This window comes from Rahnella inusitata, assembly GCF_965118895.1.
Lineage (GTDB): Bacteria > Pseudomonadota > Gammaproteobacteria > Enterobacterales > Enterobacteriaceae > Rahnella > Rahnella inusitata_A.
This window is the reverse complement of the sequence record NZ_CBCPJJ010000008.1, coordinates 288,358-403,700: the sequence shown is the minus strand read 5'-3', so window position 1 is coordinate 403,700 and position 115,343 is coordinate 288,358. Positions and strand designations below refer to the sequence as shown.

General features: G+C 54.2%; 96 protein-coding genes and 3 pseudogenes (2 of these 99 only partly in view). 50 read left to right on the top strand and 49 right to left on the bottom strand.

Annotated elements, in window-relative coordinates:
* From ACMHLI_RS07680 to ACMHLI_RS07660, 5 genes are all read left to right on the top strand, one after another.
* Positions 1-222, top strand: the final stretch of a protein-coding gene (locus ACMHLI_RS07680) for an ABC transporter ATP-binding protein (protein WP_413528939.1). 882 nt of this gene lie to the left of the window's left edge; 222 of the gene's 1,104 nt are visible here — the last part of the coding sequence; its start codon lies beyond the left edge, outside the window; its stop codon occupies positions 220-222.
* A gap of 63 nt (positions 223-285) precedes the next feature.
* Positions 286-1,566 carry an ABC transporter substrate-binding protein gene (locus ACMHLI_RS07675; RefSeq protein ID WP_413528938.1) on the top strand — a complete coding sequence of 427 codons (1,281 nt, stop codon included), beginning with the start codon at positions 286-288 and terminating at the stop codon, positions 1,564-1,566.
* Between the two features lie 8 nt (positions 1,567-1,574).
* Positions 1,575-2,486: a carbohydrate ABC transporter permease gene (locus ACMHLI_RS07670; RefSeq protein WP_413528937.1), complete on the top strand. Its 912-nt coding sequence runs from the start codon at positions 1,575-1,577 to the stop codon at positions 2,484-2,486.
* A 20-nt stretch (positions 2,487-2,506) separates the two neighbouring features.
* Positions 2,507-3,298, top strand: coding sequence for a carbohydrate ABC transporter permease (locus ACMHLI_RS07665; protein ID WP_413529023.1), 792 nt, complete (start codon positions 2,507-2,509; stop codon positions 3,296-3,298).
* Positions 3,299-3,319: 21 nt separating this feature from the next.
* The gene (locus tag ACMHLI_RS07660; RefSeq protein ID WP_413528936.1) at positions 3,320-4,249 is read left to right on the top strand and encodes a metallophosphoesterase; all 930 of its coding nucleotides are present in this window, start codon (positions 3,320-3,322) and stop codon (positions 4,247-4,249) included.
* A 246-nt stretch (positions 4,250-4,495) separates the two neighbouring features.
* On the opposite strand, the gene ACMHLI_RS07655 is transcribed toward ACMHLI_RS07660, so the two are convergent.
* Both ACMHLI_RS07655 and ACMHLI_RS07650 read right to left on the bottom strand, forming a co-directional pair.
* Positions 4,496-5,029: a fimbrial protein gene (locus ACMHLI_RS07655; protein ID WP_413528935.1), complete on the bottom strand. Its 534-nt coding sequence runs from the start codon at positions 5,027-5,029 to the stop codon at positions 4,496-4,498.
* A gap of 396 nt (positions 5,030-5,425) precedes the next feature.
* Positions 5,426-6,418: a 2-hydroxyacid dehydrogenase gene (locus ACMHLI_RS07650; RefSeq protein ID WP_413528934.1), complete on the bottom strand. Its 993-nt coding sequence runs from the start codon at positions 6,416-6,418 to the stop codon at positions 5,426-5,428.
* Between the two features lie 241 nt (positions 6,419-6,659).
* Here ACMHLI_RS07650 and ACMHLI_RS07645 point away from each other — a divergent pair, with 241 nt between their 5' ends.
* Genes ACMHLI_RS07645 through ACMHLI_RS07635 form a run of 3 tightly spaced genes read left to right on the top strand, consistent with a single transcriptional unit; the run spans position 6,660 to position 9,927 of the window.
* The gene (locus ACMHLI_RS07645; protein WP_413528933.1) at positions 6,660-9,389 is read left to right on the top strand and encodes a YdbH family protein; all 2,730 of its coding nucleotides are present in this window, start codon (positions 6,660-6,662) and stop codon (positions 9,387-9,389) included.
* Positions 9,386-9,580 (top strand): YnbE family lipoprotein, encoded by a 195-nt coding sequence (locus ACMHLI_RS07640; RefSeq protein ID WP_413528932.1) that lies wholly within the window; start codon positions 9,386-9,388, stop codon positions 9,578-9,580. Before ACMHLI_RS07645 ends, ACMHLI_RS07640 begins: the two co-directional genes overlap by 4 nt.
* A gap of 8 nt (positions 9,581-9,588) precedes the next feature.
* A complete protein-coding gene (locus ACMHLI_RS07635) occupies positions 9,589-9,927 on the top strand; it encodes a YdbL family protein (protein WP_413528931.1) in 339 nt (112 codons plus the stop codon).
* A 131-nt stretch (positions 9,928-10,058) separates the two neighbouring features.
* Here the strand turns inward: ACMHLI_RS07635 and ACMHLI_RS07630 are convergent, their stop codons facing one another.
* Positions 10,059-10,676, bottom strand: a complete 618-nt coding sequence (locus ACMHLI_RS07630) for an FMN-dependent NADH-azoreductase (protein ID WP_413528930.1) — start codon at positions 10,674-10,676, stop codon at positions 10,059-10,061.
* Positions 10,677-10,979: 303 nt separating this feature from the next.
* Between ACMHLI_RS07630 and hrpA the strand changes: the two genes are divergently transcribed.
* Positions 10,980-14,867, top strand: coding sequence for an ATP-dependent RNA helicase HrpA (gene hrpA, locus ACMHLI_RS07625; RefSeq protein WP_413528929.1), 3,888 nt, complete (start codon positions 10,980-10,982; stop codon positions 14,865-14,867).
* Positions 14,868-14,930: 63 nt separating this feature from the next.
* Here the strand turns inward: hrpA and ACMHLI_RS07620 are convergent, their stop codons facing one another.
* A complete protein-coding gene (locus ACMHLI_RS07620) occupies positions 14,931-15,812 on the bottom strand; it encodes a trypsin-like serine peptidase (protein WP_413528928.1) in 882 nt (293 codons plus the stop codon).
* Between the two features lie 345 nt (positions 15,813-16,157).
* The gene (gene asr / locus ACMHLI_RS07615) at positions 16,158-16,523 is read right to left on the bottom strand and encodes an acid resistance repetitive basic protein Asr (RefSeq protein ID WP_413528927.1); all 366 of its coding nucleotides are present in this window, start codon (positions 16,521-16,523) and stop codon (positions 16,158-16,160) included.
* Between the two features lie 116 nt (positions 16,524-16,639).
* Here asr and ACMHLI_RS07610 point away from each other — a divergent pair, with 116 nt between their 5' ends.
* Positions 16,640-17,038, top strand: a complete 399-nt coding sequence (locus ACMHLI_RS07610; protein ID WP_413528926.1) for a hypothetical protein — start codon at positions 16,640-16,642, stop codon at positions 17,036-17,038.
* 206 nt (positions 17,039-17,244) lie between these two features.
* Here ACMHLI_RS07610 and ACMHLI_RS07605 read toward each other — a convergent pair whose 3' ends face one another.
* The 3 genes from ACMHLI_RS07605 to rstA are packed head-to-tail and all read right to left on the bottom strand — an operon-like array spanning position 17,245 to position 20,782.
* Positions 17,245-18,726 carry a carboxypeptidase M32 gene (locus ACMHLI_RS07605; RefSeq protein ID WP_413528925.1) on the bottom strand — a complete coding sequence of 494 codons (1,482 nt, stop codon included), beginning with the start codon at positions 18,724-18,726 and terminating at the stop codon, positions 17,245-17,247.
* A gap of 2 nt (positions 18,727-18,728) precedes the next feature.
* Complete coding sequence (rstB, locus tag ACMHLI_RS07600) at positions 18,729-20,054, bottom strand: two-component system sensor histidine kinase RstB (protein WP_413528924.1); 1,326 nt, start codon at positions 20,052-20,054, stop codon at positions 18,729-18,731.
* Positions 20,051-20,782 carry a two-component system response regulator RstA gene (gene rstA, locus ACMHLI_RS07595; protein ID WP_413528923.1) on the bottom strand — a complete coding sequence of 244 codons (732 nt, stop codon included), beginning with the start codon at positions 20,780-20,782 and terminating at the stop codon, positions 20,051-20,053. Before rstA ends, rstB begins: the two co-directional genes overlap by 4 nt.
* Before the next feature lie 328 nt (positions 20,783-21,110).
* Between rstA and ACMHLI_RS07590 the strand changes: the two genes are divergently transcribed.
* Positions 21,111-21,530 (top strand): hypothetical protein, encoded by a 420-nt coding sequence (locus ACMHLI_RS07590; RefSeq protein ID WP_413528922.1) that lies wholly within the window; start codon positions 21,111-21,113, stop codon positions 21,528-21,530.
* An 87-nt stretch (positions 21,531-21,617) separates the two neighbouring features.
* Here ACMHLI_RS07590 and ACMHLI_RS07585 read toward each other — a convergent pair whose 3' ends face one another.
* The 3 genes from ACMHLI_RS07585 to ACMHLI_RS07575 are packed head-to-tail and all read right to left on the bottom strand — an operon-like array spanning position 21,618 to position 25,378.
* A complete protein-coding gene (locus ACMHLI_RS07585; RefSeq protein WP_413528921.1) occupies positions 21,618-22,853 on the bottom strand; it encodes a c-type cytochrome in 1,236 nt (411 codons plus the stop codon).
* Positions 22,850-24,613 carry a GMC family oxidoreductase gene (locus tag ACMHLI_RS07580; RefSeq protein ID WP_413528920.1) on the bottom strand — a complete coding sequence of 588 codons (1,764 nt, stop codon included), beginning with the start codon at positions 24,611-24,613 and terminating at the stop codon, positions 22,850-22,852. The genes ACMHLI_RS07585 and ACMHLI_RS07580 overlap by 4 nt, the downstream gene beginning before the upstream one ends.
* 15 nt (positions 24,614-24,628) lie before the next feature.
* Positions 24,629-25,378, bottom strand: a complete 750-nt coding sequence (locus ACMHLI_RS07575; RefSeq protein ID WP_413528919.1) for a gluconate 2-dehydrogenase subunit 3 family protein — start codon at positions 25,376-25,378, stop codon at positions 24,629-24,631.
* A 389-nt stretch (positions 25,379-25,767) separates the two neighbouring features.
* Between ACMHLI_RS07575 and ACMHLI_RS07570 the strand changes: the two genes are divergently transcribed.
* The gene (locus ACMHLI_RS07570) at positions 25,768-27,285 is read left to right on the top strand and encodes a YchO/YchP family invasin (RefSeq protein ID WP_413528918.1); all 1,518 of its coding nucleotides are present in this window, start codon (positions 25,768-25,770) and stop codon (positions 27,283-27,285) included.
* A gap of 92 nt (positions 27,286-27,377) precedes the next feature.
* Here ACMHLI_RS07570 and uxuA read toward each other — a convergent pair whose 3' ends face one another.
* Positions 27,378-28,562 carry a mannonate dehydratase gene (gene uxuA / locus ACMHLI_RS07565; protein ID WP_413528917.1) on the bottom strand — a complete coding sequence of 395 codons (1,185 nt, stop codon included), beginning with the start codon at positions 28,560-28,562 and terminating at the stop codon, positions 27,378-27,380.
* A gap of 197 nt (positions 28,563-28,759) precedes the next feature.
* Between uxuA and ACMHLI_RS07560 the strand changes: the two genes are divergently transcribed.
* Complete coding sequence (locus ACMHLI_RS07560; protein ID WP_413528916.1) at positions 28,760-29,455, top strand: FadR/GntR family transcriptional regulator; 696 nt, start codon at positions 28,760-28,762, stop codon at positions 29,453-29,455.
* 196 nt (positions 29,456-29,651) lie between these two features.
* Here ACMHLI_RS07560 and ACMHLI_RS07555 read toward each other — a convergent pair whose 3' ends face one another.
* The 3 genes from ACMHLI_RS07555 to ACMHLI_RS07545 form a co-directional block, all read right to left on the bottom strand.
* Positions 29,652-29,963, bottom strand: coding sequence for a hypothetical protein (locus ACMHLI_RS07555; RefSeq protein ID WP_413528915.1), 312 nt, complete (start codon positions 29,961-29,963; stop codon positions 29,652-29,654).
* A gap of 143 nt (positions 29,964-30,106) precedes the next feature.
* On the bottom strand, positions 30,107-31,612 hold the full coding sequence (gene araA / locus ACMHLI_RS07550) for an L-arabinose isomerase (RefSeq protein ID WP_120078281.1): 1,506 nt from the start codon (positions 31,610-31,612) through the stop codon (positions 30,107-30,109).
* A 42-nt stretch (positions 31,613-31,654) separates the two neighbouring features.
* Positions 31,655-33,334, bottom strand: coding sequence for a ribulokinase (locus ACMHLI_RS07545; protein ID WP_413528914.1), 1,680 nt, complete (start codon positions 33,332-33,334; stop codon positions 31,655-31,657).
* A gap of 417 nt (positions 33,335-33,751) precedes the next feature.
* Between ACMHLI_RS07545 and ACMHLI_RS07540 the strand changes: the two genes are divergently transcribed.
* The 6 genes from ACMHLI_RS07540 to ACMHLI_RS07515 all read left to right on the top strand — a co-directional run bounded on the left by ACMHLI_RS07540 (position 33,752) and on the right by ACMHLI_RS07515 (position 41,219).
* Positions 33,752-34,738 carry an arabinose ABC transporter substrate-binding protein gene (locus ACMHLI_RS07540; RefSeq protein ID WP_120078283.1) on the top strand — a complete coding sequence of 329 codons (987 nt, stop codon included), beginning with the start codon at positions 33,752-33,754 and terminating at the stop codon, positions 34,736-34,738.
* A 116-nt stretch (positions 34,739-34,854) separates the two neighbouring features.
* Positions 34,855-36,438: an L-arabinose ABC transporter ATP-binding protein AraG gene (gene araG / locus ACMHLI_RS07535; protein ID WP_413528913.1), complete on the top strand. Its 1,584-nt coding sequence runs from the start codon at positions 34,855-34,857 to the stop codon at positions 36,436-36,438.
* Between the two features lie 17 nt (positions 36,439-36,455).
* Positions 36,456-37,460 carry an L-arabinose ABC transporter permease AraH gene (gene araH, locus ACMHLI_RS07530; RefSeq protein ID WP_120078287.1) on the top strand — a complete coding sequence of 335 codons (1,005 nt, stop codon included), beginning with the start codon at positions 36,456-36,458 and terminating at the stop codon, positions 37,458-37,460.
* 165 nt (positions 37,461-37,625) lie between these two features.
* Positions 37,626-38,549, top strand: a complete 924-nt coding sequence (gene araC / locus ACMHLI_RS07525; protein ID WP_120078288.1) for an arabinose operon transcriptional regulator AraC — start codon at positions 37,626-37,628, stop codon at positions 38,547-38,549.
* A 567-nt stretch (positions 38,550-39,116) separates the two neighbouring features.
* Positions 39,117-40,160 carry an oxidoreductase gene (locus ACMHLI_RS07520; RefSeq protein WP_413528912.1) on the top strand — a complete coding sequence of 348 codons (1,044 nt, stop codon included), beginning with the start codon at positions 39,117-39,119 and terminating at the stop codon, positions 40,158-40,160.
* A gap of 48 nt (positions 40,161-40,208) precedes the next feature.
* Positions 40,209-41,219 carry a bile acid:sodium symporter family protein gene (locus ACMHLI_RS07515; RefSeq protein WP_413528911.1) on the top strand — a complete coding sequence of 337 codons (1,011 nt, stop codon included), beginning with the start codon at positions 40,209-40,211 and terminating at the stop codon, positions 41,217-41,219.
* Between the two features lie 64 nt (positions 41,220-41,283).
* Here the strand turns inward: ACMHLI_RS07515 and add are convergent, their stop codons facing one another.
* The 3 genes from add to malX all read right to left on the bottom strand — a co-directional run bounded on the left by add (position 41,284) and on the right by malX (position 45,282).
* Positions 41,284-42,282 (bottom strand): adenosine deaminase, encoded by a 999-nt coding sequence (gene add, locus ACMHLI_RS07510; protein ID WP_413528910.1) that lies wholly within the window; start codon positions 42,280-42,282, stop codon positions 41,284-41,286.
* 141 nt (positions 42,283-42,423) lie between these two features.
* Positions 42,424-43,608 (bottom strand): MalY/PatB family protein, encoded by a 1,185-nt coding sequence (locus tag ACMHLI_RS07505; RefSeq protein ID WP_413528909.1) that lies wholly within the window; start codon positions 43,606-43,608, stop codon positions 42,424-42,426.
* 60 nt (positions 43,609-43,668) lie between these two features.
* A complete protein-coding gene (gene malX, locus ACMHLI_RS07500; RefSeq protein WP_413528908.1) occupies positions 43,669-45,282 on the bottom strand; it encodes a maltose/glucose-specific PTS transporter subunit IIBC in 1,614 nt (537 codons plus the stop codon).
* 255 nt (positions 45,283-45,537) lie between these two features.
* On the opposite strand from malX, the gene malI reads away from it, so the two are divergent.
* Positions 45,538-46,569: a Mal regulon transcriptional regulator MalI gene (malI, locus tag ACMHLI_RS07495; RefSeq protein WP_413528907.1), complete on the top strand. Its 1,032-nt coding sequence runs from the start codon at positions 45,538-45,540 to the stop codon at positions 46,567-46,569.
* Positions 46,570-47,258: 689 nt separating this feature from the next.
* Here malI and ACMHLI_RS07490 read toward each other — a convergent pair.
* Positions 47,259-47,552: a DUF1161 domain-containing protein gene (locus ACMHLI_RS07490; RefSeq protein WP_413528906.1), complete on the bottom strand. Its 294-nt coding sequence runs from the start codon at positions 47,550-47,552 to the stop codon at positions 47,259-47,261.
* A 46-nt stretch (positions 47,553-47,598) separates the two neighbouring features.
* Complete coding sequence (locus ACMHLI_RS07485) at positions 47,599-47,967, bottom strand: DUF1283 family protein (RefSeq protein ID WP_413528905.1); 369 nt, start codon at positions 47,965-47,967, stop codon at positions 47,599-47,601.
* 133 nt (positions 47,968-48,100) lie between these two features.
* Here ACMHLI_RS07485 and ACMHLI_RS07480 point away from each other — a divergent pair, with 133 nt between their 5' ends.
* A complete protein-coding gene (locus ACMHLI_RS07480) occupies positions 48,101-48,427 on the top strand; it encodes a YnfA family protein (RefSeq protein ID WP_413528904.1) in 327 nt (108 codons plus the stop codon).
* A gap of 25 nt (positions 48,428-48,452) precedes the next feature.
* Here the strand turns inward: ACMHLI_RS07480 and ACMHLI_RS07475 are convergent, their stop codons facing one another.
* Positions 48,453-49,358: a LysR family transcriptional regulator gene (locus tag ACMHLI_RS07475; RefSeq protein WP_413528903.1), complete on the bottom strand. Its 906-nt coding sequence runs from the start codon at positions 49,356-49,358 to the stop codon at positions 48,453-48,455.
* Positions 49,359-49,668: 310 nt separating this feature from the next.
* Here ACMHLI_RS07475 and ACMHLI_RS07470 point away from each other — a divergent pair, with 310 nt between their 5' ends.
* Positions 49,669-50,964: an NCS2 family permease gene (locus tag ACMHLI_RS07470; protein ID WP_413528902.1), complete on the top strand. Its 1,296-nt coding sequence runs from the start codon at positions 49,669-49,671 to the stop codon at positions 50,962-50,964.
* A gap of 129 nt (positions 50,965-51,093) precedes the next feature.
* Here ACMHLI_RS07470 and ydfG read toward each other — a convergent pair whose 3' ends face one another.
* The 8 genes from ydfG to ACMHLI_RS07430 form a co-directional block, all read right to left on the bottom strand.
* Complete coding sequence (gene ydfG, locus ACMHLI_RS07465; protein ID WP_413528901.1) at positions 51,094-51,843, bottom strand: bifunctional NADP-dependent 3-hydroxy acid dehydrogenase/3-hydroxypropionate dehydrogenase YdfG; 750 nt, start codon at positions 51,841-51,843, stop codon at positions 51,094-51,096.
* Between the two features lie 124 nt (positions 51,844-51,967).
* A complete protein-coding gene (locus ACMHLI_RS07460; protein ID WP_413528900.1) occupies positions 51,968-53,023 on the bottom strand; it encodes an aldo/keto reductase in 1,056 nt (351 codons plus the stop codon).
* 46 nt (positions 53,024-53,069) lie between these two features.
* Positions 53,070-54,515, bottom strand: coding sequence for an MFS transporter (locus ACMHLI_RS07455; protein ID WP_413528899.1), 1,446 nt, complete (start codon positions 54,513-54,515; stop codon positions 53,070-53,072).
* Between the two features lie 105 nt (positions 54,516-54,620).
* Positions 54,621-55,709, bottom strand: coding sequence for an ABC transporter ATP-binding protein (locus tag ACMHLI_RS07450; protein WP_413528898.1), 1,089 nt, complete (start codon positions 55,707-55,709; stop codon positions 54,621-54,623).
* Positions 55,710-56,678 (bottom strand): carbohydrate kinase family protein, encoded by a 969-nt coding sequence (locus ACMHLI_RS07445; RefSeq protein WP_413528897.1) that lies wholly within the window; start codon positions 56,676-56,678, stop codon positions 55,710-55,712.
* Between the two features lie 4 nt (positions 56,679-56,682).
* Positions 56,683-57,522 (bottom strand): carbohydrate ABC transporter permease, encoded by an 840-nt coding sequence (locus ACMHLI_RS07440; protein WP_413528896.1) that lies wholly within the window; start codon positions 57,520-57,522, stop codon positions 56,683-56,685.
* A complete protein-coding gene (locus tag ACMHLI_RS07435; RefSeq protein ID WP_413528895.1) occupies positions 57,519-58,421 on the bottom strand; it encodes a carbohydrate ABC transporter permease in 903 nt (300 codons plus the stop codon). The genes ACMHLI_RS07440 and ACMHLI_RS07435 overlap by 4 nt, the downstream gene beginning before the upstream one ends.
* Before the next feature lie 73 nt (positions 58,422-58,494).
* Positions 58,495-59,745: an extracellular solute-binding protein gene (locus tag ACMHLI_RS07430; RefSeq protein WP_413528894.1), complete on the bottom strand. Its 1,251-nt coding sequence runs from the start codon at positions 59,743-59,745 to the stop codon at positions 58,495-58,497.
* 306 nt (positions 59,746-60,051) lie between these two features.
* On the opposite strand from ACMHLI_RS07430, the gene ACMHLI_RS07425 reads away from it, so the two are divergent.
* From ACMHLI_RS07425 to xdhC, 6 genes are all read left to right on the top strand, one after another.
* Positions 60,052-61,224 (top strand): ROK family transcriptional regulator, encoded by a 1,173-nt coding sequence (locus ACMHLI_RS07425; RefSeq protein WP_413529022.1) that lies wholly within the window; start codon positions 60,052-60,054, stop codon positions 61,222-61,224.
* A gap of 117 nt (positions 61,225-61,341) precedes the next feature.
* The gene (guaD, locus tag ACMHLI_RS07420) at positions 61,342-62,676 is read left to right on the top strand and encodes a guanine deaminase (RefSeq protein ID WP_413528893.1); all 1,335 of its coding nucleotides are present in this window, start codon (positions 61,342-61,344) and stop codon (positions 62,674-62,676) included.
* Positions 62,673-63,311 carry a TetR family transcriptional regulator C-terminal domain-containing protein gene (locus ACMHLI_RS07415; protein WP_413528892.1) on the top strand — a complete coding sequence of 213 codons (639 nt, stop codon included), beginning with the start codon at positions 62,673-62,675 and terminating at the stop codon, positions 63,309-63,311. The genes guaD and ACMHLI_RS07415 overlap by 4 nt, the downstream gene beginning before the upstream one ends.
* Positions 63,308-64,711, top strand: a complete 1,404-nt coding sequence (gene xdhA, locus ACMHLI_RS07410) for a xanthine dehydrogenase small subunit (protein WP_413528891.1) — start codon at positions 63,308-63,310, stop codon at positions 64,709-64,711. The genes ACMHLI_RS07415 and xdhA overlap by 4 nt, the downstream gene beginning before the upstream one ends.
* Entirely contained in the window at positions 64,704-67,094 is a 2,391-nt protein-coding gene (xdhB, locus tag ACMHLI_RS07405) for a xanthine dehydrogenase molybdopterin binding subunit (protein ID WP_413528890.1), read from the top strand. The genes xdhA and xdhB overlap by 8 nt, the downstream gene beginning before the upstream one ends.
* An 11-nt stretch (positions 67,095-67,105) precedes the next feature.
* Positions 67,106-67,903, top strand: coding sequence for a xanthine dehydrogenase accessory protein XdhC (gene xdhC, locus ACMHLI_RS07400; RefSeq protein WP_413528889.1), 798 nt, complete (start codon positions 67,106-67,108; stop codon positions 67,901-67,903).
* Here xdhC and ACMHLI_RS07395 read toward each other — a convergent pair.
* Together ACMHLI_RS07395 and ACMHLI_RS07390 are read right to left on the bottom strand one after the other, a co-directional pair.
* The gene (locus ACMHLI_RS07395; protein ID WP_413529021.1) at positions 67,887-68,132 is read right to left on the bottom strand and encodes a helix-turn-helix domain-containing protein; all 246 of its coding nucleotides are present in this window, start codon (positions 68,130-68,132) and stop codon (positions 67,887-67,889) included. The two genes, xdhC and ACMHLI_RS07395, sit on opposite strands and share 17 nt — an antisense overlap.
* A gap of 53 nt (positions 68,133-68,185) precedes the next feature.
* The gene (locus ACMHLI_RS07390; protein WP_413528888.1) at positions 68,186-68,512 is read right to left on the bottom strand and encodes a type II toxin-antitoxin system RelE/ParE family toxin; all 327 of its coding nucleotides are present in this window, start codon (positions 68,510-68,512) and stop codon (positions 68,186-68,188) included.
* A gap of 325 nt (positions 68,513-68,837) precedes the next feature.
* On the opposite strand from ACMHLI_RS07390, the gene ACMHLI_RS07385 reads away from it, so the two are divergent.
* Entirely contained in the window at positions 68,838-69,488 is a 651-nt protein-coding gene (locus ACMHLI_RS07385; protein WP_413528887.1) for an SDR family oxidoreductase, read from the top strand.
* A 220-nt stretch (positions 69,489-69,708) separates the two neighbouring features.
* Positions 69,709-70,404 carry a GntR family transcriptional regulator gene (locus tag ACMHLI_RS07380; RefSeq protein WP_413528886.1) on the top strand — a complete coding sequence of 232 codons (696 nt, stop codon included), beginning with the start codon at positions 69,709-69,711 and terminating at the stop codon, positions 70,402-70,404.
* 46 nt (positions 70,405-70,450) lie between these two features.
* On the opposite strand, the gene fetB is transcribed toward ACMHLI_RS07380, so the two are convergent.
* The 5 genes and pseudogenes from fetB to bcsE all read right to left on the bottom strand — a co-directional run bounded on the left by fetB (position 70,451) and on the right by bcsE (position 75,442).
* Entirely contained in the window at positions 70,451-71,224 is a 774-nt protein-coding gene (gene fetB, locus ACMHLI_RS07375; protein ID WP_413528885.1) for an iron efflux ABC transporter permease subunit FetB, read from the bottom strand.
* Entirely contained in the window at positions 71,211-71,882 is a 672-nt protein-coding gene (fetA, locus tag ACMHLI_RS07370) for an iron efflux ABC transporter ATP-binding subunit FetA (protein WP_413528884.1), read from the bottom strand. Before fetA ends, fetB begins: the two co-directional genes overlap by 14 nt.
* A gap of 141 nt (positions 71,883-72,023) precedes the next feature.
* A complete protein-coding gene (bcsG, locus tag ACMHLI_RS07365) occupies positions 72,024-73,667 on the bottom strand; it encodes a cellulose biosynthesis protein BcsG (protein ID WP_413528883.1) in 1,644 nt (547 codons plus the stop codon).
* A complete protein-coding gene (gene bcsF / locus ACMHLI_RS07360) occupies positions 73,664-73,894 on the bottom strand; it encodes a cellulose biosynthesis protein BcsF (protein WP_413528882.1) in 231 nt (76 codons plus the stop codon). The genes bcsG and bcsF overlap by 4 nt, the downstream gene beginning before the upstream one ends.
* Position 73,895: 1 nt before the next feature.
* Positions 73,896-75,442 (bottom strand): annotated as a pseudogene (gene bcsE, locus ACMHLI_RS07355) (cellulose biosynthesis protein BcsE).
* A 256-nt stretch (positions 75,443-75,698) separates the two neighbouring features.
* On the opposite strand from bcsE, the gene bcsR reads away from it, so the two are divergent.
* The 5 genes and pseudogenes from bcsR (at position 75,699) to ACMHLI_RS07330 (ending at position 84,912) form a co-directional block, all read left to right on the top strand.
* Positions 75,699-75,908, top strand: a complete 210-nt coding sequence (gene bcsR / locus ACMHLI_RS07350; protein ID WP_413528881.1) for a cellulose biosynthesis protein BcsR — start codon at positions 75,699-75,701, stop codon at positions 75,906-75,908.
* Positions 75,909-75,910: 2 nt separating this feature from the next.
* Positions 75,911-76,636, top strand: a pseudogene (gene bcsQ / locus ACMHLI_RS07345) (cellulose biosynthesis protein BcsQ).
* The gene (bcsA, locus tag ACMHLI_RS07340) at positions 76,633-79,245 is read left to right on the top strand and encodes a UDP-forming cellulose synthase catalytic subunit (RefSeq protein WP_413528880.1); all 2,613 of its coding nucleotides are present in this window, start codon (positions 76,633-76,635) and stop codon (positions 79,243-79,245) included. Before bcsQ ends, bcsA begins: the two are co-directional and overlap by 4 nt.
* On the top strand, positions 79,245-81,581 hold the full coding sequence (bcsB, locus tag ACMHLI_RS07335) for a cellulose biosynthesis cyclic di-GMP-binding regulatory protein BcsB (RefSeq protein ID WP_413528879.1): 2,337 nt from the start codon (positions 79,245-79,247) through the stop codon (positions 81,579-81,581). Before bcsA ends, bcsB begins: the two co-directional genes overlap by 1 nt.
* 43 nt (positions 81,582-81,624) lie before the next feature.
* Positions 81,625-84,912, top strand: coding sequence for a cellulose synthase subunit BcsC-related outer membrane protein (locus tag ACMHLI_RS07330; protein WP_413529020.1), 3,288 nt, complete (start codon positions 81,625-81,627; stop codon positions 84,910-84,912).
* 94 nt (positions 84,913-85,006) lie between these two features.
* On the opposite strand, the gene ACMHLI_RS07325 is transcribed toward ACMHLI_RS07330, so the two are convergent.
* A complete protein-coding gene (locus ACMHLI_RS07325; RefSeq protein WP_413528878.1) occupies positions 85,007-86,545 on the bottom strand; it encodes a YdgA family protein in 1,539 nt (512 codons plus the stop codon).
* Positions 86,546-86,679: 134 nt separating this feature from the next.
* Positions 86,680-87,861 (bottom strand): mannose-6-phosphate isomerase, encoded by a 1,182-nt coding sequence (gene manA / locus ACMHLI_RS07320; protein WP_413528877.1) that lies wholly within the window; start codon positions 87,859-87,861, stop codon positions 86,680-86,682.
* A gap of 248 nt (positions 87,862-88,109) precedes the next feature.
* On the opposite strand from manA, the gene fumC reads away from it, so the two are divergent.
* Positions 88,110-89,507, top strand: coding sequence for a class II fumarate hydratase (fumC, locus tag ACMHLI_RS07315; RefSeq protein ID WP_413528876.1), 1,398 nt, complete (start codon positions 88,110-88,112; stop codon positions 89,505-89,507).
* 66 nt (positions 89,508-89,573) lie between these two features.
* On the opposite strand, the gene tus is transcribed toward fumC, so the two are convergent.
* A complete protein-coding gene (gene tus, locus ACMHLI_RS07310; RefSeq protein WP_413528875.1) occupies positions 89,574-90,509 on the bottom strand; it encodes a DNA replication terminus site-binding protein in 936 nt (311 codons plus the stop codon).
* A 214-nt stretch (positions 90,510-90,723) separates the two neighbouring features.
* On the opposite strand from tus, the gene ACMHLI_RS07305 reads away from it, so the two are divergent.
* Positions 90,724-91,293 carry a DNA-3-methyladenine glycosylase I gene (locus ACMHLI_RS07305; protein WP_413529019.1) on the top strand — a complete coding sequence of 190 codons (570 nt, stop codon included), beginning with the start codon at positions 90,724-90,726 and terminating at the stop codon, positions 91,291-91,293.
* A 19-nt stretch (positions 91,294-91,312) separates the two neighbouring features.
* Here ACMHLI_RS07305 and ACMHLI_RS07300 read toward each other — a convergent pair whose 3' ends face one another.
* Positions 91,313-92,269: a GlxA family transcriptional regulator gene (locus ACMHLI_RS07300; protein WP_413528874.1), complete on the bottom strand. Its 957-nt coding sequence runs from the start codon at positions 92,267-92,269 to the stop codon at positions 91,313-91,315.
* 115 nt (positions 92,270-92,384) lie between these two features.
* Between ACMHLI_RS07300 and ACMHLI_RS07295 the strand changes: the two genes are divergently transcribed.
* Positions 92,385-93,026, top strand: coding sequence for an HD domain-containing protein (locus ACMHLI_RS07295; protein WP_413528873.1), 642 nt, complete (start codon positions 92,385-92,387; stop codon positions 93,024-93,026).
* 46 nt (positions 93,027-93,072) lie between these two features.
* Here ACMHLI_RS07295 and yqfB read toward each other — a convergent pair whose 3' ends face one another.
* The 3 genes from yqfB to ACMHLI_RS07280 all read right to left on the bottom strand — a co-directional run bounded on the left by yqfB (position 93,073) and on the right by ACMHLI_RS07280 (position 94,725).
* Positions 93,073-93,378 carry a N(4)-acetylcytidine aminohydrolase gene (gene yqfB / locus ACMHLI_RS07290; protein WP_413528872.1) on the bottom strand — a complete coding sequence of 102 codons (306 nt, stop codon included), beginning with the start codon at positions 93,376-93,378 and terminating at the stop codon, positions 93,073-93,075.
* 249 nt (positions 93,379-93,627) lie between these two features.
* Positions 93,628-94,071, bottom strand: a complete 444-nt coding sequence (locus ACMHLI_RS07285; RefSeq protein WP_413528871.1) for a cupin domain-containing protein — start codon at positions 94,069-94,071, stop codon at positions 93,628-93,630.
* A 48-nt stretch (positions 94,072-94,119) separates the two neighbouring features.
* A complete protein-coding gene (locus ACMHLI_RS07280; RefSeq protein WP_413528870.1) occupies positions 94,120-94,725 on the bottom strand; it encodes a transglycosylase SLT domain-containing protein in 606 nt (201 codons plus the stop codon).
* A gap of 208 nt (positions 94,726-94,933) precedes the next feature.
* Between ACMHLI_RS07280 and ACMHLI_RS07275 the strand changes: the two genes are divergently transcribed.
* A complete protein-coding gene (locus ACMHLI_RS07275; RefSeq protein WP_413528869.1) occupies positions 94,934-95,911 on the top strand; it encodes a GlxA family transcriptional regulator in 978 nt (325 codons plus the stop codon).
* Positions 95,912-95,989: 78 nt separating this feature from the next.
* Positions 95,990-97,000, top strand: a complete 1,011-nt coding sequence (gap, locus tag ACMHLI_RS07270; protein ID WP_413528868.1) for a type I glyceraldehyde-3-phosphate dehydrogenase — start codon at positions 95,990-95,992, stop codon at positions 96,998-97,000.
* 111 nt (positions 97,001-97,111) lie between these two features.
* On the opposite strand, the gene ACMHLI_RS07265 is transcribed toward gap, so the two are convergent.
* Positions 97,112-97,525: a VOC family protein gene (locus tag ACMHLI_RS07265; RefSeq protein WP_413528867.1), complete on the bottom strand. Its 414-nt coding sequence runs from the start codon at positions 97,523-97,525 to the stop codon at positions 97,112-97,114.
* 360 nt (positions 97,526-97,885) lie between these two features.
* Here ACMHLI_RS07265 and ACMHLI_RS07260 point away from each other — a divergent pair, with 360 nt between their 5' ends.
* From ACMHLI_RS07260 to ACMHLI_RS07250, 3 genes are all read left to right on the top strand, one after another.
* Positions 97,886-98,344 carry a MarR family winged helix-turn-helix transcriptional regulator gene (locus ACMHLI_RS07260; protein ID WP_413528866.1) on the top strand — a complete coding sequence of 153 codons (459 nt, stop codon included), beginning with the start codon at positions 97,886-97,888 and terminating at the stop codon, positions 98,342-98,344.
* A gap of 188 nt (positions 98,345-98,532) precedes the next feature.
* The gene (locus ACMHLI_RS07255) at positions 98,533-100,263 is read left to right on the top strand and encodes an MFS transporter (RefSeq protein ID WP_413528865.1); all 1,731 of its coding nucleotides are present in this window, start codon (positions 98,533-98,535) and stop codon (positions 100,261-100,263) included.
* A 47-nt stretch (positions 100,264-100,310) separates the two neighbouring features.
* On the top strand, positions 100,311-101,360 hold the full coding sequence (locus ACMHLI_RS07250; RefSeq protein WP_413528864.1) for an HlyD family secretion protein: 1,050 nt from the start codon (positions 100,311-100,313) through the stop codon (positions 101,358-101,360).
* Here the strand turns inward: ACMHLI_RS07250 and ACMHLI_RS07245 are convergent, their stop codons facing one another.
* Together ACMHLI_RS07245 and ACMHLI_RS07240 are read right to left on the bottom strand one after the other, a co-directional pair.
* The gene (locus ACMHLI_RS07245; RefSeq protein ID WP_413528863.1) at positions 101,361-102,374 is read right to left on the bottom strand and encodes an isopenicillin N synthase family dioxygenase; all 1,014 of its coding nucleotides are present in this window, start codon (positions 102,372-102,374) and stop codon (positions 101,361-101,363) included.
* Between the two features lie 197 nt (positions 102,375-102,571).
* A pseudogene (locus ACMHLI_RS07240) lies at positions 102,572-103,467 on the bottom strand (NAD(P)-dependent oxidoreductase).
* Between the two features lie 217 nt (positions 103,468-103,684).
* On the opposite strand from ACMHLI_RS07240, the gene ACMHLI_RS07235 reads away from it, so the two are divergent.
* Positions 103,685-104,056, top strand: a complete 372-nt coding sequence (locus ACMHLI_RS07235; RefSeq protein WP_413528862.1) for a YebF family protein — start codon at positions 103,685-103,687, stop codon at positions 104,054-104,056.
* Positions 104,057-104,300: 244 nt separating this feature from the next.
* Complete coding sequence (locus ACMHLI_RS07230) at positions 104,301-106,433, top strand: TonB-dependent siderophore receptor (protein WP_413528861.1); 2,133 nt, start codon at positions 104,301-104,303, stop codon at positions 106,431-106,433.
* A 110-nt stretch (positions 106,434-106,543) separates the two neighbouring features.
* Here the strand turns inward: ACMHLI_RS07230 and ACMHLI_RS07225 are convergent, their stop codons facing one another.
* Complete coding sequence (locus ACMHLI_RS07225) at positions 106,544-107,659, bottom strand: ABC transporter substrate-binding protein (protein WP_413528860.1); 1,116 nt, start codon at positions 107,657-107,659, stop codon at positions 106,544-106,546.
* Positions 107,660-107,867: 208 nt separating this feature from the next.
* Between ACMHLI_RS07225 and ACMHLI_RS07220 the strand changes: the two genes are divergently transcribed.
* Positions 107,868-108,965: an LLM class flavin-dependent oxidoreductase gene (locus tag ACMHLI_RS07220; protein WP_413528859.1), complete on the top strand. Its 1,098-nt coding sequence runs from the start codon at positions 107,868-107,870 to the stop codon at positions 108,963-108,965.
* Between the two features lie 9 nt (positions 108,966-108,974).
* Positions 108,975-109,913, top strand: a complete 939-nt coding sequence (locus ACMHLI_RS07215; RefSeq protein WP_413528858.1) for an ABC transporter substrate-binding protein — start codon at positions 108,975-108,977, stop codon at positions 109,911-109,913.
* Positions 109,914-109,961: 48 nt separating this feature from the next.
* Here the strand turns inward: ACMHLI_RS07215 and ACMHLI_RS07210 are convergent, their stop codons facing one another.
* Complete coding sequence (locus tag ACMHLI_RS07210) at positions 109,962-110,840, bottom strand: LysR family transcriptional regulator (protein WP_413528857.1); 879 nt, start codon at positions 110,838-110,840, stop codon at positions 109,962-109,964.
* 112 nt (positions 110,841-110,952) lie between these two features.
* On the opposite strand from ACMHLI_RS07210, the gene bla reads away from it, so the two are divergent.
* Both bla and ACMHLI_RS07200 read left to right on the top strand, forming a co-directional pair.
* Positions 110,953-111,840, top strand: a complete 888-nt coding sequence (gene bla / locus ACMHLI_RS07205) for a class A beta-lactamase (RefSeq protein WP_413528856.1) — start codon at positions 110,953-110,955, stop codon at positions 111,838-111,840.
* 154 nt (positions 111,841-111,994) lie between these two features.
* Positions 111,995-112,222 (top strand): hypothetical protein, encoded by a 228-nt coding sequence (locus ACMHLI_RS07200; RefSeq protein ID WP_112167741.1) that lies wholly within the window; start codon positions 111,995-111,997, stop codon positions 112,220-112,222.
* A gap of 162 nt (positions 112,223-112,384) precedes the next feature.
* Here the strand turns inward: ACMHLI_RS07200 and ACMHLI_RS07195 are convergent, their stop codons facing one another.
* Positions 112,385-113,554 carry a serine hydrolase gene (locus tag ACMHLI_RS07195; protein ID WP_413528855.1) on the bottom strand — a complete coding sequence of 390 codons (1,170 nt, stop codon included), beginning with the start codon at positions 113,552-113,554 and terminating at the stop codon, positions 112,385-112,387.
* 472 nt (positions 113,555-114,026) lie between these two features.
* On the opposite strand from ACMHLI_RS07195, the gene ACMHLI_RS07190 reads away from it, so the two are divergent.
* Positions 114,027-115,343, top strand: the 5' portion of a protein-coding gene (locus ACMHLI_RS07190; RefSeq protein ID WP_413528854.1) for an FdhF/YdeP family oxidoreductase. The gene runs 990 nt beyond the window's last position; only the first 1,317 of its 2,307 coding nucleotides appear in the window; the start codon lies at positions 114,027-114,029; its stop codon lies beyond the right edge, outside the window.

Here is a 115,343-nt window from a genome sequence, read left to right as displayed (position 1 = left end):
CACGAATACATGGGCGCAGACACGCTGGTGGTCTGCGCGTTAGCCGGATACCCCGAGCCGCTCACCGTGAAAGTGGCGGGGATGAAACGTTTTGCCGAAGGCCAGATTGTCGGGCTGCAATGGGCCACCGGCGCGCAGTATTTTTTCTTCAGTGCGGGCGGCAAACGCTGTTATCGCGCTGAGCATGCCTGTTTACCTTCGAAAACCCGCGTCGCCGTCTGATTTTATATTTTGATTTTATTCACTTTTATGACTTCGCACACTATGAATGCCAAAGGGAAAACTATGCCACCTGCTCATCGCTTGTCACGCCTTGCTACTGCTTTACTGTTGATTACCGGCACCTCAGCCTTCGCGGCCGATCCGGTCAAATTACAAATGTATTACCCGATTGCCGTTGGCGGGAAAATCAGCCACACGGTGGATACGCTGGTGGAAGATTTCCAGAAAACGCATCCGGATATCAGTATTCAGCCGGTCTACACCGGTGATTACGCCACCACCGTGACCAAAGCGCTGACCGCCTTTCGCGGCGGTAACGCTCCGCAGATCGCTGTGATCGGCGACATTGAGGCTTATTCCCTGATCGATGCTGGCGCGATCCTACCGGTCAGCGACCTGGCGTATGATGCCGACGGCAAAAAGTGGATCGACAGTTTCTATCCGGCATTTATCCGCCACATTCAGGACAAAGTGTGGAGCATTCCGTTCCAGCGTTCGACCGTGGTGCTGTACTGGAACAAACAGGCGTTTGAGAAAGCCGGTCTGAACGGCGACACACCGCCCGCTAACTGGCAGCAGGTGGTCGATTTTGGTAAGAAGCTGGTGGTACGCGATGGCAGCGATGTTAAACAGTGGGGCATCGAGATCCCCTCCACGCCAAACGGCTACTGGAACTTTCAGGGGATAGCCGCCACCAACGGCAGCCATCTGGATAACGGCAAAGGCACGGCAGTGACCTTTGACACGCCGGCCAACGTCGAAGCTTTGCAGTGGCTGACCGATCTGGCACAGAAAGATGCTGTATCGCCAAAAGGCGCGATCGCTTGGGGCACCACGCCGCAGGATTTCATCGATGGTAAAACCGCCATGATGGTGACCACCACCGGCAACCTGACCACCGTACGCGACAACGCTAAATTCCCGTTCGGCGTAGCGATGCTGCCGGAGAAAACTCAGCGCGGCAGCCCGACCGGCGGCGGTAACCTGTACGTCTTCAAAAACACCACGCCGGAACAACAGAAAGCGGCGATGGAGTTTATCCGCTGGGTGTCTGCGCCTGAGCAGGCTGCGCGCTGGAGTATCGCGACCGGTTATGTCGCCACGTCGCCCGCCGCCTGGGAAACGCCGGTCATGCAGGATTACGTGAAAAAAGTGCCGCAGGCGCTGGTTGCCCGCGAGCAGCTGAAATATTCCCAGCCTGAGTTATCGACTTACAACAGCGTGCAGATTCAGGAACTGATGAACCACGCGATCGAAGCCGCCGTCACCCAGGCGAAAACCCCGGCCGACGCGCTGAGTTCTGCGCAGAAACAGGCCGACCGCTTGCTGAAACCGTATCAATAAGGAACGACATGAGCACGTTGCACTCTGTCGCACCGGCACCCCGCACACGCGGGTTGTCTTTGCAGCTGTACGGTTATCTGTTGCTGTTACCGGCGCTCTGCTTTCTGCTGCTGTTTACCCATTACCCGGCGCTGGCAACCATTTGGGAAAGCGTCTTCAGCGCCGCGCGCAACGGGCATCCGGCGCAGTTTGTCGGGCTGGATAACTACCGTGCGTTGCTCGACGACGACACGTTTTTGCTCTCGCTGCGCAATAACCTGTTGTACGCGGCGATCACCATTCCGCTGTCGGTGGTGCTGGCGCTGCTGATGGCGCTGGCGGTCAACCGCCGTCTGCGCGGCAACGCTATGACCCGCGCGGCGTTTTTCATTCCTTCTTTATTGCCGATGGTGGCGATCGCCAACCTGTGGCTGTTTTTCTACACACCGCAGTTGGGCTTACTGAATAAACTGCTGGCGCTGTTTTCGCTCCCCGCCGTTAACTGGCTGGGCCAGCCGGATACTGCGCTTTACAGCCTGATGGCGGTATCGGTATGGCGCGAAGCCGGATTTTTCATGATTTTTTATCTCGCCGCGCTACAGCAAATCGATCCGCGCCTCTCCGAAGCCGCCGAAATAGAAGGGGCATCGCGCCGCTTTTTCTTTCGCCGTGTGCAGTGGCCGCTGCTGATGCCGACCACGTTGTTTATTTTGATCAACGCCTCGATGAACGCGTTTCGTATTGTCGATCAGGTTATCGCCATGACCAATGGCGGGCCGAACAACAGCACCAGTTTGCTGCTGTTTTACATTTACCGCACCGCTTTCAGTTACTGGGATTTGCCGTATGCCTCGGCGATGACCGTTGTGCTGCTGGCGATTCTGGCATCGATCGCACTGATTAAATTCAATCTGATGGACAAAAGGGCGCACTATCAGTGAAGCAGACCAATTTTTCTAAAATGTGCCTGAACCTGATCACCTGGCTGGCAGCGTTGCTGTGGTTTTTACCCATTTTGGTCTCCATTTGGGTGGCAATTCATCCCGCCTCTGAGCAGGGTAGCTTTTCGCTGTTTGCGCCGCTGACGGTGCAGAACTTCATCAACGCCTGGCACGCCGCGCCGTTCGCCCGGTATTTTCTCAACACGACACTGCTGGTGCTGATGATCGTCGTCTGCCAGATAGTGCTGGCGACGCTGGCGGCTTACGCGCTGGTGCGTTTCAAGATGAAAGGCGGCGGCGTGATTTTCGCGCTGATTTTGTTGCAGCTGATGATTAGCCCGGACGTGCTGATCCTCAACAACTATAAAACCATCGGCGCACTTGGATTGCGCGACAGCCTGCTGGGCATTGCGCTGCCGTATTTTGCCTCAGCGTTTGCGATTTTCATGCTGCGCCAGACGTTCAAAAGTATTCCGCTCGTGTTGGAAGAAGCGGCCATCGTTGAAGGTGCCAGCCGCTTTTACATTTTGCGCAAAATCTATATTCCGCTGGCGAAACCGATTTACGTGGCGTTTGCGCTGGTGTCGATAAGCTTCCACTGGAACGATTTCCTCTGGCCGCTGGTGATCACAGATTCTGTCAAAGTGCGGCCGATTACGGTCGGGCTTCAGCTGTTTTCTGCGCCTGAACAGGGCGTGCAGTGGGCGTTGATCAGCGCTGCCACCCTGATGACCGTCTTGCCGCTGTTACTGCTATTTCTGGTGTTCCAGCGTCAGTTTGTTCAATCCTTTATGCGGGCAGGCATTCGTTAAACCGCCCGACAGGAGCACGTTATGACCGTTATTCCGTCCTCACCAACGCTGTCTGAAGAGCAGAAAGAGGCACTCGGTAAAGTGAGCACGTTTTACCCGCCGCCTGAAGTCTTTAATGAAATGATTTCCGGCCAGAGGCTGCGTTTTGGTCTGATTGCCGACCCACAGTATGCGGACGTTGACGCTGAGAAAGATCGCCACTACCGCAACAGCCTGAATAAACTGGCCACTGCCATCACTGAGCTCAATGATGTAAAACTCGATTTTGTAGTGACGCTCGGCGATCTGGTAGACCGCGACTGGTGCAGCTTCGATCCGGTCATCAGCCGTTACGGTGCGCTGCGCCATCCGCATGCGGTGCTGATCGGCAATCACGATGCACAGGTAATATCCCAACATCTTGGGGCGCAGACCCCGGCGCTCGGTTTGCCGAAAAGTTATTATCAGTTCAGCCTGCCGGGCTACCGTTTTCTGGTGATCGACGGTAACGACGTCAGCCTGTACTGCAATCACGCCAACGGCGACGACCGTCAGCTGGCGGAATTCATGCTCGATGAACTGACCGAATGTCAGCAATCACAGGCGCAGCCGTGGAATGGTGCAGTAGGGCGCAGGCAACTGGAGTGGATCGAGTACAACCTGAAAGAGGCGAAAGCGCAGGGCGAAACGGTGCTGGTCTTCGGGCACTATCCGCTGACGCCGGTCAACAGCCACAACCTGTGGAACTGCGAAACGCTGGTGGAACTGTTGTGCCGTTATCAGGTGCGCGCTTATTTTGCCGGGCACGATCATCGGGGAGGTTACGACCGTGTGGAAGATACCGACTTCATTACCCTGAAAGGTATGGTGGATGGCGAAAACAGCCTGCCGTTTGCGACGGTCGCGCTCGAAGGGGATGTGCTGTCGATTAATGGCTACGGGACGGAGATCAGCAGGGTACTGAGCCGGTGATACAGAGATGTTCTGAATGTAATCAAAATTAGCGTCGATTAAAACTCCCGGTGTTAGCGCAGGGAGTTTTTTTATATTTCCCCTTCACGTTTTCCTAATGGTAAACAATGACTGGCAAAAGTGGAGTGCTTTTAGATTCGGCTATTTAGTTCATTCATTGGTATAAACTAGCCACATGAATGATAGTTATATCGGTTCGCAGCCACAATATCTTTAATGATATTGTGGTCAGAAATGACATAATCTTTATTTATAAGTAAAAGTGACGGATATGGTCGAAGAAAATGTACCTGGTGTTACGGCTGCTGTTTTCGATCCATTAAGTATAAAAACATCATGTTTTACACTGGCAGTGTGAGTAGTGGCATTAACTGCTGTTGTTTGAGAAGAACCATTGGATAAAACCGTCCCCGTGCCTCCGACCTTGAGTTGTGCCCCCACATTTTTTGCTGTGCCCGTACCGGCGAATAATGAGGGGGTTTCAGTCATTGCAGTACCTGCATATGTTGACACCACCGATGTAGTTGTCGCAGGACAGTTGGTCAGTTCAATAGTAAATGAGGTGGAGCTAGACCAGGAACCAGGCGAGGCTAAAGTTGTAGCATTTATTGCAGGTATCACGACGTTTTTTACTGTTTCAGGCGTGCATGGGCTGGCAACAATATTCGCTGTAATGTTTATCGTGCTATCCGCCGCGAAGGCATGTTGTTGGCAGAAAAAAGTGAGTCCTAAGCTCATTAAAATAATTAACTTGCTCTTTCTTGCTAATTTAAATTCCATTTCACATTCCACTATAAATTTATTTGATTTTAGAGATGATATAAAAAAGTAGGTTCCCACTTGTATTTTCAAATTATACCAGTCTGTTTAATTTCAGTAAACCTCCCCATTAAATGAATGAGTCGCTTTCGGCTTTTTATCTCGTTGATTATCATCGGCTATTTTGAATTTAATTATACTAACTATTGAATTTAGAATTACTTAATTATTGGATGTTGGCTTGTGAGTTGAAAACGTTTGTGCAGAAGTTTATTGCAGACCCTGCATGATAGTATTTTGTGGCAATACTCAATCGCAGGAAATAACACATACCCGATGTTTATGTTGTGATTAAAGTAAAATCTCCTGGTCAAAAAATATGTCCAGGAGACTGCATTTACTTTCGAGAGGGCAGAATTACGCCGTCAGTATATTCGGGCAAGTCACGCCTTTCGACAGCTGATCAATATTCATCAGCGTGGTCTCGGAAATACTGGTCAGCGCGTCACTGGTCAGGAAGGCCTGGTGGCCGGTGAACAGAACGTTGTGGCAGGAAGACAAACGGCGGAAGACGTCATCGAGGATCACTTCATTGGAGTTATCTTCGAAGAACAGATCGCGTTCGTTCTCGTAAACGTCCATTCCCAGCGCGCCGATTTTTTGGTTTTTCAGCGCGTCAATGGCGGCGCTGGCATCCAGAAGTGCGCCACGGCTGGTGTTAACGATCATCACGCCGTCTTTCATTTTGGCAAAAGACTGCGCATTGAGCAGATGATGGTTTTCCGGAGTCAGCGGGCAGTGCAGGGAGATGACGTCAGATTCGGCATACAGCGTGTCCAGATCGACATATTCTGCACCGAGCTCAAGCGCCAGCGGGCTTGGGTACGGATCGTATGCCAGAATTCGCATACCAAACCCTTTCAGGATGCGCATCGTAGCCACGCCGATTTTACCGGTACCAATAATTCCGGCAGTGCGCTGGTACATGTTGAATCCGATCAGCCCTTCCAGTGAAAAATTGGCTTCACGGGTGCGCTGATAGGCGCGGTGAATGTGGCGGTTCAGGCACAACATCATGCCGACGGCGTGCTCCGCGACGGCTTCCGGAGAATATGCCGGTACGCGCACAACGGAAATCCCCAGGGATTTAGCCGCTTCCAGGTCAACGTTGTTGAAGCCCGCACAGCGCAGTGCCAGCGTCTTCACGCCCAGCGCTGCCAGCTCCTGTAACACTTCACGTGAACCCTCATCATTCACGAAAATGCATACTGCATCCGCGCCGATGGCGGTTTTCGCCGTTTGCGGCGTCAGCAGAAAATCGAAGAACTCCAGCTCATAGCCATAATGCTCATTCACCAGTTCCAGATATTTCCGGTCGTAATTTTTAGTACTGTAGACAGCCACTTTCATGGTGTTTCTCCGCAGTGAGTTTGAATCTCTGGCGATACTGTTTCCTGATGTTTTCTAAGGAATAAACCGTTTCAGAAACAATTCGCGCTATGCAACCAAACTAACAGAGCGCGAGGTGGCAGACAATTTATCCCGTGCTGTTTGGGTGTGGGATACTGGCTTTTCAACCATCAGTTGTTACGCTAATTGTGATATCTTGCGGGCAGTTAGACAATCAGCGAAGAATAGAACAAGGCACGTCATGCACAACGGACTTAAGAAAGGCGTACAGGTGATCCTGAGTATAGTGGTGATTCTGTTACTGCTGATGTGGCTGTTATGGAAAACGGTGCCGCGCTGGTTGCCGTCCGTCGCCGGCCACTGGCTGCCGAAAGGGACACAGCTTGCGCTAAAAGGTTCTCCTCACTGGTCCAACGGCGCGCTGCAATTGCCGGGGCTGCGTTATGTAGCCGGTGACTGCACGCTGGCTGACGCGAAAGATGCCCGCCTGAGCAACTCGTCAGGGCGCTGGGCAGTAGACCTCGATACACTGACCGTCGATACCGCCTGTCTGTCCAAACTGCCGTCCGGGGAGAAGCAATCCGCTGCGCTCTCGCTGGCCGATATACAGAAGATGATCCCCGCCGGTCGCGTCAATATCGCCCATTTCTCTGTCACACCGTGGCAGCGTTACGCCGGTAAATTGCAGCTTGATAACACCGAGGGCGTGCAGCATCTTTCCTTTACCGGCGAATCCCTGACGCTTGATGCCATTCTGGATGGCGACCGCACGCTGGCAATTCATACTTTCAGCCTCACGCCGCCGGGCAGTGAACAGCCGATCACCCTGAGTGGCAAATTGTTGCTTCCCGCGACGTTCGACCGCCTGCCCGAATCCGGCGAACTGCATGCCGAAATGCACACTGCTCAGGTACCCAATCCGCTGGATGTTCAGCTGAGCTGGCAGGCGACAGAAGGCGTGCTGACGCTGACCGAAAAGGGCAGCGAACATCCGCTGGCGATGTTGCCGTGGCAGCTTAATGGCCAATCGTTGCAGATTGCACAAGGCCAGTGGCGTTGGCCTTATGCTGCACAACCGCTGGCAGGCGGCGTTAATATCACGTTCAGCGACTGGACGAAGACTTTTGATCAAACCAATATTACCGCGCGCCTGAATGTGCTGACCCAGGGGCACAACGGCAAAGCCAACGTCGTGCTGACGATGGGGCCGGGGCGTATCGGGCTGCTCGACAGTAATCTGGATTTCCGGCTGACCGGTCAGGCAAATTTACAGGCGACGTCCCTGAGCGCGTCGCTGCCCGGCGTACTCAGCGGTTCGGTGCTGAACCCGACGCTGGCGCTGAAAAGCGGATCCCTGTTGCGTGCATGGGGCAAACCCATGACGAATCTCACCATCACGGACGCGCGCTGGCCGCTGGCGGGTGTGAAAGTGTCGGCGCAGGGCGTAAGCGGGCCGTTGCAGGCGATCCTCAAAGCCCGGCACAGCTACTGGGGAAAATTTGATTTACACCTGAACGGGAAATCGCAGGAATTCTGGCCGGACGCCGGACGCTGGGATTTCAACTACTGGGGCAATGGCCATCTGCCGCCGCTGAATGGCCGCTGGGATATGTCCGGCAAGGGCCAGTGGCATGATAACGTGATAAGCGTAAACAGTCTGTCTACCGGATTTGCCCGCTTACATTACGGCATCGTCGATGTGGAGGCGCCGCGCCTGACGCTTGAACAACCCTTTGTCTGGCAGAGGCCGATACCGGAACGTTTCAAAAAGCAGTATCCGGATCTGCCGACGGTATTTAAAGGCGACATCAAACTGGTTGCCAAAAAAATCGCCTTTGATAACGGCGGTTATCTGCCCCCTGCGACCCTGACGTTACAGCTCAGCGGCGATACGCCGTCACATTTCAATATGAACGGATCGCTGGATGCCAAACCGATCGGCCCGATCCGCCTTACCGGCCGTTGGGACGGCGAGCGTTTACGCGGTGAAGGCTGGTGGCCGAAACAACAGCTGACCGCCTTCCAGACGCTGCTCACGCCGGATTTCAACATCAAATTACGTGAAGGATCTTTCTACGCGCAGTCGGCATTCTCCGCCGCGCGCGGACAGGGCTTTATCGCCGGTGGCCACTGGGTGGTAAAAAACGGCGGCATGTGGCTGAAAGACGGCGATCTGAGCGGGCTGGATTTCAGCCTGCCATATCGGCTGAAAGACGCGGTCTGGCAACTGGGCGTTAAACAACCCGTTACGCTGCGCATTGGTGAGGTGAACAATCTCATTACCATGAACAATATTACGGCGGATTTGCAGGGCAATTATCCGTGGAGTGAGGCGCAGCCGCTGACGCTGAGCAATCTGGGCGTGGACGCGCTGCGCGGGCATCTCAGTCTTTCGGCGTTGCGGATGCCGCAACATGATGCGGCGGTGCTTAAGCTGGAAAAAATCAATCTCAGCGAATTGTTTACCGCGCTGAAACCGAAGCAACTGGCGATGTCCGGTCTGATTTACGGCGAACTCCCTCTTTATGTCGATAATCCTAAATGGATTATTCACAACGGCTGGATCAAAAACGACGGTGGTCTGACCCTGCGCCTCGACCAGCAGTTCGCCGATGCGATGGCGAGCGGTAATTTCGCCAATGGGCTGGTGATTGGTCTGCTGCGCTACCTGGAAATCAGCCGCTCTGAAGCGCAGGTGAGCCTGGATAATCTCGGCGAACTGACCATGGCGGCGAAAGTGGACGGTGTGAATTACACCGATAACAGCCACGGTGGTGAGAAAGAAAAACGCGAAATCGTGCTCAATTACACCCATCAGGAAAATATCTATCAGCTGTGGCGCAGTTTGCGCTTTGGCGACAATCTTCAGGAATGGTTGCAGCAACAGATCGCTTTGCCGGCCAATTCGCTATCGAAAAGCCCCGCTGCAACCGGGCAGAAAGAGGAAAAAACCTTGAGGAAGGAACAATGAAATTGCGACTTATCGGCCCGAGTCTGGCACTGAGCATCATGATGCTCAGTGGCTGCGTGCCGCGTATCGAACTGGCTGCGCCGAAAGAGCCGATCACTATCAACATGAACGTCAAAATCGAGCACGAGATCCACATCAAAGTGGATAAAGACGTCGAGAATCTGCTGAAAAGCCAGAACGACCTGTTCTAGGAGCGCACATGTCCAGAGCCTTTATAAAACGAATCAGCCTCACGCTGCTCACTACCGGCTTGCTGCTGTGCGGTCAGGCGTACGCGCTGACGCTCGGAGAAGCGAAGCAACAGGGGCTGGTCGGCGAAACGCTGTCCGGCTATCTGGCACCGGTGAAGCAGGATGCACAAAGTATCGAATTTGCCACGCGCATCAACGATGCACGCAAACAGCAGTATCAGCAAGTCGCCCAGGATAATCAGGTCACCACCGATGATGTCGCCAAACTCGCGGGACAAAAGCTGGTCGCCAGAGCCGGAAAAGGCGAATGGGTGCGCGGGATTAATGGGAAGTGGTTGCAGAAGTGATCGGTTAAGTCATCATAAAAAAGACATAAAAAAGCGCGCTTTTCAGCGCGCAAGAGGATTTTCACAACAACATCGAAGCGGGTTTCAGACACAGATTTTAAAGAGAGTAGACCGCGCTCTGATTGTGAAAATTATGCCGCAGCCAGCTCTTTAATTGCTGCGTCGATGGCTGCTTTTGCATCAGTCTGTGCTTTGGTCGCTACTTCAGGACCGTACGCGATACCTTCGGCGTAAACGAACTCTACGTCGCTCATGCCCAGGAAGCCCAGGAACAGAGACAGGTAAGGGGCAACCAGATCGCTTGGGGTATCTTTGTGGATACCACCACGGCTGGTCAGCACGATTACGCGTTTGCCTTTCACCAGACCTTCAGGGCCTTTCTCGGTGTATTTGAACGTCACGCCAGCACGGGCAACCAGGTCAAAGTAAGTTTTCAGCTGAGTCGGGATGTTGAAGTTGTACATTGGTGCCGCGATAACGATCACGTCATGCGCCTGCAGTTCGTCGATCAGGGTGTCAGACAGCGCCAGCGCTTCTTCCTGACGTGGTGACAGCGGAGCATCGGAAGGACGCAGTGCGCCAACCAGTTCACCATCGAGTACCGGGATCGGGTCAGCGGCCAGGTCACGAACAGTTACGGTAGAACCGCTGTTGGCAGCCTGATACTGGGCGACAAGGTAATCAGCCAGTTGGTTAGACTGAGAGAAGTTAGCCAGAATGCTTGATTTCAGGACGAGTACTTTGCTCATGAGAGAGTTCCTTAACTGTGTGATACATAGGGATGCGCTTGGTTATAACCAGTCCGCCCCCGGAATGGAACTTACTTTATTCACAAAGCTTATGCAGTGATAGCGCAATATTTAGAGACCCTTCATCGATTTTTTTGAACAAGTTATAAAAGGCTAAAAAATTCGAGTTTTCTTCATCCTCAACAGCTTGTGTTAACATATCAGCAAACAGGCAAGCGTTAACCCGCCTCAAATCATTTCAAATTCAGCCGTCCCCTCTTTATCGACAGCGGTTCGTCTGACTTGCAACAAGGAATATCGAACGTGAAATCACCGCTCGCGGCATTATCAGCGCAGTTAGACGGGCTGATGCTACGTGACCGGCAACGTCTGCAACGTCGTTTGCAGGGTGCCAAAAAGACCTTTAACGAAAACGCCAATCCTCAGGCGACTGATGCGCTCAGCGCCGAAATTCAGGCTGCAATCGACGAAAGCCGTAAAAAAGTCAGCTCACGTGAAGCGTCACGACCAAAGATCAGCTATCCGGAGAATCTGCCGGTCAGCCAAAAGAAAGAAGACATTTTTAACGCCATCCGTGACCATCAGGTGGTGATCGTCGCGGGTGAAACCGGCTCGGGTAAAACCACGCAGATCCCAAAAATTTGTATGGAGTTAGGGCGCGGTATCAAAGGCGTGATCGGCCATACGCAGCCGCGTCGTCTGGCAGCGCGTACCGTAGCCAACCGTATTGCCGATGAGCTCGATACCACGATGGGTAACACCGTCGGCTATAAAGTCCGCTTTAACGATCAGGTCAGCGAGAATACGCTGGTCAAGCTGATGACCGACGGTATTCTGTTGGCGGAAATTCAGCAGGACCGCATGCTGATGCAGTACGACACGCTGATCATCGATGAAGCGCATGAACGTAGTCTGAACATCGACTTTATCCTCGGTTATCTGCGCCAGCTGTTGCCGAAACGCCCGGATCTGAAAGTCATCATTACCTCGGCGACCATCGATCCGCAGCGCTTTTCGCGCCATTTCAACAATGCGCCGATCATTGAAGTGTCAGGCCGCACTTATCCGGTCGACGTGCGTTATCGCCCGATTGTTGATGACGCCGATGACACCGACCGTGACCAGCTGCAGGCGATTTTTGACGCGGTGGATGAGCTTGGCCGCGAAAGTATGGGCGATATCCTGATTTTCATGAGCGGTGAGCGTGAAATCCGCGATACCGCCGATGCGCTGAACCGTCTGGCCTTGCCGCACACCGAGATCCTGCCGCTGTATGCCCGATTGTCGAACAGCGAGCAGAATCGTGTGTTCCAGTCGCATTCCGGCCGCCGTATTGTGCTGGCGACCAACGTGGCAGAAACCTCACTGACGGTGCCAGGCATCAAGTACGTTATCGATCCCGGCACGGCACGCATCAGCCGGTACAGCTTCCGCACCAAAGTGCAGCGCCTGCCGATCGAGCCGGTATCGCAGGCTTCCGCCAACCAGCGTAAAGGCCGTTGCGGCCGTGTTTCTGAGGGGATCTGTATCCGTCTTTATTCGGAGATGGATTTCCTCTCGCGCCCTGAATTTACCGACCCGGAAATTCTGCGCACGAATCTGGCGTCTGTCATTTTACAGATGACTTCGCTGGGGCTTGGCGATATCGCCGCGTTCCCGTTCGTCGAAGCGCCGGATAAACGTAATATTCAGGACGGCGTGCGTCTGCTCGAAGAACTGAACGCTATCAATAACGCCGTCGATGGCCGCTATTCTCTGACGCCGCTTGGCCGTCAGCTGGCTCAGTTGCCGGTGGATCCACGTTTGGCACGCATGGTGCTGGAAGCGCAGAAAAACGGCTGTGTACGCGAAGTGATGATCATTACGTCGGCGTTGTCGATTCAGGATCCGCGCGAGCGTCCGATGGACAAACAGCAGGCGTCCGACGAGAAACATCGTCGGTTTGCCGATAAAGATTCCGACTTCCAGGCGTTCGTGAATTTGTGGGACTACCTGAAAGAACAGCAAAAAGAACTGAGCTCGGCGCAATTTCGCAAACTGTGCCGCAGCGATTTTCTTAACTATCTGCGCGTGCGCGAATGGCAGGATATCTACACCCAGCTGCGTCAGGTCGTGAAAGAACTTGGACTGCGGATCAACAGTGAACCGGCGGATTATCGCAGCATTCACTGCGCGCTGTTGACCGGGTTGCTGTCGCACATTGGCCAGAAAGACGCGGATAAACAGGAGTATACCGGTGCCCGTAATGCCCGCTTTGCGGTGTTCCCTGGCTCCGGTTTATTTAAGAAGCCACCAAAATGGGTGATGGTCGCCGAACTGGTGGAAACCAGCCGCCTGTGGGGGCGCATCGCCGCGCGTATCGAACCAGAATGGATCGAACCGCTGGCGCAGCATCTGGCGAAAAGCAGTTACAGTGAACCGCATTGGGAAAAAGCGCAGGGCGCGGTGATGGCAACGGAAAAAGTCACGCTGTACGGCCTGCCGATTGTTGCGGCGCGCAGCGTTAACTATGGCACCATCGATCCGGTCGTGTCGCGCGAGCTGTTTATCCGTCATGCACTGGTGGAAGGTGACTGGCAAACACGTCACGCATTCTTCCGCGCTAATCTGCGTTTACGTAGCGAAGTCGAGGAGCTGGAACACAAATCCCGCCGCCGCGACATTCTGGTGGATGAAGAGACGCTGTTCCTGTTCTACGAACAGCGCGTCGGCATGGACGTCGTTTCAGGCCGCCACTTCGATACCTGGTGGAAAACGCAGCCGCAGGACAGCCTGAACTTCGAAAAAAGCATGCTGATCAAAGAGGGCGCGGGGAATATCAGCGCCCATGATTACCCGAATTTCTGGCATCAGGGCAACATCAAACTGCGGGTCACCTATCAGTTTGAACCGGGCACTGATGCCGACGGTGTGACGGTGCATATCCCGCTGCCTCTGCTTAATCAGGTCAGCGAAGAAGGTTTTGACTGGCAGATCCCCGGTATTCGTCGCGAGCTGATTATGGCGCTGATTAAATCACTGCCTAAGCCGTTACGCCGTAACTTTGTTCCTGCGCCAAACTATGCGGATGCGCTGATGGGGCGCATCAAACCGTTCGAAATGCCATTGCTGGATGCGATGGAACGAGAATTGCGTAAGATGAGCGGAGTGACGTTGTCACGCGAAGACTGGCAGCTGGATCAGGTCCCCGATCATCTTAAAATGACGTTCCGCATTGTTGATGATAAAAACAAAACGTTGCGTGAAAGCAAAGACCTGACGGCGCTGAAATCCGGCCTGAAAGAGCAGGTGCAGCAAACGCTTTCCGCCGTAGCTGATGACGGCATCGAGCAGCGTGACCTGCACGTCTGGAGTTTCGGCACGTTGCCGGAACGTTATGAGCAAAAGCGCGGTGGCTATGAAGTAAAAGCCTATCCGGCAATTGTTGATGAAAAAGACAGTATCGCCATCCGCTTGTTTGACAGCGAACTTGAACAGCAACAGGCCATGTGGGGCGGGATGCGCCGTTTACTGCTGCTGAACATTCCGTCACCGATTAAATATCTGCATGACAAACTGCCTAACAAAGCCAAACTCGGTCTGTATTTTAACCCGTACGGTAAAGTGCTTGATTTAATTGACGACTGTATCTCATGCGGTATCGACAAACTCATCGCTGAATCCGGTGGATTAGTCTGGCGCGAAGAGGATTTCGCAAAACTGCATGAGCACGTACGCGCTAATCTCAACGATGCCGTGGTACAAATCGCCATTCAGGTCGAGCAGATCCTGACCACCGTTTTCAACATCAACAAACGGCTGAAGGGGCGGATTGATATCACTATGGCGCTCGCGCTTTCTGATATTAAATCGCAGATGTCAGGGCTGATTTACCGTGGTTTTGTTACGCAAAACGGCTGGAAACGTCTGCCGGATACATTGCGATACCTCCACGCTATCGAGCGTAGGATGGATAAACTGGCGATGGATCCGCATCGTGACCGTGCGCAGATGCTCAAAGTAGAAAGCATCCAGAAACAGTGGCAGCAGTGGCTGAATAAACTGCCGCCGGTGCGACAGCAAAGTGAAGACGTGAAAGAAGTGCGCTGGATGATCGAAGAGCTGCGCGTCAGCTACTTCGCGCAGCAGCTGGGGACGCCGTATCCGATTTCGGATAAAAGGATCCTTCAAACCATGGAACAGCTGGTGTAGTGATACATTAAAAAACCGCCATTGGCGGTTTTTTTGTCTCTGAGATTGGGTACACCCTGAGGATTACTGAGTCGCAGGCGTTGTCGGTGTGCTCGCAGCGATCGCGCCGGAAGAGAGTGTATTCAGCGCATCGCGAATCGCAGGAACGGCCAGCGCGCGGTTATCGGCCAGATATCTGTCCTGCGCCGCGGGGGCTGAACTTTGAATCGCCACCAGAGACCAGCCGTCAGCATTTTTGAGCAGTAACGGTGAACCGCTGTCGCCTGGCAGCGTGTCACAACGGTGCGATAATACTCCCGGTTGTGCCCATCCGGTGACCAGACAATCCTGATGCACATACAAATCATCCAGATGATCTTCAGGGTATCCAGCCTGGGTTACTTTCCGACCTTCCTTTTTGAGAAGGGCGGTGAGAATGTCACGCGATCCTTCCCACAAAGGCAGCGGCTTAATCGGTAATGCCAGCTTTTCGTCAGTCAGACGGATCAGCGCAAAATCATAAGACGCCGCTTTTGGCGGCACAATCCACCCGTCGCCATCGGCTTTCAGTTTTTTGCCTAATGCAGGGTCCACCAGCGTTTGCAGCGCAGTAATTTGATAACGCCATTTCTGATTATGAGAAATAAAACGCAAGGCGATGACTTTATCGATATTACCCGGCGGCGCGAGGACGCAGTGACCGGCGGTTAAGGCCAGATGTTTGGAAATCAGGGTGGCGGTACATAAATTACCGCTGGCGGTTTCAATTTGCCCGATAGCCTGCCACGGCCAGTGCGATGCATTCGCAACGGGCTGGCGCTGATCGTGACCAAAAAACAGGGCGGTTTTTTCTTTTACGGAAATTGAAGGTGCGTCGTCGTCTGCATCATCCGGGGAATCAGCATGGGCGAGGGAACTGGCGGTAAAACAGAAAAAGCACAAAAACAAAGGTAATGCGATGCGCATAACATTCTGACCTTGAAAACAGGGAGAACCCGTAAACCCGTTATTATGGAAAGATTATAGACGGTTATCTTTGGACATGGATATATTTGTCTGAAAACTCACTCTTTTTAGCAGATAACGAGCATCATCTCAGCGGGCTTCAAAACTTCAGAAGTAGAAGAACAGGGTTATCAGACCGCAAAGGATCAGAGAGCACAGGGTGATTTCGAACAGGTAGCGGCGCAGCATCTTCCATCAGTACCTCAAGATAGAAACCGGAGAAAAAAACACCCGGCGAACCGGGTGTTAAATCATCAGTCTTGATAATGGTGAGTGGATACGCTCACAAAGACTTCTTGGTACGTCTTATGCCGCTGGGGTAGCTTTTGCAGCCGGAGCAGCTTTCTTAGCATGTTTCACGTGTTTTTTAGCAGCCTGGGCTTTCTGAGCTACTGGTGCTGCTTTCTTAGCGTGTTTCACGTGTTTTTTAGCAGCCTGAGCTTTCTGAGCTACTGGTGCTGCTTTCTTAGCGTGTTTTTTGTGTTTTTTAGCAGCCTGAGCTTTCTGAGCTACTTTCTTATGAGTCTTGTGTTTGGTTACGTGCTTGGTAGCAGGGGCAGCCGTCGTCGTTGCTGTTGCAGCTGGCGCTGGAGTTGCAGTAGTTTCAGCAGCGAAAGCGACAGAAGACAGGCCCATTGCAGCGGCTACAACCAGAGCTAATACTTTTTTCATGTGTCATTCCTCAAGAATTTTAGTTTATGTGTCTGCCCCACTGCGGGGCCGGTGAGAGAATAATAGGCGTGAGGAATGAGGCTGTCCGTGAGTGATTGGTTTCGGCGTGTAACGGAATGTACAAGGGGGAATTCAATAACAACAAGGTGTTATCTTTGGGTTTCAACTTTAAGGTCAAGACCTTGGGCTCGCCGCCCAAACTGGCCCAAAGGACGCGTAAACGCGCGCCCTCTGGACTCCCGCGTTTTTATAAAACACGTGCCATGCATCCCGGCTATGTTTCAGAAACTCCCGCTGTTGCCGCAAAATCCCGCCGCTGCACGGTGCCCTCCGGTCGGGTTACAACCCGCGCAAAAAACGCGCGGTTTTCCACCTCTTCCTCCGGCGTGATTTTTGAAAGCGGCCAGAGCTTTTTAGGTCACAACTTCACCCACTCGGATCATTTCAAAAAACCAAATACGTTGTGCAAACTTTCTTTTTGTTTTTTTAAAATCCTGAGATGGCGCGTGTTTTAAAAAGCGGGGAGGAATCCAAAGGAGGGAAAGCACTTCCCTCCTTTGGGCGGTTTCGGCACAGTGAAATAAGCGATCACTGCAATTGAGAAACCGAAATATTCTCGAGCTTATTTTAAAGCCGATTTTGCAGAGGCATCTGTATCGGAAAACCGAAACTCTCCCGATCAGCTTTCAAACCCCGCGCTTGTCGGTGATACGCCCACCCATTACAGGTATCGATTTTCCAAATGAGCCCTGAAATACGCCGGATTTAACGTTTCCCCGGTGGCGTTCTTCATCAACTGGTCAGTGGTAAACCGGCTCCCATGCTGCCAGATATTCTGCTGTAACCACTGGAACAACGCCGTCAGGTCGCCGCGGGCGATATCATCTTGCAAGGTCGGGATTGCTTTATTGGCGCACTGGAACAGCTGTGCAGCATACATCGCGCCGAGTGTGTAAGTCGGGAAGTAGCCAAAGCCGCCGTCGGTCCAGTGGATATCCTGCATACAGCCGTCCCGGTAATTTCCAACGGTATCAATGCCCAAATATTCCTTCATCTTGCTGTTCCATAAGCCAGGAATATCATCGACTTCAATTTCGCCTTCCATCAGCGCTTTTTCGATCTCATAACGCTGAATCACGTGAGCCGGATAGCTAAGTTCATCAGCATCTACACGGATGAAGCCCGGCTGGACGCGCTGGTTCAGCTTCATGAAGTTACTTTCATCCAGACCCGGACGTTGACCGAACTGCTCAATGACCAGCGGATAGACGGATTTAAGGAAAGGTTCGCTGCAACCGAGCTGCATTTCAAACAACAGGCTCTGGGATTCGTGAACCCCCATGGAACGCGCGTTAGAAACCGGCTGGCCAAGCCACTCCTTTGGCAGGTTTTGCTCGTAACGTGCATGACCGGTTTCATGAATCACACCCATCATGGCGCTGAGGAATTCATCTTCGTTATAGCGTGTGGTAATGCGCACATCTTCAGGCACGCCGCCGCAGAACGGGTGGGCGCTGACGTCCAGACGACCTGCGTCGAAATTAAAGCCCAGACGGCCCATCACTTTCAGGCCGAGCTGACGCTGTTTCTCGATGTCAAAGGGCCCCTGCGGTGCAATGCGGCTTTCTGTTTTCTGCTTCTCGACCACGGTCTGCAACAAATCCGGCAGCCAGGTTTTCAGATCCCCGAACAGCGTGTCGAGTTTCTGCGACGTCATGCCCGGTTCGTACAAATCGAGCAGGGCGTCGTAGCGGCTGATACCCGCGGCGTCAGCGCGGAACTGCGCTTCTTCACGGCTGAGTTTCACCACCTCTTTCAGGTTTTCCGCAAAACCTTCCCAGTCGTTGGATTTACGCTGAATGCGCCAGGCTTGCTCGCAGCGCGCACCGGCCAGCGATTTTGCCTGCACCAGACTTTCAGGCAGCAGAGCCGCCTGCTGGTAATGACGACGCATTTCGCGCAGGTTGGCCTGTTCCACGTCGTTAAGCTGCTCGCCGCTGGCCTGTTCCAGCCATTCACCGACTTGCTTCGCCGTGAGTATCTGATGCGTCAACACGCTCAGTTCCGCAAGGGCTTCTGAACGCGCCTGTCCGCCCTGTGGCGGCATCATGGCCGCAGCATCCCAGCCGGCAATCGCAGATAAATGGCCGAAACGGGATAAACGGGCGAAGGTGTCGTGCAATTTTTTATACGCGATGGTCATTATTAGCTCCCTTCATGGTGTGGGTCGGACTGTTCTACAGCCAGATTGAAAGTCGGTTTTACCGGCCAGCTGAAACGCATGCTGGCACCGCCCAGCGGGCTGCTATCGACGGCGACGCGGCCCTGATAGGCGACGGCAATAGAATGTACGATGGCCAGTCCCAGCCCGCAGCCGCCGGTGGCGCGGTCACGGCTTGGGTCAAGACGTACAAATGGCTCGAAGATGCGCAGACGTGCTTCCGGCGGAATACCCGGCCCGTCGTCTTCAACCTGTAAACAGGCGGTTTCGCCGTCCAGCCACAGGCTGATGCGCAACGTTTCCTGCGAATAGCGCAGTCCGTTGTTGACTAAGTTATCCAGCACGCGCTCCATCAGCCGCAAATCTACACCGCCGAAATCGATGTTTTGCGGTGAATCGTAGGCGATGCTGCGCCCGGTGTTTATGAGCCGGAAATCGTCCACTTTGTCTTCAAGCCAGTCGGCCAGATTCACTTTTTCGAGATGCAGCGCGACCTGCGGGCGATCGAGGCGCGCGTAGGTCAGCAGTTCGTCGATCAACGCTTCAAGCTGGCCGATATCACGGTTAATGGCGTTTTGTTCAGATTCAGGCAGGTTTTCACTGATCGCCAGCCGGTAACGCAGGCGCACCAGCGGGGTACGAAGTTCGTGGGCGATGCCGTCGATCAGCTGTTTCTTACTGGCGATCAGCGTGCTGATGTTGTCCGCCATCTGGTTGAACGCCACGCCGACCCGCGTCAGGCTCGAGGCGGAATCAAAATTCACCCGTTCATCAAGATGTCCGTTGCCCAGGCGCAACGCCGAGTTCTCGAGGCGCAGCAAATCCTGCCAGTGCGGGCGCATCCACAGAAAGACCGGCAGCGCCAGCGACAGGCCGATGATCATCAGCAGCGCGAGATCCAGCAGCCGCATTTCGTGCATATAGAAAAGATAGGGGATCGGGCCGACCACCAGTACGTAATGGCTGCGCGGCACGCGCTGAATAAAGGTGTATTCATCATCGAGGGCAATGATTTCGCCGTCTTTGAGGCGTTTATCCAGTTCGGGGCTGAGTTTGCGTTTGCCGAGCGGTTCGATGTGCAGTTTGAATGACAGGTTAAGATCCAGCGTATTGATGGTCTTATTCCAGTCTTTGATCGGAATTTCCCTGAGTTCGCTGCGCATCAGATACAGCGAGCTTTTCATCAGGTCATTCATGGACTGACGGCCGGTGCGCTCGGCGGTGACTTTGTACACCAGCCCGACGAGCATCGCCATGACCATAAAACAGACCAGCAGTAACAGAAAGAACTGGACGAAAAGCTTTCTCATTCCGTCAGTGACTCCCAGGCGTTCGGGGCAAACAAATAGCCTTTATTGCGCACCGTTTTGATACGGAAAGGTTCAAGGGTGTTGTCGTAAAGCTTGCGGCGCAGGCGGGAAATTGCCACGTCGATGCTGCGATCCAGCCCGTCGTAGCTCACGCCGCGCAGGTTTTTCAGCAGCGCTTCGCGATCCATAATGCGCCCGGCGTGCGTTGCCAGCTCCCACAGCAAATCAAAGTCAGAGGTCGACAGCACAATGGTTTCATCCACCAGCGTTACCTGACGGTTGACCGGGTCAATACACAACTGACCGAAGTGCAGGGCGTTGCCGCTGGTCAGCGTCTGAACCGGTTGTTCATTTTGCGTAGATTGCGACGGATTCTGTCGCAGGTGCAGCCGTAGTCTCGCCAGTAAGACAGCGGGCGGCGTGGTTTTCAGGATGTAATCGCTGGCGCCCATTTCCAGTGACAGAATGTGGTTCATGTCGCTGTCGAGCGAAGTCAGCAGGACAATCGGGCCGGGAAACACCGGGCGCAAATCACGGCATAGCGTCATGCCATCTTTGCCGGGCAGCATGATATCCAGCAGCACCAGATCGGGTTTTTCTTTCTCTATTCTTGCCTGCGCCGTATCGCCGCGGGGTTCAACCAGCACGTCGATATCATGTTTGCCTAAATAGGCGGCAATCAGGTTGCCGACTTCAGCATCATCTTCTACAAAAACGATTTTATTCATTGGCTTGCTGCTGTTAAAAATCCGGTGGTTAGCATAGCGTGAGCGCGCGGCGGACGCTATGGGACGTAATGACTCTTGCGGCATGAATTCCACAATTCGGGGGATTCTGGCGACAAAATCTGAATTTTGGGTGTTTGTGCTTTCAGCCTACTACAGTCACACAATGAAAGCGCCTGAACCGACTGGAAAAGTATCGGTGAACTATGCCATTATACAGAGGAATAATTGTGTCTATATGCATTGATTTGCGGAATAAATCCGAGCACACCTTCGCACGTTCAACTCAGACGTTCAATGGCTAGACCCTGACCAGGAAGAGGAAGAGGGGATGAATGAAAACCGCCTGGTACCCGATGCGCGCAGTCAGAAAGCATCCTTTGACTATATGGAATATTTGTCCGCATCCTGCAAAAAGAAATGGAGTTTCGTTGACGCCATTTATGGTGTAATGCCGTTTTTCGGCATGGTATTGAAATCCCGCTCTCAAAAAGATAAATCGAAACAAGAGTCTCTGCGGGCGCTGGCACTTCAGGTGGTTTCCACTCAGGTCAGCGATGAAACCAATATCGTTCGTCTGATAGAACTGGCAGAACAGCAGGGCATGTACAACATCGATATTACGCTCCCGTATTCCCTGACTGACGATCAGCTGACGGCGATTAAAGTCGAGTGTAAACATCTGGTACAACTCAGCCACAATAATGATCATTTACTTGTGCAGATAATGCAGATGCCGTCTCAGCATTGAGAAAATACTCTGTAACAGTTAATTGATAAATGAGTGACAAAAAGAAAGGCCGCGAAAGCGGCCTTTGTCATGTTGATTAAAACGTTTTTATTTCTTCAGATCGGCGCGCACATCTTTCACGTCCGAAGCTGATACCGGCGCCGCGGCATTTCCCCAGCTGTTACGAATGTAGGTCAGCACATTTGCCACGTCTGCATCGCTCATATTGGCATCAAATGACGGCATCGATGGCGCCGTCGGTTTAGTGTCGGTGGCGACCGGGCGGCTGCCCGCGAGCACCACGTGAATAAGTGACGTCGCGTTGGTCTGATTAATCAGAGCAGAATCCGCCAGGCGCGGGAACAATCCTTCCTGACCTTTGCCGTCTGGTGTGTGGCACGCAGAACAACGGTCGGCGTAGATATGTTTACCGGCAGTCATAGCGCTGTCATTGGTTTTCACCGGTTCCGGCGCACGGTTGCCGCTGTCATGGCCGCTGTCTTTGAGATACACCGCGACGGCTTTCAGATCCGCATCCGTCCAGTGTTGCGACGAATTGGTCACTTCTTCCGCCATCGGGCCGGAGGCGATATCAAAGCGGTTTACACCGGTTTTGAGATATTGCATCAGATCTTCCTGCGTCCAGTTGCCGATACCGGTGTGCTTATTGCTGGTGATATCCGGTGCGACCCAGTTTTCGACCACCGCACCCTGCAGGAACTCGCTGTCTTTATCACCGCCGATGATGTTTTTCGGTGTGTGACAGGTGCCGCAGTGTCCCAGTCCTTCAACGATGTACGCGCCGCGATTCCATTCTGCGGATTTATCCATCTGCGGTTTGAATTCGCCTTTGTTGAAGTTCAGCCAGTTCCAGCCCATCAGGCTGGTGCGCACATTGAACGGGAACGGCAGCTGGTTGGTTTCAACTTCGTGATGCACCGGTTGCAGGGTTTGCAGATACGCCCAGATGGCGGCGTTATCATCACGGGTCACTTTGGTGTACGCAGTAAAAGGCATCGCGCCATACAGACGCTTGCCACCGTGGCCGATACCTTCAGACATGGCGCGCTGGAAGTCATCAAAGCTCCATTTACCAATACCGGTTTCCGCATCCGGCGTGATGTTCGCGCCGACTAAACGGCCAAACGGCGTTTCGATCGGCACGCCACCGGCGAAGGGTTTGGCGTCCGGCGTCGAGGCCGTGTGGCATGCCGCGCAGTCACCGACCGTTGCCAGATAGCGACCACGTTCAACCTGTTCAAAAGAGCCGTCGCCCGCCGCATGCGCCAGACCTGACACGCTCAGCGCCAGTAATCCGAGTGAGAATGAGGTTAAGTTCTTCATGCAATCATCTCTCCCGGCTTTTTCAGGTAGTAATTACGGATCGCGTAAGCCGCTTTAAATGCCAGCGCGCCGACGGTGCCGGTCGGGTTATAACCTGGATTTTGCGGGAAGGCGGAGGCGCCGACCACAAACAGGTTGGGTACGTCCCAGACTTGCAGGTGTTTGTTCACCGAACTGGTAGACGGATCCGCGCCCATCACAAATCCGCCGACCACGTGTGAAGACTGATAAGGCGTGCCGTTCCAGTGGCCTTTCATCGGGTTTGCGACCAGTTGACGCGGGTTCATCGCTTTGGCGATCTCGGCGACTTTACCGGTGCAATACGCGGCCATTTTCAGGTCGTTCTCAGGGAAATCGAAGGTGACGCGCAACAGCGGGCGGCCAAGACGATCTTTGTAGTTTGGATCGAGTGAAAGATAGTTGGTTTTGGTGGTGTAGCTGCTGGCCTCGCAACCTATCGACATCGAGCTGAGATAGTTGGCCACCGTGGCCTTTTTCCACTCGGATCCCCATTTCGGCGTACCCGGTGGCACAGGGCGATAGCCGATTGGCGCGCCGCCGATTGGCGTAACGCGGATGCTGCCGCCGCCGAAGAAACCTAAACCGCTGTGATCGAAGTTATCGTTGTTGAAATCGTCGATGCCCATCCCGACCGCGCCTGCGCCGATGAACGGGTTGAAGTTTTTGTCATCGAAGAACAGCTGCACACCGTTGGCGGTCTGATAGGCGTAGTTACGGCCGGTAGTGCCGGAAAGGCTGACCGGATCGTAAGGTTTACCGATGCCGGAGAGCAGCATCAGGCGCACGTTTTCGAAGGTGAACGCGCTGACGATAACCAGATCCGCCGGTTGTTCCCACTCGTCGCCGGAGGAGTCGATGTAAACCACGCCGGTGGCGCGTTTACCGGTGGAATCGGTCAGTACCTGCATGACTTCACAATTGGTGCGCGCTTCGAAATTCTCTTTGCGGATCAGTGCCGGTAACACGGTGGTGATGGCGCTGGCTTTCGAGTAGTTGGCACAGCCGTAGTTGGTGCAGAAACCGCAGTAAGTACAGGGCCCCATTTTCACGCCGAGCGGGTTGGTGTACGGCTCTGAAATTAGCGAAGAGGGTACCGGGAACGCTTTGTAACCCATATTGCGCGCGGCTTCGGCGAACAGCGTCGGGCCATAAGGTTGTTCCATCGGGCGGGTCGGATACTCAATCGAACGCATACCTTCGTACGGATTGCCGCCTTCGTGATGCTCGCCTTTCACGTTGCTGGCTTTCCCTGAGACCCCGGCCAGACGTTCGAATGACGCGTAGTGTGGCTCCATTTCGTCCCAGTCGGTGCCCCAGTCCTGTAACACCAGCTCTTCGGGAATGGCATTTGCGCCGTAACGTTCGGTCAGATGGCTTTTCAGGCGGAACTCATCCGGCTGGAAGCGGAAGGTGATGCCCGCCCAGTGGTTGCCTGCGCCGCCGGTACCGTTGCCCGGATGGAACGAACCCCATTCGCGCATCGGCAGCGCGGTTTGCGCCGGATTGTTACGGATGGTGATGGTGTTCTGGCGGGTGCGTAACATCAGTTCCTGGCGCGAGTTGTAGCGCAGTTCATCGGTTACGGTAGCCACGTTAAAATCGCGTGCGGTATCGCGCCACGGGCCGCGTTCGATCGCCACCACGTTGAGACCTTCGTCGCACAGTTCATTGGCGATGATGGATCCGGCCCAGCCGAGCCCGATCACCACCACATCAGTTTTGGGTAATTTCTTTGCCATAATAGTGTTCTGCCCTTAGCTCTTCATTTTCCATGCGTCGCCGCCTGAAATACTCAGCGGTTCCAGATCGAGTTTCTGGTTATGTTTGCCGACATATTCACGGTAGTCGTAGCGTGCGCCGGGGAAGCCCAGCATTTTCCACGACACCATGTTGCGGTTACCGCCATAAATCGGATCCGCAAAGAATCCTTCCATGGTGTTTTTCAGCGCAATGGCGAAGAACAATTTGGAATCGATCCCATCGAGAGCCATTTTTCCGCTTTCCAGACCGGACAGAATTTCATCCTGCTGGTTGCCGGGCAGATCTTTGAATAATTTTTGATGTTGCGACTGAGCATATTTATCCAGCGCCGCCAGACCGAGGCGGTAGCGCTGCTGGGGAACCAGAGGTGACTGATCGCCTTGTTCCGGCGTGCCTTCCTGGAAAGGGCCTTCCATGTAGAGGCGGGCGTAGGTGCCGTAAAAACCGGCCAGCTGACGGTCAATAAACACCGCGCATCCGGCATCTTTGCCGCCCACGCTGAGATCGTCGGCAGGTATCAGACGGTCAACGATGGCTTCCATGGTCGCGGCTTCGGCATCGGTGAAGAACGCCCAGCCGTCGTGGTCTATTTGCGGTGGCGGGCTGGCGTCGAAGGGGCTCCACACGGGCGTACCTTTGAGCGTCACCGCGTTTGCGGCCTTGGCCGCGCCGAGTACTGCTGAGGCTGCCGTGAACGAGAGAATTTGCCGGCGGGTCACCCCAGGCAAGGTTTTTTTGCTCATTTGTTTTCCCTGTTTGTTTTCCCTGTTCGGGATATATAACGCTTTAGAGGGCGGTAAATGGTGCAATCAACAACGCGCTGCAAAAGCAGTCGGGTGGCGTTGTGATAATGGTTAACATGCTAAGGATAAGTGAAAACTGACGGTAAAGATAAATGCAATGGATGTTAAAAATGTTATGAAATGTGTGTAAATGGTTTTTTATGTTGTAATTTTAGCCTCTAATTTGATGTTTGTTTACATTTTATCCGCGTCAATGATGAGGATAAAAGGGCGTTAAAAAAAACATAAAAGAGATGGCAGGGCTTTGTCATGTGGCGTTTCGTGGTCTGAAGGTTGAATTATGCTGCCTGTCAGGTAAGATCACTGTTCACTGGCAAAATGTGTAAGGCATGACAAACGTCACAGATTTCTTTCGAAAATTATTAAAGCGTTGCGCGGGGTCATCCTGCCTCTCTGTGCTTATCGCAGGGGGATCTGCTTTTTATGCTGTAAGCGCGTCTGCGCTGACGGCAGAATCCACTGAAACCCAGTCCCCGGTTTCAGCCCTCAGTTACGATCTTTCCGGTTTCCTTCCTGCCAGCGATGAACTGTCCGCGTTTAACACCGGTGCAGTCGGAAAACCTGCGCAGTTGCCGAGCCTCGGCAGTCAGTACATTAAAAACACTACCGGCCCGACCGCCACGGAAACGCAGCTGGCGACCACGCTGAAAGAGCTCGGCACCACCACCGCAGACAGCGATGACCCGTTGCGCCAGCAGGCGGAAAACATCGCCCTGAGTCAGGCGGCAAAGCTGGTGCAAAAGGAAACCAGCAGTTTATTGTCACCGCTCGGCAACGTCAGCACTACGCTGGACGTCACCGGCCATAATCTTGACGGCAGCTCAGGCCAGCTGTTTAGCCCGCTCTACAATTCCGAAAACAATCTGGTGTACAGCCAGATAGGTTTACAGAGTGCGAGCGATGCCACGGTGGGGAATTTTGGCATCGGTCAGCGGATCAACACCGGCGCCTGGATGCTCGGGTACAACGCTTTTATCGATAACGATTTTGATCATCAGCTCACGCGTGGCAGTCTCGGCGCAGAGGCGTGGTCAGATTATCTGCGCTTCTCCACCAACTATTATCATCCGTTTTCATCCTACAAAGCAGACAGCAGCTCGTCGACCCAGCTGCGTCGTCAGGCGCGCGGTTACGACATCACCACCAAAGGCTATCTGCCATTTTACCGCCAGATCGGTGCCTCGCTGAGCTACGAGCAGTACTTCGGCGATCAGGTGGATTTGTTCGGCAACGGTACACGGCAGAGTAATCCGTCGGCGGTATCATTTGGACTGAACTATACGCCGGTACCGCTGGTGACGGTGATGGCGGAACATCAGGCAGGGCAGGACGGTGACAATCAGGATTTAGTGAAACTGACGCTGAACTACCGCCTGGGGGTACCGCTGGATCAGCAGCTGTCGGCGCGAAACGTCGCGGCGGCTCACTCGTTGCGTGGCAGCCGGATGGATATGGTAGATCGTAATAATATGCCGGTGATGGAGTTCAAACAGCGCAAAACGTTGTCGGTTTTCCTCGCCACGCCGCCGTGGACATTACAGCCTGGCGAAACCGTGCCGCTGAAATTACAGTTACGCGCGCTGAACCCGGTGGTGGCGCTGAGCTGGCAGGGCGATACGCAGGCGTTGAGTCTTACGCCGCCTGCTAATAACCGTAACGCCGAAGGCTGGAGCGTGATCGTGCCACAGTGGGATGATTCGCCGGAGGCGACTAACAGCTATCGCTTGTCGGTGACGGTGGAGGACAGTAAATCGCAGAAAGTGACGTCGAACTGGATAACCCTGACGGTTGCGCCGCCGCTGACCGCTCAGCCACAGTACGGTAATGACGCCGGTCTGAATTTCTAAAAACGTTTTTCTAATGATACTGATGGCCCTTCAATAGCAGAAAGGCCATAGCCATAACAAGCCGCGCACACCCGGTGCGCGGCCTCGCACGATCATTCCGTGAAGAAAGTCTGCTTCAATGCCCGTTCAACACCGCGCAACTCCGCCAGCCCGCGCAACCGTCCAATGGCGGAATAACCCGGATTGGTCTTCTTATTCAGGTCATCCAACATCTGGTGTCCGTGATCCGGACGCATCGGTATTGCCCGCAGATTGCCAGCCTTCCGGCGGGTTTGTTCTTCGGTCAGAATGGCTTTGATCACCGCGACCATATCCACATCACCATCCAGATGGTCGGCCTCGTGGAAGCTGCCCGGTACTTCTTCACGCTGGGTAGCGCGCAGGTGAATGAAGTGAACGCGGTCGGCGAAGGTGGTCATCATCTTCACTAAGTCATTATCTTCGCGCACCCCGTAAGAACCTGTGCAGAAGCAGAATCCGTTATGGATGCTGTCAACGGTGTCTTTCAGCCACTGCATGTCTTCGAGGGTGGAAACAATTCGCGGCAGGCCGAGGATAGGGCGGGGAGGATCATCCGGGTGCACCGCCAGACTCAGTCCACACTGCTCGGCGACCGGCACGATGCTGCGTAGAAAATGCGCCATGTTTTCACGCAGTTTGGCTTTGTCGATGCCGTCGTAGGTCGCCAGACGCGCGCGGAACTGCTCCAGCGTATAACCTTCTTCCGCACCCGGTAAACCGGCAATAATGTTGGCAACCAGCGTGTTTTTCTCATCCTGCGTCATCGCCGCGAAATACTCAGCGGCCAGCTTTTGTTCTTCAGCGCTGTAATCCGCTTTGGCGCCTTCGCGTTGCAGAAGGTGTAATTCGAAGGCGGCAAACGCGATGTGATCAAACCGCAGTGCGCGGGAGCCATCCGGCAGCAGATAGCCCAGATCAGTGCGCGTCCAGTCAAGAACCGGCATGAAATTGTAGCAGACGGTATCGATGCCACAGGCCGCCAGGTTACGGATGGATTGCTGATAGTTGGCAATGTGCTGCTCAACGTTGCCGCTGCGTGTTTTGATTTCTTCATGCACCGGAATACTTTCCACCACCGACCACGTCAGCCCCTTGGCTGCGAGTTCGGCCTGGCGTTTTTTGATTTCTTCAACCGGCCATACTTCACCATTGGGAATGTGGTGCAGGGCGGTGACAACACCGGTTGCGCCAGCCTGACGCACATCATCAAGTGATACCGGGTCTTTCGGGCCGTACCAACGCCATGTCTGTTCCATCTGTTTTCCTTAAATTTTTTGCTGATGTTTATCAATACAGTTGACGCATGACCGGTGATAAGTTCAATCTTAGGACACGGCATGGTCTGGTGGTCTGCTGGTCAGGCCACCAGACCGCTATATGATTCAGTATCAATCCGATCATTAATGTGATCGCGATAACAGATCTGGGATTCAGCACCAGCGCGGAGAGAACAATGGAATTACCAACACTGAAAGTGGAACGGCTGTATCGCCAGATTTCTAATGTCCTGATTAACTGCATTAATACCGGACAATTTGCGCCGGGCGCGATGATCCCCTCCGAGCGGGATCTTTCTAAACAGTTAGGCGTCAGCCGTTCGTCGATTCGTGAGGCACTGATTGCGCTGGAGATCACCGGCTGGGTGGAAATCCGCACCGGCAACGGTGTATACGTGAGTAATCCGCTGCCCGACGGTTCTCCGGTGGTTCACGCGGCACCTGCTGAAGAAGAATTCAGCCTGCAATCTCTGGTGAAAGCGCGGCAGATTTATGAAGCCATGACCGCTGAACTTGCGGCTATCAATGGCACAGACGACCAGCGCGGAAAGCTTAAAGAAATTGCCCGCGAGCTTAATGAGCTGAATGCCAATAACGATGCATTTCTCGAGGCCGACCGTCGTTTTCATCTGATGATCAGTGAAATGACCGGCAACGAAGTGCTGCACGACATGATGGGATACCTGTGGGATAAGCGTCAGTCACGCCGATTCATGCGACTTGAAAGCCATTACACCGAAGTGGATTTCGCGCGTGAGATGAATGCGGATCATCAGGGGATTCTGGATGCCATTCTGGCGCGGGATGGGGCGGGCGCGAAAGCGCGGATGGGGCGGCATTTGCAGCATGTATACGATCAGTTATTTGCCTGAAGGCTTGTGACTGTTAAATCAACTTCAAGGTCAAGACCGTGGGTTGCCACCCACACTGGCCTTAAGGGCGGCATATCGCCGCCGCCCTTAAGAATCCCGGGCTCTTTAAAATACGTGCCATGCAGACCGGCTATGTTTCAGCGGCTTTCGCTATTGCCGCAAAAATCCCGCCGCTGCGCGGTGCCCTCCGGTCGGGTTACAACCCGCGCAAACAGACGCGCGGTTTTCCACCTCTTCCTACGGCGTGATTTTTGAACGCGGCCACAGGTTCATTACGGCACAACTTCACCGGCTCAGAAAAAATAAAAGAAACCAATAAATTAAAACTTAAAAATGGTGAGATGGCGCGATCAAAAAATCCTGCCGAACGGAGCGGCTTCGAGACCTGCGGCTCGAAGACCGAGAGAGGGAACCGCGCAGCGGCAGGGTTTTGCGCCACACGTGGAATTGGCAGAACACGGCCATCGTTTCCGCGATAGCGCGTGTTTGAAAAAGCGTGGGAGATCAAAGAGGGAGGCGCTTTCCTCCCTCTTTGGCGGTTTCGGCACAGCGCGTTAAGTGATCACTGCAATTAAGAAACCGAAACATTCTGGTAAGAAACCGAAAAATCCCGGTCATTTATAAAGGCCGCCTTTGCAGCGGCCTTCTGCATCACCGAGCGCAAAGCTTATAATAAACTTCATTCCACCGGATCTGATTCTTAAAGTCCGCCAGCGTCGTATCGTTATCAATCACCAGCAACTCAATCCCCGTCACTTCTGCATATAACCGCAGCGCGTCGATATCTAATGCCTGCGAGAATACCGTGTGGTGCGCGCCGCCGCCGAGGATCCAGGCTTCGGCGGCTGTGGCCAGGGATGGCTGGGCTTTCCAGATCGCGCGGGCGACAGGGAGTTTTGGCAGTGGATGCGGCTGCTCGACGGTATCTACCAGATTCACCAGCAGACGGAAACGGTCGCCCATGTCGATGACACTGGCGTTGACCGCAGGGCCTGCCGGAGTGGAGAAGATCAGACGCGCCGGATCCGCTTTGCCACCTATGCCGAGATACTGCGCATCCAGCAGCGGTTTTTCTTCTTTGGCAATCGACGGACACACTTCCAGCATGTGCGAACCGACCACCAAATCGTTGCCCGGCTTGAAGTTGTAAGTGTAATCCTCCATGAACGACGTGCCGCCTTTCAGGCCGCTGGCCATCACTTTCATGATGCGCAGCAGGGCGGAGGTTTTCCAGTCGCCTTCGCCACCAAAGCCGTAGCCTTTTTGCATCAGACGCTGTACCGCCAGCCCCGGCAGCTGCTTCATGCCGTGCAGATCTTCAAAGTTGGTGGTGAACGCGCCGAATTTGCCTTGCTCGAGGAAACGCGTCATGCCCAGTTCGATCTTCGCCGCATCTAACAGGTTTTCACGACGTTCGCCGTTGAGCTTCACGGTGTCCGTCAGACGGTAAGTCGCTTCGTACTCTTCCACCAGCGTATCGATGTCGCCTTTGCTGACTTCGTTAATCACGCTGACCAGATCGCCGATACCGTACGCGCTGACGGTGTAACCGAACTGGATCTGCGCAGCGACTTTATCACCTTCGGTGACTGCAACTTCACGCATGTTATCGCCAAAACGCGCCACTTTCAGGTGCTGACTTTCGTTTTTCGCCGCAGAAACGCGCATCCACTGTGCGATGCGGCGATGGGATTCGCCATCCTGCCAGTGACCTGCGACCACGGAATGTTGCTGGCGCATACGCGCGCCGATGAAACCAAACTCACGGCCGCCGTGGGCGGTCTGGTTCAGATTCATAAAGTCCATGTCCATGGTTTCCCACGGCACTTCGGCGTTGAACTGCGTATGGAACTGCAACAGCGGTTTATGCAGGATGCTCAGGCCGGCGATCCACATTTTGGCCGGAGAGAAGGTGTGCAGCCAGGTAATGATCCCCACACACGGGTTGTGATAGTTGGCTTCGCGGCACAGCGCGGTGATTTCATCCGGGGTGGTGACCAGCGGTTTTAGCACCAGCTTGATCGGCAGTCCGGCTTCCGAGTTCAGGCCATTCACGACCTTTTCAGCATTTTCTTTTACCTGACGTAACGTTTCCGGTCCGTAGAGATGCTGACTGCCAATAGCGAACCACACTTCGAGATGTTTAAACGCGTCCATTTGTAACTCCTGAATGTCATTGTCGGGATAGAGAAATAGGGATTAATGCGCCGTTTTCGCTGCAAACAGCGGTTCAGTAGTGGCACACCAGGCTTGATAACGTTCGTACAGGCGCTGATATTGCTCGACGCGCTGCGGATCCGGCAGCAATGTGCGTTCGATGCTGCAGGCCATTTTTTCCTGAGCGGCAGGCACGTCTTTGAATTCACCGGCGGCAACGGCGGCAAAGATGGCTGCACCCAGCGCGCAGCATTGATCGGAAGCAACGATTTGCAGCGGACGGTTCATGGCGTCAGCGCACACCTGCATGATGACCGGCGATTTACGGGCGATGCCGCCGAGCGTCAGGACGTTTTCTACCGGGATATCCTGCTGCTCGAAGCACTCCATGATGGCGCGTGCGCCGAAGGCCGTGGCGGCGATAAAGCCCCCGAACAGTTCCGGTGCTTCGGTACCTAAGTTAATGTCAGTGATCACCCCTTTCAGGCGCTGATTGGCGAAAGGTGTACGACGGCCATTGAACCAGTCGAGCACCAGCGGCAGGTGATCGAGCTTTGGATTGGCGGCCCACGCGGCGGTCAGATCCGGCAGCAGATTTTTTTGCAAAGCTGTCAGCTGAGGTTGCAGTTCAGGATGCGCTTTCGCGGCCTGCACCAGCGGCCAGCTGAGCAGACGACTGAACCAGGCGTACATGTCACCAAAGGCTGACTGACCGGCTTCCATCCCGATCATGTTCGGCACGACGCTGCCTTCCACCTGACCGCAAATCCCGGCAATCGCGCGGTCGTTCACGCGGTCTTTATCGGCGATAAGAATGTCGCAGGTTGATGTCCCGATAACTTTTACCAGCGTATAAGGCTGCGCACCTGCACCGACTGCGCCCATGTGGCAGTCAAACGCGCCACCGGAAAGCACGACGCTTGACGGTAAGCCGAGACGCTCCGCCCAGTCAGCGGTCAGCGTGCCGACGGCCTGTTCGGCCGTCACGGTTTCAGTAAATAAGGGATACGGCAGGTTTTCGACCAGCAACGGGTCGAGCGCCGCGAAGAAGGCTTTCGGTGGCAGACCGCCCCAGGACGGATGCCAGAGCATTTTGTGTCCGGCGCTGCACCGGCCGCGCACGACTTTATCTGGTGCGGTGGTGCCGGAAAGCAGGGCGGGTACCCAGTCGCACAGCTCCACCCAGGAAGCCGCTGCGTCGCGCACAGAACTGTCTGCGCGGGAAACGTGCAGAATTTTTGCCCAGAACCATTCGGATGAATAGACACCACCGATATAACGGGAGTAGTCGGGGAAATCGCCGCTGCGGCACAGGCGGTTAATCTCTTCGGCTTCTTCTATCGACGTGTGGTCCTTCCACAACACGAACATGGCGTTCGGGTTTTCGGCGAATTCCGGCAGAAGCGCCAGAACATTGCCGTCCTTATCCACCGGCGCAGGCGTGGAACCGGTGGAATCCACTCCGATACCTACCACGCGCTGGCTGCGTTCAGGACCGAGGCGGGCAACGACGTTTTTAATCGCCTGTTCCATCGCTTCTATATAGTCGCGCGGGTGATGACGAAACTGGTTGATGGCCGCATTACAGTAACGGCCTTCATTCCAGCGCGGGTAATACACCACATCAGTTTCCATCTCAGCACCGGTCTGACAATCCACGGCCAGTGCACGGACAGAATCGCTGCCAAAATCCAGACCAAGAGCAATCGCACCTTGCGTCATTCTTTCTTACTCCTTCAGGTTTGCCGTAGTCATTACGGCGGCGAATCGAATTGCTCTAACAGTAGGAGGATGTAAAAGCGGGAGTGAGGAGGCGTTAGCTGGAAGTATGCACAAATCTGCTCCTCATGATGTTTCTGTGAGGTTGGTCAAAAGTTAATGTTTGGCTAAATTCGCTATATGTATGCACAAACCTGCTGTTTTCCCGGCGTGTGATAGCGCTCTATCTTCCGTGGCTAATTTACGGCTAAAACTTAACGCGTCTTACAAGAGGGAGTGGCGTGGATCGTCTGAATACAGGGCACCGCCGCACTCTCACTTTGTCTCTTTACGCTACTGATAACGTTTTCATGCGAACGGCAATTCATCAGGTTTAAAGCCGGAATCGCGAGAAACAACAATAAAAGGTCGGAGAACATCATGCATAAATTCACTAAGGCGTTAGCGGCGGTAGGATTAGCTGCCGTTATGTCACATTCAGCTATGGCAGCGGAGAACCCAAAGTTGGGCTTCCTGGTTAAGCAGCCGGAAGAACCCTGGTTCCAGACTGAATGGCGGTTTGCGGACAAAGCCGGTAAGGACATGAACTTCGAGGTGATTAAAATCGCCGTGCCGGATGGCGAAAAAACGCTGAACGCGATCGACAGCCTGGCGGCGAACGGTGCGAAAGGATTTGTTATCTGTACGCCGGATCCGCGTCTGGGACCTGCCATCATGGCGAAAGCCCGCAGCTATGACATGAAAGTTATTCAGGTGGATGACCAGTTTGTGAATGCCAAAGGCAAACCGATGGAAGAAGTGCCATTAGTGATGATGGCCGCGACCAAAATCGGCGAACGTCAGGGGCAGGAACTGTACAAAGAAATGCAAAAACGCGGCTGGAAACCGGCTGAAACTGGCGTGATGGCCATCACCGCTGACGAGCTGGATACCGCTCGTCGCCGCACCTCCGGTTCAATGGACGCGCTGAAAGCGGCCGGTTTCCCGGAAAAACAAATTTACAAAGTGCCGACCAAATCTAACGATATTCCTGGCGCACTCGATGCCGGTAACTCGCTGTTAGTGCAACATCCTGAAGTGAAAAACTGGCTGATCATCGGCATGAACGATAACACCGTGCTCGGTGGCGTGCGTGCAACGGAAGGTCAGGGCTTTAAAGCGGCTAACGTCATCGGCATCGGCATCAACGGTGTGGATGCGGTGAATGAGCTGTCCAAAAGCGCGCAAACCGGTTTCTACGGTTCCCTGTTACCTAGCCCGGATATCCACGGTTACAAAAGTATCCAGATGCTGAATGAATGGGTCACCAAAGGCGTTGAACCACCGAAATTCACCGAAGTGACTGACGTGGTGCTGATCACCCGTGACAACTTTAAAGAAGAGCTCAAGAAGAAAGGCTTAATGTAATTTTTTGCCTGATCTGAATTGAGTTGCTGCACCACGGACGACGGTTAAGACATTCGACTGTTTTCTGTGGTGCAGCAGCGAGTCTGACCCTTTCACTTATCTTCCAGGTAGCCACTATGACTCAGCAATCTTTAAACAAGACGCCTTTGCTGAAACCGTCGCTGACGGAGTTTGATGCGGCCATGCCGTATCTGGAATTCCATGACATTGGCAAAGTTTTCCCCGGCGTGAAAGCGCTCGACGGGATTTCTTTCAATTGTTATGCCGGGCAAATCCACGCACTGATGGGCGAAAACGGCGCGGGAAAATCCACGCTGTTGAAGATCCTCAGCGGGAACTATCAGCCCTCACAGGGCGTTATTCACATCAAAGGCCAGCCGGTCAGTTTCAATAAAACGACTGACGCACTCGATGCGGGCGTGGCGATTATCTATCAGGAATTACATCTGGTACCGGAAATGACGGTGGCAGAAAACATCTACCTCGGGCAGTTGCCGAGCAAACACGGTTTCGTGAACCGTAAGCTGCTGCGCTATGAGGCCAAAATTCAGCTTGAGCATCTCGGGCTTGATATCAACCCCGATACGCCGCTCAAGTATCTCTCCATCGGCCAGTGGCAGATGGTTGAAATTGCTAAGGCACTGGCGCGCAATGCCAAAATTATTGCCTTCGATGAGCCGACCAGTTCGCTGTCTGCCCGTGAAATCGAGCAGCTGTTCAGGGTTATCCGTGAGCTGCGTGCTGAAGGGCGGGTGATTTTATATGTCTCGCACCGCATGGAAGAAATTTTCGCGTTAAGTGACGCTGTCACGGTGTTCAAGGATGGCCGTTATGTGCGTACCTTCGACGATATGACTCAGGTGGATAACAGCAAGCTGGTGCAGGCAATGGTGGGCCGTAATCTGGATGATATTTACGGTTACTCGCCGCGTCCGCACGGTGACGTCCGACTGGCGCTGGAGAACGTTAAAGCACCCGGTGTTAGAACGCCAATCAGCCTGACGGTGCGTCAGGGGGAAATCGTCGGCCTGTTCGGGCTGGTGGGCGCAGGGCGCAGCGAACTGATGAAAGGATTATTTGGCGGCACGCGTATTACCGGCGGCACGCTCAGACTCGACGGCGTGGTGATGAACATCCGTAAACCGGCGGACGCTATCCGGCAGGGCATCATGCTTTGCCCCGAAGACCGCAAGGCTGACGGCATCATTCCTGTGCATTCGGTTCGCGACAACATCAATATCAGCGCCCGCCGTAAATCGGTGTTTGCAGGGTGCCTGATCAATAACCCGTGGGAAGCCAAAAATGCGCGCAAGCACATCGAGGCGCTGAACATCAAAACCCCCAGCGATCAGCAACTGATCATGAATCTCTCCGGCGGTAACCAGCAAAAAGCCATTCTTGGGCGCTGGTTGTCGGAAGACATGAAAGTCATTTTGCTCGATGAACCAACGCGCGGGATCGATGTTGGCGCCAAGCATGAAATTTACAACGTGATTTACTCTCTGGCAAAACAAGGCATTGCGGTGCTGTTTGCGTCCAGTGATTTACCGGAAGTGCTGGGTCTGGCGGACAGAATTGTCGTGATGCGCGAAGGCGCTGTCTCCGGCGAACTGTCCCATGATGAAGCCACCGAAGAAAAAGCGCTGGGGCTCGCCATGTTGCGTACCCCGGACCTGACTTCTGCCCCTGACGCTGCCTGACTGAGGAGCACAATATTATGTCCAGTATGACAACCAATTCCGCCAAACCGGATCAACCTTCAGCCGCTTCGCGCGGCGGACAGGGCCTGATGCGTATCTGGGACAGCTACGGCATGTTAGTAGTATTCGCCGTACTGTTTATTGCCTGTAGTATTTTCGTGCCGAACTTCAGTTCTTTCATCAACATGAAAGGTCTTGGGCTGGCGATTTCGATGTCCGGGATGGTCGCCTGCGGGATGTTGTTCTGCCTGGCGTCCGGCGACTTTGACTTGTCCGTCGCCTCAGTCATTGCCTGTGCGGGCGTCACCACGGCGGTAGTCATTAACATGACCGAAAGCCTGTGGATTGGTGTGGGTGCCGGTCTGGTGCTGGGGATGCTGACCGGTTTGCTCAACGGTTTCGTGATCGCCCGTCTGAAAATCAATGCGCTGATCACCACCCTGGCCACCATGCAGATTGTGCGTGGTCTGGCGTACATCATTTCCGACGGTAAAGCGGTGGGCATCGAGGACGAGCGTTTCTTCGCCCTCGGCTATGCGAACTGGTTCGGTCTGCCTGCGCCGATCTGGCTGACGGTCGGCTGCCTGATTATCTTCGGGCTGCTGCTAAACAAAACCACCTTCGGGCGCAACACGCTGGCGATCGGCGGTAACGAGGATGCGGCGCGTCTGGCCGGTGTGCCGGTAGTGCGAACCAAAATCATCATCTTTATGCTGTCCGGGCTGGTGTCGGCGGCGGCGGGGATCATTCTGGCATCGCGTATGACCAGCGGCCAGCCGATGACCTCGCTGGGCTTTGAGCTGATTGTCATTTCCGCCTGCGTGCTGGGTGGGGTGTCTCTGAAGGGCGGTATCGGCAAAATTTCCTATGTGGTTTCCGGTATCCTGATTTTGGGTACGGTTGAAAACGCCATGAACCTGCTGAACATTTCTCCCTTCTCGCAATACGTGGTGCGTGGCTTGATCCTGCTGGCGGCGGTTATCTTCGACCGTTACAAACAGAAAGCTAAAAAGACCGTTTAACCCTGTTTAGTGATAACGCTTTCACACGGCATTTAACGCTTTGACAGGTTAAATGCCGTAAAAGCGCGTGGTTGTTCACAATTTTGTAACGTTTGCTGGCAGCGTTTTCACTGATGGTTAGAATAGATGAAAAGTCCATAGCTACGTGATGTTTCAGGAGGTTCGATGTACCACCGCATGATTCAGGATCAGCAGCAAAATCCGCTGTTACCGGGTTACAGTTTCAATGCCTATCTGGTCGCCGGAATGACTCCGATCCTCGCTGACGGGCCGCTGGATTTCGCTATTGATCGTCCGGGTGGCATGAAAGGGTTTATCCTCAACCTGACGGTTAAAGGTCAGGGCAAAGTATTTGACGGCGAGGATACCTTTTACTGCAATCCCGGCGACTTATTACTGTTCCCGCCTAAAGCGCGTCATCTCTACAGCCGTTCCGCCAACAGCGATTGCTGGTATCACCGCTGGGTGTATTTCCGCCCGCGCGCCTACTGGGCCGACTGGCTGGAATGGCACACTAAAACCCGCGACGTGGGGCGTCTTTCGCTGCCCAACAATACGCTGCTGCTGGAATTCGACCGTCTGTTCGCCAACATCGAGCAAACGCAGAAGTCAGGGCGTCGTTTCTGCGAAGAATTAGGGATGAATCTGCTGGAGCGTCTGTTGCTGCGCGCTATGGAAGAAGACCCGCAGAGCCCGCAAAAAATTATGGATCCGCGCGTTATCGAAGCCTGTCAGTTCATCACCGGTAATCTCGCCGGAGAGTTGCGCATCGACGAAGTCGCCCGCCACGTCTGCCTGTCGCCGTCGCGTCTGGCGCATTTATTCCGGGAACAGGTGGGGATCAATATTCTGCGCTGGCGTGAAGATCAGCGAGTCATCCGCGCTAAGTTGCTCTTACAAACCACGCAGGAGTCGATTGCGACCATTGGCCGCGTCGTAGGCTATGACGATCAGCTGTATTTCTCGCGGGTATTCCGCAAGCGGGTTGGCGTAAGCCCGAGTGATTTTCGTCGCCGCAGCGTGGAGATCAACTACCCGGCAAAACCGTATAAGGCACCGGCGGATAATGCTATTGCATATCATTTTTAGGCTTTGCAAAGGCTGAAATTTTTTTGCAGGAGACCGCCTGCGGTGGCGGTTTCCAATTTCGGTTTCGGCTTCGACTTTAAGGTCAAGACCTTGGGTTGCCACCCAAACCGGCCTTAAGAGGCGCCTGTCGCCGCGCCTCTTAAGAATCTCCGGCTCTTTAAAACATGTGCCATGCAAACGGGCTATGTTTCAGAAACTCCTCCTATTGCCGCAAAATCCGCCGCTGCGCTGTTCCCTCGGGGCGGGTTACAACCCGCGCAAACATGTGCGCGGTTTTCCACCTCTTCCTCGGCGTGATTTTTGAACGCGGCCACAGGCTTCTTAGGTCACAACTTCACCCGCTCAGGATCATTTGAAAAAAGGCGAGATGGTGCGATCAAAAATCCAGCTGAACGGATCGACAGGGTTTTGCGCCACACGCGGAAGTAACAGAACATGTCCATCGTTACAGCGGCATCTGCAAAAATAAAATTCTATTTTTTCCCTTGTCCCACTCCCTAAGCTAGTGTCAAATCAAACCAATAGCGTCCTGACGGGCAAGACCGTTAAAAATCACAGGAAATCATCATGACCCAATCCCTTCGAGTTGGCCTCATCGGTTATGGCTTCGCCAGCAAAACCTTCCATTCACCTCTGATCGACGGTACGCCGGGGCTAGAGCTTGCAGCGGTATCCAGCAGCGATGCCGGTAAAGTCCATGCTGACTGGCCGAACGTCACGGTGGTCGATTCACCTGAGAAAATCTTTGCCGATCCTTCCATCGATTTGGTCGTCATCCCTACACCTAACACCACCCATTTCCCGCTGGCTAAACTGGCGCTGGAAGCAGGTAAACACGTCATCGTTGATAAGCCTTTCACCGTGACCCTGGAAGAAGCCCGCGAGCTGGACGCGCTGGCACAGGCGCAAGGTAAAGTTCTTTCGGTGTTCCACAACCGCCGCTGGGACTCCGATTTTCTGACCGTTAAAACGCTGATCAACGAAGGGTCGCTGGGCGATATCGTCTATTTCGAATCCCATTATGATCGCTACAAACCGCAGGTGCTGGAACGCTGGCGTGAGAGCGCGGCGCAGGGCAGCGGTATCTGGTATGACTTAGGGTCGCATCTGCTTGATCAGGCATTGCAGCTGTTCGGTACGCCGGACACTTTGCAGGCCGATCTGGCAGTGCTGCGTCCCGGCGGCAAAGCGGTGGATTACTTCAATGCCGTGCTGACCTATCCGCGTCGTCGCGTTGTACTGCACAGCACCGTATATGCCGTGGCGGAAACGGCGCGCTTTATCGTGCAGGGGGAAAAGGGCAGCTACGTGAAATTCGGGCTGGATCCGCAGGAAGATCGTCTGAAAGCCGGTGAGCGTTTGCCGCAGACCGACTGGGGTTACGACATGCGCGACGGTGTCGTGACGCTGAGCCACGACGGTGTGCTGGCAGAAAAATCGCTGCTGACGCTGCCCGGCAACTATCCTGCTTATTATGCCGGTGTGCGTGATGCAATTAACGGACAGGGCGAAAACCCGGTTCCGGCGGCGGATGCAATCCGCGTAATGGAAATGATCGAACTGGGCATGCAGTCTTCAGAACAGCGGGCGACGCTGGACGTCAAAAAATAAGTCACCGCTATACTTTTTCACTACCTGTTTATATGGCAAGGAAGGTTCATGTCCTGGTTAAAGATTGATAAGTTTTTGCTGATTCTGATCTGCGTGGTGGTGCTTGCATCGTTCTTTCCCTGTGAAGGGATTTACAAGACTGTCTTCGAGCATCTGACCACCTTTGCTATCGCGCTGCTGTTCTTTATGCACGGCGCGAAGCTGTCGCGTGAAGCGATTATGGCGGGGATCAGCCACTGGCGTTTGCACGTGGTGGTATTTCTCAGCACCTTTGCGCTGTTCCCGCTGCTGGGGCTGGGCATGAAATGGCTGGTGCCGGTCGGGATTCTGACACCGACGCTGTATTACGGGTTTCTGTATCTTTGTGCGCTGCCTGCCACCGTGCAGTCGGCTATCGCCTATACGTCGGTTGCGGGCGGAAATATTCCGGCGGCGATTTGCAGCGCGTCCGCCTCCAGCATCCTCGGTGTTTTCCTTTCGCCGGTGCTGGTCGGCCTGCTGATGCACACGCAGGGTGGCACCACTGACACACTCCACGCTATCGGATCCATCGTTCTGCAACTGATGGTGCCGTTTATTATCGGGCATCTGTGCCGTCCGCTGATTGGCGGCTGGGTGCAGCGCCACAAGAAAATCGTCAACGTCACTGACCGCTCTTCGATTCTGCTGGTGGTATACGTGGCGTTCAGCGCCGCAGTAGTCGAAGGTATCTGGCATCAGATCGACGGCTGGCAGCTGTTGGCGGTGCTGGGCTGTTCGATTGTGTTGCTGACCATCGTGCTGATTATTAATACGTTTGTGGCGCGGCTGTTTGGTTTCAATACTAAAGATGAAATCACCATTGTCTTCTGCGGTTCGAAGAAAAGTCTGGCGAACGGTATTCCGATGGCAAACGTGTTGTTCCCTGCGGCGGCCGTCGGCGCGATGGTGTTACCGCTGATGATTTTCCATCAGATCCAGCTGATGGTCTGTGCGGTGCTGGCGTCGCGTTACGCTAAGCGTGTGGCGCGGGAAGAAGCGGCGTTACAGGTGAAGAAAGAAGAAGTGAAATCAGCGTAACCTGCTGTCAGGAAAAGAAAAGGGCGAGAATGATTCTCGCCCTTTTTTATTACGTCACAAACCGTTACGCGGACACTTTGTCGCGGATCGCCTGTTTTTCGGCTTCAGTCAGGAAGGCCATGGTCAGGCCATTTTCCTGCGCTTTACGGATTTCGTTTTGAGTCAGGCCAGCGGCGGGTGCAGCGATGTTGTATTCGTTGGCGATCTCAATGCCCTGAACAGCAGGGTCATCGGTATTAATCGAGGCCAGAACGCCGTGGCGCAAGAAGACAGCCAGCGGATGCTGTTCGAAAGAGGCGACCGTGCTGGTCTGAATGTTAGAGGTCAGGCAGGATTCGATACCAATCTGGTGCTTCGCCAGGAAATCCATCAGTTGCGGATCCTGCGCGGCTTTCACGCCGTGGCCGATACGCTCTGCGCCCAGCTCACGAATGGCCTGCCAGATGCTTTCCGGGCCTGCCGCTTCACCGGCGTGAACGGTGATACGCCAGCCGGCGTCGCGCGCACGGTTGAAGTGGCTAAGGAACAGGCTGCCGGGGAAACCCAGTTCGTCACCGGCCAGATCCAGCGCGGTAATGCCGTCGCGGTGCGCCAGTAAACCTTCCAGCTCCTGCACACAGGCGTCTTCGCCAAAAGTACGGCTCAGAATGCCGATCAGACGCACGTCGATATCGTGATTTTTCTGGCCTTCGCGGATCCCTTCAATCACCGCTTCTACCACGCCTGCCACCGGCAATTTGTGGTTCATCGCCATGTAATAGGGTGAAAAACGCAGCTCGGTGTAGTGCAGACCGGCTTTCGCAGCATCTTCGACGTTTTCTTTCGCCACGCGACGGCAGGCATCGATATCGCCGAGTACTTTCACGCCCCAGTCCAGTTTTTGCAGGAAGCTCACCAGATCCGGTTCAGCGTGCATGACCTGAACGTGCGGACGCAGGGCTTCAATTTCATTGGCAGGCAAGGTCAGATTGAACTGACGGCCTAAATCGAGAATGGTTTGAGCGCGAATGTTGCCATCAAGGTGGCGGTGGATATCAGTCAGGGGAAGGCGGGTATCGATCATGGTGTGCACTCATTATTATAGAAATGTGCGGGGTATTATAACTGTATTTAGTTGCGCAACAAGAATGGTTTTGAATTTGCTCCCTCCCCTGCGAAGGGGAGGGTTGGGGTGGGGGATTAAAGAAATATCAGGGGGCATAGCTTAGAGTAAAGCCCTGATGCCGCTGATTAATTTCGCTACACCCGCTTCAACTTTCGAGCGCGGGCAACCCACGTTAAGCCGCAGGAAGCCTTCACCTTCGGCGCCGTAGGTATAACCCGGCATGATCGCCACTTTTTGATGCTCGATCAGCTCTTTTTGTAGCCGTTTATCGTCAATGCCCAACGGGCGCAGATCGATCCACGCCAGATAGGTCGATTGTGGCGGCTGCCAGTTCAGAGGCGGGAAAGCGGCGTTCAGCTGTTCGGCGACGTAACGCAGATTGCCCTGCAAATAATCACGCAATGCGTCCAGCCACGGCTCGCCCGCCTGATAGGCCGCCACATGGGCATGGACAGCCAGCACCGCCGGAGAAGATAAGCCATCACAGGCTTTGAGCTGATGCAGATACGCATCGCGCTGTGTTTTATGGCTGATCAACCCGTAAGCGCCGGTCAGTGCTGGAATATTGAAACTCTTCGAACCGGAAGTCAGAAGCGCCCATTCGCCACGCGCCACCTCATTCCACGGCGTATGATGGTTATCACCCCAGACCATATCCATGTGGATTTCATCGCTTATCACCCGCACATTATGGCGTTCGCACAGTTGGGCGATCAGTGTCAGTTCCTCACGCGTCCAGACTTTGCCGGTCGGGTTGTGCGGGCTGCACATCAGCAGCAGGGAGCAGGCGGGCTGTGCCAGCAGGCTTTCCAGCTGTTTTGCATCCAGCGCCCAGTCGTTGCCATTTTTAATCAGCGGGCAGTTAAGCATCTGCCGCTGATTGCCTTCAACCACGTTGAAAAAAGCGTCGTACGCGGGGGTAAACGTCACCACGCCCTCACCCGGCTGGCTCCACTGGCGGATCAATTGCGCCACCATGTAAATCACCGAAGGGCCGTAAACCACCATGTCACGGTCAATCTTGCTGCCAAAACGCTGCTGATACCAGTGGGCGATAGCGCCGAGAAAATCATCATGATGCCAGCGGCTGTAGCCGAGCACGCCGTGTTGCAGACGCTTTTGCAGCGCGTCGAGGATGCACGGCGCAGCGGCAAAATCCATATCGGAAATGGTAAATGGCAGCAGGTCGGCACTGCCAAAACGGTCGGCGACGTAATCCCACTGCGTACACCAGCTGCCGTGGCGGTCAACGACGGTGGAGAAATCAAAAGAAGCTGAGGTCATTTTTTCACTCCCTGAAGAAAGCAGAAAAGGGCGACACGATGTCGCCCTGTGTGTTCAGTTTTACGCCGTCACTGGCTCCGGCGCGGCCTGGCTGGCCGCTTCACGGATCAGGTAATCCAGCTCATCTTTCACCGATTGTACCTGCGGCCCGATCACTACCTGCAGATTGTGGTCGTTGAGATGAACCACGCCAATCGCACGGTTAGCTTTCAGGGTGGCGTCATCGACCAGCGACATATCTGCCACGGACAGACGCAGACGGGTGATACAGTTATCCAGAGAAACGATATTTCCGGCGCCGCCCAGCGCGCTCAGAATGACGGGTACGTTGTAACCGGATTTGCTGGAAGAAGGCACCGGCGCGGTGTCAGGCATCGTGTCAGATTCACGTCCTGGCGTTTTGATGTTAAAGCGCATAATGGAGAAGCGGAAGATTGCGTAATACGCCACGAACCAAATCGCCGCGACAACCGGGACCAGATACCATTTGGTCGCCGTGCCGTGCAGGATCCCGAATACCACGAAATCGATGATGTTACCGTCGGTATTACCGATGGTGACGCCAAGTACCGACATAATGGTGAAGCCCAGACCGGTCAGGATTGCATGGATCACGTACAGAACCGGTGCGACGAACAGGAACAGGAACTCGATAGGTTCTGTGGTTCCGCCGACGACGCACGCCACGACGCCGGAAATCAGCAGGCCTTTAATTTTATGACGGTTTTCAGGTTTCGCACAGTGGTACATCGCCAGAGCCGCGCCCGGCAGGCCGCCGAGGAAGGCGGGCATTTTACCCTGAGACAAGAACTGCGTGGCACTTTCAGAGAAACCGTGGGTGGTCGGGCAGGAGAGCTGCGCCTGGAAGATGGTCAGCGCACCGCTCACTTCGCGGCCACAGACATCCATCGTTCCGCCGGCTTCAGTGAACCGAATCAGCGCCACCAGAATGTGATGCAGGCCGAAAGGCAGCAGCAGACGTTCACCGGAACCGAAAATCATCGGCCCGAAGACGCCCGCCCCCTGAATCAGACGGCCCAGACCGTTGATGCCTGCCGCAAAGAACGGCCAGATCAGTGGGATCAGCAAGCCGACTAAGCCGAGCACCACGGTCGTCACGATCGGCACAAAGCGGGTACCGCCGAAGAACGCCAGCGCATCCGGCAGGCGGATAGTGTTGTAGCGTTCATGCAGGATGTAGACGATGATACCAACGATCACTGCGCCCAGAATCCCGGTGTCGATGGACTGAATGCCGAGGATCATCTGAATGTTGTTGGCTTTGAGTACCAGCGGATCCACCGTCGGCAGCGTACCGTTGGCGGTCAGATAGAAGTTAATCGCCAGATTCAGCACCGCGAAACCGACAAAGCCGGAAAACGCCGCGACGCCTTTATTTTCACGCGCCATACCCAGCGGGATGGCGATGGCGAACATTACCGGCAGGAAACTGAACGCGAACGAACCGACTTTGCTCATCCAGACGAAAATCAGCTGGAGGACAGGATTGCCCAATACAGGCAACAGCGTGATGACATCGTGGCTGCTTAACGAGCTGCCGATACCCAGCATGATGCCGCAAAACGACAACAGGGCGACTGGCAGCATGAAGGTTTTACCCAGGCTTTGGAAGAATTCCCAAAGTGTGACTTTTTGTTTTTTATTGGCAGGCATAACTGCTCCCCGAAATTTTTGGTGTTGGCTGTGTGTTGACGGCGGCTAAGATAAAACGTTTTACCTAATTAATACGTGCCACATATCACAATATTTGAACATCACCCGTCTGAAGGGGTTTTAATCTGGTTTAACGTTTTACTAAAATACCCAAATTCGGTATAACTATTTGACCACGCTAATTATTTGCAGTCTGGAATAAAGCGGGCGGGAAGCAACCCGTTAAACGGAGTTTGAAATGAACGAAAACGTCGGATGAGCCATAAAAAAATAACGATTATTGACGTTGCGCAGCACGCGGGGGTTTCCGTCACCACGGTGTCCCTGGTGCTGAGCGGCAAAGGCCGTATCTCACAAACCACGTCTGAGCGGGTAAACCGTGCCGTGGATGAGTTAGGTTTTGTACGAAACCGTCAGGCGAGTACGCTGCGCGGTGGCGAATCCGGCGTGGTCGGGCTGATTGTCCGCGATATCTGCGAACCCTTTTATGCCGAAATGACCGCCGGTCTGAGCGAGATGTTTGAAGCACAGGGCAAAGTGTTGTTCCTGCTGCAAAGCGGCCCGACAGGCAAAGGCCTGGAACGCTGTTTTGACACGTTGCTGACGCACGGTGTTGACGGGATTGTTATCGCAGGCGGTGTGAATTCGATTGCCGGACTGAAGGAAAAAGCCGAAGAGCAGGGCGTCCCGCTGATTTGTGCGGCGCGCTCGGGCGGTATTGAAGGCGTTGACGTCGTGCGCCCGGACAACATGCTGGCCGCAAAAATGGCCACGGAATATCTGATCAAACGCGGCCATAAGCAGATAGCCTACCTCGGTGGTCTGAGCAATTCACTCACCCGTGCCGAACGTCTAGGCGGGTTCTGCGCCACGCTTTTGCAATACGGCCTGCCGTTTCGCAGCGAATGGATTATCGAATGTGATTACCCGCAGAAATGTGCCGCCGATGCGGCAGAAGCGTTGTTATCGCATTACCCGAAAATCAGCGCCATCGTGTGCCATAAAGCCTCCGTCGCGATGGGGGCCTATTTCGGCGTCATGCGCACCGGCACGCAGGTCGGCGGCGGTGCGGTAGACAACTTCTTCCAGCAAAAAGTCGCGCTAATTGGCATGGAAGATGCCCCGGAATCCGCCCTGACCGAACCGCCGCTAACCTCGATCGCTAACTCGGCGAGGGAAATTGGCTATGCCGCTGCCCGGCGGTTATTGATGAGGATCGGCGGACAGAATCTGGAAGCGCAAAATATTATTGTGGCACCGGGGTTGGTGGAGAGGGAATCGGCTTAGTAGGTGCCAGGCGGGGGAATGAGTGGGATTGTTTTAAATTCACAGTCAAGATCAAGGTCGTGGGTTGCCACCCACACTGGCCTTAAGGGCGGCTTATCGCCGCCGCCCTTAAGAATCCCAGGCTCTTTAAAACACGTGCCATGCAGACGGGCTCTGTTTCAGATAGTTGCGTTATTGCCGCAAAATCCCGCCGCTGCGCGGTGCCCTCCGGTCGGGTTACAACCCGCGCAAAAAGCCGCGCGGTTTTCCACCTCTTCCTCCGGCGTGATTTTTGAACGCGGCCACAGCTTTTTAGGTCACAACTTGACCGGCTCAGAAAAGGAAAAGAAAACCACCAACTGAAAACTTAAAATGGTGGGATGGCGCGATAAAAAAATCCTGCTGAACGGAGCGGCCTGAAGACCATAGGCTTCAGGACCGAGAGAAGGCACCGCGCAGCGGCAGGGTTTTGCGCCACACGTGGGAGTCACAGAACATGTCCATCGTTTTCGCGATAGCGCGTGTTTGGAAAAGCGTGGGAGATCAAAGAGGGAGGCGCTTTCCTCCCTCTTTGGCGGTTTCGGCGGGGTGAGGTAAGTGATCACTGCACGTGAGAAACCGAAATATTCTCGGTCAGATATAAATATTCTCGGTCAGATTTAAACACTCTCGTTCAGATTTAAGCCGCCAGTGCAGCGGCATCTGCACAATTAATTACTGTCCTGACTCGTCCCGGTTTTAGGATTCGAATTGCTCTCATCCCCTGCGCCAGCGGTCTTCGTATAGATGATCTTCTGGCTATCATTCCCGCAATGCCCGACGACTTGTCCACCGGCCTGATCGGCCTGATCGTTTGGCACGATGTCGAGTTTGAAACCTGACTCCGGTAAACCGTTAGCGACGATTTTCTGGGTGATATCCGCTTTCACCGTATCACAGGAAGCCTGTGCGACGAGCGGAGCCAGCATCACAACGGCAAGTCCGGCTAATAGTGTCTTTTTCATCATTCATTCCTTTTATGAAAATTACAGTATTAATGAGTTTAGCAGATTACGGCGCGAGTAACTGACGGCCTGTACGGCGGTCGAGGCAGCGCTCAGTGTTTTCTTCCCAATAGGCATTGACGTTCTGGCTGGCGTTGCATTTATCACGCAAATCAACCGAGTTGTCATATTTGGAATAATCTTTCTCTGCACGCTGATTTTTTAACGCGCGCAGGCGCTGGGTTTCATTCCACTGTTCTTTGCTCTGGCGTGCTTCTTCGTTGCTCATGGCATCATTGCCGCTACCGCCAAAAACACAGGTCCCGCCCGCGCAGTTGGTGGCGGCCAGTGCAGGCGCTTGCCAGGCTGCTGTCATGACCAGCAGGGCGACCGGCAATACGCTGCGGGTCAGTCGGGACATAAACGTTGTATTCATTAGCTCATCCTTATAGTTTACACATCGCTCAGGCGAATATAGCAAGTATAACATCCCGCCAATTCACGTCATCCTCTGACAGGAAACTGGTTGATTTCTTATTGAACTTCGGACTCTAAACCTGAAAATGATCATGCTCAAAACGTCTTTACTGTTCTTTGCGACGGCGCTGGCGGAAATCATCGGCTGCTTTCTGCCTTATCTCTGGCTGCGCAAAGGGGGCAGCGCACTGCTGCTGTTGCCTGCGGCGCTGAGTCTGGCGGCGTTCGTCTGGCTGCTGACGCTGCATCCCGCGGCCAGCGGGCGGGTGTATGCGGCTTACGGCGGGGTGTATGTGATGACCGCCATGCTGTGGCTGCGTTTTGTCGACGGCGTGAAACTCAGCACTACTGACTGGCTCGGTGCCTGCGTCGCACTGGTCGGAATGCTTATCATCGTTTCGGGCTGGAAAGCCGCTTAATGCGATAAACTCTTAATGCGATAAACTACTGCGATAAACGTTCCATCATCACGATCACTTTCTGAATGACTATCTGCGCTGCGCGTGAAAGCTGACGGCGCGGGGCGACGCACAACGCCAGCGTCAGCGGTTTCGCCGTGCGGCCCTGCAAGGGGACAAACGCCAGCCGGTTTTCTTGTAAATCGGGTAAGACATCCAGCAAACTCAGTACACCGACACCGGCGCCTTTACGGATCAGTTCACGCATCATTCGTACGTCATTGCAGACAATCGACGGCGTTTCCAGCAGCTGATAGCGGTTATACAGCAGTTTGGCACGGGCGTTGACCATCAGCGGTTCCGACGGAATGATCTGCCGGTAAGCCGCGATATCACTGAACGACAACGATACCTGCCGCGACAACTCGTGCCCGACCGGCATGGCGATGCCAATCGGCAATTCTGCGAAGGCGCGCACTTCCAGCCCGGTATGCTCGACCGGATCGAGCAGCAGACCGAAATCCACTTCTGCCGAACTGACCTGCTCGCTGATATTGCGGCTGTCTTCGATGCGGATATCAAAGGTGAGATAGGGATGTTCTTTACCCACTTCGGCAATCAGCTCCGCCACCATGCCTTCGCTGAGCGCGGCAATCATCGAGATGGTGACGTGTCCGCGACGTAATCCCTGGATCTCATCGAATCTTTCACGGGTGCGTGAAAATTCTTTTCGCCAGCGACGAATGTCATCGAACAAGATTTCACCCGCCGAGGTCAGTTTCAGACCGGTGGGGAGACGCTCAAACAGCGGTGTTTCCAGCGTCTGTTCCGCCTGCAAAATCTGCCGGTTGATAGCCGAAGCTGAGACGTGCAGCACTTCGGCCGCTTTGCGCAAACTTCCTGTTCGGGCCACTTCCGTAAAATATTGCGAAAAACGGGAGAAGGGTGACATAGGTGTACTAATTTATGCAGTGAATAAGTGAGATATCTATTATGGACTGCATCACTCATTTTTCCTAGATTGTGCGATGCCCCTTTGTAAAACAATGTCCTCAGGTTGTTTTACGTACAAAGTGGCAATGACAGGGTTCGTCAAAACACGTTTTTAGCTCGTGTTCCGCTATCAGTACAGGCAGTGGGGCGAATTGTGGCATCCCTCACTGCGGGCGCGCGGGCGTGTTTTGAAAAACAATACTAATAACAAGCGTGCGCTATTTGATCGCCAGATGAAAAGTGATCACGCGACCAAGAGATTCCTTCTCATGTTAGAAAAAATATTTAAGTTAAAAGCTCACCGCACTAACGTGCGCACGGAGATTGTGGCAGGACTGACTACATTTTTAGCAATGGCTTATATTCTGTTCGTTAACCCGTCTATTTTGGGCGCGACGGGTATGGATAAAGGTTCCGTTTTTGTTGCGACGTGTCTTGCTGCCGCAATCGGTTCCGCGCTGATGGGCTTCATTGCAAACTACCCGATCGCGCTGGCACCGGGTATGGGATTAAACGCCTTTTTCACCTACACCGTTGTTTTGCACATGGGTTATACGTGGCAGATCGCTTTGGGTGCGGTGTTCCTTTCCGCCTGTATTTTCTTCGCGTTATCCATTTTTAAAATCCGTGAATGGATCATCCGCAGTATCCCGTTGCCGTTGCGCTCGGCGATTGCCGCGGGTATCGGGTTGTTCCTGGCGCTGATCGCGCTGGAAAACGCCGGTATCGTGATTGCAAATCCGGCCACGCTGGTAGGTTTGGGCGACCTGACCAAACCGGGGCCGCTGTTCGCCATGCTGGGTTTCATTCTGATCGTGGTACTGGAAGCGCGCAGAGTCACCGGTGCTGTGCTTATCGGCGTATTGGCCGTGACCGTACTGGCTATCGCACTGGGTTATTCGGCCTTCGGTGGGATCATGTCGATGCCGCCGTCTATCGCGCCAACCTTCATGCAGCTGGATATCAAAGGCGCGTTCAACGTGTCGCTGATTAGCGTTATCTTCGCGTTCCTGTTCGTGGATGTGTTCGATAACTCCGGTACCCTGATTGGCGTGACCAAACGCGCAGGGCTGGCGGACGAAGACGGCAACATTCCGAAAATGGGCCGCGCGCTGGTGGCTGACAGTGCCGCTGCGCTGTTTGGTTCTTTACTCGGGACGTCAACCACCACCAGTTATATCGAATCTGCTGCGGGCGTGAGCGCCGGTGGACGTACCGGGCTGACGGCGATTGTGGTTGCTATTCTGTTCCTGTTGAGCCTGTTCTTCGCACCGCTGGCGGGAAGCGTTCCGGCCTTCGCCACTGCTCCGGCGCTGCTGTTCATCGCGGTGCTGATGACATCAGGTCTGGCAGAGATTGACTGGAAAGACATCACCGTCGCCGCGCCGGTCACCGTGACGGCGCTCACCATGCCATTCACGTACTCCATTGCTAACGGCATCGCGTTCGGTTTTATCACCTGGACACTGTGCAAACTGCTGACCGGCCGCTGGCGTGAGCTGAATTCCGCGCTGATCGTGCTGTCGATTTTGTTTGTGATTAAGCTGGGCTGGCTGAGCGCGTAATTCGCATTCAGTGAGAAGAAGGGCGCGGGCAGTTTTGCCGCGCCTTTTTTGTTTATGGCCGTACCGGAGAAATAAAAAAAGCAGCCGGAGCTGCTTTTCATTATTTCTCGTCCATATCAGGAAACAAGATCACTCTTCGCGATGTACCTGCAAACCGGCGAGAGACTGGCTGACCGGCATCATCTCAATACTGTTGATGTTGACGTGCGCAGGCAGCGTTGAAACCCAGAAGACGGATTCGGCGACGTCCACGGCGGTCAGCGGATTGGTGTTGTCGTAGGTTTTGCTGACTTTCTCATCGTCGCCTTTAAAGCGCACGCTGGAGAATTCAGTACCGCCGCACAGGCCCGGTTCGATGTTGGTGACGCGAACGTGGGTGCCGTGCAGGTCGGTGCGCAGGTTCAGGCTGAACTGACGGACGAAGGCTTTGGTCGCGCCGTAGACGTTGCCGCCCGCGTACGGCCAGTTACCGGCGGTAGAGCCGATGTTGATCACGTGCCCGATATTACGTTCAACCATGCCCGGCAGCACGGCGCGGGTCATGTACACCAGGCCTTTGGTGTTGGTGTCGATCATTTTATCCCAGTCTTCCAGCGAGGCTTTGTCGGCTTTTTCCAGACCGAGCGCCAGGCCGGCATTGTTCACCAGCACGTCGATATTACGCCATTCGGCAGGCAGGCTGTCGATGGCATCCTGAATGGATGCGCGGTTGGTGACGTCCAGTTCTACAGCGTACAGCGCGTCTCCCAGTTCGGCTTTCAGATCATCCAGACGCTCTTTGCGGCGGCCGGTGGCAATGACTTTATGACCTTCTTTGACAAACTTACGTGCGATTTCTGCACCAAATCCGGCGGTGGCGCCGGTAACAAAAATAATCATCCCGGTATTCCTCTGTTTTAGGCAAAGTGCGCCTGCGGCACACAAAAAGACGCTGTCAGTATTAACACAAAAATAACGAGACCGGCAGGGTAAGCCGGTCTGCGTTGGTATCATTTTATTGCCATTACTTATTCAGATAGGGCGCAATCAGTGATAAATCCGCCGCCGAGAGACGGTCTGGCGCCGTCTGCGCCTGGTGCCAGTAAGGATACAGCAACGGCAACTGACTGACAGCATTGAGTTTTTCTATTTCTTCGTGGGTGAGCGTTAAGTCAGCGGCTTTGAGATTGTCCTGCAGCTGGGTATCGTTGCGCGCGCCGACGATCACCGACGTCACCTGTGGCCGGGCAATCAGCCACGCCAGCGCGATCTGCGCCGCCGAGACGCCACGGGCTTCGGCGATCTCTACCAGCACATCCACCACGTCGTAAAGTGCGCTTTCATCACGCACCGGCGGCTCGCCCCAGTCGGCCAGATGGCGGGTGCCTTCAGGCGCTGCCTGATTGCGGCGATATTTGCCGGAGAGCAATCCGCCCGCCAGCGGACTCCAGACCAGCGTGCCGAGCCCCTGATCCTGCGCCGCAGGCAATAATTCGTATTCGGCTTCGCGCGCCTGCAAGGTGTAATGGATTTGCTGGCTGACCGGGCGAATATAATGACTGGCTTGCGCGACGCCCAGCGTTTTCATTACATGCCAGGCGGAAAAGTTCGAGACCCCCACGTAACGTACTTTACCGCTGCTGACTAAGTCATCGAGGGCGCGCAGTGTTTCTTCCAGCGGCGTCTGTCCGTCCCATTGATGCAGCTGATACAAATCAAGATAGTCAGTGTTCAGACGCTTCAGGCTGGCTTCGCAGGCGCGCAGGATATGGTGACGCGATGAGCCGCGATCGTTCGGGCCATCGCCCATCGGGAAGCGCGCTTTACTGGCGATCAGCACGTCGTGGCGTTTGTCGCCGAGCGCCTTGCCGAGGATGACTTCAGATTCACCGCCTGAATAGACGTCGGCGGTGTCGAACAGGTTGATGCCCGCATCAAGACACAGTCCGATCTGGCGTTGTGCGGCTTCGACGTCAGTCTGGCCGGTTTTGGCGAATTTCCCCTGACCACCAAACGTCATGGTGCCAAGGCTGAGAACTGAAACTTTCAGGCCAGAGCGGCCTAACAAGCGGTATTCCATGGTATTTCTCCATTTTTCGGATACTTAATTTCAGTCTGGCTGCGCTTTATTTATCCGGCGCAGCCGGTTGGGGTACAGATTCTTTTTTATATCGCAATTCGTCGCCCGCGGTCTTATCCAGCGTCAGGCTGTCGAGAGTGCCTGCCAGCGAAAACACACCGATAATGATGAAGGCAATGTGGAACGTTCCCACCTGCAGGGTTTCACTGGCTGGTAAAAAGTGTTCGGCGATGCGCAGGGAGAGCGCGCCAATGGCAATGCCGAGGCCGGTGGAGAGCTGCTGCGCGGTGTTAAACAGCGTATTCGCGCCGCCCATCTGCTCGCCGGGAACCTGCGAGAAGGCCAGCGTATTCAGTGCCGTGAACTGCATCGACCGGGTCATGCCGCTGGCGAATAACAGCAACAGCGTCAGCGCAGCCGGTACTTCAGGCGTTAACAGCGCGCAGGCAAAAATCGTCGCCGAATTGAGCAGGCCGTTAATCAGCATAATCGACTTAAAGCGGAAGCGGTGCAAAATCGCCGAAGTAAAAGGCTTCATCGCCAGATTTCCGGCAAACACGGCCAGCACCAGTAAACCGGCATCAAACGCGCTCATGCCGTAACCAAGCTGGAACATCAGCGGCAGCAGGAATGGCAGGGCGCCGATGGCGATACGGAACAGCGAACCGCCGTAAATTGTGACGGCGTAACTTCTGATTTTCAGCGCCACCAGCGGCAGCAAAGGATGAGCAGCCCGTTTTGAATGCCATGCCGCCAGCGCACCCGCAATCAGTGCGCCACCGACCATCGCGACCGGTTTCCAGTCGATCTGGCCTTCGTTGAATTTATCCAGCCCGAAGGTAAGCCCCAGACAGGCCATGCCGGTGAGGATAAAACCGGTGACGTCAAACGGCACGCCTTTCTCCCCCGGTGCCTGCGGAATAAGCCTGCGGGCGAACAGCAATGCGATAATCCCTAACGGCGCGTTGAGAATAAAAATCCAGTGCCACGAAGCATAGGTGGTAATAAAACCGCCGAGCGGCGGCCCGAGGATAGGCGCGACCAGACCGGGCCAGGTAATGGTGGCTATCGCACGGATCAAATCCGATTTTTGGGTATTTTTCAGCACCACCAAACGCCCGACCGGCACCATCAGCGCCCCGGCAAACCCCTGCAACATGCGCGCGGCGGTAAAGGTCCCGAGGCTGGCGCTGGCGGAGCACAACATCGAGGCGAGGGTGAACAGAACGATTGCCAGCGAGAAAATATTGCGCGTGCCAAACCGGTTAGCAATCCAGCCGCTGGCGGGAATAAACACCGTGAGCGTCAGAATGTAGGCCGACACGCCAATGTTCATATCCACCGGATGCACGCCGAAGTCTTTCGCCATTTGCGGCAGCGCGGTGACGATCACCGTCGCGTCGAGGTTTTCCATGAAAAATGCCCCTGCAACCAGCAGCGGCAGTGCGGAACCCGGAGGCAGCGAGAATTTTTTGATAGGGAACAAGCTCATAGATGGTAAGCGCGCTAATCAACCAGGCAAGGTTTGAGCATAGCGTATTGGGGGGAGGCGTCAATGACAGAAACGCCTTCCCCGTATGAGGAAGGCGTGGGGAAATTATACCTCCGCCAGCCGCTCCCCCGTTGCCGCATCAAACAAATGAATGGCGTCGCTGTTGGCTTCAAGATACAGCGGCTGATCGGCGCTGACGCGCGCCCGACCGGCGAACTGAACGTGCAGTGGGAAGCCGCTCCAGTCGATGTGCAGCAGGCTGCTTTCGCCGGTGACTTCCAGCAGTCTCAGCGTCGCGGCGGGCTGGGCGCTGTGTTGCACCGGACGGAGATCGTGCGGGCGCAGGCCGAGCGTGACCGGCAGTCCTTCGGAATGACGCGCCTGCAATGCCCATTTTTCTGGCAGCGCGAACCACAGCTGTTCGCAGGTGACGCCCGGTTTTCCGTCGATACTCTGAAACACGCCGCTGAGTAAGTTCATCGGCGGAGAGCCAATGAACCGCGCCACGAAGGTGTTGACTGGTTTATCGTAAATCGACAGCGGATCGCCCTGTTGCACAATAAATCCGTCTTTCATCACCACGATATTGTCCGCCAGCGTCATCGCCTCTACCTGATCGTGCGTCACATACACCGTCGTGGTGCGGAACTGCTGATGCAGCGATTTGATTTCGGCGCGCAGCTCCATACGCAACTGTGCGTCGAGATTTGAGAGCGGTTCATCGAACAAAAACACTTTCGGATTACGCACCAGCGCGCGACCCATCGCCACACGCTGACGCTGGCCGCCGGACAAATCTTTCGGTAAGCGTTTCAGCAGATGGTCAATGCCCAGCACTTTCGCCGCCTGCTGAACTTTCGCCTGCTGTTCGGCTTTCGGCACTTTTTTCACCTGCATATGGAACGCCATATTCTCGGCCACGGTCAGGTGCGGATACAGCGCATAGCTTTGAAATACCATCGCGATGTCACGATCGGCGGGGTCAAAATTATTAATCTGCTGTTTATCGAGCAGAATATCGCCGTCCGAAAGGGATTCGAGACCAGCCAGCAAGCGCAGCAGCGTCGATTTCCCACAGCCCGACGGCCCGACCAGCACGGTGAAACTGCCGTCAGGAATGGTCAGATCCAGCGGTTTCAATACCTGTACTTTGCCGTAACGTTTGGCGACTTTTACCAGTTCTACCAGAGCCATTTAGATGTTCTCCACAAGGCCAAAAAGCGATTGCCAGTCAGGGTAACGGCGCGGGGAACTGCCAATCGCACAACCGGCGACGCGCACCCCCCATTGCAGCGCCGTGGCAGGCGGCAGGCCATAAATCAGCGCGGATAAAAATCCGGCGTTAAAACTGTCGCCGGCACCGATGGTATCGACGACCTCCACCGGTTCGGCGTGCTGATGCAGTATCAGAGCGGCTGACCACAAACGCGCGCCCTCAGGCCCGCATTTGGCAACGCAAAAAGCACCGTCTGCCATCTGCGAAAGCAGGCGGTGAGCGGCGGCGTCGAGCGTGACGGCATCGGCCAGCCCGAGCGTTTCAACTTCATTGAGCAGCAGCGCATCGCAAAACGGCAGCCAGTTCGCCGCTTGTTCACGCAGTGCATCGCTCCAGTCCTGCGGTGGCCAGCCGCTGTCGACGGCAACGTGATAACCGCGCTGTTTCAGCGTGGAAAGCAGTTGCGGATAGTCCGCGTACAGCGCGGTACAAAGCCAGGTTCCGCAGAGCAGTACCCAGTCGCCGGGCTGCGCGGTTTCCGGTAATTGCGCGAGCACGTCCTGCATCGAAAGGCGAACGATGTGCCCCTGATTACTAAAGAATGTGCGTTCATGGTCCGGATGCGTCACGCCGAAAGTCAGCGAGGTTTCGCAGTCGGCGGTCGGCCAGTGGGGTGCGCTTTCTGGAAATAAACCCGCCAGCCAGCCGGTAAACTGATCGTTGCCCTGATTGGCGACTAAACGATGGGGCGTACCGAGCGCCGCCAGCGCCAGCGCGCAGTTACCCGCAGAACCGCCGGGGCGCAGGGAGCTGCTGTCGAGCATCGCTTCGGTGCCTTTTTTCGGCCAGGCGTGCAGCGTACTCATGATCAAATCCACATTGATATTGCCCGCCACGAACAGCGTGGCAAAGGCGTCGGGTTTCTTCATTCTTGTTACGTTTCCCATGAGCTTATCCCTTGCTGCCGCCAGCGGTTAACCCGCTGACCAGTGTTTTTTGCAGCCAGAGGGCAACAAAGAGCGGCGGAATGGCCGCCAGAATGCCGACGGCGGCAATCAGCCCGTCATCGGTGGCGCGCCCGGCGGTGAAACCGGCGATGGTGACCGGCAACGTCTGGGCGTCGATATTGTTGGTGAACAGCAGCGCGTAAAAGAATTCATCCCATGCCAGCAGCCAGCCAAACATCGCTGAGGCACCCAGCGCCGGTTTTGCCAGCGGCAGCGTAATGCGCAGCAGCACCTGCCAGTAGCGAAGACCGTCAAGGCGCGCGGCCTGTTCGATGTCGATCGGCAGGGCGTCGAACTGGTTTTTCAGCATCCACGTCAGGAACGGCAGGATCATCGAGCAATACACCAAAATCAGCCCGAGGTGCGTATTGAGCAGCGAAAGCTGTTGCAGGATAAAGTACAGCGGCAGAACGAACGCCACCGGCGGCACCATGTAAATCGCCAGACCGCCAAACAGCCAGCCGTCGCGGCCGGGATAGCGCGAGAAGCTGTACGCCGCAGGAATGGCCAGCAGCAGGGAGATGATTGTCGCACCGCAGGCCACCAGCAGGCTGTTGCCAAGGGCGTGTAAGAACAGCGCGCCGGGCTGCCCGGCCTGCAAGGTCAGCAGGCTGGCGTATCGGCTGAAATCCCAGTGGCGCGGCAGCCATTCCAGCGGAATGCGGGTCAGATCGGCCGCCGAGCTGACGCTCATCAGGAACATCCACACCAGGGGTGCAAGGATCGACGCGGCCAGAACCAGCGCGGCGAGATAGCGCAGAATAAGCCGGATTTTCTGTTTCATTCGACGCTCCCTGAACGGCGCTGACGCAGCAGCATCACCATGTAAATCAAAATGAGCAGGGCACAAATCAGCGTCATGAGTATCGCGTAAGCGGCACCGCTGCCTGCGCGCAGATAACTGAAGGATTCCTGATAGACAAAGAAACTGACGGTTTTGGTGCTGTCGAGCGGGCCGCCGCGGGTCATGACGTAAATAATGTCGAAGACTTTAAACGCGTCAATCGTGCGCAGAATAAGCGCCACCGCCAGCGGTGCGGCGATCGCCGGTAAAGTGATTTTACGAAAACGCCGGAATGCGGATGCGCCGTCCAGACGGGCCGCCTCGAATAAATCCTCTGGTATTGTCTGCAACGCGGCCAGCACCAGCAGGGTGATCAGCGGGTAGTTCTTCCAGATATCCGCGAACATCACAGCGTTAATGGCCGAAGACGGGTCACCGAGCCAGCTGCGGTAGGTGTCGATGAGGCCAAGCTGCGTGAGCAGGGCGTTGATGCTGCCGTAATCCGGATTGAAATTCAGTCGCCACATGGTGGCGTTGACGATAGTCGGCAGCGCCCACGGCAAAATCACCAGGACGCGCAGGGCGCTGCGTCCCCAAAAGGGCTGATTGAGCAGCAGGGCAACCAGCACGCCGATAAAGCCTTCAATAATTACCGAGACTACGGTGAAATACAGCGTGCGCCAGAGTGCTGCGCGAAAATCCGGATCGGTCAGCGCGTAGAGAAAGTTTTCGCTGCCCACCCAGTTGGGCGCAGAGCCGTCGCCGATAAGTCCGGCGTCGGTAAAACTGAGCCACAGCGTGCGGGCCAGCGGCCAGGCGGTCAGCAGGAACATCATCAGCAGCATCGGCGCGAGGAGCACCCAGGCCTGACGACGTTCACGTTGCGGTAAAGTAAGCATGCTTGATTCCCGGCCCGTCATCATGGGGAGATGACGGGCTGTAGTGTTGGCTTAAGAGTGTGGTGAAAAGCAATTAACGTAAACGATCGGCGGCTTTGGTTGCGGCTTCCATACCGTCCTGCGCCGGGGTTTTACCCTGCAATACCGCCTGAATGTTTTGCTGCAAAATGTTGGACAAGCGGGAGTAATCCGCCGTCACTGGACGCGACAACATCACGTTCAGCGAGGTTTTGGCGGCGGCGATCAGCTGTTCCTGATCTTTCTGCACCGCCGGATCGTCATAAGAGGATTTCCAGATCGGCAGGCTCAGCTTGGCGTATTTGTTCTGCACCGGCTGGGAGGTCATGTAGCTGATAAATTCCCACGCCTGATCAGGATGCGCACTGGCTTTGGCGATACCCAGACCCATCGAGCCGTTGACGCCGGATGCGCCGCCCGCTTCCCCCCCCGGAGCCGGAACTACGCCGACGTCACCCGCGACTTTGCTCTGTTTGGGGTCATTGGCCATGTTGTACATGTATGTCCAGTTCAGCGCGAACGCCGCATCACCGTTGGAGAAGGACTTGCGCACGTCTTCTTCCAGATACTCGCGGGAGTTCGGGTTGGTCAGCCCTTTATCCAGCGTCTCTTTCATGTAATTGATGGCTTTCATGGCGCCGGAGTTAGTGAAGTTAAGCTTTCCGTCTTGATAGAAATCGCCTTTGAAGGCGGAGACCAGCGTGGTGTAGTCACACAGCAGCGCTTCAGACTGCGACCAGCTCCACACCAGTGGATATTTCACAATACCTTTTTCTTTCAGGATGGCCGACTGCTTCTCAACGTCAGCCCAGGTGGCCGGTGGCGTCGTGATCCCGGCCTTCGCCAGCATGGCTTTGTTGTAATAGAGATATTTGGTGTCGAGGATCCACGGCATCCCCCAGCGCTTGTCTTTGTAAGTCACGGTGGAAATTGCACCGTCGAAGATCTTATTGCTCTCTTCGGCCGGAATACGCGCGGTGACGTCCTGCAACAGGCCGTACTTGTTGAATTCGGCAGGCCAGATCGCATCGAACAGCACCACGTCATAGCCTTTGTCACCGGCACCGCGTGCGGCGACGATTTTGTCGTGCAGCGCTTCGTACGGCACAAACTCCAGATTCACTTTGATGTCCGGGTGCAGTTTGGTGAAATCAGCGGTCATCGCGCGGATATCCGCTTCGCTGTACGCCGCCTGGGTCATGAACAGGGCGCTAAGGGTCGTGTCCGCCAGCACGCTGGCCGAATAACCAAAAGTCAGGGCAGAAAGGGCGCACAGGGTCGCCGCTGGGGTAAGTCGCAGGCTCATCGTCATTCTCCGAAACAGGGTTAAGTTTATTAAATCAATTTGATTGCTTTAATCGGCTAAAAAAAATGGGAAGGCCTATTTCTGCCAGTCCCTGCGTCCCTGCCGGATTGTGCTACTGGGTCTGAAGGTGAATCTCAAAACTGCTGCAAATGAATAGTGACTGGCGATTATTATTAACATGCCAATAACATTCAAAGCTGTGATGACACCGTCAAATTCATATACTGATAATTATAAAATCAATTTGATTGCTGTAATCACTCTCCGCATACTGCCCGCAAGGTCTTCACCGTGGAGAGAGATGTGATTACAACGTCGGGTACCAATCTTGAGCACGCCCGTGCTCACAATCGTCGGGTCGTGATTGAAGCTATTCGTCTCAACGGTGAACTGACCCGCGCCGAAATTGCCCGGCTGACGTCGCTTACGCCACAAACCGTGTCCAACATCGCCACCGAGCTCGAACAGGCGGGGATCCTCTCCTCCCATCTGCCGCGCCGCGAGGGCGGACGTGGTCAACCAGCAACGCCACTGACACTCAATCCTGACAGCGCCTATTCCATTGGCATCCATCTTGATCATCAGTCGCTGCTGATTGTGCTGGTCGATCTCACCGGTTCGGTCCGCTTTCGCAGCCTGATCCGGGTACAGAAACCGCAGCCAGAGCCCACGCTGGCTCTGATTGATCAGGTACTGCAAGAAATGCGCCAACAGGTGAAAATCGACTGGCGGAAAATGTTGGGCATTGGCGTGGTGATGCCGGGGCCATTCGGCGTGGAGGGGATTTCATCGCAAGGCCCGACCACGCTGCACGGATGGGACGACGTCGATATCGAAGCGCATCTGAGCGCGGCAACAGGCTGGCCGGTGACTCTCGAAAATGATGCCACCGTGGCCGCCATCGGCGAGCGTTTTCACGGCGTAGCCAAGCAATTATCATCCTTTGTGTATCTGTATATCGGCACCGGTCTGGGGGCAGGCATCTTCACCGACGGGCGAATTTACACCGGTCATGCACACAATGCGGGCGAGGTCGGCCACATTGTGGTGCAACCGGGCGGACGCGAATGCTATTGCGGCAACAAAGGGTGCCTCGAACGTTACCTTTCTTTGCAGGCGGCTTACGAAGCTTGCGGATTAGATCCGGCATCAGCCATGCCCGAAGATCTGCTGGAAGTGGACGAAAAACGCTTCAGTCAATGGCTGGATACTGCCGTTGAACCCGCCTGTCAGGCCATCAATATCATGGAATGCGTGTTCGACGCGCAGTGCGTCATTATCGGCGGCACCATGCCGAAACCGCTGGTCGAGAAGCTGATACAGCGCCTGACGCCGCTCTACAACTCTGTGCGCAGCCGCTATCCGCAGCACGCGCGTATTCGCCTGGGGATGTCCGGCAGTGACACCGCTGCGCTCGGAGCCGCCGCATTGCCGATTTTCGATGAATTCAATCCGCAGTACGAAGTGCTGCTGAAATAAATCTCCCCGCAGTAAAAAACATCCAGACGGTCTGACCGAATGGTCAGATTTGGCATAAGCTTTGCAAATATTCTGTTATCAGTCATCAATCAGAATGTTGCAGAAAAGGGCTATGCCATGAGTCAAATCATCACCCGCGCGGTTCGCGGAAACTTCTTTGATATCCGTGAACCGGTATTACACCCGCAGGATCTTGAGGCGCAGGTGCGCTATATCGAAGACGGACTGATGCTGCTGAGCGGCGGGCATATCGTCTGGCTGGGCGAATGGCTTGAGGGTGAGGCAAAGCTTTCGCAGGCGCGGCACACCGACGGTCTGGAAATAGATGATTATCGCGACAAGCTGATCGTGCCGGGTTTTGTCGATACCCACATCCACTATCCGCAAACCGAAATGATCGGCGCCTACGGCGAGCAGTTGCTTGAATGGCTTCAGCGCTACACGTTCCCCACTGAACAGCAATATCACTGCGCGGATTACTCCCGGCGCATGTCGAAATTCTTCATCGAACAGTTATTACTTAACGGCACTACCACCGCGCTGGTGTTCGGCACCGTGCACCCGCAGTCGGTCGATGCGCTGTTTAAAGAAGCGTCCGACATCAATATGCGGCTGGTGGCGGGCAAAGTGATGATGGACAAAAATGCCCCTGACGCCTTGCTGGAAACGCCGGAACAAAGCGAAGCCGATACGCGTAAGCTCATCGCGCGCTGGCACAACCGTCAGCGGCTGAGTTATGCGCTGACGCCAAGATTTGCGCCGACCTCCTCGCCTGAGCTGCTGCAAAAAGTCCGCCTGCTGAAGGAAGAGTTCCCGGACGTCTATCTGCATACCCACCTCAGCGAAAACGTCGCGGAGCTGTCGTGGGTGAAGGAGATGCACCCGGCGCATCAGCACTATCTGGATGTGTATCATCAGTTCGGTCTGACCGGCGAACGCTGTGTGTTTGCGCACTGTTTGCATCTCGATGACAGCGAGTGGGATTGCCTGCACGACACCGATTCCACCATCGCCTTTTGCCCGACCTCCAACCTGTTTCTTGGCAGTGGACTGTTTAATTTGCAGAAATCCTGGGAGAAACACATCCGGGTCGGCATGGGTACAGATGTGGGGGCGGGCACCACCTTCAACATGTTGGAAACGCTGTCGGAAGCCTACAAAGTCGGGCAACTGCAACGTTACCGTTTATCCGCCTTTGAAGCCTTTTATCACGCTACGTTAGGGGGCGCACGGGCGCTGCATCTCGATGACAAAATCGGTAATTTCAATGCCGGTAAAGAGGCGGATTTCGTGGTGCTCGAGCCCGGCGTCAGCGCGCTGCAAAAACTGCGCGCCGCTAACAGCGAAACGCTGGCCGAAAAACTGTTTGTGCTGATGACCCTCGGCGATGACCGCAACGTGTTCTGCACCTATATCGACGGCGAACTGGCCTATGCGAGGGATCCTGCATGATGAACAACGAATCGGTCGGCAAAATCCGCATTGCACGTGAGCGTACGCTGGAAAATATTCATGCGGCGGCGATTGCAGAATTCAGCGAAAAGGGCTTTCAGGGGGCGACCACGCAGGCCATCGCTCAGCGTGCCGGGATCAAAAAAGCCCAGTTGCATTACTACATCGCCGGAAAAGAAGAACTCTACGAAGAGCTGCTGCAAAAGGTGCTGAAAGTCTGGGGTGACATCATCCAGTTCGACCCGACTCTCAGCGAACCGGACGCAGTACTCAGCCGGTATATCCGCAACAAGCTGAACTTCTCCTTTGACCAGCCTGAGCTTTCGCGCATTTTCACCAGCGAAGTGCTGGGCGGCGGCCACTATTTGCAAAAATACTGGCCGCAGGCAACGGCAAACATCACCGGCAAGGAAAACCTGATCCACGAGTGGATCGCCCTGCAGAAAATCCGTCCGCTGGATGCGCGACTGTTCATCATGCACATCTGGGCAGTGACGCAGTATTACGCGGATTTTGCGGTACAGGTGAAGCATATGTACGGCGATTTTGAAGGCGATAACGCGGCGCGCGAGCACATCATTGAAGAAGTCACGACGCTGATTTTGAACGGCTGTAAGAAGGGAGAAGGCGCATGATCCAATTTTTAATGAACGGCAGGATCCACACTGAAAATCTGCCAGCCGACACGACCGTCTTACAGTATCTGCGGCAGAACGCCGGGCGCTGCGGCACCAAAGAAGGTTGTGCGTCCGGCGACTGCGGCGCGTGTACCGTCGTGCTGGCTGAACCACAGGGTGATGCGCTGAACTACCGGACGGTTAACGCCTGCCTGACGTTTATGCCTGCGATACACGGCAAACAGCTGATCACCGTTGAGGATCTGAAACATCAGGGCGAACTGCATCACGTACAGCAGGCGATGGTGGAAAATCACGCCTCGCAGTGTGGTTTCTGCACGCCGGGCTTTGTGATGTCATTGTTTGCTTTAGAAAAAAAACAGCAGGCATTTGATGTGGAACACACACAGCAGGCGCTGTCCGGCAATCTTTGCCGCTGCACCGGCTATCGCCCGATTATGGCGGCGGCGAAAGACATTTGCCAGCAGCCGCAGGCCGATCAGTTTGACGCGGATGCGTTGAATACGCTGCAAAAACTGCGGGCTATTTCTGCCACTGAGCAGCCGACCTGCATCGAACAGCTGGCGCAGTTATTCATTACAGAACCTGATGCCCGTCTGGTGGCTGGCGGCACCGATCTGGCGCTGGAGGTCACGCAACGCTTTCAGCGGCTGCCAAAACTGATGTCCCTCAGCCACATTGATGAGCTGAAACGTATTACGCTGACCGATCAGGCTATTCACATCGGCGCAGCGGCCACCCTCAGTCAGTGTCTGCCAGTTCTGCGTGATGAATTCCCGGAATTCGGCGACCTGCTCGAACGCTTTGCCTCGGAGCAGATCCGCAATCAGGGCACATTCGGCGGCAATATCGCCAATGCTTCGCCCATCGGCGACGGCGGACCGGTCTTGCTGGCGCTGGGTGCGACGCTGCTGCTGCGGCTTGGCTCGCAGCAACGCGAATTGCCGCTGGAGCATTTTTTCCTCGGTTACCGTAAAACGGCACTACAGCCTGGCGAGTTTATCGAGCAAATCCGCATTCCGCGTGCGACGTCAGCGGCGCGTCAGCTGCGGGTGTATAAAGTCTCGAAACGTCTTGAAGACGATATTTCAGCGGTGTGCGCCGCGCTGCACATCGAAGTGCAAAACGGCGTAGTGATCCATGCCCGTATCGCTTTTGGCGGAATGGCGGAAGTGGCGAAGCGTGCGACCGGCTGTGAGGCCCGGTTGCTCGGTCAGCCGTGGCAGACCGCGACAATTGAACGCGCCTGTCAGGCGCTTGAACAGGATTTCACGCCGATCAGCGATTTTCGCGCCAGCCGTGAATACCGCATGCAGGTGGCAAAAAATTTGCTGCGCCGCTGCCATATCGAAATGACCTCTCCTGAAACGCTGATGCGGGTAACTCACTATGTCTGAATCCAAACCTTCACTCTCGCAACAGCAGATGGAAGCGCTGTTCCGCGCCGGTTTACAGAGCGGCGTCGGCAAAAGTCAGCGTCACGAAAGTGCCGATAAACACGTAACAGGTGAAGCAATATACGTCGATGACCGGCTGGAATTCCCCAATCAGCTGCATCTGGTGCCACTGCTCAGCCCGCACGCGCACGCCGATATTGTGCATATCGATACCGAGGCTTGTTACACCGTGCCCGGCGTGGTGCGGGTCATGACTGCAGAAGATGTGCCGGGCAATCTGGATATCGCACCACTGACTCATGGCGATCCGCTGATGGCGCAGGGCTGCGTGGAGTACGTCGGGCAGATAGTGCTGGTGGTCGCTGCCACCTCGATGGACGCCGCCCGCGCCGCCGTGGCGCTGGCGAAGGTGGAATATCAGATGCGTGATGCTGTGCTGACCATTAAACAGGCGCTGGCGCTTGAACATTACGTCGAAGAGCCGCATCAGCATAAACGCGGCGATGCACAGATGGCGCTGGCCTCGGCGAAACACCGTTTGCAGGGTGAACTGGAAATCGGCGGGCAGGAGCATTTTTATCTGGAAACACAGATTGCCTCTGTGATGCCCGGTGAAGATGGCGCGATGCTGGTGTACAGCTCGACGCAGCACCCGACCGAAGTGCAAAAACTGGTCGCCTCGGTGCTGGATTTGCCAATGCATAAAGTGGTGGTGGATATGCGCCGCATGGGCGGCGGGTTTGGTGGCAAAGAAACTCAGGCGGCGGGCACCGCCTGTCTGGCGGCGCTGGCGGCACATCTCACCGGACGCCCGGCGAAAATGCGTCTGGCAAGGCAGGATGACATGCTGATCACCGGCAAACGGCATCCGTTTCACGTCAGCTACGACGTCGGCTTTACAGACGAAGGTGTGATCCATGGTATCGACATCAAACTGGCGGCGAACTGCGGCTATTCGCTGGATCTGTCCGGTTCTATCGTCGATCGCGCCATGTTCCATTCCGACAACGCGTACTACCTCGGCGATGCGCTGATCACCGGCTATCGCTGCAAAACGAATATGGCGTCCAACACCGCTTACCGCGGATTTGGTGGCCCGCAGGGGATTGTGGCGATCGAGCATATAGTCGATCACATTGCCCGCGAGCTGGCGTTAGATCCGCTGACAGTTCGCAAGAACAATTATTACGGACAGGAAACCCGCAACGTTACACATTACCATCAGCCCGTCGGGCAAAACCTGTTGCAGGAAATAACGCAGCAGTTGGAAGAGAGTGCGGAATACGCCGTCAGACGTGACGCTGTCACTGAATTTAACCGTGTAAATCCTTATCTGAAGAAAGGTCTGGCGCTGACACCGGTGAAATTCGGCATTTCATTCACCGCCAGCTTTCTTAATCAGGCGGGTGCGCTGGTGCTGGTTTACACCGACGGCAGTATTCAGCTCAACCACGGCGGCACCGAAATGGGTCAGGGGCTGAATACCAAAGTGGCACAGGTTGTCGCCGAGGTATTTCAGGTAGATATCAGCCGTATCCAGATAACCGCCACCGACACCGGCAAAGTGCCGAATACCTCGCCGACCGCAGCGTCATCGGGGGCCGATCTCAACGGAAAAGCCGCGCAAAATGCCGCAGAAATCATCAAAGGGCGGATGGTTGAGATGCTGATGCGCGTTCACGGCGCGGATGAAAATGATGTGGAATTCAGCAACGGCCAGGTGCGGGTAAAAGATCTGTATTTCAGTTTTGAGCAGGTCGCCACTCAGTGCTGGCTCAATCAGGTGCCGCTTTCCAGCACCGGTTATTACAAAACGCCGAAGATTTTCTACGATCGCAGTAAAGCGGCCGGGCATCCGTTCTATTATTTCTCCTACGGCGCGGCCTGCGCCGAAGTGCTGGTCGATACGCTGACCGGCGAATACCGGCTGCTGCGCGCTGATATCTTGCACGACGTGGGCGATTCGCTGAATCCGGCCATTGATATCGGGCAGGTTGAGGGCGGATTCGTGCAAGGCATGGGCTGGCTGACCACCGAGGAACTGGTGTGGAATGACCAGGGGCGGCTGATGACCAGCGGTCCGGCGGCTTACAAGATTCCGGCAATCGGTGACATTCCGCAGGATCTGCGCGTGAAGCTGGTGGAGAACCGCAAGAATCCGGAAGACACGGTTTTCCATTCCAAAGCCGTCGGTGAACCGCCGTTTATGCTCGGCATTTCGGTCTGGTGCGCGATTAAAGACGCGGTGGCCAGTCTCGCCAATTACTGTGTTCACCCGCACATCGACGCGCCTGCCACGCCTGAAAGGGTGCTTAGCGGAGTGAATCAGCTGCGTTTTTCAGGTGACGTTGTCACTCATGTCGCTGATAAAATGGCCAGCTAACGGAGATTCTCATGCGTACAGATGACTGGGTGAGCTGTTTACACAATTTGCAAACGCGCGCAGAACCCTGCGTGGTGGCCACGCTGGTCGATCAGCAGGGTTCCACACCGCGTGATGCGGGCTGCAAAATGCTGATCACCGCTGACCAGCTTTTTTACACGCTGGGCGGCGGTAATCTGGAGTTTCAGGTCACAGCGATTGCCCGCGAGATGCTGAAAAAGGGTGAACAGAACAGCCGGTTTGAGCGCTTTTCACTGGGTGCCCGGCTTGGGCAGTGCTGTGGCGGAATGGCCTCGGTGCTGTTTGAACCGCTCGGATATCCGCAACCGCAGGTGGTGGTCTACGGCGCAGGCCACGTCGGACGGGCGCTGGTGAACATTCTCAGCACGCTGCCGTGCCGCATCACCTGGGTGGATGCCCGCGCCAGTGAATTCCCTGCGCAGGTCGATGCACAGATTACCTGCATCGTTGACGAGGAACCGGAAGGCACGGTGGCGCAGATGCCTGCGGGCAGCTATTTCATGGTCCTGACTCACGATCATCAGCTTGATTTTGCGCTAAGTGAGCGGATCCTTAAACGCGGGGATTTTCGCTATTTCGGCCTGATCGGCTCAGAGACTAAGCGAAAACGCTTCGATTATCGCTTATCCGGCAAAGGAATTTCGCAGGAGCAACTCACCAGAATGCGCTGCCCGGTTGGATTGCCTGACGTACGTGGCAAACTCCCGGCAGAAATCGCCGTGGCGATCGCCGGGGAGTTTATTGCCGCTTACAGCGCGCACAATACGAAAGTCAGTGAAGTTTCTTAAATTCGAAAGTGCCGCCGAGCGCGACGGCGTAACGGCTGACGGTATTGAGCGTCGGGGAGGCTGTACCGTTTTCAAACCGGCTGATGTTTTGCTTTTTCAGCCCGGTACGCTTTGCGATGTCTTCCTGCGTAAGGGATTCGGCAAGGCGTGTAGCTTTAAGCTGTGCGACCATTTTTTTATGGACCTGAAGGGCGGCGTAAGCGGCGGCGACCTCAGGGTTTTGTAGCATCTCTGCTTTCACCACGCTGAAAGGGATCAGTTCATCGTCGTCATAATCATCTTTCACATTTCATTCCTTTTGATTGTTTTCATGCGTTGTAGTGCCAGCTCCAGATCCTGACGAGGTGTTTTAGCGGTTTTCTTATGCAGAATATGGACGATATAAATCCGCCGACCCTTCATAAAAAAGTAAAACGCTCGGCCAAAACCCTCAGGACTGCATACCCGAAGCTCCCGTATTCCATGTCCGACATACCGGACCTCCGGATCCTGTAAGGCGGCACCATAAATCCCCAACTCGTCAACAGCCTCAATTAGCGCTGCGATCAGCGTGGCGGGCATTTTATCGAGTTCCCTTTGCGCATTGCGGGTGATGGTTACATCGTACACAGTGGCTTTCCTTGCGCAGAAGTATGATTACCTTTCATACAATTTAAAAGTAATCATTTATGATTATTTTTAAACAGGAAGCAGCTTCACATTTTTGCCCGCTTCCTGCGTTTTTTACCGCTACGAAAGGCATTCTGGACAGGTTTTCAGGTTTGTGAATGAGGGTGATGTTTTCCTTCGTGATGTCTCGCAAAAACGTAATAAGGGTGGCCAAAGAACCGGCGAAAAAAATCACAGGGGCGGCTCCGCTCGCTTACAAAGCGTCAAATTCGATGTGCTACAGTTAAAGGGAAATAAACTGGAATGAAAAACGTCAGGAGGCGTAATGACTAAAGTTGCAATCGTGGGAGCACACGGTCAGATAGGCAAACTGATCATCAAACACTTGCGTGCGCAGGGGCTGGAAGCAATCGGCATCGTGCGCAAACCTGAACAGTTATCGCAGATGGAAGCGCTGGGTGCAGACCCTGTGCTTGTAGATATCGAAAATGCCAGCGCGCAAGAACTGGCGAACGGGCTTAAAGGCGCGGATGCCGTTGTGTTTGCCGCCGGCGCCGGAGGCGGTTCTACAGCTGAACGCAAACAGACCGTCGATTACGCGGGCTCTGTCCTTCTGGCGCAGGCTGCGCAGCTGGCAGGGATACGCCGTTATGTGCAGATTTCAGCGATAGGTGTGGATGAGCCGCTCAAGCCGGATACCGACCCGGTCTGGAAAGCCTATGTTGAAGCCAAACGCGATGCCGATATTGAACTTCGCAAAAGCGGGCTGGACTGGACGATCATCCGTCCTGGGCCGTTAACCGATGATGCCGCCACCGGGCTTATCACCTTAAACGAACATGCCGGCAGAGGCGAAGTGACCCGTGAGGATGTGGCGTTGGTGGTGGTCGCCGTATTACAAACGCCGTCAAGCATCGGCAAACAGTGGGAGTTACGCGGCGGAGATACACCGGTCAGAGATGCAGTCACCCTGTAACCCCTCGTCTTCATTTCCCTCCGTTCTGACACTGTCTTCCCGGAAAATCGGGGAGGCAGTGCTTTGATATGTCTCACCGATAAGTGTGGTGAGGGAAATGTGCAGGCTTTGTAACAATCCTGTGCATGATTTACGACTGAAATCCTGAACAAAGAGTGCTAATTTAGTCGCAAATATTGCGTAGAAAGACAGACCTGCATAAGAGGCTATATCCCATTCCATGAGCACAAACACCACAACCGCTAAACAGCTGGAAGTTCAGCGTATTGCCGAAATCCTCTCGAAAGCCATCGGCCAGCAAAGGTTGCGGCCCGGAACACGCCTGGTGGAGTCTCAGCTGGTTGAAGCGCTGGGGGCAAATCGCAACCACGTTCAGGTGGCGCTCCAGCGTCTGGCCATGCAGCGCATTGTGACCATCGAACCCAACCGTGGCGCGATGGTGTCTCAGCCTACCGCAAAAGAAGCCCGCGAAGTGTTTATCGCCCGCCGCGCCATCGAGCGGGCAATTGTCGAAAGCATTACACCGGACGTAATGCGGACTCATCGTCAGCGCATCATCAGCCATATGCGTAACGAACGTGTGGCCACCGCATCAGAAGACCGCCGTGCTATCGTGCGCGAGCTTAGCGAGTTTCATCTGATCCTCGGTGAGATTTGTGGCAATAGCGTACTGAGTGAAATTCTGTCGAATCTGATGGTGCGCAGTTCCCTTATCGTGGCGCTTTACCAGCGTAACGAAGTGCCTTCCTGCCAGTGCGATGAGCACGAAGCGATCATCAACGCGCTGGAAGCGGGAGACACCGCGCAGGCAGCGGAAATTATGCTGGAGCATCTCGACGATTTGGAAGGTGTGTTAGACCTTGATGACGCGGATACGGGAGAAATAAATCTGCGGCAGGTTCTGTCCGATTTGTAGCGATGAGATGATAAATGCGCCCGCAATGGCCGGGCGCAAAAGGGGATTACGAGGATTTCAGGCTGCGCAATTGCGCGCGGTCGTTGTAGAAACGCTGAAAGGCCAGATAACCCGCGATAATGGTCGATAAGCTTGCGGTGCCCAGCAACATAAACGTCACCATTATCTGATATTTGATGGCTTTCACCGGGTCTATTCCGGCAAAAATCAGCCCGGACATCATGCCTGGCAGGCTGACAATCCCGACGGTTTTTGCCGCATCCACGGTCGGGATCATCGCTGCACGAATGCTGTCGCGAATAATCCGACCGGATGCAATTTTTGTCGATGCGCCGAGGCTGAGCATCTCCAAAATTTTTTGCTGATTATCCAGAAAACGCTGGTTCAGATTGCTGTAACACAACCCCACCGCCACCATTGCATTCCCGGCCACCATGCCTGAAATCGGGATGACCTGCATCGGCAGAAACTCAATCGAACCGGTCAGAATAAGTATTGTCAGCGTCAGCGTGGTGCCCACCGTAATCGCGACAAACGAAATCACAAAACCGTTATCAATATTGCGGCTGCGTTTTTTGGCATTCAGCGCGGCATTCACGCAGATGAACAGCACCATCAACACGGTCAGCCAGCCATTATTGAGATCGAATATGTATTTCAGAACATAGCCGACAATCACCAGTTGTACGATCGCCCGCGCTACGCTCCAGATGATGTCTTTTTCCAGCCCGAGTTTTTCTTTGCTGCTGACCAGCAGGGCGACGACCACCAATATCAGCGCCAGCGCCAGGGATTCATTAGTAATATTATGCTGATTCATGAACGGCGTTCTCGTGCGTGGAATGGGATAACGTAATGACGTTTTTTGCGTGGCGTATTTCATTCTGATCGTGGCTCACCCACAGCACCGCGAGCTGTTTGTCCTCCACCAGACTGGCGATAATCTCGTTGATATTTTCTTTGTTGTCTTCATCGAGTGCGCTGGTGATTTCATCGAGCAACAACACGTCAGGCAGGAATTGCAGATTGCGCAGCAGGGCGATGCGTTGTTTCTCACCGCCGGACAGTTCCTGAATATTTTTGCTCAGGATTTCAGGTGAAAGATGCACCCGTTTCAGCCAGGCGCGCAGAAGTGCTTCGTCCACTTTTTTCTGTCTGATCTGATAAGGCAGCGCCAGATTGTCCCGCACGGTTTCGCCAAACAGTGACGGCGTCTGGAAGCAATAGGACACCCGCTGGCGATAAGTCTCCGGTTTAATGCGGCTGATATCTTCACCTTTAAACAGAATCGTCCCGCCGGTCGGGGTTTGCAGCGACGCCATGATTTTTAGCAAGGTACTTTTGCCACTGCCCGACGGGCCGGTAAGCAGGGTGAATTCACCGGGATTAAGGGTGAGCGAGACGGGCTCAAGGAGCGGAGTAGTGTTGAGCGTGAATGACACATCGTTCAGACGGAGTAAATCCGGTGGAGCAGACATGGTGATATCCGGGGGAAGTAATTGAATGTGGGAATAATATCACTATTTAGGGTGATGGCCGCGGGGGCGTTTGAATTCAAATTCAAGGTTTTCAAGTTGAAGTTGAATCTCAACGCCCAGTGTGCGGTGGCCTCCGCACAATCAACTCGGGTACGGTACCCATCCTCCGCCATTCAACCGTATGTAGATCTTCCCCTGATATTCCATCACCACGGCGTTTTCATTCTCTGAAACCAGCGGTGTCTGTGGCAGGTTGGCGCTGAAGGTTTTCCAGTCCATCGACGGACTGGTGAAGACTTTACCGTCTGCGGCGCGGGACACCATTTCAGCGATGGCCAGATAGCTGCTTGGCGCGTCGATCTTTATCGGTGAGGCACTGTGCGGCGCCTGCATTCCGAAGAACTTCACGCCGACCGGGATGTGGGTTATGCCAGGGCTTGGGATATCGCGCAGGCCAGAAATCTGCATTTTATCGCCAACCAGCGCCGCGCCGTGTTCCGGAACCACCACCAGCATCACTTTACGACCTGATTTTTCCAGCTGATCCATAAAAGCATTCAAATTGTTGAGCAGGGTTGTGGCACGGCTGCGGTAGTCGGCGCTTTTGTTGCTACCGACGTAACGGTTGCCGTCGTGCAACGGGATCAGGTTGAAGAACGTCGCAGTACGCGCGGTACCGGCTTTTTCCTGATTCTCCAGCCAGCGGGTGAATAACTGCCCGTCGTTGAAGATAGGCGAACCGTCAAAAGAGGTCAGCTCATGGCCGAGCCCCGCCTGCGACATCAGCGGAGATTTCATGTCGGCGTCATCGCGCAGGTTGCCGATGTAATTACCGAACTCGCCGGTGTGATCCATCGCCAGCTGGGAAGTGAAGCCCAGACGCGCCAGATCGTCGAACAGATAACACTGCTGTCCGGCGGCCTGATACAAATTGTGATGCGATGACTGACCACAGCTGGCGCGCAGCAGGCGGATTGACGCCGGGCCGCTGTAGGCGGTCGCCGAGTTGAAATTACTGAACACATAATCAAAACGCGACCACAGCGGGGAAGTGGAAAGATTAACCGCGTCCAGATCCGCCCAGGCCAGTGAACAGATATTGATAACCAGGAGATCAAAAGGCTGCGCGTCAGCAGGCAGGGCGTCCGGGAAACGTACCGTCCGGCGGCTTTCGTTCTGGTAAAACTGCTCTAAATAGGCGCTGAGGTTGGCATCCGTCGGCGGGCCGTTAACCGTATTCACCGTGCCGGACGCAGCAACCGGCTGTGCGGTGACGGTCGGTTGCACCGCAGCCGTCACCGGCTTTGAGGCCAGGAACGGGGTGATGAGGAAGCTCAGGTTCACCCACAGCAGCGCGGCGACGGTGAAGGTCGTCAGGCGGATCCACTGCGAGACGAACAGATAACCCACCAGCAGAGCGAAACCGACGCCGATCCACTGCCAGTTGATGAAGCGGTCAGCCAGCTCCAGCAAATAGCCCATACTGAAACCGGTAACGTCCGCGCCCTGACTGACAATCGAACGCCAGCCCGGCAGCCAGGTGTCGTGATACAACAATGCCAGCCCGAATGGCAGGGCAGTCCACTGACGCCAGCGGTGCACCCGTAAAGAAGGCAACGGGAATAACAGCGCGGCGGCGAAAATCAGGTTGCCGAGCGCATCAAAATTCAGATAACCCTGCCAAAGCAGGACAAATTTGAGCAAAAAATAGTAGTTCCAGGCGCCGAGACCGCGCCAGGATTGCCAGACCCGCAAACGCGGTGCAGAAGATTGCGATGCTTTCATAATGACGTTTTGGATTTCCCTGTAGCAGGAGAAGCTTCTGCCTGCGCGGCGCGCTGGCGGTGCTTATTGACCATGCTGATAGTGATAGGTGTTAAATAGCGCGGTTTGAAAAAACGTGCGGCCAACTGATTTTTCCAGCGCGGCACACGGCTGCGCAGCGCATAACCAAGCGGGATAAAAAGGAACGCCGCAACAATAAAAATCTCAATGATGTCGCTGATATTCATGTCAGAGTTCCGGTGTCTTTATCACCGGCGCATCACTGATGGCCAGCGTAATGGGAACGGGCTGATGCACCGGGGCGCGTTTCAGCGGTTCGATTTTATGCGCTGTATAGGCTTCGGCAGCCATGACCGGCTGCACCATCGGCGGTTTGGCGGCCAGACGGCGGACTTCGGTCCGGATATCCGTTTCCTGACTCCAGAAAGTCTGGCTGGTAAAAACGTCTTTGACCGGCAGATTGAAGAGAAACGCCAGCACGCTGTCGACATCACTGACCAGGCAGTTGGACAGGAACAGATAAAGATGTTTTTCCGTGACGGTCAGGATGTCGCCGTCGCGGCGCAGCGAACACAGTGACATCGCCTGCTGCGGGTTGATGCCGATGGCCGGTCGCAGGGAGATAAGGATCCCGCGCGATTCGGTCGCCAGAGAGGCATGCGCCCAGATATCTTTCATTACGCTGCAAAACACCGGCAGCGGCAGATAGCCTTTATGGTGCGTGGGTAAACGGCTGTCGAGCAGCACCTCAATATCTTGCGGAACATGGCGGCTGAAGCTGAGGTTTTGCAAATCGTCGAGCAAGGTCAGGAAGTTGGAGAGGCGCGCCGCGTGCGGAACCACCAGATTTGCCCCGCAGGCTTGCAACAAACGCTGATCGATATAGCGCAGCGAGGAGTTCATTTCGCGAATAACGATTTTCAATCCATTGCCGCGTTGTATGCGCAGGCGGTGGATCTGGCGCGCCATGACTTCCACTTCGTCATTGCCACTGAGCGCAAAAATTACCGTTGCCACGCGGGCATGTGCCGCTCGTTCTGCCAGCGCGGCATTATCATCGAACAGGAACCAGCGTTCAGAAAGCGGGGGGCGCCTTCGAGCACCGAGCGTTCCGCCAGTAACATCCACTGGTCATCGCCGGTTTGTTCAGCCACTGACGCGGGAATATTTTTCTGGATTTCCCAGCCGGTTTTTCGCACGCTCAGCGGGTAAAGCGTATTGGCTTCGGACGCAATATTGTCATGCCACCACGACACGGCCCACTGATTCGGTTCAATATTTGTTTTAAGTTCGGCTACTCCGCTTATTTGACGGTGGTATAAATGCAGCTGGGTTTTTAACGCATTAATACCCGCGCCGTAGCAGAGAATAAGACAGGTGCTGTTTTTATTATCGGCTGAGTCGCTGATTCCCTGCATCCAGCGGGTCAGTTGTTTATCGTTTAACGTCAGCCATGAACTGGCGGGCAGCAATAAAATCATCAGTGAGGATTGTGTGTGGCGTATACGATTAATATCCGCCGGTAATGTCAGCAAGGCTTTCTTTCCATTGGCCAGCTGATAATAAAAAATTTGCTTAGGCGTTTCTTTTAAAGCGGTGAAAAGAACGTCATCTTCGGCTAGTTTTTTTTCAGGATCATTGCAAATTAAATTGTGCTCCGAAAACAGAACATTGACCGGTGCAACGCCTTGCTGTGCCTCAAGAACTTGACCGCATAAACGATACGCCGCCTCCTGGCTGTCCGCATTGACCCAGTAAAAACCCCGATTTTGCATTTCCGCTAATCCATTCCAGAATTGCGTCATGCCCAATGAAAAGGAGAGTGCCATAGAGTTAATCTGCTTATATTCATTTTCGACGGAAACCCGCTTGGGACACTTTGATAAATGTGAGTATAATAAATTCTATCATTGCTACATTAAATAATCATAAATCTTCACAATAATGTTTGATACTAAAAATCCTAAAGCCCCGCTGAAATTTGGCGGGAGCAGAGCGTCAGTTTTTGAGTGAATGCAGGGAGGGGAAAGAGTGAACGCCAATATTATAGACTCAGACGAATCCGAACCGGGTAAAGACGATGATTTCTTTGCACTGAGTCACCTTTTTTCTGTCTCCGAATTAAATTATGTCGATATCGCCCGTAAAGAAAAAATTCCGCAGCTGATGTCACGCTGGCCATTACTGGCCGAACTGGCAAGACTTGATGAACTGTCGTCCCCTGACGCGGAGAAAAAATAAGTATGGCTGTTATCGCGTTACAGGGTTTTCGTGGAGGGACCGGCACCACGTCGGTCACTGCCGCGCTGGCCTGGGCTCTGGCACAGTTGAATGAAAAGGTTCTGGTGATCGACTTTTCACCGGAAAACATGTTGCGTCTGCATTTTGGTATGCCGTTTGAGCAGGCACGCGGATGGCGATCTGCCCACCGTGCCGGGGATGCATGGCACAAGGCAGCGATGCGTTATCACTCCCATCTGGATTTTTTGCCCCACGGTGACGTTTCGCCTTCAGGCGTTCAGGTTGACGACTTCGACTGGCCAGCGGCCATCACGCAGCTTAAAAATACCGGTGTGTATGACTGGATCCTCATCGACTCGCCGTCTGCGGATCCGCTCCCCGCACAGTAGGTGGCTGACAGCACGTTGATTTTGCTCCATGCCGACACACAGTCTCACGTCCGTTTGCATCAGCATCCGTTGCCGCAAAATGGGCGCTATCTGGTCAATCAGTTCATCACTTCCAGCCAGTTGCAACAGGATATTTTGCTGTTGTGGCAGGAGACGCTGGCGCCGCTCGTCCCGACGATTTTGCATCGTGATGAAGCCATGGCGGAGTCGCTCGCGGCCAAGCAGCCGGTGGGCGAGTGGAATGCTAACAGCAAAATCAGCCGCGAATTAAATACGCTGGCGAGCTGGTGCTTACTGCATTTGCGCAGCAAAAACGATCCGCGGAGTGCCAGAGTATGAGCCGCCTGCTGAACCTGTTGCTGTTGCCACCGGTGATGTCAGCATTGCAGGCGCGTTATCGTCAGTACCGGAGCCATCACGCATCACGCAGCGCTGCCGCCGTCATGGTGTTTTGCGTTGCCGCGGGCTGGCTATTCTTACGCTTTGAATCGCCTTCATGGCAGCGCGTCATTGCACAACGTACGCGCTGGTATCCGCAGATTTCTGCCGAACACCCGAAGTTCGCTGACCCGTTGCGCTATGTGCTGCAAAGCCTGTGGCTGCTGGTCATTCTTCCCTCTAACGGTGTGCGTGAACGTTTTACCTACGTGCGCTGGCCGCAACAGCTGCGTGACAAAATCTATGGCTGGCTGGAAACGCTGCCGGTTCAGGTGGAGCAGAATCCGCTGGAGGCGCGCGTCATCCGCCGTGTGAGTACGCTCAATCGTGCGGCGAAACGAGTACTGATGCTGCTGGCCGGTATTGTGGCGCTGGTTCTGGCGATGTTTTGTATTTCGCAGCCGTTCGGTTACACGGCGCAGTTTGTTTTTGTGGTGCTGCTGTGGAGCATCGCGATGCTGATCCGCCGCATTCCCGGACGTTTTCCGGCGCTGATGATGATCGTTTTGTCGCTGACCATTTCCTGCCGCTATCTTTGGTGGCGTTATACCTCGACCCTCAACTGGGACGATCCTCTGAGCCTGACCTGCGGCTTGCTGCTGCTGTTCGCCGAAACCTATTCATGGACGGTGCTGGTGCTGGGCTACATCCAGACCATCTGGCCGCTGAACCGTAAGCCCGTGCCGATGCCTGTCGATGTCTCGACGTGGCCAACCGTTGATCTGATGATCCCCACTTATAACGAAGACCTCAGCGTAGTCAAACCGACGCTGTATGCCGCACTGGGGCTGGACTGGCCACGCGACAAGCTGACAATCTACCTGCTTGATGACGGCAATCGTCAGGAATTTGCCGATTTTGCTCATGAGATTGGGATTAAATACATCGCCCGCGAAACCCACGAGCATGCTAAAGCGGGAAATATCAATCATGCCCTGAAACAGGCGAAGGGTGAGCTGGTGGCGATTTTTGACTGCGACCACGTGCCGACCCGTTCTTTCCTGCAACTGACGGTCGGCTGGTTCTTCAAAGACAAAAAACTCAGCATGTTGCAGACGCCACATCACTTCTTCTCGCCGGATCCCTTTGAACGTAACCTCGGGCGCATGCGTCGCACGCCAAACGAAGGTGAGCTGTTTTACGGGCTGGTGCAGGACGGCAACGATCTTTGGGATGCCAGCTTCTTTTGCGGCTCCTGTGCGGTGCTGCGGCGCGATGTGCTCAATGAAATCGGCGGCATTGCGGTCGAAACGGTGACCGAGGATGCGCACACCTCGCTGCGGATGCATCGCCACGGCTACAGTTCGGCGTATATCCGTATTCCGCAGGCGGCCGGGCTGGCGACGGAAAGCCTGGCGGCGCACGTCAGTCAGCGGATCCGCTGGGCGCGCGGTATGGTGCAGATCTTCCGTCTGGATAATCCGTTGTTCGGCAAGGGGCTGAAACTGGCGCAGCGACTGTGTTATGCCAACGCCATGATGCACTTTCTGGCCGGTATTCCCCGCCTTATTTTCCTCACTGCGCCGCTGGCGTTTCTGCTGATGCATGCCTATGTGATTTACGCGCCGGCCTTTGCTATCGCGCTTTACGTGCTGCCGCATATGATCCACGCCAGCCTGACTAACTCCCGCGTGCAGGGGAAATACCGCCACTCCTTCTGGAATGAGATCTATGAAACCGTGCTGGCCTGGTATATCGCCCGGCCGACCACCGTGGCGCTGTTTAATCCCCATGCCGGGACGTTTAACGTCACCGCCAAAGGAGGGCTGAATAAGCATGCCTACGTGGACTGGAAAATCAGCCGACCTTATCAGGTGCTGATGCTTCTCAATCTGGCCGGGCTGTTCTTCGGTATTTATCGCATGATTTACGGCCAGGCAGATGAAATGCTGACCGTGCTGGTGAGCATGGGCTGGGTGATTTACAACATGATTATTCTGGGAGGCGCCATTGCCGTGGCGTTTGAATCCAAGCAGGTGCGTCAGGCGCATCGCGTCGAAGCCAAAATGCCCGCCTCCTTGCTGCGACCTGATGGCCACCTTTATGTCTGTACCGTACAGGACTACTCCGACAACGGCGTCGGGCTGGAAACCGACAGCGCCAGCTATTTTAATGCTGGTGACAATGTCACTTTAATTCTGCATCGCGGTTTGCAAGAATATGCTTTCCCGGTGCAGGTCAGCCGGGTGTTCGGTAAAAGCATCGGTATGCAGTTGCAGCCGTTAACCACACAACAACACATCGATTTCATTCAATGTACGTTTGCCCGGGCAGACAGCTGGGTATTGCGTGAGGACAGTTTCCCGGAAGACAAGCCAATGGAAAGTCTGCGGGAAGTGCTGGGGCTGGGTATTCGCGGTTATTTGCGGATGCTGGATATCGCCCCTCAACGCTACCGTCCGCTGGCCGCGAAAACCCAGTCGGTTGGCAGCTGGCTATTGTCTTTTGCCCCACGTAATCCGCCGCTGTCCGTTCAGCCTGATGAATCAACCCTGATGATGACAAAATAATGAAAAGACTTCCTTTGACGACTTTTGTGGCCTCTGCGCTGATGACGCTGGCTTTGGGATCTGTGGCACCCGCATTCAGCGAGCCTGCTCCGGTCATTTTACCTCAGGCGGACATCAGCACACCTCAGGTGGCGTTGCCGATGGTGGCGCCTGCGGTTAATCCGATGATTATCCCCGGCGCGCCGGTGCGCAGCCTGACGTTGCCGTTCGCCGATGTGGCGCCGACGCCGGGCGCGATTACTTTGCGCGGCATTCAGCCCAACGGACAGATTGAATTCGGCGTGCGCAGCGATGAAGTGGTGACGCAGGCGACGCTGAATCTGGAATTCACGCCGTCGCCGTCGCTTATTCCGGTACAGTCGCACCTCAAGGTGTATCTCAACGATCAGCTGATGGGCGTGGAAGTCATCGATAAAGAACAGCTTGGTAAGAAAAACCACCTGCAAATGGCGATTGATCCGCGCTACGTCACCGACTTCAACCGCATCCGTCTGGAGTTCATCGGCCATTATCAGAACATCTGTGAGAACCCGGCCAACAGCACGCTGTGGCTGGAGCTTGGCAAGGGCAGTTCGCTCAGCCTGCAATACCAGAAGTTACCGCTGAGTAACGACCTGGCACATTTCCCGGTGCCGTTCTTCGATGCGCGCGACAGCCGTCCGTTGGATCTGCCGATGGTCTTTGCGGCGTCGCCGGATGCCACACAACAACAGGCGGCGGCTATTCTGGCCTCGTGGTTCGGTACCAAGGCGCAGTGGCGTGGTCAGTCGTTCCCGACGCTGTATAACCAGTTGCCGGACAGCCACGGGGTTATTTTCGCCACCAACGATAAGCGTCCTGATTTCCTCAAAGATCTGCCGCCGGTGAAAGGACCGGTAGTGGAGATGATGAGTCATCCGGATAATCCGTACGTCAAAATGCTGCTGATCCTCGGTCGCAATGATCAGGATTTGCTGACCGCTGTGAAAGGGATTGCGCAGGGTAATATCCTGTTCCGCGGGCAGACCGTGGGCGTGGATAAAGTCGATCAGATTCACGCGCGTCAGCCTTACGATGCGCCAAACTGGGTGCGTACCGACCGCCCGATGAATTTCGGAGAACTGAAACAGTACGCCGAGCAGCTACAGTCGGACGGTATTCAGCCGAACCCGATCACTCTGAATATTAATCTGCCGCCGGATCTGTTCCTCATCAGCAGTTCAGGCATTGATATGCGGCTCAAGTACCGCTACACCTCGCCGCAGCTGAAAAATACTTCGCGGTTGAGCATCAGCCTGAATAACCAGTTTATGCAGGATCTGACGCTTAAAACCGGTCACGATGAAGATTCACAATTGTTGCATCTGTCGCTGTTGCAGGGGCTGCTTGATGGCAGTAAAGACCTGAATATTCCGGCGCTGAAACTCGGTACGGTCAACCAGATGCGCTTTGATTTTGATTACACCTCGCTGCTGGCGAGCGGCACAGAAGGGCGCTGCGAAACCTATACGACAGTGCCAAATCACGTAGTGATCGACGACAGCTCGACCATTGATTTCTCCGGTTACCGTCACTTTATGGCGATGCCGGATCTGCGCGCATTTGCCAACGCCGGTTTCCCGTTCAGCCGGATGGCAGATTTGTCCCAGACGCTGGTATTAGTTCAGCCGCAGCCGCAGCCGGTGCAACTGACCACGCTGCTAAATGCAATGGGGAATATTGGCGCGCTGACCGGTTATCCGGCACTGGGTGTCGGCCTCACGGAAGATGCAGCGAAAGCCAAAACGACAGATGCTGATTTGCTGGTGATCGGCGCACTGCCTGCCGATTTACGTGATGACAGCATGCGGGATGACAAGAAAGCCAACCTGCTGATTAACGCCGCACGGGATGCTATCAACACACCTATTCGCCAAACGCCGTTGCCGGATAACACCGCGCCGGCCAGCGACGCCCGCGTCGATGCCAGCGCGCAAATTACCGCGCAGGGGCCTATTGCCGCGGTAGTCGGTTTACAGTCACCGTATTTCGATCAGCGCAGCGTGGTGGCCCTGATGGCCAACGGTCAGCAGGGCTTCGACATGCTGAACACGTCATTGCAGGATGCCAAACAGCGCGCGCTGATTTATGGCTCCGTGGCGGTAGTGCGTGATTCCGGCACCAACAGCCTGCGCGTCGGCGATACCTATTACGTCGGGCATCTGCCGTGGTGGGAGCGCGTCTGGAATGCGCTGGCCACCCATCCGGTTTTACTGGCCTTTATGGCCGTGATCGTGGTGATTCTGGCGGCTATTCTGCTGTGGACCGGCCTGCGCACGTTAAGCCGTCGTCGCCTGCACGAAGACGATCAGGAATAAGCGTGTGAAAACTTGTCGTAATACGCCGCTCACCTTTAACCGACTGGCCCTGACGCTGGGGCTGGCGCTTTTGTACAATCCATTTTTATACACTCCGGCTAACGCTGCGCCGGTCGTGTCGCCGGAGCAATGGTTGCTGGAACAGGTGCGGGTCGGCGAGGCCAGCCATCAGGAAGATCTGGTGCGTCAGTCGCTTTTTCGACTCGAACTGATGGATCCGCAAAATCCGCAGGTACTTTCCGCGCGTTTGCGTCTTTTCCTGCGCGAGGGGAATCAGGCACAGGCGAAACAGCAGCTGGAGAAGATTCAGCAGGTCGCGCCCGGCTCTGCCGAATACCGTCAGGCGCAGCTGAGCCTGCATATTGCCTCACCGGAAATGCAGCAAAAACTGCAACAGACGCGTTTACTGGCAACGGCCGGACGTCTCGATGAAGCCAAAGCGCAGTACGACGCGCTGTTTCAGGGGCAGCCGCCGACGCTGGATTTAGCGGTGGAATACTGGCAGCTAGTCGCGCGTCTTCCGGGGCAAAAAGCCCGTGCGCAGGCGCAGCTTCAGGCACTGAATAATCAGTATCCCGGTGACGTTCAGCTGCGCCTGCAACTGGCGCAGATGGCGTTTGATGCCGGTGATAACGCCCAGGCGGTGGGTCTGGTTAAACAGATCGCCACCACCAATGAAGGGCGTTCACCGGCGGCCGATCTCTGGTTGTCGCGCATCAGGGCACAGCCGGTCGGCAATGACAGCGTCGATGCATTGCAGCAGTTTATCGCCACCTTTGATACCGGCCCGCAGGTCATTGCCGCGCAGCAGGAACTCCAGCGTCAGCAGGCCATGCTGGCGGATCCGCATTATCAGGCGCGCGTCAAAGGGCTGGCGCAGGTAGAGAAAGGCGGTTCGACGGCGGCGATTGCGCCGCTCAAACAAGCCTTGCAGGAAAAACCGAATGACGCCGAAGTGCTGGGTGCGATGGGGCTGGCGTATTCCCGCGCGGGCAACCGTCAGCAGGCGTTAGCGATGTTCCAGCGTGCCAAAGCCGCAGAACAAAATGGCTACAATTCCAGTAAATGGAACAGCCTGATCCAGACCAACAGTTATTGGCTCAAAATCGATCAGGGCGATAAAGCACTGAAAGCCGGGCAGACTGAGCAGGCCGAGGCTGCCTATAAACAGGCGCAGCGTATCGATTCCCGCGATCCGTGGGCGCAGATTGGCCTCGGTGACGTCGCCGTAGCGCGCAAAAACGATCCGCTTGCTGAACAGGCCTACCGCCGCGCACTGTCGCTCGAATGCAACAACAGCAGCGCCGAGCGCGGGCTGGTGAATATCTATCAGCGTCAGTCGCCGCAAAAGGCGCTCGATTATCTGAATACACTTTCCGAGACGTCGCGGGCTAAACTCAGCGATCGTCAGAAGAGTTTGCAAAGCGATATGCTGACCGCGCAGGCAGAGAAATATGTGGCGGAACGTCAGTGGGATCAGGCGGCTAACCGTTATGCACGGCTGCTGAAACTCAATCCGGACGATGTCTGGAGCACTTACCATTACGCCAATGCGTTGCGCGCAGCGGGAGAACCGGCGAAAGCCGACGCGGCGTTTGCGCAGCTGGCTGCGAAGAAGCCTGCGGATCCGCAACAGGTATACGCTTATTCGCTGTATCTCTCCGGTTCAGATCGCGACGATGCCGCGTTACGTCATTTGCACACCCTGCCGGAAACCAGGTGGGACGCCAATATGCGCGAAATGGCGCAGCGTATCGAGCTCGATAAAACGTTCACTGGCATTGATACCGCACTGGCATCGGGCAATACGGCGCTGGCGAAACAGCGTTTGCAGCAGGTCACTCTTTCCACGGAGACTCTCAGTCTCAACCAGCAGCGCCGCGTCGCTACCGCCTGGCTGGACGTCGGTGAAACCACCAAAGCCTATACCCTGTTGCAGCCGCTCAAAACCGCTGCCCGATCGCAACCGGCCGGTCAGGACAAGGCGCTGATTTACCGCAATGCGGCGAATGTCGAACAGCAGCTCGGCCAGCCAGATCTCGCGCGTCAGGATTACGGGCAGGCGATGGTGGCCAGCGGGATAACCGACAGTGTGCCGCAAGACAACGACGGCTATACCCGTCTTACCCGTAATCACGCCGGAGATGACTGGTTAAAGCGCGGGATCCGCGCCGATGCCCATGATTTATACCGCCAGCAGGATGTGAATTTCACGGCAGATAACGACTCCTGGACATCGAGCGGCACGCCGGGAAAATCCGATCTGACGGCCAATACCATGATGTTTCAGGCAGATATGCCGGTTTATCAGGGGCGCGGATTCCTGCGGGCCGACTGGGTGCGGATGGATGCGGGCACGTTTGACAGTCAGAACGGCAACTATGATGAAAGCTTCGGCACCTGTGGCGACATCAAATCAGCGTGCCGTCGTTACCGTAGCCAGACCGCCAACGGCCTGAGCCTGGCGGCGGGCTGGGAAAACGAAAAATGGAAAGGGGATTTGGGTACCACGCCGCTCGGGTTCGAGGTAGTGGATTGGGTCGGCGGGCTGGCGTACAGCGGTGACTGGCATCAAATTGGCTGGACGACTACCGTATCGCGCCGCCCGATTTCCAGCTCATTACTCTCTTTCGCCGGAGCGAAAGACCCCGGCACCAACACCACCTGGGGCGGCGTTCGCGCAACCGGGGCCAGCCTCGGCCTAAGTTACGATCAGGGTGAAGCCAACGGCGTATGGGCCGATCTCAGCGCACATCAGCTGACCGGCGAGAACGTGGCGGATAACACCCGCGAACGGCTGATGGGCGGCTATTACTACAAAGTCATCAATGAAGATAACCGGCGCGCGACCGTTGGCCTGAGTTCGATGATCTGGCATTACCAGAAAGACCTCAGCGGTTACACGCTGGGACAGGGCGGTTATTACAGCCCGCAGCAATACTTCTCACTTGCGGTGCCGGTGAATTATCGCCAGCGTACGGAAAACTGGTCATGGCAGCTGGGCGGCTCGGTCTCATGGTCACGTTCATCCACCCGCGATCAGAAACGTTATCCGATCCAAAGCCTGGTGGCGGATACGAATATGGATGATGCAGATAAAAGCGCGGTGGATTCTGGCAGCAGCGGTTCCGGTTTCGGCTATACCGTGCAGGCGCTGCTGGAAAGAAGGGTGAGCTCGCACTGGACGGTCGGTGCGGGTGTGGATATTCAGCAGGCGAAGGATTATACGCCGAGTCACTTTTTGCTTTATGCCCGATACTCACTCGGCGGATGGCAGGGCGATCTCGATTTGCCTCCGCAGCCTCTGACGCCTTACGCCGACTTTAAATAAGCATCGGAAACTAAATAAAAAAGAGGGGGATCATCCGATCCCCCTCTTTGATTTCATTGCAGCGCTGAGCGCCTTTTAACGTCTTTGCGGCAGATTACTGGGCCGGAACCGGCGCAACCGGTGGTGCCAGAGGCGCTGGCGCTTCTGACTGTGGCTGAGCAACAGAACCGCCGAAGATGCCAAACAGACCGGCAAATTCCTGCAACGTCATTGTCTGACCGTTCAGGTTAACCTGATTGCCAGCATAGCTGAAGGTGCTGGAAAGGGTGTCATCTTTCACGGTAGTCAGTTTAAACATCTGACCCATTGCCGCCAGACCCTGCACCTGCTGCTGTGCCAGCTTGGTCGCGTCATCGCCGCTGTAACCTTCCAGTTTCGCGACCTGAGTGGTCACTTCTGTCGCCATTGGCAGCGGGATAGACAGTTTAGCGTCAACTTTGCTGATCAGCTGAGACAACATCTGATCCTGAGTTTGTGCCGGCGTTGCGGACGGATCTTTCAGATCCAGATGCAGATTAAAGGTACTTTCACCCTTGCTGTTTTTCCAGCTCAGCGGAGCAATGCTGATGCTTGGATTGCCTTTAAGCAGCAGTGGCAGATTGGCCAGAAGCAGGTCGGCGGCTTGTTGCTGATACACCGCCGGATCCAGTTCGCCTTGCTGCAACAGCAGGGCGCGGGATTGCTGGTTGTAGTTATCAGCAAATTGCTTCAGCGCTGCGCCGTCCAGCTTATCCAGCTTGAGGGACAGTTTTGCAGAACCAAAATCAGCGCCCTGAATTTTCAGTGCGTCGATGGTGTAATCCTGTTGGCCGCCAATGTTATTGCCGTTTTCAGAGAACTTGCTGACCAGTTTGAAGTTATCCAGTGAGCCTGCGTCTTTACCGTCAACGTTCACCAGGATCTGCTTCACGCTCAGGTTTTGATCGCCCACGCCGACCTGGAATTTACCCTGTTGGGTATCGCTGTCCATGTCGAAACCGGTCAGCGTCACTTTCTCAAGCTGGCCCCACTGGTTTTTGGAGGTGATCGCCACGCTGTCGATGTTGCTTTTCAGCTTCATCGCCGTCAGTTCTTTATCTACATCTACATTCACCGTACCGCCGGAGAATTGCAGCTGGCTGTCTTCTTTCTGGTAAGTCACCGGAATGATGTCGATAGCCGAAGAACTCGCGCCGCTGTAGGACACGCGGCTGTCTGCGGTAATCAGCGAACGGCCTTTAGTCACGTCAAACAGCGGTTTCAGTGTTGGGGTGTTTTGCAGTTCAGAATGCACCGACGCCATGCTTGGGATCAGGTTGAATTTCTTCAGCTGAGCGGCAGGGAACGGGCCGTGATCGATGGTTTCGATAAACGCGATTTCATCGCCGGTTTTCAGCGCGCTGGTGCCTGCGGCGGCAGCGGCGGCGTCAGGTTGCAGAACGATGCGCAGTTTGCTGCTGAACAGCCCGCGATGATAATCCTGATAGCTGACTTTCAGACCGGCTTTCGGGAAGGCAGTCTGCAACTGGGTATTGGCCGCGGCGACTTCCTCATCCATATGCTGCTCAATGAGTTTACCCGTGTACCACGAGACGCCTGTCCAGGCTGCGCCAAGGACCACAATGACGCTTACAGCGACTAACGACTTCTTCATATCTCTGTTTATCCTTATGAAATGTCTCGAAAACAAAAAACGCCTTGCGGCGTTAATAGTCCCCTGAGTGTAGCTCAATCAGTAAATAATTCATCAAATTGAGGCCATTAGCCTCAATTTGTTTAAGCAATTGATCATTTACTGAGGATATTGAACACCCGGGCAATGCGTCCGTTGCCGCTGGCCGTGACCGGTGATTCGCTGGCAGACAGATAAGCGGATTCCCCCGGACTCAGCACCAGCGATTCCTCGCCTTTTACCAGCACGCTCTGGCCTTCAATACAGAAGACGATAGCTGCACTGTCCTGAGCCAGCGTTTGTGGCTCAGCAGAGAGGCGATGAACAGAGAACGCAAAATCTTCGACCGGGATCGGGAAGTTGAGTTCCGCGCCTTTCTCCACCGGCGTGGTCAGCAGCTCGCTGGCCGGTTTGGCGTTGAACTTCAGATTGGCCAGCAGTTCAGGGATATCGATATATTTCGGCGTCAGACCGGCGCGCAGAACGTTATCGGAGTTCGCCATCACTTCAAGCGACACGCCTTTCAAATACGCATGCGGAGTTTCCGCATACAGGAACATGCCTTCGCCCGGTTGCAGGGTGATGACGTTCAGCAGCAGCGGAGAGAAGAGGCCGGTATCGTCAGGATAAAATTCATAAATGCTGCGGATGGTGTCCCAGGGCTCACCGTGCTGATTGATCAATACGGATTTCAGCACGTCCAGCGCGCGAGATTTGTCTTCGCCTTCCAGACTCAGTAAACCGGCAAACAGCGTACGCAGGTGATCGACATCAGGATAAGAGAGGAAACTGGCAATCAATGAGTGCGCACCGGCGACGGGTTGCAACAGAGAAACAATTTCACGCAGTTCGCGAAAACCGTTCATCGCCTGGAACGGCGTCAGGGCATAAACCAGTTCCGGCTTGTGATTGGGATCTTTGTAGTTACGTTCAGCGGCATCAAGAGGAATACCGTTGGCGTTCTCTTTGGCGTAACCCAGTTCGGCGGCGCCTTTACTCGGGTGAACCTGGATTGACAGCGGTTGATCGGCACACAATACTTTGAACAGGAAAGGCAGCTCACCAAAACGTTTGGCGACTTTTTTACCTAACTGTTCGTCAAGACTGGCGCTGATCTGGTCGCGCAGTGAAATCGTCTCACCGGCGGCATTCTCAACCTGCGAACTGCTTTTCGGGTGGGCACCCATCCACAATTCTGCCATCGGACGACCTTGCGGATCCGTAATACCATAAAGTTCGGTCAGCGCGTCTTTACTGCCCCAGGCGTAATTTTGTACACCGTTATGCATCTTTTGCATTGCTTCATCCTGAATGGAAAATTCTACCCGCTAGTAAACAATGACGGCGCATCCTTTACAACTGCGATGGGTCAAAAAGTGCGGTGAATGACAATTCTTCTCATTTACAGGCCGGGGAGCGATACGTTAGCCTTATATGTCACTATACTCGACTGGCCGCTGATGAATGCCTGGAAGCGCCAACGGCTTTTGAAAATCCTGCATAAAACCTGACACTCATTCGAAAATAAGTATCTAAGGAGACAACAATGACAGCGACTCGCATTGAAAAAGACTCAATGGGGCCTATCGATGTTCCGGCAGATAAGCTTTGGGGCGCACAGACGCAACGTTCGCTTGAACACTTTCGTATTTCCTCTGAAAAAATGCCTGCGGCGCTGATCCACGCACTGGCCCTGACCAAACGCGCGGCCGCCAGCGTCAATATGGATCTGGGATTGCTGCCCGCTGAACGGGGCGATGCAATTGTTGCCGCCGCCGATGAAGTGCTGGCCGGTAAACATCCGACCGAATTCCCGCTTTCCATCTGGCAGACCGGTTCCGGTACCCAGACCAACATGAATATGAACGAAGTGCTGGCTAACCGCGCGAGTGAAATCCTTGGCGGCGAGCGTGGCGAGGCGCGTAAAGTGCATCCGAACGATGACGTGAATAAAAGTCAGAGTTCGAACGACGTCTTCCCGACGGCGATGCACGTCGCCGCCGTGCTGGAACTGCGCGAAACGCTGCTGCCAGAGCTGAAAGTGCTGCATAAAACGCTGGAAACCAAAGCCGAAGCCTATCGCGATATCGTTAAAATTGGCCGTACACACTTGCAGGACGCGACGCCGCTGACGCTAGGTCAGGAAATCTCCGGCTGGGTCGCGATGCTGGCGCACAGCGTGACGCACATTGAAAACAGTATTCCGCACATTGCAGAGCTGGCGCTGGGCGGTACGGCGGTAGGGACCGGGCTGAACACTCATCCTGAATACGCGGTGCGTGTGGCGAAAACGCTGGCAGATCTGACGAAGCAACCTTTCGTCACGTCACCCAATAAATTTGAAGCGCTGGCCACCTGCGATGCGCTGGTTCACGGGCACGGTGCGCTGAAAGGTTTGGCCGCGTCGCTGATGAAAATCGCCAACGACGTCCGCTGGTTATCATCGGGCCCACGCTGCGGCATCGGTGAGATTTCCATTCCTGAGAACGAACCGGGCAGTTCGATCATGCCAGGTAAAGTCAATCCGACTCAGTGTGAAGCTATGACCATGCTCTGCGCGCAGGTGCTGGGCAATGACGTTGCGGTCAATATCGGCGGCGCTTCCGGTAACTTCGAGCTGAACGTGTTCCGCCCGCTGGTGATCCACAACTTCCTGCAATCCGTCCGCCTGCTGGCTGATGGATTGCGCGGTTTCAATGAGCACTGTGCGGTCGGCATCGAGCCTGTCCGTGACCGCATCACGCAGTTGCTGAACGAATCGTTGATGCTGGTGACGGCGCTCAATACTCACATCGGTTACGACAAAGCGGCGGAAATCGCCAAGAAAGCCCATAAAGAAGGGCTGACTCTGAAAGCGTCGGCGCTAAAACTCGGTTATCTGACCGAAGAACAGTTTGACGAATGGGTTCGCCCGGAAGCGATGGTCGGCAGCATGAAGGGATAATTCCTTCTGATGTAAATACCCTGAGAGGTCCGGCTTACCGGGCCTTTTTTCATTTATAGCAGCAGATCACAGTGGATAATCGGTATATAAATGCAGCCGTTTAATCAGCAAACTCAGCGGCTGTGATTGAGGCTTGTACTTATGTTTGATGGTGGTGACGTCGTAATCCGGCAGTTCACCTAATTTTGGCACCTGCATCATCGGCGTTTTCTGGCACAGCGCAATCAGCGGCAGCGGGCAGGGGTGTTGCACCTGTTTCTGGCTGTTGCGGTACCACACGCGGGCGATTGGCTGCACCTTGACTGGCCGTTTAAACTTCAGCGCGGCATGTTCCGGCAATCGTTTAACATCAATCATTTCACGGTTAATATTTTCCATCCACTGCTCGCGGGTATAAGGCGATACAGCCCGGCCAGCGTTCAGGCTTTTTTCGAGCATTGCCAGCACTTCTCCACGGCTGATGTTCTTAATAATGTGCTTGTTCGCCCATCCAAATCGCACCGAATCGGGGTCGTTCAGGAAAGTCACTGAACGATAAGCGTTAAGTGTAATCAGGCCGCACAAATGGGTATGTACGAACTCGAAGCGCTGCTCGCGGGCAAGACCTGATTCCACAGTAACAATGTGTTCGAGTTCAGCTTTCAGTTTATTCACTTCTTCAATGAGCAGCAGGGCAGACTGATGTTCAGCGGCATCAACGGCGTAGCACAGAACGCCTGGCAGGCGGACAGCGGATTTGCTGCTGATATTCTCGTTATTATGATGAATGAATAGCCGCTGAAAATGTTGCAACGCCATCTCCTGTGCGGCTTCGCCGATATAAGGCGTTACTGCGATTTTATCGGCAGGATTATGTTCCTCGCCTTTGGCAATTTCCGGCAATGCAAAGACCCGCGCCTGCAATAATTCCAGCTTACTCAGGAAGTTCCCGAGATCGTGCAACGCCATTTCCAGCTCGTTGAAACAACCGTTCATACGAGCAATTAAATCATAATCTGCCATATCGCCTCCAGTTAGTTACAACATACAGTTTAGGGGAAGATGAATAAAAGTGCACACCCTTACTTTTGTGTTCGGGGCATTGTTTAGTAGGGCGGTTTGCTTTTCTCGTCCAGAACCCAAGGTCTCAACCTTAAGTCCTGTCCCACGGTCTTAATTTGTTTTTAACAAACCCCGTCGGGTAGACTATCCCAAACCCACGGAAGTGAGCCCCATGATGAGCAATGCCTTGATCCGTTGTCCCTGGAATCTCAACGACGCCCTAATGATCAATTACCACGATACAGAATGGGGCAAACCGGTCCGCGACAGCCGCGCACTGTGGGAAAAACTCATGCTCGATGGCTTTCAGGCAGGGTTATCCTGGCGGATTGTATTGAAAAAGCGTGATGCGTTACGTTTGGCATTTTGCAATTTCGAACCACATAAAGTCGCCGAATTTACTGAAGAGGACATCGAAAAATTAGTGAACAACGCCGATATTATCCGATCCCGCAGCAAGATTACGGCGGTAATTAATAACGCGAAAATGTATCTGGCGATGCAGCAGGCGGGGGAAGATTTCGGCGAGTGGATTTGGACGCAGATCGGCGGTAAAGCCATCCAACATCATGGGCCGGTGCCGACCAAAGATGCACTGTCTGAACGTATATCGAAAGAGTTGAAAAAGCGCGGTTTTAAGTTTGTCGGGCCGACCATTGTGTATGCCTGGATGGAAGCCACCGGGCTTATTAATACCCATCATCCTGATTGCTTCCGCCGGGCTGAGGTAGCGGAAGAGGCCTGATTTATCACGCGATTATGTGTCATGAATATTGCTTTTTATATTGTGACGGTGTCACGTTTAACTGCCGTAAAAAGGCTCTTCGCAGAATATCTACGCTGGAAAATCCACATTGTGCGGCAATTTGCTTCATCGCCAGCCCGCCGGATTCCAGTAGCTGACGGGCATGAAAGACCCGCTGTTGTTCCAGCCATTGTGCCGGTGTCTGGCTCATTTCCTGATTGAATAAACGTGTGACGTGACGGCCGCTCAGACCCATGTGTGTGGCAAGACTTTGAACGTTATGTGGTTGTTCGAGTGAGTTCAACACCCAGCGCTGCACATCCTGTAACGCCGAACGACCACTCAGCGAGGCCTGTCCGTGTCGGCTAAACTGAAGCTGGCCTCCGGGGCGTTTAAAAAACATCACCAGCTGCGCCGCCACATCCAATGCCGTTTTCCGGCCAAGATCTTCCTCCACCATATTTAGCGCTAAATCCAGCCCGGACGTCACGCCTGCAGCCGTTCGCAGTTCACCGTCGGCAATAAAGATGGCATCAGCTTCTACGTTAACCTGCGGATAATCCAGACTCAGTTTTTCAGCCACCGACCAGTGGGTGGTGACACGCCGTTGATCCAGCAGTCCTGCGGCGGCAAGCAGCAACGCGCCGCTGCAAACGGATCCAAACCGTTCGGCATGATGACACCAACGGCAAATACCTTCCTTTAGTATTTCGTCATGGATAAAGGGAATTAGCGCTGGTGCACCGGCGACCAGAAACGTGTCCAGATCGGGGGGAAGCGGGGTGGCCAGCGTTAAATCGGCAAGAAGGCGAGTGCCGGACGAAGATGTAATAATAGGATCGGTCATCGCCATCACGCTGAGTTTGTAAACTTCGCGGCCACGCTGCTGATTAGCTTCGGCAAAAACATCCATCGGACCGGAAACGTCGAGCAGTTGCACGCCGGGAACGGCCAGAATCACAATGTGTTTAGGCATGAACAGGTTTCCTGTCGCAGAACATCGCAATGTCCTTAATCGTAATATTACGTCGATTGATGACATTCATCCTGCGGCTTAAGCTGGTTTTAATCAACCCTACAGGAGAACTATCATGAGTCTGAACATCCACGGCATCCGCATTCCCGACAGCAAAATGGCCCGCGAAGCGACCGAATTAGTTCGCGATACCGAATCAGATTTATTGTTTCACCATTCCAGTCGTGTGTATTACTGGGCTGCACTTGCTGGCCAACAACGTGAACTGAAGGTCGATCACGAACTGCTTTATATTGGCTGTATGTTTCACGACATGGGCCTAACGCATGAAAATTGCAGCTGCGATAAACGTTTTGAAGTTGACGGAGCCAATGCCGCACGGGAATTCATGCAGCAATACGGCGTCAGTGCCAGGGATATGGATAAGGTCTGGACAGCCATTGCGTTACACACCACACCCGGCATCCCCGAGTTTATGGATCCAGTGATTGCACTGGTGACAGCAGGCGTAGAAATGGATGTTCTGGGGATTAATTATCCGGAATATCAGGATGATGTGCGAACAGCCGTGGTCGATGCGCATCCGCGTACGGCTACGTTTAAAGAAGATATTATTCAGGCCTTTTATGACGGCATAAAAAACAAACCGCAAACGACGTTCGGTAATGTTAAAGCAGACGTGATTGCTGATAAAGAACCGGCGTTTATCAAAGGGAATTTCTGTTCAATTATCCGCAATTCACGCTGGCAGGGCTGAGGAAGAAAAGGGCGCGCCGGTGTTAAAACGGCGCACTTTATGGCAATTAAATCAGGCGGAACTCAATCATAAACAGCTGTTTAAGCCCCGGATAAATCTCGCTGATCACCTGTTTCAATTCCGGTAATGTCATGTTTTCTTGTACCGCGTGGGCGTCGTTGAGATCGTCAAACAGCACCGGCGTCACGCCAGTCACTTCAATAGTGCAGAAAAACACATCATCTTCATAACGGCTGACGCGCACCTGATCTCCTGCAACAAAATCTGCATCGCTGGCTTCACGCAGTGTGATGGTTTTACGACCGGCAAGGATATCGGTTTCAAAACGTCCATAAAAAGTGATTTTTTTCATAAATTTTCCTGCATTTCAAAAATGGTAAATCGTTTGTGAAGACCTAAGAACACATTTCAACACAATAACCATAAATCTGATAGCGGTTGAGAAGACGTTGCACCTGACGAACGCTGAGGTTCTGGAGAGTACGATATTTTAAGTTTGCTAGAACCGGACATCTGAATTTAGCTACTACACCTTAAGTACGCATAATGTATATTATGTTAAATAGGATATCAGGTTACGCACCCGCAATCCTAAGTTACCTTAATCCAACTTCCCTGCCTCATCTTCAGTCCTTACTTCACCATAATGCACAGCTAGCCAGACCGTTGTTTCTTTATCATCTGTCCATTCGACGCGGTGCTTACAGAGCGCGGGAATATTCACGAAGTCACCGGCTTTCATAACCCGCGTTTCGCTTTCATCTCTCAGCCGTAAACCTGCTGAGCCTTGCAGCACCATCACCCACTCGCTTTGTGGCTGGCAGTACCAGAAATCTGGTGGGCTCGATTGTCCGGTGGAAATAATTCTCTCGATACGCACGCCTGGCTGAGTTAACAACCTTTCAAAGGTTTCGGCTTGTCTGCTGAGCGCCTCGTCTGGAAAATCCGTAAACATATTATCCGGCATTGAAAACGACCTTTTCTCTAATAAAACGGTTTTGAAATTGATCGCGCTACGCGAATTCTGAGATTTCATCAGTACCATAATGCTGCAGAATTTACGTAGCAAACTCCCCGCTGTCAGGTTTACGCACTATAAACCGGCATAGACTTTTTCGACTTTTGCCATATATCTTGGAGCCTGAGCTGCCGGATGATACTGGCGTACGTGCCAGTGAAATGCTTCGGGCGACAGCTGGTTAATCATGCTGATGGCCGTCTGGCGGTTGCTGGAAAATGTCCGAAGCAATGCACCGGCACCGTTGGCATAAGCAACTTCGGTTGCGTAACGCCGCGTAACCGGATTATTGATCCAGTTTAGTTGCTGATGCTGCAACGCGCTGATGTAAGCCGTTCCCAAATCAATGTTGGTTTCAGGATCATATAAATCGTCGTTATCCGGGCAACCACGTTTACCTTTGTATCGGTATGCGTCACAGCCGCTCGTTGAGGCTTTCAGCTGCATCAAACCAATGGCGTTTGAAGGACTGACGGCTTTCGGATTGTAACTGGATTCCACCTGAATGATGGCTTTCACCAGTTTCCGGTCGACTTTGTATTTATCAGCAGCATCTTCGATTTCATCGTCAAAGGCGTGAGAATCATATTTTTTATAATGCGGTTTGCTGGAACAGCCTGCCAAAATCAACAGCATTAGAATCATGCAAAAACGAGACGGATTTTTGAGTAATGAAGTCATGAATTACCAGGAATAAATTAGGGATTATTGGCGAAAACAAGATACCGTTATCGTCTCTGAAGGTCATGTATTAATTGGTTTTTTTTTGACTACTTAATCTCTTCTCAAGATGCGCCCTTCAGAGACTAACGATTGTTGCGCCCTGCTCTGGCATTATTCTTACGCACAGACTATTGACTTATTTTGTACAAAAAGTACCTTTAACGCCATGCATACATTTCTGATTATCGTCCCCGACGGGGGCATGTTGTTCGAAGCAGCTGGTATCGCCGATATCCTCATGCAGGCAAATCGTCTGATGTCTAAGGACGCCCGAACGCCAGCTTATCAGGTAACCCTGGCCACGACGCAACCGCACCGTGTGGTTCACGGCGCTTCTGGCCTGAACCTGTTGGCTGATCACCGTTTATGCGATCTCGATCCACTCACTCCACGCGATACCATCCTTATCACTGGCAAAGGCCTGACTAAAGAAGAAGGCTCCGACGTAGTTCAGTGGATAAAAAAGGCTGCGCCCCATGCCGGCCGCGTTGTTTCCATTTGCGGCGGCGCAATGCTGCTGGCGGAAACGGGTCTGCTCAATGGACGCCATGCCACCACACACTGGCGTTTACTCGATACACTGCAATCAGAATTCCCACAAGTCCTGGTTGAACGCGGTCCGATCTACGTTCAGGACGGTACAGTCTGGACCTCCGGCGGCGTCAGTTCAGGTTTTGACCTCACTCTCGCATTGGTCGAGGACGATCACGGTTTCAATCTGGCCCGCGACGTGGCACAGGATTTAGTGATGTTTCTGCGCAGGCCCGGTAGTCAGGCGCAATTCAGCCGCTATTTGTTAAATCAGGCCGCAGAAGGCCCGATCCGAGACCTCCAGAGCTGGCTGCCAGATAACATCACGGCAGATCTTTCTGTCGAACAACTGGCAGAGCGCGTCGCGATGAGTCCGCGTAATTTCACCCGCGTCTTTACTCGTGAAACCGGAATAACACCGGCGAAGTATGTCGAGGAAGTCCGTCTGAATGCCGCCAGACAGCGGCTTGAACAAACCACTCTTGGTGTTGAACAAATCGCGGTCATGACAGGCTTTGGTACTGGCCTGAATCTGCGCCGTGTTTTTGAGCGTAATCTACAACTCACCCCCACTGAATATCGCGAACGATTTTGCGCACGTATGTTGGCGTAAAATGATTCTTTATTGTCATTTACGCCAATCCAGCTTGAGGCTACATTGAATGCAGTTCCGCTAACTAAGGAGTGCATCATGGTCAAAGTTGGTATTAACGGATTCGGCAGAATCGGACGAAACGTCCTGCGCGCGGCTCTCGGTCGCGATGACTTTCAGGTGGTGGCGATCAATGATCTCACTGACAGTAAAACTCTCGCCCATCTTCTTAAATATGATTCCCTTTCCGGCACGCTGAACGCCACCGTTGAAGCAGGTGAAGGCCAGCTTTTGGTCGATGGCAAAAGCATCCGCGTATTCTCTGAAAGAAATCCGGCCGCTATTCCCTGGAGCAGTACCGGCGTCGATATCGTTATCGAAGCCACCGGTTTCTTCACGGATAAAGCTAAGGCTGAAGTGCATATCACTCACGGCGGCGCGAAACGCGTCATAATTTCCGCCCCGGGTAAAGATGACGATATTACCATCGTGCTGGGCGTGAATGACGATCAGTATGACCCGGCTAAACATAAAGTGGTGAGTAACGGCAGCTGCACAACAAACGGTTTAGCACCGGCCGCACAGGTTCTTCATCAAACCTTCGGGATTGAACATGGCCTGATGAACACCACCCACGCCTATACCAACAGTCAGGCTCTGCATGACCAGCCGGAAAAAGATTTGCGCGGCGCCCGTGCTGCGGCAGTGTCGATTGTTCCGTATTCCAGCGGAGCGGCAAAAGCCATCGGGAAAGTCATCCCGGAACTTGCCGGACGAATGACGGGTTATTCACTGCGCGTGCCGGTACCGGTGGTTTCAATCGTCGATCTCACAGTTAATTTAAAACGCGAAGCCACGGTAGAAGAAATCAACTCGGCATTCCGTCAAGCTGCTGAATCCGGCCCGCTCAAAGGCATTCTGGGCTACAGCGATGAACCACTGGTTTCGAGTGATTATCGTGGCGATCCGCGCTCGTCTATTATCGACGGCCTTTCTACGTTGGTTATTGGCGGAAAACTGGTGAAGATCCTCGCCTGGTATGACAACGAATGGGGCTTCTCCAATCGTCTGGTTGATCTGGCGGTTTTGATGGAAAAACGCGGATTATAAGCCCCCTTTTCCTGCCAGACATTATAAGAAGACACCGCCGTCTGGCGGTGTTTATCAGAGTTACAGACGACGCTGTTTTTTAAAAAGAAATAGACTGTATGTTGTAACTAATTATTCATCTTTTGGCCCGATTTTCATAAACGGGTTATAGGCGATTTCCCAAAGATGTCCGTCCGGATCGGCGAAGTAGCCAGAATATCCGCCCCAGAATACTTTCTGTCCTGGTTTAATCAGCGTCCCGCCTGCTTTCACTGCCTGTTTAAGAATCGCGTCCACTTTTGCTTCACTGGCCACGGTTTGCGCCAGAGCCATACCGCGAAAACCTTCCCCCTGAGCACTGACCTGCGCGTCCCTGGCCAGTTCATCCCACGGGAATAAGGACAACCACGCGCCCGCCAGTTCAAAGAAGCTGACGCTGTCTGAATCAATCACCACTTTTGGAAATCCTAATCCATTTTGATAAAACTCGGTGGCGGCGGCTAAATCCTTAACGCCCAGCGTGATCATATTAATGACAGGTTGCATGCGATTTTCTCCAGAATATTGATGAGTTGGTTTTTTCCTAATTTGTAAATCCTCAATGACAAAGTCAGTCATCCGAACCGCGCCTATCTCAAAAAAACGCTGAAGCTGCGTCTGAAGTTGTTCAGCAAAATCGTAAAAGCCGCCATTCTGACCTCGCCGTTCCTGCGCAAGTTGATAATGAAAAGCAATATCTCCCACGTGGATATCATCTCCCCAAAATAGCGCCGTGCTGTCTGGTTCTTCATTGCCAGACAGCGCCTTCCGGTTGTCTCAAAATGTTAACAGCGGCCTCACTTTTGTGGAAAATATCACATACCGTGCTAACCTGACGCCATCAAAAGCACCATCTGTGAGGATCCTTTGACTACATTACGCCGCCGACCGGAGGCCGCTTCGCCTACCCTGCGCTTCCTCCCGGAAACCATCCATATTGGCCGCCAGTTACGGACTTATTGTGATGCCCGTTTCAAAACCATCGGGCTGACACTTGCCCGTGGACAGGTCCTGTTGCATCTGGAAGCGGCCAATGGCCGTCTTCCGCAGGGAGAGCTTACCGCACTGCTGGAAGTCGAACACCCGACCGCGATACGCCTGTTTGACAGCCTTGCACAGCTAGGGCTATTAGAGCGATGCCCCGGTGAAAACGACCGTCGGTCCAAAGACATCGTGCTGACCGAAGCAGGTAACGATCTGGCCAATCAGGTACGCAGCATGACTGACGACATATTAATCCGTGTGATGGAAGGCATCCCTGAAGAAAATATCACCGTTGCCCGTGGCGTTCTTGCCGCCATAACTGCCAATATCGCCGCGCTTTAAGTGGCGATTCTTTCTCCTTACCCTCTCTTTTTACCCGCAATAATCACTTCTGTAATTGATTGATTATTCCCTATTTGAATTTGTAAATATCACTGATATGAATAATTGAACTAGACACCTTTGAAATGCCTCACTACATTATGTAGCAAGCTACAAGCTAGTTGGGTAATGACTTATAAGGCATAACGATGACGACGCGTTCTGATTCAGATGTCCGGCAGGATGCCGGTGAATTAACAACACGGGATGCATCACCACTAAAAGAGCCCCCCGCGCCAGCAACGGAAGCCGGATCGGTCCCGCCCTCAACGCATCACCCCTTTGCCGTTCAGGTGCATGACTGGCTCTCCCGTTACCCACGATTACGTATCGGTGTATACGTCATGGCGTCGTTGATTATTGGTATGACGCAAGGGCTGGGGATCAATCTGGTGGGATCAAATCTGCCTGGGATCCAGGGATCGCTTGGAATTTCTAACGTCGAAAGCTACTGGCTGATTGCCGCGTATACCGCCACCAGTGTGACCGGCACCATCCTGCTGTATAAAATTCGTACTCAATTTGGCTTTCGTCGCTTTGGGGAATACGGCCTGCTGTTTTTTGCCGTCGCCTCCATGGCGCAAATGTTTACCCATGATTTTCAGACCGCCGTGGCCGTGCGCGCAGTCATGGGTTTGGCGATGGCATCGCTTGGGCCGCTGGCGTTGTTCTATATGTTTGAGATTTTCCCACCGGCGAAAAAGCTGACAGCGGGACTGTGCTTCGGGCTGGCGGGCAGCCAGATTTCGTTGCCGATTTCCCGCATCATTTCGCCGCACCTGCTAGATCTCGGGCACTGGCACCAGCTGACGATGCTGGAATCCGGTCTGTCGCTGATCTGTCTGGCCATCATCTGGATTTTGCCGCTGACTCACCCGCCGCGCGTGAAAGTCTTCGAGCGTACGGACTGGATAAGCTACCCGCTGATCGCAACCGCCGTGGCCTGTATGTCGGTCGTGCTGACCATGGGCCGCTACTACTGGTGGCAGGAAAAGGACTGGATTGGTGAAGTTCTGGTCGTCGGGATTATCGCGCTGACGCTCTCATTTATGGTGGAGTTGCGACGCAAGAATCCAATTATCGATTTACGCTGGCTGATGACTCCCGAAATGCTGCTGTTTACCGGTTCAATGCTGTTCGTTCGAATGCTGCTTTCAGAGCAAACCACCGGCATGGTGGGCTTTCTGAATCTGGTTGGATTGCTCAACGATCAGCTTATTACGCTGTTTTGCATCATTCTGGCCGCGACGTTCGCCGGGCTGGTGTTCGTCAGCATTATTCATAAAGCCAACCGGATTGTTTACATCCATTTGTTCTCAATCGCACTGATTGGCGTGGCGGCGTGGATGGATGCGCATTCGACTCTGGATACGCGCCCCGAGCAGTTTTATCTGACGCAGGGAATGGTTGCCTTTGGTGGGGCAATATTTCTGCCCACCTCCCTGTGGCTCGGGTTTATCCGGGCGCTGCAATACGGCCAGAGCCAGATCATCAGTTTTGTGCTGGTGTTTCTCTCAACCCAAAATGTTGGCGCACAGGTTGGCGGTGCGTTCCTCGGGACAATTCAAATTTTGCGTGAGAAGTTTCACTCGAGCGTGCTGGTCGAAGGGATTTCGCTGCAAAATCCGCTGGTGCTTGAGCGGCTTGCTCAGTACAGCCATTTGCTGAAACCGGCATTAAACGATGGCGCACAGCTCAATGCCGAGACGGTTACGCAACTGAGTCTGAAAGTGACTCAACAGGCGGGATTGCTGGCGTATAACGATGTTTTCATGGTGGTGTTTTATATGTCGCTGGGCTGCTTTGCCATCCTTTGCGCGCACATTATTGTCGGACGGATCCAGACCAAAAAGCGCGAAGCCGCTGAGGCTGTTGCGTAAGTCATTCGTTTCTATCATCGAACTAAAAGAGTAATGCAGGAAAAGTGATGAAAAATCTATTTCGTTATCCGTCAATCATAGTGGTGCTGTGCCTGGGTGTGGTCGGCGTGATGTTGGTTTTATACAGCTGGCAATTATTTCCCTTTAATTCGCAGGTAGAATCAACCGATAACGCCTACGTACGTGGCAATGTCACCCTGCTCAGCCCACAGGTGTCAGGGTACATCACTGACGTTAAAGTACAGGATTTTATGCCGGTAAAAAAAGGTGACGTGCTGTTTCTGATCGACGACAGCACTTACCGGCAGGAATTGTTGCAGGCACAGGCCGCTGCCGCACAGCAGCAGGTGACACTGCAAAACTTCGAGCAAAATCGTGCGTCGAGCGCCGCCAGTTTGCAACTGGCCGAAGCAGAACTGCAAAGTGCGCAAGCCGCCGAAAGTAAAGCCTCGCTCGATACCGGCCGTAACAGTACCTTGCTGGCGAAAGGTCTGGTGTCGAAAACCATCGGGGATGAACTACATGCCGCCTTGCTGACGGCCAAAGCCAACGTGGCTAAAGCGCGGGCTTCGGTGAATATCGCCCGTCAGGATCTGGCTTTGGTGGATGCCAATAAAGCCTCGCTGGCAGCAGCCTTAAAGGCCGCACAGGCGAAAGTGGAGGTCGCAGAAATTAATCTGCAACATACACAAATTGTTGCGCCCTCAGACGGACAGCTCGGCGAGGTGAGCGCCCGCATGGGGCAATATGTGACGGCAGGCACGCAGATGACGTCCATCACACCGAAGGTAGTCTGGGTGACAGCCAACTTCAAAGAGCGCCAGCTGGCGGAGATGAGCGTCGGCACACCGGCGACGTTTACGGTCGATGCCCTTAACGATCGCGCTTTCAAAGGCCACGTGGTGCGAATTTCCCCGGCAGCAGGTTCTGAATTCAGCGTGCTAAAAGCCGATAATGCTACAGGTAACTTCACAAAAATCTCACAGCGAATTGCAGTACGAATTGAGCTGGAACCGGATCAGCAACAAAGCGATCGTCTGCGACCTGGGATGTCCGCAGTGGTCAGTATCGATACCGCCAACTCGCCACAAAACTGATCAACGCGTGACGTCCGAATAATAACGCTGCGCGACATCAGGATGTGAGCGCAGCCGCCCTTTCAGATAATTGAAACCAACATCGCGGAACAGCGGATTCAGCGGATCGCTGGCCTCGCCCCGCGCTTCTTTCGCCAGCTCTGGCGGTAACGGGAACAGCGGCACCACGGCGTCGAGCTGCGCGCCGAGGAAGAACGCCAGCGAGAGGCGCTCACCGGCTGCAGGCGGCGACACCACGCGGTGAACGGTGGCACGCAGATAGCCGTTGGTCGCCAGCTCCAGCAACTCACCGATATTCACCACGAGCGTATCCGGCACAGGCAACGCCTCCACCCATTGGTCCTTTTCCACTTCAACCTGTAATCCGCGCTGTTCGTCCTGCAACAAGAAACTGAGGAAACCGGAATCTTTGTGCGCCCCGACGCCCTGATTCCCTTCGCCTTCAGGCCGCCCCGGATAGCGTATCAACTTGATATGTTCATTGGGCTTTTCGCCATACAGGGGATCAAACGCCTCTTCCGGCAGTTTCAGCGCTAACGCAAACGCACGCAGCAGACGCAATGACATCGCGGTCATCTCACGCTGCCAGCGCAGCAACAATGGCCGTAGTTCCGGTAACGCCTCCGGCCACTGATTCGGACCCTGTAATCTGGCCCACGCCGGGGTGTTGTCATCTATCAGCAGTTCCGGTCGCTCAGCGCCAAGATCAAACTGTTCACGCCAGTCAGGCTGACCGCGCGTAATTTCCGACGCTGCGCGGTTATAGCCGCGAAAATGTGAGGAATTGATCATCGCCACGGCCAGCTTTTCTTCTTCCGGCAAGGCAAAGAACTGGCGCGATGCGTTCTGCACATCGCTCAGTAAGGTTTTATCGACGCCGTGATTTTTAAGATAGAAGAAACCGATCTCGCGGGCAGCGTAGCGCAACTCTGACAGAAACGTTTCTCGCTCTTGCGGCGAAGCTGAAAAGTGGCTGAAGTCGATCAATGGGATATTCGTGGAAGGCTGGCTCATCACTCACTCCGCTTTGAATGAAAAAAGGTGTTCCTATCCCGACGCTATCACAGCCTCCGAACGGATAACCAATAGCCAGATGCTCTGATTTATACTGCGAAGTTATGAATGAGGGGTGATGAATGACAGGTGATGAGTAATGAATGTGATGATCTGTCATTCGTCAGTCATCACATTCACCAGAGGCTCTGGGTTTATTAAGATTGTTTATCGCCCAGATAACGATACACCACAGCCAGATCCTTCTCGCCATAGCCGGCACTCACAGCGCCCTGCCAGGTTTCGCTGATGCGTTTCATCACCGGCAGATCCAGTTTACTACCCGCTTCCAGCGCCAGATTGATGTCCTTCAGCGCCCACGTCAGCTGCATCTGCGGTGTATAATCGTCGCTTTGAACATCTCCATTTTGCCTTTAATATAAGGTGCCGCCAGCGGTCCGCCCTCCAGCACGTTCCACAGGTCATCTGTGGTGAAACCGAGTTCTTCAGCCAGCTGCGTGGTTTCGGCAATCCCTTCCATCATGGCAATCAACCAGGCATTTACCACCAGTTTCATTTTTGAAGCGCGCCCCGCCTCACCCAGCCATTTAGTCGCTTTGGATATCGCCGCAAATACCGGTTCCACGGCAGCACCCGCTTCCCGATCGCCGCTGGCCAGCACCACAATCTGCGCCTGCTCAGCCGGAGCTTTCGTGCCGGACACTGGCGCATCGATGAACACCACGTCCGGACGCTGCGTTTCGATCAGGGCGATCAGGCTGTCGGTTGCTTCCACACCCAGCGTCCCCATCTGCGCGATGATGCCGCCGTGTTTCAGCCCCGCCAGCAAACCATTATCCCCCTGATAGACCTCCAGCGACGTTTTGCCATCGGATAGCATAGTGATCACTACATCTGCACCTTCAACGGTTTCCCGCGGCGTCGTGCCACGCGTCGCCCCCGCGGTGACCAGATCATCTCCGCGGGAGGTCGTACGGTTCCAGACGCGGGTGGTAAACCCTTTTTTAATCAGGTTTGCGGCAAAGGCATGCCCCATCGCGCCGAGGCCCAGTACGGCGACGACCGGTTGTTGAAGTGTGGATTGCTCACTCATGTGTGACTCCTTGTGCAAATAATGATTGTGATAAAAGGCTAACACCGCAGAGTTTCCCACGGGACTGGCTTCTGTAACCGAATGCAACAGAACGGCTGATAGTACTTAACCTCTGCTGACCAACTGGCGTAACATACGCGCTTTCTAATCGTTAAATAACATTGAATATTCTGCGCAGGCTATGATTTGGCGAAGATTTTCAGGAGCAGCAAGTACTATGAGTAAAGTCGTTTTGATCGGAATTATTTCATTCATTTTCCTGATGATGGTCGTGATGCTGGGCTCGGTCTACATATACCCCTGGTGGATGCAGCGTTCAACCGAAGGCGCTTGCGCACAGATAAGCAAGAGCAATGCGATCGACACCGTCACCCGTGACTATATGGAAAACCGTATCCCGAACTGGGGCAACGACAAAGACAATATGGGCACGTCGGTCCCGGTGTTGAGCTTCATCAGTGATGATGCGAAAGAAGATAAAGGCACTTACCACATTCCGTTCACTGCCAAAGGCCCGAATGGAACACTGGGGTATGTGGCGCATTTTAACTGCTCGAATCATTATGTTAAGTATTCGACGGTAGAGTGAGATATGCGGATGCCGCGCAATCTGCGGCTTTTCACCGCTGACCGAGAAAGTTTCGGTTTCTCGTTTGCTTTGCTCCTCCCCCTACGAAGGGGGAGGACGATGCCAGTTAACCCCCCCCCGCCACCCATAATTGTAATTATTGTCATCAGCCTTTTTTGTTTCCTTTCGTAAATCCCCCAATTAGAATGCAAACCGTTATCATTTGTATTTACTTGGTTGTATTTTATTTCAGGGAATCACTCACATGTCTTTCACTCATGTCCCGCGCGGGACTCTCCTCAGTGGATTTAAGAAATCCGTCGTTGCTGTAGCTATTCTCCACTGCTCGCCTCTCCTCGCGGCGACGCAGCCTTCTGAAGATTCTATTACCGTGAATGCGCAAGCCAATGCGCTGGATACCACCGATTACAGCGCAACGCAGAGCTCGACGGCCAGCAAAAGCGATACGCCGCTGAATGAAACGCCGCAGTCAGTCAGCGTGGTCACGCAGTCGATGATTCAGGATTACGATGTGACGTCTCTGGATGACGCGATGAAGTTTGTCAGCGGCGTCACACAGGGAAATACGCTGGGCGGAACGGAAGATGGTTTCGTGAAGCGCGGGTTTGGGGCGAACAGTGACGGGTCAATTCTGATTGATGGCGTGCGCAGCAATCAGGGGCTGGGGTTTGATTCGACGATTGATCATATCGAAGTGCTCAAAGGATCGGCGTCACTGCTGTATGGGATCCAAAACCCCGGCGGCGTGATCAACATGATCACCAAAAAACCGCAGTATGAGTGGAATACCCGCGTCAGTGGCCGTACCGGCGGATTTGGGGGCGGAGCGGGAACTCTCGACGTTACCGGTCCTCTGGGCAATGGTTTCGCATTTCGTATGATAGCCGAGCGCCAGTATGAAGATTACTGGCGCAACTTTGGCAGCGATTCCCATACCCTGCTCGCGCCGTCGCTGAGCTGGTTCGGTGAAAAAGCCAGTTTCAACATCAGTTATCAGGAATACAAATACGACATTCCCTACGATCGCGGGACGGTGTTCTCCAACGGCAAACCACTGGATATCCCCTATAACCGTCGTCTTGACGAACTGGCTAACCACGCCTGGGGAAAAACCAAGCGCCTTAATACCACGTGGGAATATCAGCTGAATGAAGACTGGAAAACCCGTCTGACCTACGCCTGGCAGCAGCGCCGTTATGACAGCAATGAAGTCCGCGCCACCGCAGTAAATACCGAAACCGGCGCCGTGACCCGCCGTGCGGATGCTAATCGCGGATTCAACCATCAGACCAGCTATACGTCATGGGACTGGATCGGTAATCAGGAAATCTTCGGAATGATGAATGACCTGCTGATTGGCGTCGATTACGAGAAAAACGAAACCTATAAGCAGTACTCGTATCGTGGCAAAACCTTCAGTACGTTTAACATGTACGATCCGGTCTACGGCGTTGAACCCATTACCAACAGCAGCACTTATTCCGACAGCAACAGCAATTTGCGTAATACGCTGTATAACAAATCCATCTACCTGAAAGACAGTATTCATCTGACCGATAAATGGATCGGCGTAGTCGGGGGGCGTTACCAGCATTACAACCAGAAGCAGACATCCGGTTTTTTGAATCCCACCCAAAGTCTGGATGATACCGATGACAAATTCCTGCCGCAGGTGGGCGTGGTTTACAAACTCACGGACGACCTCTCGTTCTACGCCAACTACAGTAAATCCTTTACGCCTTCCACCGATGTGGATGACAACGGCAACGTGGCCTCCCCGGAAAGCGGCACCACCTATGAAGTGGGTACCAAATGGCAGATTTCACCGCGTCTGGATGCCACGCTGGCGGTGTATCGCATTGATGAAGAAGACATGTCCGTCTTCATTAACGGCGTAACCCGCAATATTCCGAAAGCACGCTCGACCGGCGCGGAGCTGGAACTTAATGGAGAAATAGCCAAAGACTGGGATCTGACCGCCAACTACAGTTACGACAAAACGGAAATCACCGAAGATGACGTGAATTCTGCCAACGTTGGTAATCGTCTGGTGAATGCGCCAACCAACATGGGCAGCCTTTATCTCAGCCACACGATGCGCTGGTCAGTCGTGCCGGGAGATTTCCGCGTAGGCGGCGGTGCGCGTTATGTCGGTACCCGTGCGGGTGACCCGGAAAACAGCTTCACGCTGCCGGATTACACCGTAGCCGATGCATTTATCGCCTGGGATAACCAACTGCTGGGCAAACATACCCAGATTAAGCTCAACGTAAATAACTTGTTCGATAAAGAGTATTACTCCTCAAGTGCCGGAAATTTACGCGTGATTGAAGGCGAACCGCGCAATGTGGTGCTCTCGGCAGCGGTGGATTTCTAACAAGCAAGAAACGGACGTTTAAGATTGATAAGTTGATCAGAGCCGGCACAGAGATGTGCCGGTTTTGGTTTTACGGTTTACGTTATTCGTTTTACATTTTTCCTCACCTGTTACTTAGCAGGTAACGTACTCCAGTAAGTCCCGCTGAACGGCACCGGCAGAAACTGTTGATAAAGATCTTTCATGGTTTGTTGCGGATCGACATCCTTGAACAGTTGCGGATACATCGCTTTAGCAAACACTTCTACATCCACCAGATGGTACGGGCTGAGGTAGAAGTTATGCCAGACGCTGTACGCACGCCCTTCCCGCACGGCTTTCAGCGTGGAAAGCACCGGTTGCTGATCCATCACCTGACGGAAACTCTGCGCGGCTTCTTCCTGTGTGACCTGCGGGCCCAGCATCAGATTCGACACTCGCTTGCCTTCAGGCCCCGCCATACCGGTAGTGATATACACATCCGGATTTGCGACGATCACCGCTTCCGGGTTTAAATCGCCATACACGCTTTTAAACGCGCCTTTAGCAATGTTATCGCCACCCGCATACGCCAGCAGATCCGCCAGATTACCGTGAGAAACCGTGGTACAACAGGCTTCACGCCGCCCCAGATGCAACTGCAACATCACTGTAGGCTTCTTTCCCTGATAGGCAGCAATACGTTGTTGTACGCGACTCATATGCTGCTGATAAAAGGCGATAAAACGCGCCGCTTTTTCGGGATGGTTGAGGACATCGCCTAACAGCTTCACGCTGGGGATCGTGTTATGCAGTTGATCGACACGCAGATCAACGTAGATCACCGGGATCCCCGCTTTGGTCAGGGCTTCCTGCATCACATCGTGATCGTCCTGCTTTTTGGCGTAAACGGGCAAAATCACCAGATCTGGCTTCAGCGCAATAACCTTCTCGACGTTCATCTGGGTGTAGTTATTCTGCCCAAGCAACGGGATCTTACCGATGTCAGGAAAGGCTTTCAGATACATCGCCCAGCTCTGCGCATCCAGCGACGCCATATCCCCCGGCCATCCCACCACATGCTGCGCAGGGTTTCCGTCCTGAACCAGCGCCAGCGTATATAACATCCGGCTTTCGCCGACGACGATGCGCTGTGGATTATCGGGGACTTCAACCGTGCGTTGAGAAATATCGGTGACCGTTTTGGCCTGCACCGCACCAGCGAGCAGCAGGCAGGAGATCAACAACGAAGGAATGAACTTAGGCATAGTACCTCGGGGAAGGATTTTTAATGTGGGGATGATAATGATAATCGTTGAGAACAGCAAACGTCAGGACAGGACTCTTTAATGCGCATTTTTAATATTATCTTATCAATATAATGAATTTCTAACATAGTAATAAGCCGTTTATGGTGATAACTCCTGCCAGCGCAGCCCCCCCTCCGCTGGCCTCTGACCCGAGGAGAGACAGCTCATGAGCGTGCAATTTATTGGGATGATCGGCCACCGGCTGGCGTCTGAAATCATCCCGCCGACCGGTCCGGTTTTTGATAAGCAATACATCGCCGACTTCGCCAAAGCCCACGAAGACGCGGGTTTTGACCGCATTCTGGTGGCCTACGCCTCTGACCAGCCGGACGCTTTTCTGGTGACTGCCCATGCAGGGGCACACACTTCCCGTATTCACTTCCTGCTGGCGCACCGCCCCGGGTTTGTTGCTCCCACGCTGGCGGCACGCAAGCTTGCAACGCTCGATCACCTGCTGGATGGCCGCGTCGCGGTGCATATCATCAGCGGTGGCAGCGATGCAGAACAGCGCCGTGACGGTGATTTCGAACCTAAGTCTGGCCGCTATCAGCGTACTGATGAATATATCGATGTCCTGAAAAAAAGCTGGTATTCAGAAAAAGGTTTCAATCATCAGGGCAAATTCTATCAGGCAGAGAATGCCTTCTCCGCCATCAAACCCCATCAGCAACGTTTGCCGGTATTCTTTGGTGGCTCCTCTGAAGAGGCCATCCGCGTGGCCGGTAAACATGCTGATGTCTTTGCGCTGTGGGGCGAACCGCTGGCAAGCGCCGCGGAAACGGTCGCCGCAGTGAAAGCCTCGGCGGCAGCGCACCAGCGGGAGATAAACTTCAGCATTTCGTTCCGCCCTGTTCTTGGCAACACTGAGGAAGAAGCGTGGGCGAAGGCCGAGGAGATCCTGGCAAAAGCCAAAGCACAGCAGGAGAAAAATGGTCAGGTGCTGGCGGCCAAACCCCAAAGCGTCGGGGCGCAGCGTTTGCTGGATGCGGTGGCAAAAGGTGACCGGCTCGACAGTTGCCTGTGGACCGGCATCGCGGGGCTGATCGGCGGCGGGTCTAACTCGACGGCGCTGGTGGGGACACCTGAACAGGTCTCCGACGCGCTACTCAAATATTACGATCTGGGCATTACTACGTTCCTGATCCGTGGCTTTGATCCGCTTAATGATGCTGTCGACTACGGCAAGCACCTGATCCCGCTGACGAAGCAGAAAATCGCTGCCCGTCAGGCCAGTCATCAACCTGCCCGCGCCAGTCTGGTCTGAGGAATTGCAATGCGATTGAATGTGAAAAATCTTCTGCTGGCTGTGTCACTGATCGGCAGTATATCTGCGGCATTTGCCGGATCTGTGACACTGCGCGTGGCGGATCAAAAAGGGAATATGCGCGCACAGCTGGAAGCGGCGGGCAAACTGGATGATTTGCCGTACAAAATTGAATGGTCGGAATTCCCCGCCGCTGCCCCGCTGGCAGAAGCGCTGAACGCGCAGGCGGTGGATATCGGGATTATCGGAGATGCCCCGCTGTTGTTTGCCGAGGCTGCCGGCGCGCAGCTGAAAGCTATCGCGGTGGATAAATCGGACGCCTATGGCACCGCGTTGCTGGTCAGGCCCGACAGTCCGATTAAAACGGCGGGCGATCTGAAAGGCAAAAGTATCGCCACCAACCGTGGATCTATCGGGCATTTCGTGGCACTGAAAGCGCTGGCATCTGCCGGGCTGAGTGCCAAAGATGTCACCTTCCGCTTTCTGCCGCCGAGCGATGCCAAACTGGCGCTGACGCAAGGTTCCGTGGACGTCTGGGCGACGTGGGAACCTTACACCGCGTTTGCAGAAACGCAGGATCATCTGCGGGTTCTGGTTAACGGACGCGGCCTGTGGTCGGGCAACAGCTTCCTCGCGGCAACGGATACGGCGCTGAAAGATCAGAGCAAACGTGAGGCGATTGCCGACTATCTCCAGCGTCTGAGCGACGCGCAGGTTTGGGCGTATAAAAATCTGGATGCCTACAGCGGCAAGCTGGCGAAGATTATCGGCTTCCCGCTCGATGCGGCAAAGCTGTCATTTGAACGGCGCAAATCTTACTGGCAGGCAATCGATTCAGCGACCGAAACACAGCAACAGCAAACGGCGGATTTCTATCACGCTCAGGGATTATTGCCCGTTGCACTCAACGTGACCGGCACGTTTGATCACTCTTTCCTGCTGAAATAATCCTGCTTTTCGGCACCGGTTCTCCGCCGGTGCTTTTCCCTTTCGACACTATCGCTCTGATACCACCAGCAACTCCCTGCTAATCCAGTCGTCGAAGACCTGCATCGCGGATGACATGCGTTTAGATTTGAGCCGCGTCAGCCAGTAACTGCCGAGCGTGATTTCAGTCGCAAAAGGCCGTACCAGATTTCCACTCTCCAGCTCGCGGGAAAACATCGATACCGGCACCAGCGCCACGCCTTCAGCCTGCATGGCGGCTTCCACCATCAGACGCGAGGAATCAAACACCGCGCCCGTCGCCCGCCACGGTGTCAGCCCGGCAGCCGTCATCCATTTATCCCATTCATCAGGACGGTATGAACGCAATAGTATTTCTTTGGTCAGAGATTCGGGATTCGTCAAACGGCGGGCGATTTCTGCAGAGCATAAAACGGTGTGCGGTGCGTCGAAAAGCAGCCGGTTATCGGTCGCCGCCCAGGTGCCCGTGCCAAAACGGATGGCGAAATCCAGGCCTTCAGAAGCCAGATTGACCACGTTATTATTGGTGAGAATTTTCAGTTCGATAAAGGGATGTTGTTCGCGAAACGCCTTCAGCCTTGGCAACAACCAGCCGACTGCAAAGGTGCCGACCACCGCAATGGTCAGTACTTCGTGGAAATACCCGCCCTCAAAACGCTTAAGTACGGTCTGGATCTGGCTGAAGGCCTCGGTCAGAACCGGCAACAGCACCAACGCTTCGTCGGTCAGCTCCAGTCCGCGCGGCAATCGTTTAAATAGCGCAGTGCCCAGCTGTTCTTCCAGTAAACGCACTTGCTGGCTGACCGCTGCCTGCGTGACACTCAGCTCAAGCGCAGCACGGGTAAAGTTGAGATGTCTGGCTGAGGCTTCAAAAGCACGCAGCGCGTTGAGAGGCAGAGATGTCCGCATAATGCCTTATCCATAAGTTTTTCTTTATCCTGCGCGAAATTATTCTCGCTTGTCAATAATCCGTCAAACAGGGATATTGCCGACCTCCGTACTACAACAGATAAGGATTTCTATGTTCAATAATACATTTCGTCATAAAGCGCTGCTGACCGTCGCCCTGATGCCATTGTTATTTTCCAGCGCGCCGCTATGGGCTCAGACGCCTGCGCAGGCCAAAGCCGTGCAGCAAAAACTGTCTGATTTGGAAAAAAGCACCGGTGGCCGTCTGGGCGTGGCGATGATCAATACCGCCGATAACTCACAGACCGTTTACCATGGCGAAGAGCGTTTCGCCATGTGCAGTACGAGTAAAGTGATGGCGGCATCGGGCGTACTGAAAGCCAGTGAGAAAGATAAAAACCTGCTGAATAAGCATGTAGATATCAAAAAGTCAGATCTGGTGAACTACAACCCGATTACTGAAAAGCATCTCGATACCGGTATGACGCTTGGCGAACTCGGCGCAGCGGCGATTGAATACAGTGACAACGTGGCGATGAATAAACTTATCGCGCATCTCGGCGGCCCGGCGAAAGTGACACAGTTTGCGCGCTCGATCGGCGATGAGACATTCCGTCTCGACCGTACTGAACCGACACTCAACACCGCAATTCCGGGCGACAAGCGTGACACCACGTCCCCGCTGGCGATGGCGCAAAGCCTGCGCAAACTGGCGCTGGGTGATGCGCTGGCCGAACCGCAGCGCGCGCAGCTGGTGGCATGGCTGAAGGGTAACACCACCGGTGCTGCCAGTATCCGCGCCGGTCTGCCGGCTTCGTGGACAGTCGGGGATAAAACCGGCAGCGGTGATTACGGTACGACCAACGATATCGCCGTTATCTGGCCTGAGAATCACGCGCCGCTGATTCTGGTGACCTATTTCACCCAGCCGCAGCAGGATGCCAAAGCCCGTAAGGACGTTTTAGCCGCCGCCGCAAAAATCGTGACTGAAAACCTGTAACGTACGACGCCCATGAGGGGTAACCTCATGGGCGTATTGTTCTGTTAGTTTTCCGTGCGTTGCGCAAACTGTGAACTTCCGCCCTGTGCGAAATCGATGAACGTGGTTAATAGAGCATGTCGCCCGATATCAGGCTTAGCTCACAGGATGCAGCATGGAAAATTACGCCAACAAAAGCGGTGATTCACAAGTTGTCAGCTTCCAGATAGATGCCAACTCGATCAAAGTCCGCTTTAAGAATAACCACGTGTATTTATACGACATCCGCCATCCCGGTCCGGAACATCTCGAGAAGATGAAAGAACTGGCGCGATCCGGCTGGGGTCTCAATACCTATATTGAAAGCGAAGTAAAAACGGATTTCTCTTCCAAGGTTTTCTGAACACCGATGCCGTTGTTCTGAGCACTGTGCCATTCACACCGCGCCGTTTCCAGCCAATTACACTTTGTGGGAAGCCGGGAAGTTTGATGTGAAGTTATGACAGATCGAGAGTGAAATAATAAAGGCGCCTCTTGGCGCCTTTGGCTTTTTAACGGGCAAAAATCAGATCTTCAGTTTAATGTAATCAATCGCACGGCTGATGATCCCGCCCTGCGCGACGTCTTCCAGCGCCACCAGCGGAACAGTTTTGATCACTTTACCGTTGTCCACGATATTAATGTTGCCAAGCTCCTGACCTTTTTTCAGCGGCGCTTCGACCTGCGGATTGGTCAGCACGTACTGGGCTTTCAGCTTGTCGGCATCGGCTTGCGGAACGCTAATAAACACGTCGCTCAGTGAACCGACTTTCACCTGATCGTTCGCCCCAAACCAGACGTGCTCGCTGGAGACTGTCTGATTGGCTTTAAATATTTGCTTGCTGGTGTATTCGCGGAAGCCCCAGGTCAGCAGTTTGCGCGCCTGTTCTTCACGCCCTTTCGAGCTTTTGCCCCCCATAACAACAGCAATAAGACGACGATCGCCCTGCGTGGCCGATGCGATAATGTTGAAACCAGCACTTTCGGTGTGACCGGTTTTCAGGCCATCAACCTGTAAGTTTTTATCCCACAGCAGGCCGTTACGGTTTTGCTGAGTGATGTTGTCATACGTCAGCGATTTCTCGCTATACATTTTATATTCCTCAGGTTCGCCACCGATAATCGCGCGGGAAAGTTTGGCGAGATCATAGGAAGTCGTGTACTGACCCGGCGCATCCAGACCGTGTACGGTTTCGAAATGGGTATTGGTCAGCCCCATGCTCACGACGTATTTGTTCATCATGCCGACGAAACTGTCCTGGCTGCCCGCCACGTAATTGGCCATGGCGACACAGGCGTCGTTACCTGAGGTAATGATAATGCCGCGGATCAAATCGCGTACTGAAACGCGATCGCCCGGTTTGAGGAACATCAGCGAGGAACCTTCCAGACTTTTGTTACCGGCGACCCACGCTTCCTGCGGCACGGTCACGATGTCGTTCATCGTAATTTTTTTCTGATCCAGCGCGCGGTCAATCACGTAGCCGGTCATCAGTTTGGTCAGGCTGGCCGGGTTGCGACGGTCATCCGGGTTCCCTGCCGCCAGCACATCACCGCTGGCATAATCCATCAGGACAAAAGACGCGGCGTCAATGCTCGGGGGAACAACCGGGAAATCCAGTGGCGCAACAGCGCTCGCACTGCCCGCAGAGAACAACAACACACAAGATAAAACACTTATTACACTACGTTTCACTGAATCTTCCTTAAACGTGCCGCATTGACCTGAACATAAATCCGCTCAGCATCTATACAAATAATCATACAAAAAAGTCATAGATCGAGATCTGCGGCATAGGGTGCCTGAAAACAGCCTTCAGAAAAACCCTTAGTCTTTTGCTAAGCATTTCATAATGAAACGATTCGGTTACAAGTTGGTTGCTTAAACGCCAAAACAGGCAGTGACTGACGTAATCAATTTTCTTTATCGCAAGATACTGTTTTTGAAACCTTTGAAATTGACTTTAAACGCCCGCCCGTCTTAGAAAATTTGCATTACGCTGCGATAAATCCCCGCGATAGACGGTTTCTATCACACCATCACGGCATTCGATTAGACGTAACTCCATCCCCCTCCTAAACTTGTGACATAAAATTAACAAACGGATTAACATTTGGTCGATCCGATTGTTTCCAGACAAGATAAAAGCCACCTGCGAAGCATAATTATGAAATTCAAAACTGAGATCAAACCCTACCACGGCGCGGCCGGTGGCTGGGGTGCATTGGAATCTACCACCCGTTTCGTCTTCGACAGTAAGAAAGTCCTCTCCAACCTGCGCAACCTGATGCGTGTTAACAAAGGTCGCGGTTTTGACTGTCCGGGCTGTGCCTGGGGTGATGATAACCACAGTACGTTCAGTTTCTGTGAAAACGGCGCGAAAGCCGTCAGCTGGGAAGCAACGCGCAAAGCGGTCGAGCCTGAATTCTTCGCGCAGCACAGCGTCAGCAAACTGCGTGAACAGAGTGATTACTTCCTTGAATATCAGGGACGCCTCACCCACCCGATGCGCTATAACCGCACCACCGACCATTACGAACCGATCAGCTGGGACGCGGCTTTTTCACTGATCGCCAGCCATCTTAAAGGTCTGGAAAGCCCGGATCAGGCGGATTTCTACACCTCCGGTCGCGCCAGCAATGAAGCCTCTTATCTTTATCAGGTGTTTGGCCGCATGTTCGGCACCAACAACTTCCCTGACTGTTCCAACATGTGCCACGAAGCCAGCGGCGTCGGCCTGAAACAGAGTATCGGCGTCGGTAAAGGCACCATCCGTCTGGATGATTTTGAAAAGGCCGACGCGATTTTTGTTTTCGGCCAGAATCCCGGCACCAACCACCCGCGTATGTTGCACAGCCTGCGTCACGCCGCCGATCGCGGCGCGAAAGTCGTCAGCTTCAACACGTTGCGTGAACGCGGTTTAGAACGTTTCGCCGATCCGCAAAAACCTCTGGAAGTCGTCACACCGAAAGCCGGTCGCATCAGCTCTGCCTACTATCAGCCGAATCTCGGTGGTGATATGGCCGCCGTGCGCGGTATCGTCAAAGCGCTGTTGCAGACGCACCGGGAACGCATCGCCTCCGGCCAGCCTTCCCTGTTCGACGATGAATTTATTGCGCAGAACTGCGTGGGCGTGGACGACTATCTGGCGATAGTTGATGCTACCAGCTGGGAAAAAATCACCGGGCAGTCCGGCCTGAGTGAACAGGATCTGCGCGAAGCCGCGGCTATCTATATGCATGCCGACCGCGTGATTTGTACCTGGGCGATGGGCATTACCCAGCATAAACATTCCGTGCCAACCGTGCGCGAAATCACCAACCTGCAATTACTGTTCGGGCAACTCGGCAAACCGGGCGCTGGTTTGTGTCCGGTGCGTGGTCACAGTAACGTGCAGGGTAACCGCACCATGGGCATCGACGAGAAAGCGCCGAAAGCCCTGCTGGATGCGATGGAAAAACACTACAACTTTACGCCACCGCGC

Bases quoted from the DNA above. Each gene is read 5' to 3' on its own strand.
- ACMHLI_RS07675 (WP_413528938.1), top strand. From the start codon at position 286: ATGCCACCTGCTCATCGCTTGTCACGCCTTGCTACTGCTTTACTGTTG.
- ACMHLI_RS07670 (WP_413528937.1), top strand. From the start codon at position 1,575: ATGAGCACGTTGCACTCTGTCGCACCGGCACCCCGCACACGCGGGTTG.
- ACMHLI_RS07665 (WP_413529023.1), top strand. From the start codon at position 2,507: ATGTGCCTGAACCTGATCACCTGGCTGGCAGCGTTGCTGTGGTTTTTA.
- ACMHLI_RS07660 (WP_413528936.1), top strand. From the start codon at position 3,320: ATGACCGTTATTCCGTCCTCACCAACGCTGTCTGAAGAGCAGAAAGAG.
- ACMHLI_RS07655 (WP_413528935.1), bottom strand. From the start codon at position 5,029: ATGGAATTTAAATTAGCAAGAAAGAGCAAGTTAATTATTTTAATGAGC.
- ACMHLI_RS07650 (WP_413528934.1), bottom strand. From the start codon at position 6,418: ATGAAAGTGGCTGTCTACAGTACTAAAAATTACGACCGGAAATATCTG.
- ACMHLI_RS07645 (WP_413528933.1), top strand. From the start codon at position 6,660: ATGCACAACGGACTTAAGAAAGGCGTACAGGTGATCCTGAGTATAGTG.
- ACMHLI_RS07640 (WP_413528932.1), top strand. From the start codon at position 9,386: ATGAAATTGCGACTTATCGGCCCGAGTCTGGCACTGAGCATCATGATG.
- ACMHLI_RS07635 (WP_413528931.1), top strand. From the start codon at position 9,589: ATGTCCAGAGCCTTTATAAAACGAATCAGCCTCACGCTGCTCACTACC.
- ACMHLI_RS07630 (WP_413528930.1), bottom strand. From the start codon at position 10,676: ATGAGCAAAGTACTCGTCCTGAAATCAAGCATTCTGGCTAACTTCTCT.
- ACMHLI_RS07620 (WP_413528928.1), bottom strand. From the start codon at position 15,812: ATGCGCATCGCATTACCTTTGTTTTTGTGCTTTTTCTGTTTTACCGCC.
- asr (WP_413528927.1), bottom strand. From the start codon at position 16,523: ATGAAAAAAGTATTAGCTCTGGTTGTAGCCGCTGCAATGGGCCTGTCT.
- ACMHLI_RS07610 (WP_413528926.1), top strand. From the start codon at position 16,640: ATGTACAAGGGGGAATTCAATAACAACAAGGTGTTATCTTTGGGTTTC.
- ACMHLI_RS07605 (WP_413528925.1), bottom strand. From the start codon at position 18,726: ATGACCATCGCGTATAAAAAATTGCACGACACCTTCGCCCGTTTATCC.
- rstB (WP_413528924.1), bottom strand. From the start codon at position 20,054: ATGAGAAAGCTTTTCGTCCAGTTCTTTCTGTTACTGCTGGTCTGTTTT.
- rstA (WP_413528923.1), bottom strand. From the start codon at position 20,782: ATGAATAAAATCGTTTTTGTAGAAGATGATGCTGAAGTCGGCAACCTG.
- ACMHLI_RS07590 (WP_413528922.1), top strand. From the start codon at position 21,111: ATGAATGAAAACCGCCTGGTACCCGATGCGCGCAGTCAGAAAGCATCC.
- ACMHLI_RS07585 (WP_413528921.1), bottom strand. From the start codon at position 22,853: ATGAAGAACTTAACCTCATTCTCACTCGGATTACTGGCGCTGAGCGTG.
- ACMHLI_RS07580 (WP_413528920.1), bottom strand. From the start codon at position 24,613: ATGGCAAAGAAATTACCCAAAACTGATGTGGTGGTGATCGGGCTCGGC.
- ACMHLI_RS07575 (WP_413528919.1), bottom strand. From the start codon at position 25,378: ATGAGCAAAAAAACCTTGCCTGGGGTGACCCGCCGGCAAATTCTCTCG.
- ACMHLI_RS07570 (WP_413528918.1), top strand. From the start codon at position 25,768: ATGACAAACGTCACAGATTTCTTTCGAAAATTATTAAAGCGTTGCGCG.
- uxuA (WP_413528917.1), bottom strand. From the start codon at position 28,562: ATGGAACAGACATGGCGTTGGTACGGCCCGAAAGACCCGGTATCACTT.
- ACMHLI_RS07560 (WP_413528916.1), top strand. From the start codon at position 28,760: ATGGAATTACCAACACTGAAAGTGGAACGGCTGTATCGCCAGATTTCT.
- araA (WP_120078281.1), bottom strand. From the start codon at position 31,612: ATGGACGCGTTTAAACATCTCGAAGTGTGGTTCGCTATTGGCAGTCAG.
- ACMHLI_RS07545 (WP_413528914.1), bottom strand. From the start codon at position 33,334: ATGACGCAAGGTGCGATTGCTCTTGGTCTGGATTTTGGCAGCGATTCT.
- ACMHLI_RS07540 (WP_120078283.1), top strand. From the start codon at position 33,752: ATGCATAAATTCACTAAGGCGTTAGCGGCGGTAGGATTAGCTGCCGTT.
- araG (WP_413528913.1), top strand. From the start codon at position 34,855: ATGACTCAGCAATCTTTAAACAAGACGCCTTTGCTGAAACCGTCGCTG.
- araH (WP_120078287.1), top strand. From the start codon at position 36,456: ATGTCCAGTATGACAACCAATTCCGCCAAACCGGATCAACCTTCAGCC.
- araC (WP_120078288.1), top strand. From the start codon at position 37,626: ATGTACCACCGCATGATTCAGGATCAGCAGCAAAATCCGCTGTTACCG.
- ACMHLI_RS07520 (WP_413528912.1), top strand. From the start codon at position 39,117: ATGACCCAATCCCTTCGAGTTGGCCTCATCGGTTATGGCTTCGCCAGC.
- ACMHLI_RS07515 (WP_413528911.1), top strand. From the start codon at position 40,209: ATGTCCTGGTTAAAGATTGATAAGTTTTTGCTGATTCTGATCTGCGTG.
- add (WP_413528910.1), bottom strand. From the start codon at position 42,282: ATGATCGATACCCGCCTTCCCCTGACTGATATCCACCGCCACCTTGAT.
- ACMHLI_RS07505 (WP_413528909.1), bottom strand. From the start codon at position 43,608: ATGACCTCAGCTTCTTTTGATTTCTCCACCGTCGTTGACCGCCACGGC.
- malX (WP_413528908.1), bottom strand. From the start codon at position 45,282: ATGCCTGCCAATAAAAAACAAAAAGTCACACTTTGGGAATTCTTCCAA.
- malI (WP_413528907.1), top strand. From the start codon at position 45,538: ATGAGCCATAAAAAAATAACGATTATTGACGTTGCGCAGCACGCGGGG.
- ACMHLI_RS07490 (WP_413528906.1), bottom strand. From the start codon at position 47,552: ATGAAAAAGACACTATTAGCCGGACTTGCCGTTGTGATGCTGGCTCCG.
- ACMHLI_RS07485 (WP_413528905.1), bottom strand. From the start codon at position 47,967: ATGAATACAACGTTTATGTCCCGACTGACCCGCAGCGTATTGCCGGTC.
- ACMHLI_RS07480 (WP_413528904.1), top strand. From the start codon at position 48,101: ATGCTCAAAACGTCTTTACTGTTCTTTGCGACGGCGCTGGCGGAAATC.
- ACMHLI_RS07475 (WP_413528903.1), bottom strand. From the start codon at position 49,358: ATGTCACCCTTCTCCCGTTTTTCGCAATATTTTACGGAAGTGGCCCGA.
- ACMHLI_RS07470 (WP_413528902.1), top strand. From the start codon at position 49,669: ATGTTAGAAAAAATATTTAAGTTAAAAGCTCACCGCACTAACGTGCGC.
- ydfG (WP_413528901.1), bottom strand. From the start codon at position 51,843: ATGATTATTTTTGTTACCGGCGCCACCGCCGGATTTGGTGCAGAAATC.
- ACMHLI_RS07460 (WP_413528900.1), bottom strand. From the start codon at position 53,023: ATGGAATACCGCTTGTTAGGCCGCTCTGGCCTGAAAGTTTCAGTTCTC.
- ACMHLI_RS07455 (WP_413528899.1), bottom strand. From the start codon at position 54,515: ATGAGCTTGTTCCCTATCAAAAAATTCTCGCTGCCTCCGGGTTCCGCA.
- ACMHLI_RS07450 (WP_413528898.1), bottom strand. From the start codon at position 55,709: ATGGCTCTGGTAGAACTGGTAAAAGTCGCCAAACGTTACGGCAAAGTA.
- ACMHLI_RS07445 (WP_413528897.1), bottom strand. From the start codon at position 56,678: ATGGGAAACGTAACAAGAATGAAGAAACCCGACGCCTTTGCCACGCTG.
- ACMHLI_RS07440 (WP_413528896.1), bottom strand. From the start codon at position 57,522: ATGAAACAGAAAATCCGGCTTATTCTGCGCTATCTCGCCGCGCTGGTT.
- ACMHLI_RS07435 (WP_413528895.1), bottom strand. From the start codon at position 58,421: ATGCTTACTTTACCGCAACGTGAACGTCGTCAGGCCTGGGTGCTCCTC.
- ACMHLI_RS07430 (WP_413528894.1), bottom strand. From the start codon at position 59,745: ATGAGCCTGCGACTTACCCCAGCGGCGACCCTGTGCGCCCTTTCTGCC.
- guaD (WP_413528893.1), top strand. From the start codon at position 61,342: ATGAGTCAAATCATCACCCGCGCGGTTCGCGGAAACTTCTTTGATATC.
- ACMHLI_RS07415 (WP_413528892.1), top strand. From the start codon at position 62,673: ATGATGAACAACGAATCGGTCGGCAAAATCCGCATTGCACGTGAGCGT.
- xdhA (WP_413528891.1), top strand. From the start codon at position 63,308: ATGATCCAATTTTTAATGAACGGCAGGATCCACACTGAAAATCTGCCA.
- xdhB (WP_413528890.1), top strand. From the start codon at position 64,704: ATGTCTGAATCCAAACCTTCACTCTCGCAACAGCAGATGGAAGCGCTG.
- xdhC (WP_413528889.1), top strand. From the start codon at position 67,106: ATGCGTACAGATGACTGGGTGAGCTGTTTACACAATTTGCAAACGCGC.
- ACMHLI_RS07395 (WP_413529021.1), bottom strand. From the start codon at position 68,132: ATGCTACAAAACCCTGAGGTCGCCGCCGCTTACGCCGCCCTTCAGGTC.
- ACMHLI_RS07385 (WP_413528887.1), top strand. From the start codon at position 68,838: ATGACTAAAGTTGCAATCGTGGGAGCACACGGTCAGATAGGCAAACTG.
- ACMHLI_RS07380 (WP_413528886.1), top strand. From the start codon at position 69,709: ATGAGCACAAACACCACAACCGCTAAACAGCTGGAAGTTCAGCGTATT.
- fetB (WP_413528885.1), bottom strand. From the start codon at position 71,224: ATGAATCAGCATAATATTACTAATGAATCCCTGGCGCTGGCGCTGATA.
- fetA (WP_413528884.1), bottom strand. From the start codon at position 71,882: ATGTCTGCTCCACCGGATTTACTCCGTCTGAACGATGTGTCATTCACG.
- bcsG (WP_413528883.1), bottom strand. From the start codon at position 73,667: ATGAAAGCATCGCAATCTTCTGCACCGCGTTTGCGGGTCTGGCAATCC.
- bcsF (WP_413528882.1), bottom strand. From the start codon at position 73,894: ATGAATATCAGCGACATCATTGAGATTTTTATTGTTGCGGCGTTCCTT.
- bcsA (WP_413528880.1), top strand. From the start codon at position 76,633: ATGAGCCGCCTGCTGAACCTGTTGCTGTTGCCACCGGTGATGTCAGCA.
- bcsB (WP_413528879.1), top strand. From the start codon at position 79,245: ATGAAAAGACTTCCTTTGACGACTTTTGTGGCCTCTGCGCTGATGACG.
- ACMHLI_RS07325 (WP_413528878.1), bottom strand. From the start codon at position 86,545: ATGAAGAAGTCGTTAGTCGCTGTAAGCGTCATTGTGGTCCTTGGCGCA.
- manA (WP_413528877.1), bottom strand. From the start codon at position 87,861: ATGCAAAAGATGCATAACGGTGTACAAAATTACGCCTGGGGCAGTAAA.
- fumC (WP_413528876.1), top strand. From the start codon at position 88,110: ATGACAGCGACTCGCATTGAAAAAGACTCAATGGGGCCTATCGATGTT.
- tus (WP_413528875.1), bottom strand. From the start codon at position 90,509: ATGGCAGATTATGATTTAATTGCTCGTATGAACGGTTGTTTCAACGAG.
- ACMHLI_RS07305 (WP_413529019.1), top strand. From the start codon at position 90,724: ATGAGCAATGCCTTGATCCGTTGTCCCTGGAATCTCAACGACGCCCTA.
- ACMHLI_RS07300 (WP_413528874.1), bottom strand. From the start codon at position 92,269: ATGCCTAAACACATTGTGATTCTGGCCGTTCCCGGCGTGCAACTGCTC.
- ACMHLI_RS07295 (WP_413528873.1), top strand. From the start codon at position 92,385: ATGAGTCTGAACATCCACGGCATCCGCATTCCCGACAGCAAAATGGCC.
- yqfB (WP_413528872.1), bottom strand. From the start codon at position 93,378: ATGAAAAAAATCACTTTTTATGGACGTTTTGAAACCGATATCCTTGCC.
- ACMHLI_RS07285 (WP_413528871.1), bottom strand. From the start codon at position 94,071: ATGGTACTGATGAAATCTCAGAATTCGCGTAGCGCGATCAATTTCAAA.
- ACMHLI_RS07280 (WP_413528870.1), bottom strand. From the start codon at position 94,725: ATGACTTCATTACTCAAAAATCCGTCTCGTTTTTGCATGATTCTAATG.
- ACMHLI_RS07275 (WP_413528869.1), top strand. From the start codon at position 94,934: ATGCATACATTTCTGATTATCGTCCCCGACGGGGGCATGTTGTTCGAA.
- gap (WP_413528868.1), top strand. From the start codon at position 95,990: ATGGTCAAAGTTGGTATTAACGGATTCGGCAGAATCGGACGAAACGTC.
- ACMHLI_RS07265 (WP_413528867.1), bottom strand. From the start codon at position 97,525: ATGCAACCTGTCATTAATATGATCACGCTGGGCGTTAAGGATTTAGCC.
- ACMHLI_RS07255 (WP_413528865.1), top strand. From the start codon at position 98,533: ATGACGACGCGTTCTGATTCAGATGTCCGGCAGGATGCCGGTGAATTA.
- ACMHLI_RS07250 (WP_413528864.1), top strand. From the start codon at position 100,311: ATGAAAAATCTATTTCGTTATCCGTCAATCATAGTGGTGCTGTGCCTG.
- ACMHLI_RS07245 (WP_413528863.1), bottom strand. From the start codon at position 102,374: ATGAGCCAGCCTTCCACGAATATCCCATTGATCGACTTCAGCCACTTT.
- ACMHLI_RS07235 (WP_413528862.1), top strand. From the start codon at position 103,685: ATGAGTAAAGTCGTTTTGATCGGAATTATTTCATTCATTTTCCTGATG.
- ACMHLI_RS07230 (WP_413528861.1), top strand. From the start codon at position 104,301: ATGTCTTTCACTCATGTCCCGCGCGGGACTCTCCTCAGTGGATTTAAG.
- ACMHLI_RS07225 (WP_413528860.1), bottom strand. From the start codon at position 107,659: ATGCCTAAGTTCATTCCTTCGTTGTTGATCTCCTGCCTGCTGCTCGCT.
- ACMHLI_RS07220 (WP_413528859.1), top strand. From the start codon at position 107,868: ATGAGCGTGCAATTTATTGGGATGATCGGCCACCGGCTGGCGTCTGAA.
- ACMHLI_RS07215 (WP_413528858.1), top strand. From the start codon at position 108,975: ATGCGATTGAATGTGAAAAATCTTCTGCTGGCTGTGTCACTGATCGGC.
- ACMHLI_RS07210 (WP_413528857.1), bottom strand. From the start codon at position 110,840: ATGCGGACATCTCTGCCTCTCAACGCGCTGCGTGCTTTTGAAGCCTCA.
- bla (WP_413528856.1), top strand. From the start codon at position 110,953: ATGTTCAATAATACATTTCGTCATAAAGCGCTGCTGACCGTCGCCCTG.
- ACMHLI_RS07200 (WP_112167741.1), top strand. From the start codon at position 111,995: ATGGAAAATTACGCCAACAAAAGCGGTGATTCACAAGTTGTCAGCTTC.